Source organism: Staphylococcus sp. AS1337, assembly GCF_051408735.1.
Lineage (GTDB): Bacteria > Bacillota > Bacilli > Staphylococcales > Staphylococcaceae > Staphylococcus > Staphylococcus xylosus_B.
Genome location: NZ_JBOIHZ010000001.1, coordinates 173,015 through 288,357, shown reverse-complemented (window position 1 = coordinate 288,357; position 115,343 = coordinate 173,015). Strand labels below are relative to the sequence as shown.

The following is a 115,343-nucleotide window of genomic DNA, read 5'->3' as shown; positions in this document are numbered from 1 at the left end:
TCATTTCCAAATTACGGTTTGTCATTACACCTACTAAGCTATTCGGTTTGACGCCATTGCGTCGTAATTGATGCGCGACTTGATTTGCTTTAGCGTTTAATGTTTGATAAGTAAGACTTTCACCTTCGTAAGTAACTGCCTTATTATTTGGCGTTTTTTTCACTTGGCTTTCAAAAATCTCTACAAAGGTTTTCGTGTTACCCATACTTACTTGTGTATTATTAAAGTCATGTAAAATAAGCGTCTTTTCTTCTTCAGTAACAGTCTCAATTTCACTAATTTTTCGTTGCGGATTCTCTAATATTATATTTAAAATTTTCATAATATTTGAATGTAAATTTACAACTTCCTTTTCACTTACGACATCTAACTGGTAATCATAATCTATTTCTAGACTCTCTTCTCCATCTCTATTGCTTATATTTAAACCTAACGGTACATTTGTTGTACCAGGGTCTAACCATTCTTCTGAGTATCCCTTTTTGATAAAATCTGGATTATGCTGAGTATTTTGAAATGATACTACAAAGTCTAGTAAACCTTTTGCATTTTTGCTATGTTCCACTATATAACTGTTTGGATATTTTCTATGTTTCAACAACTTGAACGTTTCTTTTTTCATTAACTTTAAAAATTCATTAATAGATAATTTTTTATCCATTTCCACTATTATAGGCAACACTCTTGAATAGACACCTGTCATTTGCTTTTCAAATTGCGTATTTCTATTGTGTAATATTAATCCAATCGAATTCTTATTTATTGAATTTTTTTTATACTTTAAAATCAACATAGCTGCAGAAAACAAATTGCTAATACTTAATTGGTTACTTTTACAAAATTCCATAATTTTCTGTGTGTATATGTCTGGAAGTCTATAATTCAGCCTATTACCCTGGCCACTGCTATTCCTTTTATTTTCAAACAACTCGTTATTTTCTAAATTTTCTACTTTTTTAATCCAAAATTGTTTATCTTTTTCGAATCTAGATGAATTTTTATAATTTATTTCTTCTTCCACGTGATCTAAATACGTATATTCAAAATCCTCTTCATTTTTTCCGTAAATTAATGATTCACATAATGTATTCCCCGCTATAGTCATACTCCAACCATCTGAAATAATATGATGTTGCAATAGTAATATTCCAATATCTCCACTAGGCTGTGTTAAAATTACAAATTTAAATAATTCGCTATTGAGGGCAAATATATTTGATTCTATCTGTGTAGTAATCCATTCATCATAATCCTTTTTATTATTATAAAAATCAATGTAATTAAATTGTTTTCTTTTATATTCATCTATATATTGCTTATATTCTGCGTTTTGTTTTTTGACTTTAATTCGATAACTCTCATGTCTTTTTATTAAATTGTTTAATGCTTCATCAATCTCTTGTATTTTAACATTATCTTTAATAGTAACCATTGCTGCTATATTATTAATACTAGTATTTTCATAATATTCTTCTAACTGGATAATTTCACTTTGCGCTTCAGATAATATATACTCTCTCACTAAATTACCTCCATAATTTTAATCGAAGTATATAACATGCAATTACATACATATGCACGTTATTTTATGATGATATTCTTTATAGTTTTTACTACAATCATATATTCAAATAAGTGTAGTTAAATAGAACAGAAAAATATTTATTTTAGTAGATTCTAAAAAATAAATATCTTAAAGTAACAAAAAATGGCAAGTTTTATTTTAGCTTGGTATTACTATACCTCAGGCTGTTTTACTTTTTCTTTTAGGATAAGTATTTGTGTAATTTTTTCTTCAAAAATAATGGTGATACTTGATATAATTTTAAAAGATAATGAACAAGTTGTGGCTTGTTTATTTCCTCTTTTTTCTTTTGAATACCTTTTACTATAGTTTCTGCTAATTTATCAGAATTTAATATAAATGTTTTATTCATGTTTTTATATAGCCCATGTATATCAGCTTTCTTTAAAAAAGGAGTGTCTATTGGTCCTGGATTTACTACAAGAACATGGTAATTAGGCTCTTCCATTCTCAAAGTATTTAATATTTGAGTAAATGCCGCTTTTGAAGCTCCGTAATGACCAGTACCTTTATCTGTTATTAGTGAAGCAAAGCTGGAAATCCCTACAATTGTTGGTTCTTCAACAAAAAATTTTCGTAAAACATTCAATAAAACAGAAAAATTAATCGTATTAATTTTATAAATTTCATTCATTTGCTCTATAGAGATTGAAGACATATTTTCTATATAACTCAAGCCTGCACAATGTATAAAACCGTCTATATCATGGCTTAATTTATCCTCTAATAATGTTAAATCTTCAACATTTAATAAATCACATTCTAAAGATTGAACATTTTTGTTATTTTTAAATAATTCAATTTGGTTAAATTTATATAAATCTCGGCATAGAATAGTAACTTTACATCCTTTGTTAAGCAATGTTTTTACGATAGAGTAACCTAAACCACTTGTTCCCCCAGTAATAATATAATGCTTATTATCCACGCTAACACTCCTTTTAATTATAATTTAAAATCAAAACATAATAACATTCATGATAATAACATAAAAATCAATTATAAATCATTTTATATATATTCTCTAATCGATAAGATACATCTTTATATAATATTAAAACAATCAAAAACAACGGGAAGCTATTCAAAGTGAAATAAAATCAAATTTTGTAGATAGTACTATTACAAAGGGAATGTTTATAGAAGAAATGGAAAGATTAATTGAAATAAAGTTGCAGCCATGTATAACAAAAGCATACCTTAAATATGAATAGTAAAATTTGCAATTATCTGTGTTAAAATAACAACAACTACAATAGATGGAGTAATGGTCAAAAATGGATTAATTTAATGTTTATGTTTTTGATAATGGTTGCTTGTATTTTCTATTTCCACACGTTTCCATATCGCACCATTTTCGTTTTCCATCTTTTGATATATCAAGAAAATAACATATGCAATTTTCATGGTAACACTGCCTAATTCTTTTAGTATCATAATGTTTCAAAGTATTAACTAAATTAATAATAATAATATAGGTTATATTAGCCTTTATAGTTTTACCTATATAAACTAAATCTATATTTTTATCATTATCTTAAAAACCAACAGCACTATTTATATCATTTATATATTTTTTTACTTTACTTTTAATACTCTGTGAAAGTTCTCCTTCACTTTGGATACTATTTAAAACTTCTTTAGATAGCATTCTCAATTCTTTTAGCAAAGTAACTAATTCATCTGTTATAACATTTTCATTAGTATTTTGATTAACCATATTATTATCTATTAGCCAATTTTATATATCTGATTTACTAATCAATAAATTCATATATTTATTATCTTTAATAAATATCGTATTAACTAGATTAACCCATGATTTTCCACCAATAGTTAATATTTTTTTATTCATGCTATCACCTCACCTACATACTAACTTTTAAATTATCATTTTAAAAGTTGGTTATTTATGCGTATCATATAATCTATAAAAAACTTTTATAAGGTTATACGATAGTAGAAATTAAAATGACTACGTTTTATCAAAAAGTTACTGTACAAGATATCAATATATTTTATAGAGGGGCTGGTAATCCAAAAGACCCGACTATTTTATTATTACATGGCCCCCATCCTCATCACATATGTATAAAAGTTTAATAGAAAAATTAGAAGATGATTATCACCTGGTTGCGCCAGACTATCCAAGCTTTGGAAATAGTGACCAACCAAATATAAATGCCTTTGATTACACATTTGGCAACATTGCAAATATTATAAATGAATTTATAGAAATACTATCTTTAGAAAAATTCAGTATATATGTTCATGATTACGGCGCACCAATTTGATTATAAATTCTTGATTTAATCCATTTTGAATAAGGAATTTGTTTAAAACTAGAAGACTTAAACGACTATATATAGCCATAACTATTATTAAAAAAGAGAGCACTCAATGAATAACGTAATCTATATTTAGAAATAACTAAGACACCTAATTTTTTAGGTGTCTTTTATTATAGAAATATAATTATAATACTTGATAAGTTTAGTGATTGAAATAATATTTTCATATCATTTGTAATTATGAAAACAATTTCAACAATGACGAATGTAATACTTTTAATGTTTAGATTCAATATTATTTGTTTTTTCACTATAAAAATAAATTGCAATATACACAAAACACAACATTGGCACTATAAATGATAATTGCATAGATCCAAATATATCAGCTGCTAGTCCTTGAATTACTGGCATTACAGCCCCGCCTATGATTGACATGATAAGAATAGCTCCGGCAAATTCAATGTATTTAGAATTAGTAACTTTTTCGATAGTCTTGCCATAAATGGTTGGCCAACAAGGACCAAATAAAACACTTACAAAAACTGCTGCATATATAGCCGAAGTGTTAGGAATAAGAGAGGCATATAATAAAACAATAACCCCTATAACAGAATAAATCATCAATATTTTATTTGCATCAAACTTTGATAATAATGAAGTAGCTATAAACCTTCCTATGAAAAATGCAATAAAGCTAAATATCACAAAATTAGTAGCAAACCTTTCGTTAATATGAGGGTTTACGTCAAGAGCTAATCTTAAAGTGAATGACCATACCGTTGTTTGTAGACCCATATAAATAAATTGGGTTAAAACCCCTTTTCTAAAGCCTTTATTTTTTGATAAGTGCTTAATTGCTTCTTTAAAACCAAGATTACTATCTGATTCATTTTCTACTTCTTCAGGCTTACATTCAGGGAATTTAATTACTATAAAAAGTATCATTACGGCTATTAACACAACAATTAAAATGATATAAGGTGTCATCGTACGTTGTAACATTTCAAGCCCAAATTGAGTAGCTTCTTTGCTATTCATGACTGACATTTGTTTTTCTAAGCTACCCCCGTTAGTAAAAATAAAATATTTACCTAGCACTGCACCAGTCATTGCACCAATCGGATAAAAAGTCTGACTTAAATTAATTCTTTGCGTCGCCTTCTCTTTTGGTCCTAATAATAAACTATAAGTATTCGCAGAAGTTTCTAAACAACTTAATCCAATCGCTATGATAAATAAAGCTGCTAAAAACATACCATAAGTTGCCATGTGAGAGGCTGGAAAAAATAACGCACAACCTATAATATACAAAAGCAAGCCAGTTACAATCGTCAAACGATAACTTGTTTTTTTGACTAACAAAGCTGCAGGTAAGGCAAATATAAAGTACCCTCCATAAAATGCACTTTGAACAAACGCTGAAGCAAAATTACTCAAATCAAATATTGTTTTAAATTGAGCTATTAAAACATCATTTAAGCTAGCAGCTGCGCCCCATAGTGGAAATAGCAAAGTTACTAAAATATATTGCAGTATTGGCATTTTATTTAAAAACCCATCACGCTCTGTTTCTACTGTTCCTTTCGACATTTAAAACACCCCTAATTATTTTACAATTTCTTTTAAATTTTCAATATCTCTCCATGTAGGTAATGAAGGCTGTGAACCTAATTTCGTTACTGTACACCCAGATGCTTTAATCGCTGATTCAATAATTTGATCAATATCCCAATTCTTAGATAATCCATATGCTAAAGTTCCTATAAAAGAATCTCCTGCAGCAGTTGTATCTATAGGGCTAACGTTAAGTGAGTCAAAGTATTTGAATTCTTTTTTATTCACAAAAATTGCCCCGTTGCCTCCCAATGTAACAATGACATTTTTATAACCAACACTTATCAAAATCTCAGCCGATTCCTTTGCGTCTTCGATATTATTAATCGTTTTACCAGTCAATAATCCACTTTCAACTTCATTCGGTATAAAATAATCAACCTTTTTTGCTTTATTATGATCAAAATCTTGAGCAGGCGCAGGATTAACTATGATAGTTTTATTGTAATCATATGCTATATCTATACATTGGTAGACAACATCCATGGGCACTTCTAACTGAAGCACAATAATATCTGCGTCTTTAATTAATTTTTTATGATTTATAATATCTACTATCTTTAATTCTAAATTCGCCCCTGGAACAACAATAATTTTATTATTACCTTCATTATCAATGGTTACATTACCAACACCCGTTCTAGATGTTTCATCAAGCAATACAGATTTATGTGCTATCTTTTCTTTTTTTAAACTTTCAATGTGTTCTTTTGCAAATTCATCATTTCCTAACTTTCCTATCATACTCACTTCACCACCGAGTCTTGCAGCTGCTACAGCTTGGTTTGCACCTTTACCGCCAGTATATTTTTCGTATTGTTCTCCAATAAAAGTTTCACCAGTGCTTGGCATTTTTGAAGTCCTAAACACAAAATCTGTCATTAAACTTCCTATTACTAATATTTTTTTCATTGTTAAACCCACCTTTTATTTTATAACTCCATCTTTTTGTAATTCTTTTCCTAGAGCACCACCTGGGTGATATTTTCCAAAAGATTGTTTTGAAAACCCCTTCATTTGCGATACTGTTAATGCAATTGCGTCTCCTATGACTAAAGTTGCTGTTGAACTATTTGTTGGAGCTAAATTATACTTATCGGCTTCTTTTTTTATTGGAATTTCTATAACAATAGAAGCATTTCTACCTAAAGTGGATTGTTTTGACTTTGTAATAGCAAATATTTTTGCACCGATAGCGTTTATAGACGGTAAAACGTTTAATACTTCTTCTGTTTCTCCACTATTGGATATTGCAAAAACAATGTCCTCCTCACATATCATTCCTAAATCACCATGAACAGCTTCAGTTGAATGAACAAAAAATGATGGCGTTCCCGTACTAGCGAAAGTTGCAGCTATTTTTTTACAAATATGTCCTGACTTTCCAACGCCAAGAAATATAATACGCCCTTTGCAATTTAAAATTTCAGTGACACATTGTTCATAACTATTATTAATACTATTTTTGACATCGTTGATTGTATTTATTTCTGAATTAAATACCTCTTCTAACATTTTAATTGATCTCATAAAATTTCCTCCTTGGTTTTATCTGTCTATAGTAATCGATTACTATAGATCAAAAAAAATTAATTATGTTCAGTTGGAATAATCATTGTACCTATATAGTAATCGATTACTATATAGGTACAATTGAGGTAAGCGCTTTCATTAATTGTAAAAAAATATAGTTTTTAAAACTATATTTAATTTATTCTTTTAATCGCTTAATTGAATTTCCCTCAATAATTTTACTACTTTTTATCTCAACTTGCCCCTTATATTGGTCTTCTAACTTACTCAATAAGCTAATAGCTATTGCTTCTCCCATTGATAATAAGTCTTGTTCTAGCGAAGTAACCTTAACTTTAAATAAATTATTATTGGCTAAAGACCCGTAAGACACAACTGAAAGATCTTGGGGAATCTTAATTTGATACTTATCAAATACGGTAAGCGCTCCTTTAGTCATAACGTTATTACAAATAACTATTCCAGTTGGTAATGTTAACCCTTTATACAAATATTCATTAATGAGATCAAATGTAATATCTTCCTTAAATTGACCATTAAACATCCATTCTTCTTGAAATGCTAGTCCGTACTCAGAAAGTGCTGCCTTGAAACCATTTAAACGTTCAATGCCAGTACTTGTATTTAGACTTCCAGTTACAATACCAAGCTTTTCATGTCCTTTGGCTATCAATTTTTTAGTCAGTTCATAAGACTCTTTGAAATTATCAGTACCTATATAAGGTAATTGTTGATAATCATCTAATTTTCTATCAATTAAAATTATAGGAATATTTCTATTTTGTATCTCTTTTAAATTAGTATTTTTACTATCACAAGGAGATATAGCAATGGCATCAATATTTTTACTTAATAACATGCGAATAATTTCTTCTTCTTTTTCAATTGATTCATCAGTGCTACAAGTTATCAAATTATAGCCTTTTTTAAATAAATATTTATCTATCTGTTTTGCTATAGTCATATAATATGGATTTTCAATATCAGCTACAATAATAGCTACTAAATTAGACTTGTTTGACCTCAAACTTTTAGCTACCAAATTTGGTTCATAATTTAATTGTTCAAAAGCATTTAATATTTGATCCCTTGTTTCAGAACTTACTGGATAATTATTATTGAGGACTCTTGAAACTGTTGCTGTAGAAAATCCAGTATATAATGCAATATCTTTCATAGTTACATTATTTGTTTTGTTCTTCTGATTCATTAATAATCACCACTTAATAATATTTCAACTGTTAATTTAATAATTATGAAATAACACCCGTTGTCAGCATGATATTTGAATAAGTTCTTGTGTCTCCAGTGTTAATAACTAAAGTAACATCTTCTTCATTAGCCAGCTCATAAAATTGTTGCCGACTATAGGTTGCAAATGACTTATCTTTTAATATTTTGTTAAACTCAGTGAAAATTTCAGGCGTTTTTCCTTTAACTGGTTCCATAACTTCAAATTTTTCTATATTTATTACAGTTAATATAGATCTTAACACATCTGTGACCAAAGGTAAGTTAGGTGAAAATCCTAAATATATTTTTTCCGCATTTTCATTAGTGTTTGTCATTATAGGATAATTACCATCAGCAATCAATATTTTGTTACCATGCCCACCTTTTGCCAATTCTTTTAATATTTGTTGATGAATACATTCTCCTTTTATCATATTACACCCCCAGAAATATATAGTAATCGATTACTATATGCAAAATTACATTAAATGTGTTTATTTGTCAAATATATTTATTCTGCATATTAGTATTTAAAAAATAAAACAGAAGTTTCAGTTTTATTTTTTTATTATTTTTAGATCAACGTATGATAATGATAACTTCAGTTAATAAGAAATGGAATTAGATGATTATAATATATATTTGAGTATTTTTTATGCATATATTTATTGCGTAATAAAAGTATTTACTTATAGACTAACCCCTCACTAATGCTAATAGTGAGGGGATTTATTATGCAAAAACTGCCATACAAATCAATGACTTGAAGGCAGTTTGAAGCATATATTTTAGTATTATATTTTAACATTTACTTCTGACTATTTTTGCTGTCCATTCGTCTTAATGATATAGAACAGGTAGTATAATATACCGATGACAAACCAAATCAATGTATAGAATTTAGCTTGTCCACTTAAACCCCAAAATACTGCAAATACACAAATAAAGATAAGTATTGGCATAACAGGATACAAAGGTAATTTAAATGCTGGTAATGGCAAATCTTTACCTTCTCGTTTACGTAAAGCAAAAATACCCACTGTTACAAACATAAAGGCTACTAATGTTCCTGCTGTAATTAATTGAGCCAAGAATCCAAATGGGAATACAGATCCAACAATTACTGCAACGATAGATAATACGACTAAAGCGCGATTTGGTAAGTTTTTATTGTTCAATTTACCTAACCAAGATGGAAGGATTCCATCTCTACCAAATGAGTAAAGTAAGCGCGAACCAGCTAACATCATTCCAATTAATGCAGTAAACATACCAATGACAGAAATAGCTTGTACAATAATTGCAATCGTACCATGACCGCTTGTACGTAATGCCCATCCAACTGGTTCAGCATTGTTTTTATATTCACTGTAATCAAACATACCAACTAGCACTAATGCTACAACGACAAATAACGTCACGGCAATTAGTAATGATCCTAAAATCCCTCTAGGCATCGTCTTTTGTGGATTAATAGCTTCACCAGAATTAGCAGCGATAGAATCAAAACCAATGTAAGCAACAAATATAACAGAACTACCTGCATAAATTCCCTGCCAACCACCGAAAGCACCTGCTGCAGTTTCTTTATATTCAGGAATAAATGGTACATAATGTCCAATATCTATTACAGACAAACCTACTATTATAAATAGGAAAATTGCTAGCACTTTTAACACGACTAATATATTCTGTACTCGTGCTGTTTCTGAAGTACCTCTAGACAATAATAAAGCAGTGATAACAATCACAATTGCTGCTATCAAGTCTATTACCCCGCCATCAGTACCTAATGAATTAGAAAGTGAATTAGGTAGCGAAATATGGAAGGGGTCTAACAGCCCTCTTAAATTTGCAGAAAAACCAGAGGCTACAAAGGAAACTGCAATTAAATATTCAGCGATTAATGCCCAACCAACAATCCAACCAAAAAATTCTCCAAATAATATACTAATCCAAGTATATGCAGAGCCTGCAAAAGGCATTACTGTTGCCATTTCAGCATATACAAATGCAACCATAGCTGCTACAATTGCTGCAACTAAAAAGGATAGACTGACGGAAGGTCCCGTATGATCCGCAGCCACAACCCCTGGCAATGTAAAAATAGCAGTTGAAACTATTGTCCCAACACCTAATGCTAAAAAGTCCTTAACGCGAAGTGTACGTTCTAAGTGCGCATCTTTATTTTGATAGCGCGATACATCTTCTTTACGTAGTATTCTATGTATCAGATTCATTTTTATATCTCCTAGCTTTTTTTAAAACAAACATGTTTTTAAGTATAATGATTTTTGAAACTATTGTACATGCCATTTTAAAAAAGAATTATTATTTTTAAGTAATTTTACCTAGGTTACTTTAAAGTGCGTACTTACATTTTCCTAATAAGAGGTTTAAAATGGCGTTCATAGGTAATAATTTACTAAAATTTATTTAATAAAAAGGAGTATAACGATGCAAAATATAACTTTTAATAATGGCAATACAATGCCACAACTTGGCTTAGGCGTCTTTAGAGTAGAAAATGATGATACAGCAAAAAATGCAGTAAAGCATGCAATCATTAACGGATATCGTAGTATTGATGCAGCATTAGTTTATGCTAATGAAGAAATGGTTGGACAAGGTATACAAGAAGGTATAGAAGCCGCAGGTATTAATAGAGAAGACCTATTTATCACATCTAAATTATGGTTAAATCACTATGGTAAAGATAACGTGAAAGATGGCTATGAAACGTCATTAAGTAATCTTGGCTTAGATTACTTAGACCTATACCTCATTCACTGGCCAGGTACAAACGAATCACTCATGCTAGAAACTTGGGAAGGTATGGAAGCACTATATAATGAGGGCAAAGTTAAAAATATTGGTGTTAGTAACTTTACAATTGAACAATTAGAGTTGCTAGAAGCGAAAACGACTATTAAACCAGTTATTAACCAAGTAGAATTCCACCCATACTTTACTCAAGAACCGTTAAGAAAATATTTAGCTTCAGCATCTATTCAAATGGAATCTTGGTCACCTTTAATGAATGCTGAAATCCTTACAGATGAGACAATAAATGCTATAGCTGACGAAACTGGAAAATCTCCTGCACAAATTGTAATCAGATGGAACATTGAGCATGATGTTGTTACAATTCCTAAGTCTGTGACGCCACATAGAATTGAAGAAAATATAAATGTTTTTGACTTTTCATTAACTGAAGCACAAATTAATCGTATTGATGCTTTAAACCAAGATAAAAGAATTGGTCCAAACCCTGTAGAATTTAATGGATAAATAATTAATAGAGTGGAACGACAATCATTTTATAATATATGATTGCTGTTCCACTTCTTTTTATTCATTATTTCATTAAATTATTTTTTAGTTCTTTTCTTTGAAATGCTAATGAATACGGATCATTGTACCAATATGTCTCGGCTTTTACTTTAATAATATGATTATTTTTAACAGCAGGGATTTGTTGCCACATATTTGTTTTTTCAAATTCTGGTTGAGCTTTACCTTCACTCATCGTGATAATATAGTCGCCAGCATACTTCGGTAGTTGTTCTTGTGATAATTCTTTCCAACCATCTTTTTTGACTTCTTTTTCTAAGGGGGTCGGCATATTCAAATCAAATGCTTGATATAACACTTCTCCACCACGCCCCCACTCTGGGCCAAATGCATAGATAGTTTTGCTAAAATCATCAAAAATTGAAACTGTTGCGTTTTCTCCTATATGCCCTTTGATTTCTTTAGAATCTTTAGCAGTTTGAGCTTTCCATTTTTCCACCCAGTCTTTAGCTTCTTTCTCCTTACCAAGTATCTTACCTAATTCAATTTGTGTGTCTAAATAATCTTTACTACCGTATTCGATTGGTAATGTTGCAGCAATTTTTTTATATTTTTTTATATTTTTATCAGTAGTATCAACAATAATTAAATCTGGCTTAAGTTTTGCAACTTTTTCCACATCGTTTTCATTTAGTTTGGCAGTATTTTTAAATTTATTTTTTAGAACATTACTCTTTTCTATATCTTTAGTAACACCGATAATATTGCCGCCTAAATATTTTATGCCACCTGCATATGTATTAGCTACAACTGCAATACGCTTTGGATGTTTCGGGATATCAACTTTCTTACCACTACCTAAGGTATAACTTTTCGTACTTTCTTCCTCATTAGATTTTGACTCGTTACTACACGCTGAGAGCAGCAGTACTGCTAAAATAATAAAACTTACTAATTGCTTCATTTGACCCCTCCTATTGATAATGATTATCACTATTAATTGTATTTTATGCCCAGTATTAATAATAATCAATATATTTATTTGCATTTTAAAATTAATAACAAATATTAGTAGTTTAAGATTTTATTTTATGTCTTAGGTTGATTTATTTATTAAATAAGTTACTTACATGGTACTGAAGTTATAAGATAAGTTTATTAACTCATGAAACAAAAGAAGTGGCTGGGATATAACTCCCAACCACTTTCACGTTAAATTTATTCCATACGTTTTAATATTTCTAATTTAATCACTTTTAATGCTTCGCTATATTCTCTATTTGTACTTTCTTGAGCATTAATGATTAATAGTTCAACAAGTTCTATGTCACTTTTTTCGCTAACCTCATGTTCAAATTGATGTAAGTGTTCTTCAGATGTTTTAGCATTTTGCTTTTCTATTTGATAATATTGATCAGCTCCTAAGCCACCTTCCTCGATCATGACAGATATCCCACTTGAACGTGTTTCATTCAGTCTTTTCACTTTAATACATTTATTTTCACGAATAATCATTTGAATCCCTCCTAATTTAATGCGTATTTTAAAGAATATTACTGCTTATATAAACATCACATTGCTTCTAGAATTAGATTGACTTCAAATAATCTAGCTGACTTTAATCATTATGTATCGTATTATCTTCACAAATCTCAAGTAGTTAGCTATTAAAATTATTATTTACTAAAGTGTATTATTACATCTTAGTAATTACAACTTCTTTGCTCACTATACTATACCCATTTTCATAATTAATTATGGATTACTAAATAATTTCTTTTTTACTACTTAAAACAATGTATGCCTCTTTCAAAAATGTTTAACAAAGTTTTCATAAATACAATATCCCAACGACTTTTATTGGTTAAAATATAAATATATAATTGATAATGATTATTATTATGAAAGAGTGATAAATATGTTGAATTTAAAGACTGGTATTTTAGACAAAAATTATAAAATCAAAGGTATAGAAATTAAAAACAAGCACATGACCCAACGTCTTAATGCTTTAGGTTTAACCCCTGGATCGAAATTAAAGATTAAACAAAAATGCTTATTTAGTGGCCCTTGTATTCTAGAAATAAATGGTCAAAATTTAAGTATCCGTGGTTGTGATGCATGTCATATTTTACTAGAGGAAGCACATGGCTAATAGTTTCTGTATTTTAGGAAATCCTAATGTAGGGAAAACCTCATTATTTAACGCATTAACTGGCACATACGAATATGTAGGTAACTGGAGCGGAGTCACTGTCGAGAAGAAGGTAGGACGTCTTAAAGCTAATGCTGGAAATCTCATTGATTTACCAGGCATATATGAATTATCTCCTATTTCAAAAGATGAGACGGTAGTTACCGACTACTTATTAAAAAATGAATTTTCTGGCATGATTAATATAGTTGATGCTAGCCAATTACAACGAAATTTACAACTAACCATTCAATTACTGGAACTTGGTGCACCAATAATTATAGGGCTAAATATGATTGATGTTGCTGCGAAACGTGGTATCCATATTAATCAAGAGGCACTCATGAAAAAATTAAAAGTACCTTTACTTCCTATTATCGCTAGAAATGGCAAAGGTACTAAAAATTTATTAAATGCACTAAACGATGCACATCTATCTAGAAATTCCCCATTACATATCAATTATGGTGAAGCTATAGAAAACACAATTCAAAACATATCAGAACAGCTTTTGAAGCACAGTAATTTCGACAGACACTTATTACGCTTTATCGCCATACAATTTTTGTTAGATAACATAAAAATCGATGAACTTCTTGATAAAAATTTAATTAATCGAATTGAACCTTTACGCCAAAAGCTAGCCGCTTCTCAATCCATTGATATTCGAGCAGTAATCCTGCAAAAACGAAGCACTTATATAGATAATTTGTTAAACGATGTCGTGGAATATCCTGATGAAGAACGACAATATTTTTCATCACGTTTAGATAAATTGTTAACGCACAAATTTTTTGGTATTCCTATATTCCTAGGTATTATGTGGTTGATATTTCAAATCACATTTACTTGGGTCGGTACACCACTATCAGATCAACTTGATGAATTTATTGGGGGAAGACTGACCGACACTGTTAAATCCGCAATGGAAATCATTAGTTTACTGCCATTTCTACAGGATTTAATCACTGATGGCATTATCGCCGGCGTAGGTGCAGTCATAGTATTTGTACCTCAAATCATGGTACTTTTCTTCTTTATTTCATTGCTAGAAGACTCTGGATATATGGCACGTATCGCTGTACTCATGGATAGAATTATGGAAACCTTTGGATTAAGCGGTAAATCATTTATTCCTATGATTATAGGGTTTGGCTGTAATGTACCTAGTATCATGGCTGCACGTAGTATCGAAAGTGAAAAAGAACGACTTACAACAATCTTAATTGCACCTTTTATGTCCTGTTCTGCACGTCTCCCGGTTTATGCTTTATTTGTTGGTGTATTCTTCACACAACATCAGGCTTTGATTGTATTAAGTCTTTATATCCTTGGCATCGTTGTAGCATTGGCTACGAGTATAATCTTGACTAAGACTTTATTGAAAAATGATGACTCTGTGTTCATAGTAGAATTACCAACATACCGCATGCCATCTATCAAGACATTGTGGCGAAGCACATGGGAAAAAGCTAAAGGATTTGTAAAAAAAGCAGGCACATTTATTTTTGGGGGCTCTGTTGTTATTTGGTTATTAAACTACACTGGACCTAGTGGGTTTAATGTAGACGTCAATGATAGTTTTTTACATGCAATTGGTAGCTTCTTTGCCATTTTCATAGCACCATTAGGCTTTGGTACGTGGCAAGCTGGTGCAACTTTAATTCCTGGATTCCTTGCAAAAGAAGTCATTGTCAGTTCAATGGCAATTATTTATGCTTCCGATGAGTCAGGATTAGTCAATATTATACAAGAGCAATTCACACCATTATCTGCATATGCATTTATGATATTTATATTATTATATATACCATGTTTATCAACCGTAGCAACTATTCGAAAAGAAAATTATTCACTTAAATGGACTGTACTAGCAGTTGCGTATCCTCTAATTGCTGCCTATGTATTATCGTTCATTTTCTATCAAGTTGGACATCTATTTATTTGAGGGAGTAATTTTATGACTATTTTAATTAATATTATTGTGTTTTTCGCAATATTTAGCTATACAGTATATACACTCACTAGATTTATTAACAGATCCAAATCTGGAAAGTGTAACTCTTGTGGTTCAAAAGACGGCTGTATAACTGAACGTAGAAAAAACTAAAACAAACGCCGAAGAGATTGGGACGTAAATCCTAGACTCTTCGGCATTTTAATATTTTATCCTAATTAACATCTTGATATGATTATACATCATCAACAAATACTAAAATAGCATCCTTAAGAAATTGTGTACCGCCTTCAACATGCTTATCATAGTAGTCAGTAAAAGTAGCATCGTTAACATACATTTCTGCTAGTCCAGCATGAGCTTCTTTAGAGTATTCAGGCCATGTATACATGAGCCAATCTTTGTGTTTTGCCGCTAATAATTGTGCAAGTTCAGAAGCTGGGTTACCTGTTTGATACGCTTCATATAGTAAATCAATAATTTCTTTTTCTAAATTCTTCCAAGCATCGTAATCTGCCTGTGTCATATTCTTAAATTTTTTATTACTTTGATCTATAAGGTCATCTCCATACTGCATTCTGATTTCTCTTCCATATTTCGTTTCATTTTCTTTAATAGCTTTTTCTTTGAATCCTTCAAATTTTTCTCTATCTTGCATGATAATTTCTCCTTTATTATTAGCAATAGTTTTTTTAACTGTTTGAATGATTTTATCGAGGCGTTCACGTTGTTGTTTTAAGTTATAATAATGGTTTTCTAAAGCTTTCATTCTATTAAATGTTGGTTGTTGAATAATCTCTTTAATTTCATCTAAACTGATCTCTAACTCACGGTAAAATACGATTTGTTGCAGTGTATCGACTTCTTCTTGTTCATATATACGATATCCAGATTCATTAATTCTAGCAGGGTTAAGTAAACCTATTTGATCATAATAACGTAAAGTTCTATTACTTACGCCTGATAGTTCAGCTAATTGACTTACTGTATATGTCATCATCTGCCTCCTTTCGAATTCCACTTTACACCCTTACTTAACGTAAACCTCAAGGGGAAATTTATTTTTATATACTTACTATTATCCATAAAATTGATTCAACTTTAGCCTGTTTCTAATATATTTACGAAAACTTACATAGCTTATTATTTCCTAGAAAATAATTCATTAAGTATTACTATAAGTTAATGATAAAAATATTAACTTTCGAAATTTGATTAACATTTGGATGTTTGGGAAAAGTAATAAAAGAGACGCATTTAGCCCCTTACTGTCACTTTTCATTGTCGTGTGTGAACATAGAACCGCTAGGCTAGCACTACCGAATTTTTAAATAAAGGCAAACACAAAGAAGGTTGAGATAAAATGAAAAAATTATTAATCTTTATTAGTTTTATTATATTATCAACAATGAGTTTTATTGTATGTAAAAAATACTTTTCTTACATTAATACAATGGAAGATCATAATAGAGTGCATTTAGATTAATCATTTTATACATTAATAAAGAGAGAAGAAAACCAAAATTTTGGTTTTCTTCTCTCTTTATATTTTTAATTATGAAGTCATATAGCCACCACCATTCACATGGATGACTTGGCCAGTTACATAAGAACTATCTTCTAAGCTAGCTAAGAATACATAAGCAGGTGCTAATTCAGCAAGCTGTCCACGTCTACCCATAGGTGTATTACCACCATGAATTTCTACTTTGCTTTTACTGAAAGAAGCAGGTATTAATGGCGTATAAATTGGTCCAGGTGCAACAGCATTAACACGAATACCTTTCTCAATTAAAGTTGTAGCTAAAGAACTTGTAAAAGCAACAATTGCAGCCTTCGTTGCGGAATAATCTATTAATTCAGCTGATCCATTATATGCTGTTACGCTTGTTGTATTAATGATTGTATCTCCTGAAGTTAAATGTGGTAGTGCTGCTTGAGAAAGAAATATCATACCGAAGATATTAGTTTCAAATGTTTCCTTTACTTGCTCGGGGGTTATATCTTGAAATTCATCTTTTGGATATTGTATTCCACCATTATTCACTAAAATATTTAAGCCATCAAAATCATTAACAACATCTTCAACTAACTTTTTTGAATCCTCAACGTTTGTTAAATCATGGCTATAAGCTTTAACAGATCTTCCTAATGATCTTATTATTCCTATAACTTCTTCAGCATCTTTTTCTTCATCATAATAACCAATTGCTATATTAGCTCCTTCTCTAGCAAATAAAGTGGCGACAGAACGTCCTATGCCTGAATCGCCCCAGTGATAAGTGCCACTTTCCCTTCCAATTTACCACCAGCCTTATATTCTTCAAATTCGCTAATAGGTCTAAGGTCCATTTGGCTCTCAATGCCTGGTTGTCTATCTTGTGTATAACCTCTAATCTGATTATGAAATTCAGTTAAATTCATTCGAGAAACCTCCAGTTTATTTTGACTTATAACTACTATTTTTAATGTCACCGCCTGAAACAATAACATCCTTTTCGTCAAAATCTTTATCATTAAAAAAGTTAGTTAAGATGTTTTTCACACCATTTTCAATACGTTTTTGTGCTTCTAATGTCATACCAGAATAGTGGATTGTCATAGCATTACGTGGCATAGTTCTCCATGGATGATCTTGAGGCGCAGGCTGTGGATACCAAACATCTCCCGCGTAACCTTGGATATGTTTAGCGTTAACCAATTCAACTAAATCTTCTTTATTAACAATCTTACCTCGTGCAGTATTAACTAAATAACTACCTTGTTTCATTCTACTTAATACATCATAATTAAATAAATCATCGGTTTCTTTAGTTAATGGAGATAAAATTACTAACGCATCACTTGTAGATACTAATTCGTCAAAGTTCACATACTTCGAATATGCTGTATCTTCTTGACTAGAACGTCTAAAATGCTGTACTTGTACGTCAAAAGGTTGCAACCGTTGAGCAACTAATTCTCCAATTTGTCCGTAACCAAAAATGCCTATTTTCTTATGTTGAATATCGTGCGCGTGTTCTCCCACTTTTGATAAATGCCATTCTCCATCATAAGATTGACGATGTCCCTCCATAAAATTACGCATCAATATTAAAAGGTCCATTACCGTATGTTCAGCGACACTTACAGTATTACAGCCAGTCACTTCTATTACCGTTAATTCATTTTCACTTGCCGCTTCTAAATCAACGTGATCTGAACCTACGCCAGCAGTTATAGCTAATTTGAGATTTTCAGCCTTATTAATTCTTTTTTTATTTATATATGCAGGTAAAAATGGAGAACTAATAACAACGTCCATATCTTCAATATGCTCTTCTATTTCTTCATCACTATTAACAACTACAAATTCGTGTTTTTTATTATCTATAAATGATTTAATACCTAATGCATATTTATCATTTAAAAGTTGATTCTCACTTTCCGCATTAGGATCTGAAGGGAATAAGCCAACTATTTTCATAACTATCTACCTCTTTTTATTTGTCTTTGTATCATGGAAATGTCCCAATTGGCCTTCTCAAACTATTTTTAATATATTCACATAGTTTAAGAACAATTCAACAAAACTTATTCAGGTTTTAATACTACTTTGATATTGTTATCTCTTTTTTCATCGAATATTTCATAAGCTTGAGGTGCGTCATCTAATGACATTGTGTGTGTGATGATTTCAGTGGGGTTAAATGTGCCTTCTTGAATCATGTTATATAATTTTGGCATGAGGTGTATAACCGGAGCTTGTCCTGTTTTAATTTGGACATCACGGTTGAAGATAAGATCAAGTGGAAAATCGTCTACTGGAGTTGCATAAACGCCTGTTAATTGAATCGTGCCGAATTTACTTACCGCTTCGGCAGCAGTATGAATTGGGCTGATAGTTCCACGTTGGGAAGAATTTGAACTTAATTTACGTTCAGACGCTTGGACTTGGCCATCCATCCCTACACAATCAATAACTATATCGGCACCACCATGTGTAGTTTCACGAAGTAGTTTGCCAATTTCTTTTTCATTATCGAAATTGTAAACTTCTACTTGGTTATATTGTTTAGCATGTTGTAGTCTATGTTCTACATTATCCACGCCGATAACACGTTTTGCGCCTTTAAGCTTGGCAAATTTTTGAGCCATAAGTCCTATAGGTCCACAACCAAGAACTACCACAGTATCACCTGTCTTGACGCCAGAATGCTCTACACTCCAATAAGCAGTAGGTACTACGTCAGATAAAAATAATACTTGTTCGTCATTCATATTACTGTCAGGAACAACAAAAGAAGAAAAATCTGCGTATGGTACCCTTAAATATTCTGCTTGGCCTCCCCAATGGTTACCGTGCATTTGACCAAAGCCAAATAAGCCGCCGTTATCCAATTTCCAACTTGCCGGTTCTTTATTTGAATTATCACATTGCGACTCCATTTCATGAGTGCAATAGTAACACTCGCCACACCCTATATTAAAAGGAATCACAACACGGTCCCCTTTTTTAAGTTTTTTTACGTCTTTACCAACTGCTTCGACAATACCCATAGGTTCATGACCAATAACAAAGTCTGAATCCAACATTAAATCGCCTTGGTGATATAGATGAAGATCAGAGCCACATATGCCTGAGGCCGTAATTTTAATAATTGCGTCTGTCGTTTCTTCAATTTTAGGATCGTCTACTTGCTTAACTTCCATGGTTTTATTACCTTGAAAAGTTACTGCTTTCATCTAAACACTCCTTCATTATTTTCAGAATATTTAAATATTACCCTTTTAGAGAAATAAGTAAACTGACGATTATTTTGAAAAGTGATACGCTTTCATTTATATTAAATGAATTATTTTTTAATCTAAATATTTACCATGTTTTAGAAGAGCTATATCATCAAAATTATTGACTAAATAACTCAGGTTCTTTGTAAGTTCTTTACCTTTCATAGGTAAGTCGTGTACTGTTATATCTATCTTAGGGTGCATGCTTTCTAACTTTTTATCTAAATATTAAATTATTTTACTATAAAATTAGATATTTTAATCCATTAGTTCCCCCTGTTTATTCATTTTACAAAAGGTTATATAACTAATATATTTACAAATTCACTTGTCTAAATATTTTATATTATAAATATTCTCTAATTTCCAATAAGACATTTTTAATTTTCAATTATTGCAAAAGGAGGTAATAGCTTGAAAAATATAAAGGTTGGATTAACCGTTGCTCCTAATATGCCAGAAAAATTAACAAATAAATTTATAGACATACTACCAGAACTCTTAGAGAAAAGAATTTCAGGAGTTAGCTTCGAATTTAAAGTAGAGTCAAATACAGTGGTAGGTAGCGCTGAATATGTAGATAGATGCATTGATTACGCTTATAAACGTAAAGAAAAAAGTGAATTAGACTATTCTATATGTGTTACTGATTTACCAAGCTTTTCTAATAATAAAAGCGTTATATCAGATGTTAATTTTGAGAAACAAACCGCACTTATTTCTTTACCTGCGTTAGGAATCTATAGATTAAAACGTAAACTGTGCTCCACAATTATAGATGTCATTATAGACATGTATATGAATTCTGAACATAAAACTTCTCCTTTGAAAAAATTGTCTTCTATAAAAGTTAATGAAGTAATTCCTCAAGAGAAAACTACAACTAATCACAGATATATTTATAGTTCCACTATTCTAGGAGTGTTGAAAATAATCTTAGGTATGACTTATGCAAACGAGCCATGGAAAGCAATTATATCATTCAAAAAGATAATTGCTCTCGGGGTAGCAACTGGCACTTATATTTCTATATTTTCTACGCCTTGGCAATTAAGCCTAGTCTATGAATGGCAAAGATTTATACTGCTTATGACGCTTTCGTTAATAGGCATGATTGGCTGGCTAGTTTACGCTCACAATTTTTGGGAACTCCCTTCTTCAGCAACAGAAAAAAAATACCGCTATCTTTATAACATTACTACATTGTTAACTATGTTTTGTTTATTCCTTTTAAGTTATATTATTCTTTTTCTGTTATTACTAACTAGCATAATTTTCTTTGTACCTGACGATTTATTTAAAAATTGGGGGAACGCAACAGAAAGTTATTCAGTAAGCAACTATTTACGTTTAAGTTGGTTCATATCTTCTGCTGGTCTTTTAGCAGGTGCATTAGGCTCCGTTATGGAAGGAGAAAATACGATGAAAGAGATTACTTATACAAGCCGACAAAGAGGACGTAAGCAAAGAATTCAACTCCAATTAGAAAAAGAGGAAACATCATTAAAAACTGAAAAACAAAAAAAAACGCATAAAATCAAAACATAAAATCTGAAGGAGTAATTACAATGAAGAAAAAAGTCGGTATACTGACAGCCCCTGATTTAGCAAAAAAGCTAGCAGATAAGTATTATGAAACGCTTCCTAGTTTGCTCTCTTCACAATTTGATTCATCAATTGAATGGGAAGTAGAAGTGATAAAAGATTCTATAACAGGCGCAGCCAAAAATTTTATTGATTTATATACAAATACTGAAAGTCATGCAAAAGAAAATAACTGGTCATATGTAATCAACTTAACTGATTTACCTATACTTGATGAAAAAAGAGTTATAGCTGCTGATATTAACAAGGAAAGTAAAACAATTTTGCTTTCTGTTTCTGCTTTTGGGTGGGGATCTATACGTAAAAGAGTAGAGCGTGCTATATTATACGCTATGAAAGAAGTTTACTATCTCAACAATGATAATAATCAACAGGATAACGAATACAATAAACAATATTATAATCAACACGCTTTTCCATCTAAACGATTCCAAAGAAAAACTGTCTATATAGAGGACACTGATTCTTATCATATTCGTTATTTAATAGTCCCGTCTTTTATCGGTAAATTACAATTAGTTTCTGGTATGGTCTCAGTTAACAAACCTTTAAATATGATGAAAACTCTTACGAGTTCACTTGCTTTATCTTTTACCACAGGTGCTTTTGGCTTAATTTTCACAACGCTGTGGCAATTAAGTTATATTTTTTCAGAATTACGTTTGTTATCTCTTTCTTTTGCATCTATATTTGCAATGTTGATATGGATCATTTTAGCTCATCAATTATGGGATATCCCTGCTGGAAAAGGAGAAAAATACATTTCTAAATTATATAATTTTACGACGCTAATTACACTTTTCATATCAGTATCAATTTACTATATAACTTTATTTATCTTATTTTTAATAACTTGCTTAACTATTTTGCCTGCTGATTTTGTAGGAAAAACAATAGGAACTTCAGGTCCCGTAGATTTTATACAATATATAGAAATTGCTTGGCTTGCTGCTTCTATTGCTACAGTGGCTGGCGCAGTAGGAGTAGGTTTAACAAATGAAAAACTAGTAAAAGAGAGTACCTTTAGTTACAGACAGCAATCTAGATACGAAAATATCGTTAACAAAAAGTCTGAAAAATAAAAGGTTATAAAATTAAGCATAAATTTTTACTATTTCTTTAATTAACCAATAGGCTAGATAAAGCAAGTATATTTTATCGTTAAACTCACTATCTTATTTTATACCATTCAAATTTTTCTATATTATTAAATTTTGAATATAAATATACTAAAAGTTATTCCACGGTTAACTTTAAATGTTTAATAAAATAATTGTTGGGAATATTAATCAAAGTGGTGAAATATTATTTTTTTAAAAACCCTAAAGAGGGAATTTAAAATGATTAATACTTCTTATAAAACGAGTAATAAAACAACTATATAGCATATGATAAATTAAACAATTTAATCATTGATATAATTAATAAACAAAATTTTACGTTCTTTATAGTAAAAACTGCCTAGAATCCCTTTTTCAGCATTTACGTTTCCCATTAAATATAAGCACACACGATACCTATCCTAACGATTAAGTATTTGTAAGAAAGTTTCCAAACTATTTTCATACAAATACTTTTTATTTACCTATCTACTTTTAAGATTGGAGTGAAACTATTGATGGTACAATTAAAAGATTATTTAACACGTGAAATCGTTACTTCTGACGTAGAGGAAAATTTAACATCTATAGCACAAAAAATTACCGAAACAGCAGTCGGTTTCTTACCAATTCTTCAACACACTAATTATGTTGGTGTCGTAACGGATAGAGATATAGTAGTGAAAGGGCTAGCAAACAATCAAACAAAAGCTGGTGACATCATGACGACAAATATTGTAACTGCTAATTCAGAGATGACTATTAAAGAAGCAGCATCATTAATGAAAGAGCATCGTATATACCCTTTACTAGTAGTAGACGATTATAAACTACAAGACATAGTAACTTTAGGTGACTTAGGCGTAGAGAATGCTACACAATTGATTGGACAAACAGTAAGCGAAATATCTGAGGAACAAGATAATAATTAACTATTAATTTATTAATCCTTAAGAGTCTCAAACATTTTGTGACTCTTTTTCAAAATTACTTATACGTATCTACAATCATGTAATTCAAAGAATTTTTTGAGAGTTAAACTATTAAATATTTAGAGGTGATTCTATGAAAATAGAAGATTGCATAGAAAATTTTATTCTCAGTATTAACGAAAAAAATTCCCAATTGTTTTGCAATTTATTAGGACCTAAAGAGCTCTCCAAATTAAGAAAAAAATTATATATAAACAGAAATTATATAAGTATTAATAGATATGTAAAAGAACGATATTTGGAAAAACTTTCTCGTTTAGTTTCTCCACCTTATTCCTATGAGTATTTTAAGAGAGGAAATAAGTATATTGTGAAATATAAATTTGCCAGAAATAAATCTTATTTCATAACTGAATTCAATGTTTCAGAAAGTGAAGATGATTCCTTGATTAGTTTAAATATTACTAAAATACAAGCTAAAATATAAAACTTTAACCCCTCTTCAAGTGGTCCCAAATCACCTACGTTTTTTACAATTTGAATCGAAATGAGGTTAGTGTTATGAGTTTTGAAAATGAAACAAGTTACGATATAAACAATTTACCTAGCATTGGTCAACAAGCGCCCCATTTTAAAGGGCTGTCTACTCAAGGAGACATAACTTTAGACGACTATAAAGGGCAATGGATGCTATTATTTGCATATCCCTATGACTTTTCTCCAGTATCCACTTCTGAGTTTATAACATTACAAGAAAATTATGATGAACTTAAAGATTTACAAATATCTGTTGTAGGTTTAAGTGTGGATAGTATTTCTTCACATATAGCTTGGTTAACAAGTATAGAATCATCTTTTAATACAAATATAGAGTTTCCACTTATCGCTGACTCAAGTAAACAGATTTCAAAAAATTATGGAATATTGTCTAAAGAAGATGATAAACAATCAGCTACTCGTGCAGTATTGATTATTGACGATAATTTAGTTGTACGTTCAATTATGTATTATCCTACAGCTATAGGACGCAATGTGAATGAAATCATACGTATGGTAAAAGCAATAAAAACGTCCGATGAAAATGACTCAATTATGCCCGAAAATTGGCAACCAGGAGACAAAGTACTATCCTTACCTCCCTCTAACGTTAAAGATGCCAAGGGACGCATAAATGGTACTAACTATAACTGTAAAACTTGGTATTACTGTGAAAAAGATATAGACCACAAAACCAAAAAAATTTATAATGCTTTCTTACAAGATGAATAACAAATAGATTGTAATTGGACACATTTGGCCGACAAGTGCCTAAAAAATAATAGGAAAGTTTTTACTATATATTTAGTAGAAACCTTCCTTTTTATTATGTGTAAATAATTAGGGTTGTATTATTATCAATAACATACTAGACATATAAATTGAAAATTTTTAATTGGATGCCTCTTCTATTCATGTAAATACTTTTTCTTCCAATTTTTAATAGCAATAAATGATAATAGCATCGTACAAATAATCAATACTATAGTAAATGGCCAAAACCATATAGATACAGTACTTCCTTCTATGGCTAAACCAATTTTAGAAAATAGACCAAATGTAAAAACAATACTTCCTAATAAACAAATTGAAACTGGCAACGCGTATTTCCACGGTGTTAAATTAACAACAGCTTTGTCCTGGAAAGTAAAAGGAATCTTTAACGGCCTTACTTTGACTAAAATCAATAAAAATAGTACTTCTATTAAAAAAAGTAGACCTTGAATATGAATAAAGTTAATAGGTATCGTTACATTGAAAATTGTTGGCAAGCCCCACATTAACATATAATAAATCACCACATGCGAGATAATAACAATTTTAGCTCCAACTGCTGGAACAGTTTTAGAAAATATACCCACTAACACGATTACTATAATCGGTATATTAAAAAACCCTGTAAATTCTCTAATAATCGTCCACAAGCCGTCTGGAGCATACAGTAAAAGTGGGGAAATAAAGAAGGTCAACAAAGATAATATAACGCCAAACCACTGGCTCACTCTTATCATTTCTTGGTCATTTGCTTTTTTATTCAGCACAACTTTATAAATATCATAATAGAACATTGTCGCAGCACTATTTAACAATGAATTGAAACTAGAAAAAACTGCTCCTAATAATACAGCTAAAAAGAACCTGTTTAAAAACGTAGGGAAAATATCATTGATTAACGCTGGATAAGCTAAATCCATAGTTTTTAACTTAGGACCATAGAGATGATAGGCTATTATACTAGGAATTATCATTAAAAATGGGACTAATATTTTTAAAAAACCTGTAAACAAGGCGCCTTTTTGCCCTTCAGCAAGACTTTTAGCGCCTAATGTTCGTTGAATAACATATTGATTAGTTCCCCAATAAAATAAATTAGCGAATAGCATACCAGTAAATATTGTTCCAAAAGGCACACCATCTTCGCTAGATCCAATAGAATTTAGTTTTTCTGGATGTTCTGTCACTACTGTTTTTATACCTATTAAAAAATCGCCGTTTCCTAACGCTATAAAACCTAATATAGGTACAATTAGACCAACAACCAATAAACCAATGCCATTGATGGTATCTGAAATAGCAACCGCGCGCAAGCCTCCAAATATAGCATAAATATAACCTATAATGCCTATCGTCCAAACTGACAACCACATAGCTTGTTCAAATGTAATACCTAACATATTAGGTATATCAAATACCTGTAATACAGCTATTGCTCCTGAATATAGAACTGACGGAATCGTAATAAGACCATAGCCAAGCATAAATAATAATACAACAAGCAATCTTGTTCCTTGATCAAATCTGTCATTTAAAAACTCTGGTAATGTTGTAAACGCACCTTTTAAATAACGTGGTAAAAGTACAAGGGCTAAAATAATAACAGAAAAACCCGCTGTGACTTCCCAAGCCATATTAGTTAAATTAGCACTATATGCTTGGCCATTTAACCCAACTAATTCTTCTGCAGATAAATTTGTCAATACTAAAGATCCTGCTATAAAGCAACCTGTCAATCCTCGTCCTGCTAAAAAATACCCCGTTGAGTCGTTCACTTTATTTTTAGTTTTGTGATAAGCATACCAAGCAACAAATGCCATAAAACCTGAACAAGAAAAAAGCGTAAAAAAAGTTTCTCACATAATTGTCCCCCTATATAAGAAAATCTCATCCGTTATAATTTATTAATTAAATAATTCTTTAAGTAACAAATTTTCTATTCTTATATATTATTTTCCTTTTTAAGTAAATTTAACTTAAAAAATATAAAGAGAATTTATTTTTTAGTAGCGAATATAATTAGAATTTAATAAAACAATACGTGATGTTTATTAACATAAAAACAGGGGAGTTGATAATTATTGAAAATAAATAATATTTCGAAAGGTGTGTTACAATATGGAACAGTTAATTTCCCATCCACAACGTAATGTATGGTCTGGGATTCTGTTTGGTCTAGGTGTTGCAGCTTTTATTGACGAAGTAGTGTTTCATCAGCTTTTAGCTTGGCATCACTTTTATGACAAATCATCTATGGCTATGGGCTTAGTATCAGATGGCTTGTTTCATGCGTTTAGTTGGTTTGCAACAGTTGCCAGTCTATTTTTATTAGCAGATATTAAAAGAAGAAATTCATTTTGGGTAAAAAGATGGGTTAGCGGTATATTGTTAGGTCTTGGCTTCTTCCAATTGTATGACGGCCTTATTCAACATAAAATATTTCGAATACATCAGATTCGTTACGAAGTTAATGTACTCCCTTACGATATAATTTGGAATGCCATTGCAGTCATTGTTCTAATTGTTGGATTTATTGTCTTTATACAAACTCAAAAATATATAAGAAGAAAAGGAGGATAAAATATGCATAATCACCTACTACCAGAAATTATTTATTTTGAGGTGCTTATCGTATGTTTTTTAGTTTTAATTTTTCTTCTTTATTTCTTTGCTGCAATAATAACTAATAAAAAATTTAGTAAATGGCCATGGCATCGTTATGTCTTTTGGAGTTTAGGTGTTTTTTGTATAGGCACTGCTTTGGTAGGGCCATTAGCATCTTACGCTCATATGAGTTTTATTGGTCATATGATTGGGCACCTATTACTCGGTATGCTCAGCCCGCTTCTTTTAGCACTTGCTAAGCCTATGACACTGTTACTGCGATCACTGAACGTACCAACTGCCAGAAGTCTTACATCTATATTAAAAAGCCGCTTATTAAAATTTTTAACTCATCCTATTATAGCTACTACACTCAATATTGGTGGATTATGGTTACTTTATACCACACCACTTTTTCATTTAATGCATCAATCTATTTTTCTATATGCGTTTGTTCACTTACATGTATTTTTTGCTGGTTATCTGTTTACTATTTCTATTATTTATTTAGATATAACGCCTCATCAATATAGTCACTTATATCGTTCTTTAATATTGATTATAGCTCTAGCAGCCCATAAAATTTTATCTAAATATATTTATGCTTTTCCAACATCCGGCGTACCTAGACCAGAAGCAGAAGCGGGAAGCATATGGATGTATTATGGTGGTGATATTATTGATTTAATATTAATTATTATTCTTTGTTATCAATGGTATAAAGCAACAACTCCACGTGCTACAATGTCTTAAAAATATTTTTAATAATGTGGTTATATTATAGAATTGAAATTATTAATTTATAACTTCTACATTTTTAAAACCAACATTATTTTATTACTTAGTTATCATTTAAAAATATAGATACTTATTATTGAAATTATTAAAAATGTACCTACAACTAATATAAAGCTGTACAAAAATGTAGCTATATTCTTAATTTAGTAGTCTTAATTTCATTTGGATCGTTACCTTTCATAAATGCAATGATACGATCATAGGTTTGTATATTGTATGATTTCTTAATGATATCCACTTTAATAGAAGCCATCATACCAATAACTAATAATATAGCTTCAATTATGATTCCAACTGTCCCCCAATAATACATTGCTGGACCAATTAAATTGCAAACATTAAAATTGGCCATATCATTAAATGTGTCCACAAGTTAAATCGAACTTTTCTTAATTTTTGCTCCATAATCTCTACATCTCCTTTGACTAAATCGTCTAAAGAAACATCGAACAATGAACTAAGCATTAATAAATTATGTACGTCAGGATAGCTTTTATCATTTTCCCAATTTGATATTGTTTGTCGTGAAACATATAATTTATTAGCTAAATCTTCTTGAGAAAGTTGATCACGTCGGCGAAAATATTTTATTTGATAACCTAAGTTCATTGCTTTTTGCTCCTTCTATTAGAGATTAAGATAAAATATATTATTAGACTATCAAAGTTCTTTAACATCTGCATAGTTTTCTTTATCTAAACGCTTTTACATCCTACTATAACAACTTTTTTAAGCCTACCTTTAGACAGAACGACAAAAAAGGACGAGATTGAAACCAGTAAAGTTTCATATCTTCGCCCTCATGATAATCATATACTAGGTATTTAGTAATCATTTAATCACTTAATTTTGATAACTGTATAGATTCAATAGTTAAAAATTCATTCACATCTATACAATTAAATTATTGATATGGCTAACTCAATTAATGTAGTTCTTCTTGACCACGTTTATTCCAAGTAAGTAAGAAACTGAGCATTGCTAATATACTAATCACTGTCAATAATACAAAACCAATATCCCAACCAAAATGTTGCACTACAAATCCTAATATGATATTAGCCATTACAGCTCCAAATAAATAACCAAACAATCCTGTTAACCCTGCTGCAGTTCCAGCTGCTTTCTTAGGAACATAATCTAATGCTTGTAAGCCAATTAACATTACAGGTCCGTAGATAAGGAACCCAATAGCAACGAGTGAGACGTTATCTAACCAAGCGTTGCCAGGAGGATTCAACCAATATATAAGTACAAATATCGTTACACCCAACATAAAGACAAATCCTGCTGGACCACGACGTCCCTTAAATAATTTATCAGATAGATAACCGCATAATAATGTACCAGGGATACCCGCCCATTCATATAGGAAGTACGCCCAACCTGACTCACTTAGATTGAATTGCTTCTCTTCACTTAAATATGTAGGCGCCCAATCTAACACTCCATAACGTACAAAATAGACAAATATATTTGCAAAGGCAATTGCCCACACCCATTTATTATTCAGAACATATTTAAATAAAATTTCTTTCGTAGTCAGTTCTGTCTCTAATGTCTGTTTAGATGATGTAGAATAGTCATTATTATAATATTCAATTGGTGGTAACCCCTGTGATTGAGGTGTATCTCTAATTAAACAATATGAAATGATCGCAATAATGATGGCTAATATTGCTGGATAAATGAATACACCTTCAAAGCCTTTTAAATAACCAAAATTATATAGTGCTGTCATAGAAATACCCCATGTTGCTATAGGAGCCATTAGACCGCCACCTACATTATGAGCTACATTCCATATTGAAGTCTTACTACCACGTTCACTGACGCTATACCAATGGACAAGAACACGTCCTGAAGGCGGCCATCCCATACCTTGGAACCATCCATTTAAAAATAGTAACACGAACATAATTGTAATACTTGATGTAAAGAAAGGCACAAAGCCAAGTAATAAATTTACAATTGCCGTTAGTATTAAGCCTAAAGTTAAAAATATTCGCGCATTACTCCGATCACTAATGGTTCCCATTATAAACTTACTAAAACCATAAGCAATCGAAATTGCTGAAAGTGCAATACCAAGTTCACCTTTACTAAATCCGTCCTCAATTAATGATGGCATCGCTAATGAAAAGTTTTTACGTAATAAATAATAACCTGCATAACCAATGAAAATACCTAAGAATACTTGAAAACGTAATTTCTTGTATGTATCATCAACTTGCTCCTTAGGCAAAGGTTCTATATGTTTTGCTGGTTTCAAAAATTTAAGCATCGAATCACTCCTGACTTAATATACTTTTGATATATGATTTATAAAATATCATCATTATATTATATTCAAAAGTAAAATATAGCAAGGCGTTTTGCAGATTTTTTATAAATTAGATAATTGTTTATAAATAGTTGAATAGTAGAAAAAGCAAGAATGCAAAATTAATATACCCGCTTTTTATAACAAATAATTTTTTATTAGCTTATTTAATAAAACGACATTTTATCTTTTAAATATTAAATACATTTTTATTAATATTACGTTACCTGTTGTTGATATGGAACAGGATGATCTAATTCAAATTGAGCGCCGGTAGCAATTTTCTTATATTGATAACCAAAGTAAGCAACCCATAATATGGTCAACACAAATGCGAGTATATAGCTCAAATTAAGGTCTAAGCCTAAACCAATTTTCTGACTTAAAATATAAGTAAATATATTCCATGTCATAAATACAGCTGGTATAGCTGCAACCCAGAAGTTCTTTTTCGCTATTAATAAATACATGGTGCCTACCCACAATGCCACTACAGCAGTTGTCTGGTTAGCCCAAGAAAAATAACGCCATAAAACTGTGAAGTCAACTTGTGTTAATCCAAAACTTATAACAAATAATGGTGCAGCAACTATAATTCTTTTTACAATACTGCGCTGTCCATAATTCAAATAATCTGCAATAATCATTCTTGCACTACGAAAAGATGTATCCCCACTTGTTATCGGTAGTATGATAACGCCTAATACAGCAATTGTACCGAAGACAGAACCTAATAATAGATGCGAAGCTTGACTAACTACTAGCGCCGCTTCACCACGCGCTAACACATCATTTAAGCCATTATAGCCATTAAATAGACTCATTCCAGCTGCTGCCCATATCATTGCAATAATACCTTCTGCAATCATCATACCGTAAAAAATGAAACGACCATTCTTTTCCTTATTAGTTGTTCTTGAAATAATAGGTGTTTGTGTCGCATGAAAACCAGATAATGCGCCACAAGTAATGGTAAAGAATAATAATGGAAAAACAGATGCACCATCAGGATGCATATTCTTTAAACTTAACTCAGGAATAGGAGCACCTGTTTGAATAAGACGGAACCCAATGCCTACTGCACTCACTAAGAGTAAAGCACCAAATATTGGATATATACGGCCAATTATTTTATCTATTGGTAAAATTGTAGAGAGTACATAATATAAAAAAATAACAAATATAATAATACCTAGAGCAATACGACCATCCATTAAATTATGTAAAAGTAAGGCTGGACTTGTTACGAAAACTGTACCTGTTAACAACAATAATAAAATTGAAAATATATTAACGAAATGTTTCATAACTTGTCCCAAAAATTTACCTGCAAGTTCAGGTAAATGTGCCCCTTTGTTTCTTATCGAAATCATTCCAGTTAAATAATCATGTACAGCACCTGCAAATATACAGCCAAAAACAATCCAAATAAATGCTACTGGGCCATATAAAGCCCCCATAATCGGACCAAATATAGGACCAACTCCTGCAATATTCAATAATTGAATCAGTGAATTAGATGATGTTTTCATAGGTAAATAATCTACATTATCCCTTTGATGATACGCTGGCGTAGGCCTCTCTTCTTTTGTTCCGAACATTTTATCGATATATTTCCCATAAGTGAAATACCCAATAATAAGTATAATAATAGAAACTATAAATGTGATCATGTTACCATTCCCCCTTAAGATAACGTGAAAGCGTTTTCTTAATTTAATCATAAATAGTGTTTTTTCACAATGTTCCGTTAATGTTTTATTCTAATTTGTTTCATAGAAATTGGTAATATTATTATATGAAGGACAATCAATGTTCACTTAATTTTTTCAATTGATTATCCTATTTAATAAAGATAACTACATAGTTAGTTTTCTATTATTGTAAAATTATGTTGAAGTTAATCGGACAACACAAACCCATGAATACTACTAATATAAATGCAATCAATAAATAGTTAAAAGTCGAGACAAATGATGTCTCGACATCAGAACCCATACGAATCTTAGGTTATAGTTTGTCTAAGATTTGTTTATTCATAGTTGTATAGTTATTTTTCAAAACAGCGGTGGTCTTTTAAAACGAAGTTGGCTCTTTTATCAATTGATTTATTCAACATAATAAACACCACCACTGTTTAATTTATATATAATAATCTTTTCAGTATAATATTGGCAGTGATTTGGACCGACTCCTGCGGGAAGAACACTGCCGAAGACTACAGGCTAACCCAGCGCTCGCGGAAAGTGTGCACAAAAAAATGCCAACAAAGTCGGAGGCTTTGTCGACATTTTGAGGTCCAGACATCCATTTGTCTCAACCTTTATAAATCTAATATTTATACAATTTAATTTTAATTTCATAGTAATCATCGTGATCTTTAGCTTGATGTTCGAATTTAATACCACTTTTTTCAATAGACTCTAAGCTTTGGCCAACTGCTTCACGAGCATCAGTTAAGTCTTTTTCAAACTCAAATCTACGGGCTTTAACTTTTTCAGGACCAAGTTTTTGTTTAACTCGGGCTTCTGTTTGTTTAACATTTAGTTTTTGGCTAATAACTGTTTCGACCAAGTCAACTTGATCTTCTTCTGATAAACTTAACATCGCACGTGCGTGACGCTCTGTAATCTTACCTTCACGTAGACGCTCTATTACTTTAGGCACTAGTTTTAATAGTCTTAATTTATTTGCTATAAAACTTTGGCTTTTACCAACACTTTTAGCCAATTCACTCTGCGTGGTATCACCAATATCTAATAGCTTCTTATATGCTTCCGCTTCTTCTATAACAGATAGATTTTCACGTTGAATATTTTCAATTAAAGCTACTACAGCCGTTTCTTCATCATCTAAATATCTGATAATTACATCCGCATGTGTTTTATTGAGTGTTTGTAACGCTCTAAATCTACGCTCACCTGCGATGATTTCAAACATATCTTCTTCGATTGGACGTACTACAATCGGTTGTAGCAAACCATGTTCTTCTATAGATTCTGCGAGTTCTTTAATCTTATTTGGCTCAAATACTTGTCTCGGTTGATAACGGTTTGGCACAATGCGTTCGGTATGAATAGATTCAACGTTATTATGATCCTCTTCAATATAACCAACAATGTCATCTTTGTTCTTTAAACCAAATAATTTAGAAAAAGGTTTCTTCATTTATTATGCGCTCCCTCTAAATTAATTGTATTGAATTGAATTCTTTCTATTTTTCAAGTAACGGTGACTTATTCGGCGTTCCTGGTTTTCTTGGATATTTCTTAGGTGTTTGACTTCTTTTATCAATGATAATCATCTGTCTTTCACCTGCGTTTTCAGGTAATTCGTATGAAATGGTATCCAAAACTTTACCACCTAGGACACCTATACCAAAACGTGCTTCTTCCAATTCTTCTTCACCTTTAGAAGATTTTAAAGCAATAAATTGCCCACCCTTTTTAACTAATGGAATACACAATTCACTCAATACCGAAAGTCTTGCAACTGCACGTGCAGTCACAATATCATAAGACTCCCTGTAGACTCCCTTGCCAAATGTTTCAGCACGATCATGTACAAAACTAACATGTTCTAAATCTAAAGCATCTGCCAATTGGTTTAAAAAATGTATTCGCTTATTCAATGAATCTACAATCGTAACTTTTAAATTTGGAAAAATAATTTTTAAAGGAATGCTAGGAAAACCAGCACCAGCACCTATGTCACATATTGTTAATTCTTTAGTTAAATCCGTATAAAAACTAGCCGCAATTGAATCATAAAAATGTTTCAAATATACTTCATGTTCCTCTGTAATACTTGTCAGATTCATTTTTTCATTCCACTCTACAAGCATTTGATAATACGTTTGAAACTGTTGTTGTTGTTTGTCTGAAAGTTCAATTCCATGTGTACTGAGTTGCTTAGTTAACCATGTTACACTCATTTTAATTATTCACCCTTTGAATTTTACCTTGTTCAAGAAATACAAGTAAGATTGAAATATCGGCTGGATTCACACCTGAAATACGAGAAGCTTGCGCAATATTTAAAGGCTTAACTTCTGCTAATTTTTCTCTTGCTTCCGTAGCTAAACTATCTACTTTGCTATAGTCTAAATCCTCTGGAATTTTCTTCTCTTCCATACGTTTAACTTTTTCAACTTGTTGTAATGACTTATTGATATATCCTTCATATTTTGTTTGAATTTCAACTTGTTCTTCAACATCTGAAGGTAATTGATGTGATTCATCTAAGATTTCAAGGATTAAATCATATGTCATTTCTGGACGGCGTAGTAATTCTAAAGCTAATATACCATCTTTTAGACGTGAACCGCCTTGTGCTTCAATAATTGCTTGTACACGCTCATTTGGTTTAACACGAATGCCCTGTAGACGTTCTTGTTCTGATTTAATCATGTCGCGTTTTTCATTGAAGCGTGCATAACGTTCTTCAGAAACCATACCTAATTCATAACCTAAGTCTGTTAAACGTAAATCAGCATTGTCATGTCTTAATAGTAAACGATATTCTGCACGAGAAGTTAATAAACGATAAGGTTCATTCGTACCTTTAGTAATAAGGTCGTCTATAAGTACACCGATATAAGCATCAGAACGACTTAATATGACTTCTTCTTTACCTTGAACTCTGGCTGCTGCATTAATACCTGCCATAATACCTTGACCGGCCGCTTCTTCATAACCAGAAGTCCCATTAATTTGACCAGCTGTATATAAGTTTTTTATTTTTTTAGTTTCAAGTGTTGGCCATAATTGTGTAGGTACTAGCGCATCGTATTCAATTGCGTAACCCGCACGCATCATGTCTGCTTTTTCTAAGCCAGGAATAGTTTCTAGCATTTGACGTTGTACATGTTCTGGTAAACTTGTTGATAAACCTTGAACATAAACTTCATTTGTACTTCTACCTTCTGGTTCTAAGAATAACTGATGACGCGGTTTATCATTGAAACGAACAAACTTATCTTCAATTGAAGGACAGTATCTTGGACCAGTACCTTTAATCATACCTGAGTACATAGCTGATAAATGTAAATTATCATCAATTACTTGGTGTGTATCACCATTTGTATACGTTAACCAACATGGTAATTGATCTAAAATATACTCTGTTGTTTCAAAACTAAATGCTCTACCAACGTCATCGCCTGGTTGAATTTCTGTTTTAGAGTAATCAATTGTTTTTGCATTAACACGTGGTGGTGTTCCTGTTTTGAATCTAACCACATCAAATCCAAGTCCTCTTAAGTTATCAGCAAGTGAAATAGACGGTAATTGGTGGTTTGGACCACTAGAATACTTCATGTTTCCTAGTATAATCTCTCCACGTAAAAACGTACCTGTTGTGATGATTACTGCCTCTGCCCAGTATTCTGTTCCAATATTAGTACGCACGCCTTTAATTACATCGTCTTCAATAATTAAATCGTCTACCATACCTTGCATAATATCAAGGTTGTCTTCATCTTCAATTACTTTCTTCATTTCTTGTTGATATAACACTTTATCAGCTTGAGCACGTAAAGCTCTAACTGCTGGTCCTTTACCAGTATTTAACATGCGCATTTGAATGTGTGTTTTATCAATTGTCTTGGCCATTTGACCGCCTAATGCGTCAATTTCACGTACAACAATACCTTTTGCTGGGCCACCAACTGATGGGTTACATGGCATAAACGCGATGTTATCTAGGTTAATTGTTAACATTAACGTTTTGGCGCCACGTCTCGCTGAGGCAAGTCCTGCCTCAATACCAGCATGCCCAGCTCCTATTACTATTACATCATATTCTTGAGCCATAATTTTTCCTCCTTATTATTTTCCTAAGCAGAATTGACTAAATAACTGATCAATCAATTCATCGCTTGCGGATTCTCCGATAATTTCACCTAAAATTTCCCAAGTTCTAGTTAAGTCTATCTGTATCATATCCATTGGTATGCCTGTTTCTGCCGCGTCTATAGCATCTTGAATTGTATTTCTTGCCTGTTTCAGTAACGAGATGTGCCTTGAATTCGATACATATGTCATATCTTGGTTTTGAACATCGCCACCAAAGAATAAATCTCTGATTTGTATTTCTAATTGATCAATGCCTTCTTGTTTTAACATAGACGTTTGTATCAATGGCATATCGCCAATCATTTCTTTAACTTCATCTAAATCTAATTGTTTGTCTAAATCCATCTTATTTACGATAACAATAGCATCTTCGTTTTTAATAACTTCGTATAATTTACGGTCTTCTTCAGTTAATCGCTCATTATAATTAAGTACAAATAAGATTAAATCAGCTTCGCCAAGTGCTTTTCTAGAACGCTCTACACCAATACGTTCTACAATATCTTCAGTCTCACGTATACCAGCTGTGTCTACAAGCCTTAATGGTACACCTCTTACATTAACGTATTCTTCTAATGTATCTCTTGTTGTTCCAGGTACTTCGGTCACTATAGCCTTGTTATCTTGAATAAGATTATTGAGCATAGATGATTTACCTACATTTGGTTTACCGACTATTACTGTAGCTAAGCCTTCTCTCATAATCTTACCTTGCGTACCTGTATCAAGTAATTTATTAATTTCAGTTTTAATTTTATTAGATTTATCCAATAAGACTTCTGTTGTAGCATCTTCTACATCATCATATTCTGGATAATCTATATTAACTTCAACTTGTGCGAGAATTTCGAGAATGGATTGTCGCTGTCGTTTGATCATATCACTTAAACGACCTTCTATTTGATTCATTGCAACTTTAGATGCGCGATCGGTCTTAGAACGAATAAAATCCATAACTGCTTCGGCTTGAGATAAATCAATACGACCATTTAAAAACGCACGTTTTGTATATTCACCCGGTTCTGCCATACGAGCACCATATGTCATTGTTAATTCTAATATCCTATTTATTGTCAAAATACCGCCATGACAGTTTATTTCAACAATATCTTCTCTTGTAAAAGTTTTAGGTGCTCTTAATACACTGACCATAACTTCTTCTACTACTTCATTTGATTCAGGATCAATTATATGACCATAATTAATGGTATGAGATGCCACATCTTCAAGCTTTTCTTTACCCTTAAATAACTTATCTGCAATTTCTACTGAATCAATACCAGATAAACGTACGATTCCTATTGCCCCTTCACCCATTGGCGTGGATATACTCGTTATCGTATCTAAATCCATCATCCATCTCGCCTCCTTGTTGAACTCATTTTTTGTCATTATAATATTTTAAAGACTTTCCTATTAAAAAGCGAACATATTGTTTTGAAAAATTTAAAAATGCATTGAAGGTAAGCCTAAGGTTTGTCTGATGTAAGCCTTACTTCAGTCTTATTTTAGCCTCCCCTACCCTATCTAAATACGCTTATTAAAAACTTTCGCTATTTTCAAAACATGTTCTAAGCTAGACTGTATTTGTAAAGTGTCCATATGTTTTGCTGGTTGCCTTGCAATTACAATAATTTCTATTGGTATAATATCTTCCTTATGAACTTTAAAGTTTTCTCTAATCGCTCTCTTAATTCGATTTCTAACAACTGCATTACCCAACTTTTTAGAAACACTAATACCTAATCGAAAATGTTCTAGCTCTTTATTAGCTTTTGTATATACCACAAACTGTTTATTAGCTACTGATTTCCCTTTTTTATAAATGAATTGAAAATCACTATTCTTTTTAATTCGGTACGCTTTCTCCACCAAACATCACTCACTTATCTATTCATTACATATATTCATATATATGTTATATATCTATATCCATAATTGTCTTAAAACAACAATTAAACTCAGCGTATTCACTAATCATTTTGCTAAATTAAAACCAAAAAAAAGACCACTGATGAGTCAGTGATCTTATGCTGATAATACTTTACGGCCTTTACGACGACGACGCGCCAAGACTTTACGACCATTTTTTGTGCTCATGCGTTTTCTGAAACCATGAACTTTACTATGTTTACGTTTATTTGGTTGATAAGTACGTTTTACCATGCAAAAACACCTCCATCTTTATTCGGTTCTATACTATTATAATAGATAAATTAATATACGTTTCTGCCTTTAAGTCTTGATTTAACTGTTATTAATTTCTAGTCATAATTCAAGCAACTACTACAATATAACAAAATATATTTTATAAAGCAAGTATCAATTTGTGTGACTCTTTTAAAATAGCTTCAGAGCAATAATACTATTTCTTTAACTATTTATATTGAAGAAACTTAACAACTATCACTTCAATATTGTTGTTGAATTGTATCATACTCCCCCTTTTACACATAACCATCTATGCATAATTTTCATTATACATTTTTCATACATATTTTATAAATTATTTCCCAAGCCCACAAAACGCTAAAAATTTGATATACTGTTTATTCCTTAAAGTTATCCACTTATACACAGTAGAACGATACATATTTGTGGATAAAATATATATTATTCACAGGGTTCCATACAATTTAACAACATATTCACACCCATTTGACAGAGGTTCATGTTAAAAAGTATAATTGTGTGGATAAGTCATGTAGATATTGATAAATACAGGGTTTAATTTATTAAATTATATTGTAAAAGTCTGTGTATAAATCATAGAACTAGATTAGTTATCCACCGATTGTGTGTAACTTGTGGATAATTATCAACAGGCTGTGATTCTTTTTAATTACACTTGTTACTTTTGTGTATAACTTTTAAAATTTACGAAAGTTGGAGTTAGTTATTATGTCAGAAAAAGAAATTTGGGAAAGAGTTCTAACCTTAGCTCAAGAAAAAGTTAGTTATCCTAGCTATCAAACTTTTCTTAAAGATACGAAACTTTATCAACTACAAAACAATGAAGCCATTGTAGTTATAGATGATCCTTTTGTTGCTAATTGGTTAAAATCGAATTACGTTGAAATTGTTCAAAGTGCCTTATACGAAGCAATTGGTCATGAAATTATGCCTGTTTTCTATACAGAAGATGAATTGGAAAACTTAAATCCAAGTAAAAATCAAGAAACTAATGAGGGTGAACAATTCAAAAAAGAATATACACCTGGTGTAGATGAAGCTGCTATTGGCGGAGAACAATTCAATACACATAATACATTTGAAACATTTGTTATTGGACCTGGCAACAGATTTCCTCACGCAGCAAGCCTTGCAGTTGCTGAAGCTCCTGCACAAGCATACAATCCATTATTTATCTATGGTGGCGTTGGTTTAGGTAAAACCCATTTGATGCATGCGATTGGACATTATGTATTAGCAAACAATCCTGATGCTAAAGTGATTTATACTTCAAGTGAAAAATTTACCAATGAATTTATTAAATCTATCCGGGATAATAAGACTGAACGTTTTAGAGAAAAATATCGTAATATTGATGTACTTCTCATTGATGATATTCAATTTATTCAAAATAAAGAACAAACACAGGAAGAATTCTTCCATACGTTTAATGAATTACATCAAGCAAATAAGCAAATTGTTATTTCCAGTGATAGACCACCTAAAGAAATTGCTAAACTTGAAGATCGACTACGTTCACGTTTTGAATGGGGACTAATTGTTGACATTACGCCGCCTGATTATGAAACAAGAATGGCAATTTTACAGAAAAAAATTGGCGAAGAAAACTTAGATATTCCGACTGAAGCACTTACTTATATCGCAAATCAGATTCAATCAAATATTCGTGAACTTGAAGGTGCGTTAACTCGTGTATTAGCATTTTCGAAATTACAAGGTCAACCTATTACAACTGAATTAACAGCTGCAGCGTTGAAAGATATTATTCAAGCACCTAAATCTAAAAAGATCACCATACAAGATATTCAAAAAATTGTCGGCCAATACTATAGTGTGAAAATTGAAGACTTTAGTGCAAAAAAACGTACAAAATCAATTGCTTATCCTAGACAAATTGCGATGTATCTTTCTCGTGAACTAACAGATTTTTCACTTCCTAAAATTGGCGAAGAATTTGGTGGACGTGATCATACTACTGTTATTCATGCACACGAAAAAATCGTAAAAGATATACAAAATGATCCAACTTTTAAGCAAGAAGTTGAAAATTTAGAAAAAGAAATAAGAAATCAGTAAAATATTCTGTACTATAACAGTTTTATTGTAGTTTATTTGAGGAATAACATGATGGAACTATTTTTGTGAATTGTGGATAATGTGTAAAAGTCATACACAGTGTGCACAAGTTATCCACAGTCTTTAAAGGGTGACACCATCACTTAGATTTGAGTTATCCCCTAATCCACAAGCCCTACTACTATTACTACTGTTTTAAAACCTATATAATTTAATATATAAACGACTGGAAGGAGTTTAATATGATGGAATTCACAATTAGAAGAGATTATTTTATTAATCAATTAAATGACACGTTAAAAGCCATCTCACCAAGAACAACATTACCAATCTTAACTGGTATAAAAATTGAAGTTAAAAACAACGAAGTAATACTTACTGGATCTGATTCAGAAATATCAATAGAAATCACTATACCTAAACAAGTTGATGGTGAAACTATTATTGAAATTACAGAAACTGGCTCAGTGGTACTTCCTGGTCGTTTCTTTGTAGATATTATTAAAAAATTACCAGGTAAAGAAGTTAAATTGTCTACCAATGAACAATTCCAAACATTAATAACATCTGGTCATTCTGAATTTAACTTAAGTGGTTTAGATCCTGATCAATACCCATTATTACCACAAGTTTCTCGTGATGATGCAATTCAATTATCAGTTAAAGTACTTAAAAACGTGATAGCACAAACGAATTTCGCAGTGTCCACCTCAGAAACACGTCCAGTACTAACTGGTGTTAACTGGCTTATACAAGATAATGAATTAATATGCACAGCTACAGATTCACACCGCTTGGCTGTGAGAAAAGTAGCTTTAGAAGACGATTCTGAAAATAAAAATGTCATCATTCCAGGTAAGGCATTATCTGAATTAAATAAAATTATGTCTGACAACGAAGATGATATCGACATTTTCTTTGCATCTAATCAAGTACTTTTCAAAGTAGGTAACGTAAACTTTATTTCACGTTTATTAGAAGGTCATTATCCTGATACATCTCGTTTATTCCCAGAGAATTACGAAATTAAGTTAGGTATTGATAACGGTGAATTCTATCACGCAATTGATCGTGCATCATTATTAGCACGTGAAGGCGGAAATAATGTAATAAAATTAAGTACAGGTAATGAATTAGTAGAATTATCTTCAACATCTCCAGAAATAGGTACTGTGAATGAAGAAGTTAAAGCAAGTAATGTAGATGGTGGTAACTTAAAAATTTCTTTCAATTCAAAATATATGATGGATGCACTTAAAGCCATTGATAACGATGAAGTGGAAATAGAATTTTTCGGAACTATGAAGCCATTTATTTTAAAACCAAAAGATGACGACTCAGTTACACAACTTATTTTACCAATTAGAACATACTAAAATTAGTATAAAGTGTGAATAAGTGAGCCATAGCAACTAAATTAAGTAGCATATAATGATATATGCATAGCATGAAATAGTTAACTAAGACATATTTAAACAATTTTATTAACTGACTGATTAACTTTGCAGGAGCGAGACTATGAAACCAATTTGTACATTGGTTTCTGTCCGTTCCTTTTTTTATGGAATTTCAACAAAATAAAAGAAATGTGAAACATTAAAACGTGTATACAAGAAAGAGATAATGCTAAAAAAGTGAGTGAATTAAGAGAAGATAAAATAAATTTTAATGATTAGAAGCATATAGAGGGCCAATATAAGCCCAAAATAGATATTAGTGGACCCAAACATCATAACTCAAAAAAATACGCTAAAAATAGCTTAAAATGCAAATTTTAGTTAAGTGTATAAAAATTATGAATTTTATAGCAACACTTTATAATTTGTTTTTAAATAATGATTTGTAGATAGATTGATATTAATTTTAAAGAAATGGATTATTAATCATTAATTTTTGATATAATATTACTAGTAAAGAGCTGTTATAAACAACTTTGAAACTAAATATAAAAAAATAGTTAAAATAAGTTTGAAGAAATCGCTTACTCACTGTATTTTACATGAAATTTTTCGTAAAAAAAGGTATAATATATAAGTGAGCTTAAAAGAAATGGAGTGATTGATTTGGTTGAAGAGGTAATCGTTGATGGGGACATTACTTTAGGACAATTTCTAAAGACAGAAGGTATTATCGAATCTGGCGGACAAGCAAAATGGTTCTTACAAGATTTTGACGTCATGATTAATGACGAGCGTGAAACACGTCGCGGTAAAAAATTAAATCATAGAGATAGCATTGTTATACCAGAAGTCGGTTCATTTTTGATTTTACATCAAGGTGAAGAATGAAATTAAAGAAACTCCAACTAGAGCATTATCGAAATTACGAGTCAATCAGTTTAAATTGTCATCCTGACGTAAATATTTTGATCGGTGAAAATGCTCAAGGGAAGACAAACTTACTTGAATCAATATATACCTTAGCATTAGCAAAAAGCCATCGAACATCTAATGACAAAGAACTGATACGTTTCAATAGCGATTATGCTAAAATAGAAGGTGAACTTAGCTATAGATATGGCGAGATGCCTTTAACGATGTATATTACCAAAAAAGGCAAGCAAGTTAAAATCAATCACTTAGAGCAAAGTAGACTGACACAATATATAGGTCATTTAAATGTCGTATTGTTTGCGCCTGAAGATTTAAACATTGTCAAAGGATCGCCACAAGTTAGACGCAGATTTATAGATATGGAACTCGGTCAAATATCTGCGGTATATTTAAATGATTTATCACAATATCAGAGGATTTTAAAACAAAAAAATAATTATTTGAAGCAATTGCAATATGGTCAAAAGACGGACAGTACAATGCTAGAAGTCTTAAATCAACAATTTGCAGAGTATGCGCTCAAAATTACACAAAGACGTGAACATTTTATTAAAGAACTTGAATCACTAGCTAAACCTATCCATTCTGGTATTACCAATGAACGTGAAACATTGTCACTAGAGTACTTGCCAAGTATTAAATTGGCAGATGAAGAACAAAGTGAGACGGAACGCTTAGAGGAAGTCTTAACCTTACTTAATGACAATATGGAACGCGAGAAAGATAGAGGCGTATGTTTATATGGCCCTCACAGAGATGATTTAGGTTTTAATGTAAATGATATGGACGCTCAAACGTACGGTTCGCAAGGTCAACAGCGAACAACCGCACTATCAATAAAACTCGCTGAAATTGAGTTGATGAACATTGAAGTCGGTGAGTATCCAATATTATTGCTAGATGATGTACTAAGTGAATTAGATGATTCGCGTCAATCTCATTTATTGAGCACTATTCAACATAAAGTGCAGACTTTTGTAACGACGACATCCGTAGATGGTATAGAACATGAAATCATGAAAAACGCTAAACTTTATCGCATTAACCAAGGCGAAATTATAAAGTAACAGAAAGTGAAGGTGGAAGCATTGTCAGATGTGAACAACACGGAAGATTATGGTGCTGGACAGATACAAGTATTAGAAGGTCTAGAAGCGGTACGTAAAAGACCTGGTATGTATATAGGGTCAACTTCAGAAAGAGGTTTACACCATCTTGTATGGGAAATTGTCGATAATAGTATTGATGAAGCACTTGCAGGGTATGCTAACCAAATCGAAGTTGTTATTGAAAAAGATAATTGGATTAAAGTAACAGATAATGGACGTGGTATCCCGGTTGGTATACAAGAAAAAATGGGACGCCCAGCAGTTGAAGTTATTTTAACAGTACTTCATGCCGGTGGTAAATTCGGCGGTGGCGGATACAAAGTTTCTGGTGGTCTACATGGTGTAGGTTCTTCTGTAGTTAATGCCTTATCTGAAGACCTGGAAGTTTATGTATATAAAGATCGTCAAGTTTATCATCAAGCTTATAAAAAGGGTGTTCCTCAATTCGACTTGAAAGTAATTGAAGAAACAGAAGAAGATAACACTGGTACAATGATTCGTTTTAAAGCGGATCCTGAGATTTTTACAGAAACAACTGAATATCATTATGAGACATTACAACAACGTACAAGAGAACTTGCTTTCTTGAATAAAGGTATTTCAATTACTTTGAGAGACGAACGTGGCGAAGAAGTTAGAGAAGACACTTATCACTACGAAGGTGGTATTAAGTCTTACGTTGAGATGTTAAATGAAAATAAAGAACCATTACATGAAGAGCCTATATATGTACATCAAACAAAAGATGATATTGAAGTTGAAATTGCATTACAATACAACAAAGGCTTTGCAACCAACTTATTAACTTATGCGAATAACATACACACTTATGAGGGTGGTACACATGAAGAAGGCTTTAAGCGAGCACTTTCTCGTGTATTAAATAGCTATGGTATAAGTAGTAAAATTATCAAAGATGATAAAGAGAGACTTTCAGGTGAAGATACGCGTGAAGGTTTAACAGCTATCGTTTCAATCAAACATGGCGATCCACAATTTGAAGGACAAACAAAAACAAAATTAGGTAACTCTGAGGTACGTCAAGTTGTTGATAAATTATTCTCTGAGTTGTTCGAGCGTTTCTTATTAGAGAACCCGCAAGTAGGACGCATAGTTGTTGAAAAAGGTATTATGGCTTCTCACGCGCGTCTTGCTGCGAAAAAAGCACGTGAAGTGACACGTCGTAAATCTGCTTTAGAAATCTCAAGCTTACCTGGTAAACTTGCAGATTGCTCTAGTAAAGATCCTTCCAGAAGTGAAATCTTTATCGTAGAGGGTGACTCTGCCGGTGGGTCTACAAAATCAGGTAGAGACTCAGAAACGCAAGCGATTTTGCCATTGCGTGGTAAGATATTAAACGTTGAAAAAGCTCGCTTAGATAGAATATTAAATAATAATGAAATCCGTTCTATGATTACAGCATTTGGTACAGGTATTGGTGGAGAATTTGATTTAAGCAAAGCTCGTTACCACAAAATTGTACTGATGACTGATGCTGACGTCGATGGTGCGCATATCAGAACGTTGCTATTAACATTCTTCTATCGCTTTATGAGACCGTTAATAGAAGCAGGCTATGTATATATTGCTCAACCGCCTTTATTCAAATTGACACAAGGTAAACAAAAATATTATGTGTTTAATGAACGTGAGTTGGAAAAACTTAAAGCTGAGTTAGATCCTACACCGAAATGGTCAATTGCACGTTATAAAGGTCTTGGTGAAATGAACGCAGACCAATTGTGGGAAACAACAATGAACCCAGAAAATAGAGCTATGTTGCAAGTATCATTAGATGACGCGATAGAGGCAGATCAAGTTTTTGAAATGCTCATGGGAGACGTTGTTGAGAACCGTAGACAGTTTATTGAAGATAACGCAGTCTATGCCAACCTAGATTTCTAATAGAATGAACTGAATTTTTGAAGGAGGATATCTTGATGGCTGAATTACCTGAATCAAGAATTAATGAACGAAATATAACGAGTGAGATGCGCGAATCATTTTTAGATTATGCGATGAGCGTTATTGTATCGCGTGCTTTACCAGATGTTAGAGATGGTTTGAAACCAGTACATCGACGTATATTGTATGGTTTGCATGAACAAGGTATGACACCAGATAAGTCATATAAGAAGTCTGCCCGTATTGTTGGGGACGTAATGGGTAAATATCACCCACATGGCGACTCATCTATTTATGAAGCAATGGTAAGAATGGCACAAGACTTCAGCTATCGATATCCTTTAATTGATGGACAAGGTAACTTTGGTTCAATGGATGGCGATGGTGCAGCGGCGATGCGTTATACTGAAGCCCGTATGTCTAAAATTACATTAGAGATGCTTAGAGATATAAACAAAGATACGATTGATTTTATAGATAACTACGATGGTAATGAGAGAGAGCCGGCAGTCTTACCATCAAGGTTCCCAAACTTACTAGTTAATGGTGCTTCAGGGATTGCAGTAGGTATGGCTACAAATATTCCACCACATAATTTAACAGAAGTTATTAATGGTGTATTGAGTTTAAGTTATAACCCTGATATTACTATTGCGGAATTGATGGAAGATGTTCAAGGCCCTGACTTCCCAACAGCGGGAATTATACTTGGAAAGAGTGGTATTCGTCGCGCCTTTGAAACAGGCCGTGGATCTATTCAAATGCGTTCTCGTGCTGAAATTGAAGAACGTGGTGGCGGACGTCAACGCATCGTCGTTACAGAAGTTCCATATCAAGTAAATAAAGCACGTATGATTGAAAAAATTGCTGAATTAGCACGTGATAAAAAGATTGAAGGTATCACAGATTTACGTGACGAAACAAGTTTACGTACAGGTGTACGTGTTGTTATTGATATTCGTAAAGATGCAAACGCAAGTGTCGTACTAAATAATTTATACAAACAAACTCCATTACAAACATCATTTGGTGTGAATATGATTGCTTTAGTTAACGGCAGACCTAAATTAATTTCATTGAAAGAAGCTTTAGAAGAATATTTAGAGCATCAAAAAGTAGTAGTACGTAGACGTACAGAATACAACTTGAAGAAAGCATTAGATCGCGCACATATTTTAGAAGGACTAAGAATTGCATTAGATAATATCGATGAAATCATTCGAGTGATCCGTGAATCAGAAACTGATAAAGTAGCGATGGCTAGCTTACAAGAACAATTTAAATTGTCTGAACGTCAAGCTCAAGCTATCTTAGACATGCGTTTAAGACGTTTGACAGGTTTAGAGCGAGACAAGATTGAATCTGAATATAATGAATTGATAGCATATATTGAGGAATTAAAAGAGATTCTTGCTGACGAAGAAAAATTATTACAAATCGTCCGCAATGAATTAATCGATATACGTGAACGTTATGGTGATGAACGCAAATCTGAAATTCAACTTGGCGGACTAGATGATATCGAAGACGAAGATTTAATACCTGAAGAACAAATCGTGATTACATTAAGTCACAATAACTATATTAAACGTTTACCAGTTTCTACATATAGAGCGCAACATCGTGGCGGACGTGGAGTACAAGGTATGAATACACTTGAGGAAGACTTTGTTAGTCAACTCGTAACGTTAAGTACACACGATAACGTATTGTTCTTTACTAATAAAGGACGCGTGTACAAACTTAAAGGTTATGAAGTGCCTGAGCTATCACGTCAGTCTAAAGGTATCCCAGTAGTCAACGCGATTGAACTCGATAATGACGAATCAATCAGTACTATGATTGCCGTTAAAGACTTAGAAAGTGAAGATGATTATTTAGTATTTGCAACACTCAAAGGTAGAGTGAAGCGTTCTGCATTGAGTAACTTCTCTCATATCAATAAAAACGGTAAGATTGCGATTAGCTTCAAAAATGATGATGAACTGATTGCTGTTCGTCTCACTGACGGAGAACAAGACATTCTGATTGGTACATCTCATGCATCACTAATACGCTTTAACGAAACTACATTGCGTCCGTTGGGTCGTACAGCAGCAGGAGTTAAAGGTATTACACTTAGAGAAGATGATAAAGTTGTCGGTTTAGATGTCACTAATGCTGAGAGCGATGAAGAGATTCTAGTCGTTACTGAAAATGGATACGGTAAACGTACCCCAGTCGATGATTACAGATTATCAAACCGTGGCGGTAAAGGTATAAAAACAGCTACAATTACTGAGCGTAATGGTAATATTGTATGTATTACTTCAGTAACTGGAGAAGAAGACCTGATGGTTGTAACAAACTCAGGCGTCATTATTCGTATTGATGTAGAAGATATCTCGCAAAATGGTCGTGCTGCTCAAGGTGTAAGATTGATTAAATTGGGTGAAAACCAAATTGTATCAACAGTAGCTAAAGTTAATGATGAAGATGAAATTAAAGAAGTTGATGAATCAACTGAAGCTATAGCATCTGATGTAGACAACGACAATGCATCACAAACTGATTTACAAGGTTCACAAAATAGTGAAGCCATTGTAGAAGATGATGCGCCAGGAAATGCGATTCACACAGAAGTTGAAGATGAGGAAAATACGTCAAACAATGATGAACGACAAGAAGTAAGACAAGACTTCATGGATCGTGTTAATGAAGATATAGACAACGCGGATTATGGAACTGATGAAGACAATGAAGAAGAATAACTTTAACAAAAAGACCTACCTCATATGAGGTAGGTCTTTTTATATTATTCATTTTCTAATGATTTCATAGCAATTGGAATTTCACTAATAAGTCTAGAAGGCGGAACGACATACATTTTTTCAGCTAATTGTTCGCCAATAAAACTGTGTGTATATGTCGCACTTGTAACAGCTTCTTCGATATCATTAAATTGTCCAACAAAGCTAGTTATCATACCAGATAAAGTATCACCCATGCCTCCAGTGGCCATCGCTGGTGTACCAATAGGTAGTTTGTAATCTTTATCTTTAAAGTAAAGTTCTGTACCGTGCATCTTCAGTATAATTGTGGCACCAATACGGTCTACCGCTTCACGATTACGTTCATAAGTTTGTTCATCTATCGGGATACCGCTTAAACGCTCCCACTCTTTTTGATGTGGTGTGAATATGACTTTACAAGTTGGAATCTCAGGTTTCAATTTACTGAAAATCGTAATAGCATCACCATCTACTATCAAAGTTTGATGAGGTTGTATATTTTGAAGTAGGAAAGTAATTGCATTATTACCTTTAAAGTCACAACCTAATCCAGGACCGATTAAAATACAATCTGTGTTTTCAATCATTTTTGTTAACATTTTTGTATCATTTATATCGATTACCATTGCCTCAGGACACCGTGAATGCAAAGCAGCATGATTTGTTGGATGAGTCGCTACTGTTATTAAACCACTACCACTGTATACACATGCTCGTGCTGCAAGCATGATTGCACCACCTAAGTTCGCATTACCACCAATTAAAAGAATTCTACCATAATCACCTTTATGTGTTTCATCTTTTCGCTTTGGGATGCTCACTGATGATAAAGTTTCCATATTGAAACCCCCTTCTTAAATTACTGAATGTGTGTAAAGTTCTGTATTTTAATAAAGAAAATTAACTGACTAACATATTAAAGATGTTCTGCTTTTAAAAGTAATTATGACAATTGCAGAACGATTTGTATTTCAGTTAATTCTCCTTCGTTTTCGTAATAAGAATTATAAATACAATAAGAAATATTATACCTGGTTGTGCTATTAGTCAATAGTTAAAAGCGTTAAGAAATTATTAATTTTAATAAACTTATTTTTATTACAGCTTTATCCCATTAAAACAGTAATTTAATACCATGTTACGGATATTGGTTAAGCTATTGTCCAGCAAAAAATGTAAGCGTATACTCAAAATAATTAGAAAAAAATATTAATGAAGGAGATGGGAAAATGACATTACAACTTAATGGGGAAACATTAACGATTAATGATATTAAACAGTTTTTAAATAGAGAAGATAAGGTAGAGGTTACAGAAGATGCGTTTGAACGTGTGAAAAAGAGTCGCCAAACAGTTGAAGCTATTATAGAGAATAAAGAAACAATTTATGGAATTACAACTGGTTTTGGTTTGTTTAGTGATGTACGTATAGACGAAGGAGAATACAACCAATTACAAGTCAATTTAATTCGTTCACACGCATGTGGTATGGGAAAACCATTTTCAGAAGAAGTTGCATTAGTGATGATGGTATTAAGATTGAATACATTATTAAAAGGGCATTCTGGTGCAACTGTAGATTTAGTAGAACAACTGATGTATTACATTAACGAAAGAATTATACCTGTTATTCCACAACAAGGATCATTAGGTGCTTCGGGAGATTTAGCGCCACTATCACATTTGGCTTTGGCATTAATAGGAGAAGGTAATGTCTTTTATAAAGGTGAAGAAGTAGACAGTCGGTACGTCTTAAATCAGTTAAATCGCAAAGCATTAGATTTACAAGCTAAAGAAGGTCTTGCGTTGATTAATGGTACACAGGCAATGACTGCTCAAGGTGTTATCAATTATATAGAAGCGGAAGACCTAGGTTATCAGGCGGAGTGGATTGCTTCCCTTACACACCAAGCTTTAAATGGTATTACAGATGCCTATAATGACAAGGTACATAAAGTTCGAAATTTCCAAGAACAAATAGATGTTGCGGCTAGGATGTTAGACTGGTTGGAAGGTTCAGAATTGACGACTACTCAAGGTGAAATACGTGTGCAGGATGCTTATACTTTGCGCTGTATCCCTCAAATTCATGGCGCTAGCTTCCAAGTATTCAATTATGTGAAAGAAAAGTTAGAGTTTGAAATGAATGCTGCAAATGATAATCCACTTATATTTGATGAAGATGATGAAACCCTTGTTATCTCAGGAGGAAATTTCCATGGTCAACCTATAGCGTTTGCTTTAGACTTTTTAAAACTAGGTGTAAGTGAATTAGCGAACGTTTCAGAGAGACGTCTAGAACGCTTGGTAAATCCTCAATTAAATAATGGACTACCGGCCTTTTTAAGTCCACAACCGGGATTACAAAGTGGTGCAATGATTATGCAGTATGCTGCAGCAAGTCTTGTTTCAGAAAATAAAACACTTGCACACCCAGCAAGTGTTGATTCTATACCGTCTTCCGCTAATCAAGAAGATCATGTTTCCATGGGGACTATAGCTTCAAGACATGGCTACCAAATGATTGAAAATGCTCGTCGTGTATTGGCGATCGAAACAATCATCGCTCTGCAAGCTGTTGAATATAAAGATATTGATAAGTTATCACCTAAGACGTATGAAAAATATCAAGAACTACGTCATATTGTGCCATCTATCACAGAAGATAGACAATTTCATAAAGATATTGAAGCAGTATCACAATATTTGCGCGATGTTGCTTATATGGATGAGATATAATTGACATAAATACTATCACTCTTGAAAAAAATGATGTTATTTGCTATATTTAATTTAACTTAATAAGTCATTGTTCGTAGGATAAGTAGTATTAATTGTTCGGTTTCAGAGAGCCTGTGTTGAGTGTGAACAGGTAGCCAAGGTTAATGTGAATCTACCTACTATTAAGAGAACAATCGGATTTAACCGTTATTTTTGTGAGAGTGCAGTCTAATTTTAGACTGTTAAATAGGGTGGCAACACGTAGACCACGTCCCTTGTATAGGGATGTGGTCTTTTTTGCGTGTTTATCCCAAATTTTAAAAATTGAAAGGATGGATGAAGTTATGTTAGATATTAAATTATTTCGTAATGACCCTGATTTCGTTAAAGAAAAAGTAGCTAAGCGTGGTATGGAAGATACAGTAGTAGATGAAGTACTAGAATTAGATGAACAGCGTCGTCAGTTAATTAGTAAAGCTGAAGAAATGAAAGCTGAGCGTAATAAAGTTAGTGGTGAAATTGCTCAGAAGAAACGTAATAAAGAAGATGCAGATGATGCAATCGCAGCAATGCGTAAACTTGGTGATGAAATTAAAGTTTTAGATGATACACTTAATCAAGTTGATGTGGATCTTAACGATAAATTATCACGCATTCCAAATATTATTCATGATGATGTGCCTGAAGGTGCTACAGACGAAGATAATGTAGAAGTTAAACGTTGGGGTACGCCAAGAACATTTGATTTTGAAGAAAAAGCACATTGGGATTTAGTAGAAGAATTAAAAATGGTTAATTTTGAACGTGCAGCTAAAGTATCTGGAGCTAGATTCGTCTTCTTAACAGGCGAAGGTGCACAATTAGAAAGAGCATTAATGAACTATATGATTACGAAACATACAACACAACATGGTTATACAGAAATGATGGTACCACAATTAGTTAACGCTGATTCAATGTATGGTACTGGTCAATTACCTAAGTTTGAAGAAGACTTGTTTAAAGTTGAAAAAGAAGGATTATATACTATACCAACTGCAGAAGTACCGTTGACAAATTATTACCGTAATGAAATTATCGGACCAGATGAATTACCAGCTAAATTCACTGCCCAATCAGCATGTTATCGTAGTGAAGCGGGCTCAGCTGGTCGTGATACAAGAGGCCTTATTCGTTTACATCAATTCGATAAAGTTGAAATGGTTCGTTTTGAAAAACCAGAAGATTCTTGGCAGGCTTTAGATGAGATGACTGAACATGCAGAAGCAATTTTAGAAGAATTAGACTTACCATACCGTCGTGTTATTTTATGTACAGGTGATATTGGTTTTGGTTCAAGTAAAACTTATGATTTAGAAGTTTGGTTGCCAAGCTATAATGAATATAAAGAAATAAGTTCTTGTTCAAATATTACTGATTTCCAAGCACGTCGCTCAAATATTCGTTTTAAACGTGATAAAAATGCTAAACCAGAATTAGCACATACACTTAATGGTAGTGGATTAGCAGTAGGGCGTACGTTTGCTGCAATAGTTGAAAATTACCAAAATGAAGATGGTTCTGTAACAATACCAGAAGTATTAGTTCCATATATGGGTGGTAAAACAGTCATCCGTCCTATTAAATAAATTATTAAAAGTGCGTAGTTAAAGTATTAGCTACGCACTTTTTTATATGTATAGAGAGGGTAGGGGAGGTGTAAAAGTTGAGTATAAGAAATACATAAAATACGCACTATTAAAATAGTTAATTTGATTGAAAGTACTGGAGTTTATAAGGGTGGTCTAATAAATAACACAAGATTCTGAAATAGTTAAATAACTGTATTAACAATATTTCAAGACATACGTTAGACTAACGTCACACAAACCGATGTCTAAAGGTATTGATTACTTTTATGCTATTATATTAGAATGGGTTTACTGTTTTTAGCGTTTGAGGTGAGAGGGTGGAAAAATGGACAATGAGGCGCATGTTACTTTTAAACAAGGTGTAAAAGCGTGTATTCCTACTTTGTTAGGTTATGCTGGTGTTGGTCTGTCTTTTGGAATTGTTGCAGTGGCATCGGGATTTAGTATGTTGGAAATTATTTTACTTTGCTTGCTAGTGTATGCGGGCGCGGCACAGTTTATTATTTGTGCGCTTGTTATTTCTGGCACGCCCATATCTGCAATTATATTGACGACATTCATTGTGAACTCAAGAATGTTTTTATTAAGTATGACGCTTGCGCCAAGTTATAAAAACTATAGTTTATTAAATAGGATCGGTCTTTCTACATTAGTAACAGATGAAACATTCGGTGTAGCTATTACACCACATTTAAAAGGTGAGAAGATTAATGATCGTTGGTTGCATGGATTAAATATAACAGCATATGTTTTTTGGACATTTGCATGTATTATTGGTGCAGTCTTTGGTAAATACATACATCAACCAGAAGCACTAGGATTAGATTTTGCAATTACCGCTATGTTTATATTCTTAGCTGTCTCGCAATTTGAGTCGATTAGACGCTCGAAGATAAACATATATTTTGTATTGATTATATGTGTGATTGTAATGATGCTTAGTTTAAGCTTGTTTATGCCTTCATATTTGGCTATCATATTAGCTTCAACTATTGCAGCGCTGATTGGAGTGATGATGGAACGATGACAACGACGGTACATATGTTAACAATTATCGTGTTATGTGGTGTGGTAACATGGCTCACACGAATTATTCCCTTTATTTTGATAACTAAAATAAAGTTATCTGAACGTGTTATTAAATGGCTATCATTTATACCAATTACATTATTTACTGCTTTAATTATCGATGGATTAATAGAGCAACAAGAAGATGTCATGGGTTATAGCTTTAACGTGCCATTCTTAATAACGATGCTCCCGACTATTATCATTGCTGTGATATCACGCAGCTTAACAATCACTATACTTAGTGGCATTGTCATTATGGCAGTGTTACGTTGGGTATTTTAAACAATCCTATTGAAGTAAGTTATATTATCCGTTAAACTATAAATAATTAGAAAATTAAGATATTTTAGATTACATTAACATTTTAATTTTATCTTAATTAATGAGCTTATCTTTAATACAATTAAAATCAAATCTTATTTCGAGAAGCTGAGGGACTTGGCCCGTGGACGCTTCAGCAACCGGCTTATAAAGTACGGTGCTAATACCATCGATACACTCGAATGATAAGTACTTTTAACTTCTTACTTATTTTATGAGTGAGGAGTTTTTTTACTAAGTAGGAGGTAAAACATGACGAATTATACGGTTGATACACTAGAACTAGGGCCATTCAAAACGGAGTCAGGTGAATTCATCTCAAACTTAAAACTACGTTATGAACATGTAGGATTAAAAGGGCAACCACTCGTAGTGGTCTGTCATGCTTTAACAGGTAATCACTTAACGTATGGTACAAATGAAAATCCTGGATGGTGGAGAGGGATTATTGACGGTGGTTATATGCCGATTAATGATTACCAATTTTTGACATTTAATGTTATTGGAAGCCCTTATGGTTCAAGTTCTGCGTTAACAGATCCAAAGTTTCCTGAGACACTTACGTTAAGAGATATCGTACGTGCCATAGAATTAGGCATTGAAACATTAGGTTTCGAAAGGATTAACATATTAATCGGCGGTTCGTTAGGTGGCATGCAAGCCATAGAATTATTATATAATCGTAAATTTGATGTTGAAAAAGCAGTGATTCTCGCAGCTACAGATAAAACATCATCCTATAGTCGTGCGTTTAATGAGATAGCGAGACAGGCCATTCATTTAGACAATAAAGAGGGGATGAGTATTGCAAGGCAGTTAGGGTTTTTAACATACCGTTCGTCTAAAAGCTACGATAAACGTTTCTCACCAGATCAAGTTGTAACCTATCAAAAACATCAAGGCAATAAATTTATGAATCATTTTGATTCTTTATGCTATTTAACACTCCTAGACGTCTTGGATAGCCATGACGTAGATAGAGGACGCGATGATGTAGATGAAGTGTTTAGTAACCTAGATACTAAAGTAATGACAATGGGCTTCACAGATGATTTGTTATATCCAGATGACTTAGTGCGTGCCGTGGGAAAACGTTTTAAATATCACAAACATTTCTTTGTCCCAGATAACGTAGGTCATGATGGTTTCTTATTGAATTTTAATGACTGGGCACCTAATCTATATCACTTCTTAAAAGTATATAAAATTAAAAGAAAATGATTTAACAACTCTATTATATTAATTTCTAGGATGAAGCTATATGACTACTTTCGATAGGGGGAGGGTAGTCTGACATATATATAGTACATCCTTTTTTTGTACAAGTATTTAAGTTGTGGTGGCGTAAAGTGAAACGAGAAGTAGTAGTATTAGAAATGTAATACCGTGAAGTGTTGATTAGTTCAGTCATTTATAAGTTTATAATTTTGAAAAGTATAGTATATCGTTATCTTCTGTATTTGGATTGCCAATAATTGTATAAAAGTTTTAAAGAGGTTAAAATAATAGTTATAGTCAAAAATAGTATGGGAGTGGCGAAATTGTTTTCAAAAATATATCCTAAAGTAACTGTGCTTAGTATACTAACGCTAATCGTAGTGGCTTTAGCTTTACATATATTACCTCCGTTAGGCCTGGTGTTAGGTATCTTTGCGACAATTCCAGGCATTATCTTATGGCATAAGTCTATTGAATCATTTGGTTTAACAGCAGTCATTACAGTGGTATTAACAACATTATTAGGTAATATATTTGTGTTGAGCACCATGGTCATTATACTCTTAGTGAGTTTTGTTATTGGCCAATTATTAAAAGAACGTACATCTAAAGAACGCATACTTTATATAACAACTACTTATATTAGTATGTTCTCGTTAATTGCGTTTATGGGACTACAAACGTTTGATAAAATACCAAGTTCTACAGTTTTGATAAAACCAGTGAAAGATTACATGCATAACGTTGTTTCTGGAATTGCGGGAAGTGCAGAATATAAGCAAATGCTTGAAGAAGGCTTCCGCCAGATGTCAGTTCAGTTACCAAGTTATGTCATTATCACAGTATTTCTACTTATTTTAATCAATTTAATTATTACTTTTCCAATTTTACGTAAGTTCAAAATCGCTACACCAATATTTAAACCATTATATGCTTGGCAAATGAAGCGTTCACTATTATGGATGTATATTATTGTCTTGATTTGTGTTATGTTTGCGAGCCAACCAGGGGCTTTCCAAAGTATCGTTTTAAACTTTGAAATTGTGTTATCATTATGTATGTATATTCAGGGCTTAAGTGTTATTCACTTTTTCGGGAAGGCAAAATCAATGCCAACCGCACTTTCTGTGTTATTCATGGTTATAGGGACAGCTTTAATGCCATTAACACATATTGTAAGTCTCCTGGGTGTTATAGATTTGTGTATTAACTTAAAAAGTATCATTAAAAAATGATTTGAGGTGGAAGAATGAACCGTCAATCCACTAAAAAAGCGTTAGTTTTACCATTTATTATTATGGCGCTCACAGCAATTGTACTTGTAGTAGTTTGGTTTGTTTTTAACCAGCTCATTGCAGGCATAGCGACAGTTGTATTAGTGATTATTATTGTAGGGACAGCGATAATGGTAAGACGAGCTTTGCAGAAACTAGATAGCTATGTTGATAATCTAAGTGGCCATATTTCGGCAGGCAATAATATTGCAATTAAAAGTTTGCCAATCGGTATGATTATCTTAGATGAAAATGAAAACATAGAGTGGATGAACAAATTTATGTCGGAACGCTTAACGCGTAATGTAATTTCCGATCCAGTTAATGAAGTATATCCTAATATCTTAAAACAATTAGAAAAAACACAAGAAGTTGAGATTTCTGAAAATGAGTACCACTACCGCGTACGTTATTCTGAAAAAGAACATGTATTGTATTTCTTTGATATTACTGAAGAAGTACAAACAAATAAGTTATATGAAGACTCTAAACCGATTATTGCTACATTGTTCTTAGATAATTATGACGAGATTACGCAAAATATGAATGACACACAAAAATCAGAGATTAACTCGATGGTTACACGTGTGATTAGTAGATGGGCTAGTGAGCATAACATTTATTTCAAACGTTATAGCTCAGATCAATTTGTTGCTTATTTAAATCAAGATATATTAAACAACATAGAGGCAACAAACTTTAGTATTTTAAGTCAGTTACGTGAAAAGAGTGTCGGTTACCGTGCACAATTAACTTTAAGTATCGGTGTCGGTGAAGGTTCTGAAGATTTAATAGATTTAGGGGAACTATCACAATCAGGCCTAGACTTAGCGCTAGGACGTGGTGGTGATCAGGTTGCAATCAAGAATATAAACGGAAATGTACGTTTCTATGGTGGTAAGACTGACCCAATGGAAAAACGTACACGTGTTAGAGCACGTGTTATATCACATGCGCTTAAAGATATTCTGATGGAAGGCGACAAAGTTATCATTATGGGGCATAAACGTCCTGACTTAGATGCAATCGGTGGTGCAATTGGTGTGTCACGTTTTGCAATGATGAATAACCTAGATGCGTATATCGTCTTAAATGATTCTGACATTGATCCAACATTACGACGTGTTATGGATGCAGTAAATGAAAAACCAGAATTAAAAGACCGTTTTATCACATCGGATGAAGCATGGGATATTATGACATCTAAGACAACATTAGTCATTGTAGATACGCATAAACCTGAAATGGTCATCGATGAGAATATCTTAAACAAAGCTAACCGTAAAGTGGTTATTGACCACCATAGACGCGGTGAGAGCTTTATTTCGAGTCCATTGCTTGTTTATATGGAACCATATGCAAGTTCAACTGCCGAACTTGTGACCGAATTACTTGAGTATCAACCGACAGAACAACGATTAACGCGTTTAGAATCGACAGTAATGTTTGCAGGTATTATTGTAGATACGCGTAACTTTACGCTACGAACAGGTTCTAGAACCTTCGATGCAGCAAGTTACTTACGTGCGCATGGTGCAGATACAATATTGACACAACATTTCTTGAAAGATGATCTTGATACGTATATTAATCGTACCGAGTTGATTCAAACAGTGAAATTACAAGAAAATGGTGTAGCCATTGCACACGGTTCGAATGATAAAATTTATCATCCTGTTACAGTTGCACAAGCTGCCGATGAACTGTTAAGTTTAGATGGTGTAGAGGCTTCGTACGTAATTGCAAGAAGAGAAGAAAATGTAATAGGTATGTCTGCCCGCTCACTTGGTGCTGTCAATGTGCAGTTAACAATGGAAGCACTTGGCGGTGGTGGTCATTTAACTAATGCAGCCACACAGTTAAAAGATGTAACAGTGGATGAAGCAATAGAACAATTACAACAAGCTATAACAGAACAAATGAGTAGGAGTGAAAATGCATGAAAGTAATATTCACACAAGATGTAAAAGGTAAAGGTAAAAAAGGTGAAGTTAAAGACGTACCAGTAGGTTATGCAAATAACTTCTTATTAAAGAAAAATTATGCAATAGAAGCAACACCTGGTAATTTAAAACAATTAGAACAAAAAAATAAAGCTGCTGAAGCAGAGCGTCAACAAGAAATTGAAGATGCTAAACAACTAAAAGCACAATTAAGTGAAATTGAAGTTGAAGTGTCTGCTAAAACAGGCGAAGGCGGTAAATTGTTTGGTTCAGTAAGTACGAAACAAATCACACAAGCATTACAAGAACAACACAACATTAAAATTGATAAACGTAAAATGGATTTACCAAACGGTATCCATGCATTAGGTTACACTAATGTGCCAGTTAAACTAGATAAAGAAGTTGAAGGTACAATCCGTGTACACACAGTTGAACAATAATAGTGGATTGAGATATGAGGTGTAATCACAATGGATGGAATGTATGAACAAAATCAAATGCCACACAGTAATGAGGCTGAACAGTCTGTCTTAGGTGCCATTATCATAGATCCAGAATTAATCAACACAACTCAGGAAGTATTGCTTCCTGAGTCATTTTATAGAGGTACACATCAACACATCTTTAGAGCAATGATGAACCTCAATGAAGATAATAAAGATATCGATGTCGTTACCATCATGGATCAGTTGTCTCAAGAAGGACGATTGAATGAAGCGGGCGGGCCACAGTATCTTGCGGAATTATCGAGCAATGTGCCGACGACACGTAATATCCAATACTATACAGACATTGTTTTTAAACACGCCACTAAGCGTAAATTAATCCAAACGGCTGATAGTATTGCGAATGATGGCTATAATGATGAGCTGGAACTAGATACGATACTTAATGACGCTGAACGTCGCATATTAGAGTTATCATCCACGCGTGAAAGTGACGGATTTAAGGATATTCGAGATGTGCTTGGGGAAGTGTATGAAAACGCAGAATTATTAGATCAAAATAGTGGTCAAACGCCAGGTATTCCTACAGGTTATCGAGATTTAGATCAGATGACAGCAGGTTTTAACCGTAATGATTTGATTATTTTAGCGGCACGTCCTTCGGTAGGTAAGACTGCCTTCGCACTTAATATTGCACAAAAAGTTGCGACGCATGAAGATCATTTTTCGGTAGGTATTTTCTCGTTAGAGATGGGTGCAGATCAGCTTGCCACACGTATGATTTGTAGTTCAGGAAACGTGGACTCTAACCGTCTTAGAACCGGTATGATGACTGAAGAAGACTGGAATAGGTTTACCATTGCCGTGGGTAAATTATCACGTACAAAGATATTCATCGATGATACACCAGGTATTCGAATTACCGATATCCGTTCAAAATGTCGTCGCTTAAAACAAGAGCACGGTTTAGACATGATTGTAATTGACTACTTACAATTAATTTCAGGTAGTGGTTCACGTTTTTCAGATAATAGACAACAAGAAGTTTCTGAGATTTCGCGTACATTAAAAGCGATTGCTAGAGAGCTTGAATGTCCTGTTATTGCATTGAGTCAGTTATCACGTGGTGTAGAACAACGTCAAGATAAGCGTCCGATGATGAGTGATATTCGTGAATCAGGTTCTATTGAGCAAGATGCCGATATTGTTGCCTTCTTATATCGTGATGATTATTATAATCGCGGTGAAGACGAAGAAGATGATGATGACTCAAATTATGAACCTCAAACAAATGATGATAATGGTGAAATTGAAATCATTATCGCTAAGCAACGTAACGGCCCTACAGGTACAGTGAAACTGCACTTTATGAAGCAATACAACAAATTTACAGATATAGACTATGCCCACGCTGAAATGGGATAAAAAAAGATTTATCAACAGAAACCGTACGATATTAAACTTTAACGTTATATTGTACGGTTTTTGTTTGTTTTTGGTTAATTATTTTCTCAATAAGTATGTGTCTTAATTTACCTGCGTAATGTTTCTATGCGTTGGTATGATTGTTTTTGAATGGTAAATCAAACCGCGATTTATTTTAGTGGCTTTTGGAAAATGCTATAAAATCAATGTTCGATTTTTGGTTTGCATTATAACCTGTGTATTGGTAAAATACGAAATGGTTAATCGAGAAAACTTGGAGGTGCTCATATGTCATCAATAGTAGTAGTTGGGACACAATGGGGAGACGAAGGTAAAGGTAAAATTACAGATTTCTTAGCAGAACAAGCAGATGTTATTGCACGTTTTTCAGGTGGTAACAATGCTGGTCACACTATCAAATTTGGCGGAGAAACATATAAATTACACTTAGTACCATCTGGTATTTTTTATAAAGAAAAATTAGCAGTTATTGGTAATGGTGTCGTTGTCGATCCAGTCGCACTATTGAAAGAATTAGACGCTTTAAATGAAAGAGGTATTTCAACAGATAACTTACGTATTTCAAACCGTGCACAAGTTATTTTACCTTATCATATTAAACAAGATGAATATGAAGAAGAACGTCGTGGAGATAATAAAATCGGCACAACGAAAAAAGGCATTGGCCCTGCATACGTAGATAAAGCACAACGTATCGGTATTCGTGTTGCTGACTTATTAGATAAAGAAACATTCGAAAGATTATTAAAAGATAATATTGAATACAAAGGTGCATACTTCGAAGGTATGTTTGGCAAATCATGTCCATCATTTGATGAAATCTTTGAAACATATTATGCAGCAGGCCAACGTTTAGCTCCATTCGTTACTGACACTGCAAAAGTTTTAGACGATGCATTTGTAGCAGAAGAAAAAGTTTTATTCGAAGGCGCTCAAGGCGTTATGTTAGATATCGATCATGGTACATATCCATTTGTGACTTCAAGTAATCCAGTTGCAGGTAATGTGACTGTCGGTGGCGGTGTAGGTCCAACATTCGTATCTAAAGTCATCGGTGTATGTAAAGCTTATACGTCTCGTGTAGGTGACGGTCCTTTCCCAACAGAATTATTTGATGAAGATGGACACCATATCCGTGAAGTTGGTCGTGAATACGGTACAACTACAGGTCGTCCACGCCGTGTAGGTTGGTTCGATTCAGTAGTACTACGTCATTCTCGTCGTGCGAGTGGTATTACAGACTTATCAATCAACTCTATCGATGTATTAACAGGTCTTAAAGAAGTTAAAATCTGTACCGCCTATGAATTAGATGGCAAAGAAATCACAGAATACCCAGCGAATCTCAAAGACTTACAACGTTGTAAGCCTATCTTTGAAACATTACCTGGTTGGACAGAAGATGTAACAGGCTGCCGTTCATTAGAAGAATTACCTGATAATGCACGTAAGTACTTAGAACGTATTTCTGAATTAAGTGATGTTAAGATTTCAATCTTCTCAGTAGGACCAGATCGTAATCAAACAAACTTACTAAAATCATTGTGGTAAGCAACAGAACGACATAACCATAATTAAAATAAAACCTTGTAGTTAGTCATTTGAAAATGACCGCAGCTACAAGGTTTTTTGATATATCTTTATTTTTGCATACAGTGTGTGTCACGAAAATCTAAAATTTTCTCCACAGCTAAGTCATAACCAGGCTGTAGAGACTCTTCAGTATTTCTTATATTGTCTATATTATTTTGGTAATCAGTTAAATGTTCAAGCATCAATCGTATCGTTTGTTGCAATTGTGCTACTGTAAACGTTTCAGAGTTTAGTTGTTGCCCGATACCTAAGTTTTCGATTTGTTGTGCCACAACAGGTTGGTCTGCACTTTGCGGAAAGGCTAACATAGGTACACCCATCATCATTGCCTCATTGGTACTATTCATACCCGCATGTGTTAAGAATAGCGTAGTGTATTGTAACAATTCAGTCTGTGGTACAAATGATTTAATTACAAAGTTAGAAGGTATGTCATCAAATGCTGCTAAATCATTCGTGTGACCGATTGAGACAACGACTGTAACATCCATATCAGCTAATGCTTTAAAACATTTATTGAAGAAAGGCACATTTTGATTAAAAACAGTACCTAGAGAAATATAAATAATCGGTTTAGAGCGGTCAATCTCAGACATAAAACCAGTAGATTGAGGTTGTATAACAGATGGACCAGCAAAGAAATAGCGATTGCTATCAAATGCAGTATAGTCGATTTGAAATTTTTGCATGACATATGAAATATTGAAATCACCAGGATTATTCATCAGTTCATATCTCGAAGGTACTGTAACGTCATATGTTGTTTCTACATGAGCTTTTAGTTTATCAAAATCTTTGTCCGCTTTTTCTTTAGCTTCAGTAGTTATATTTGTAGCCAATTGTTGAGTAAATCTGTCAAAGGATGCTTTCGTATGTGCAAATGTCGTGACAGAAGAAATGGCAGGAATGTCTAGCTTTTGCGCTAACATATATCCACAACCAAACATAGAATCAAAAATCATATAATCATAATGTTCCCCTTCGATATCTTTTAATATCTTTGGTAAAAATAAATCTGCAGTATTTAACAAACCATTCATAACATTAAAGAGGTGATCACGCCCATAAGCTGAAAAATAAGCCATCATTGCTTCAGTATCTAATGTTCTAAGTTCAACACCAGTCCCTTTGAGTCTTTCTGTAAATTGATCAGAAGCATAGTATACAACTTCTTCACCTTTTTCAACTAATGTTTTGCATACGGCTACGGTTGGATTTACATGTCCTGCAGAGCCTGGATTAATAAATAATACTTTTGCCAATTGAGTACCTCCTAATATGTATCATTTTATTAGTTTATCAAAATTTATTGTTGATAAAAAATATTTTAATTTTAATTATTGTTATTTATATTAAAGATTATTCTAGTATCGTTTGGCTTTTTAGGTTGAAATGTTCAAAAATGATGAGTGAAAAACGAGCGGATTTAAAAGTTTTTTCAGAGATATGCAGGGAATTTACACATTATACAATTAATATAGAAAATTATACTAATAAAATTTAAAAAATAGCTTGTCATCCCCTGCGAGAGTTGGTATAATTTATTTTGTGCTTAAGAGAGGCTCCTTGGTCAAGCGGTTAAGACACCGCCCTTTCACGGCGGTAACACGGGTTCGAGTCCCGTAGGAGTCACCATTTTGTTTTAGGTCTCGTAGTGTAGCGGTTAACACGCCTGCCTGTCACGCAGGAGATCGCGGGTTCGATTCCCGTCGAGACCGTATAATGCCCATCCAATAGGATGGGCATTTTTTTGTATATAGCGTTAAATGTTATAGCACTACTATAATAAAGTAATCATATATAGTAGCATTACATATCATGATATTCGGGTAAATAAAACTGTGAATGAAAGGAGCGTGTAGCATAGCTAATGGATAAATATATAGAGGAAACAGATTTAATTAATCTCATCAGTGATCGTCACAATGATTTGAGACAAAAAGTAGAATATATCACTGCTCAGCAATTACCTCACGTTCATTTTAGTAGCTCGGAGTGGTACTTAATTACAATCATTAAGTATGGTAGCCCATCATTAGCAGAATTAACACGTACTATTAATCTAACCCGTCAAGCAATACATAAAGCGGTGAAACAGTTAGAGCACAAACAAGTGGTTCACATTGAAGCAGTGCCAAACAATAAAAAAGAAAAGCGCGTAACATTAACAAAATCAGGTATAGCATGTTACGAGCGATATATAGACAATAAACATCAATTAATTGATTATATTGCCTCGGTAATTGGGATTTCACAAACTGAACAGTTGCAACAACTTTTACAACAAGACTGGCATTTAGAGAATTTTAATACGGAATAAGCATTTGAGTATTTAACAAAGCACAATTTTGCTTAAATACTCAAAATTTTTTAGTTTAATTTAGTCAACTAAGTTGACAATAATCATTGGGTTTTGCTAAAGTAAATTGGTCAATCTTTTCAAATCTATAGAAGTTATTGTGCAACGCTATCTAGACAAAAGGACTGGTACATAAACAATCGTGCCACAACTGAGTATAAGGAACAATAATACATATAGAAAAAATAAGCATGGAAATATAGCATAAGTCATACTTACGAAGTTAAATTAAGTAATTGGAAAGTTATTAGAGCGAGCTCGCTTTACAACTAAGAGTACATACAATTCCAAAGTTACTTCAGTCCTTCTCATTTATACTTATACTTCGTTTACCATAAAAAAGGAGTATATCAAATGGCAACACAAGTAAATGTAAAAAATCCAAAAATGTACGCACTTGTCTTAATGATTGGGGGTTTTATGGGGTTATTTAGTGAAACAGCACTCAACATGGCTTTGACTGATATTATGGCTGATTTTCAAGTATCAGCAGCTACGGTACAGTGGTTAACGACTGGCTACCTACTCGTCATGGCATGTTTAGTACCAACTTCCTCATATCTCATCAAATGGTTTAGTACTAAATCACTGATTATTACAGGTATCTTACTATCTTTACTCGGTGTTCTAATTGGAGCAATTGCACCTAATTTCACTTTATTATTATTAGGTCGTATTATTCAGGCATTAGGTACCGGAGTGTTATTACCGATTATGGTTACCGTACTGATGCTGATTTTTCCTATTGAAAAACGCGGTGCAGTTATGGGCATTATGGGGCTTGTAATTACAGCAGGACCAGCATTAGGGCCTACACTGTCAGGGGTCATTATTTCAGCATCCAGTTGGCACTTTATCTTTTGGATTAGTGCAATACTCTACCTAGGTGTATTATTGATGGCAATGTTCAAAACGGAAAATGTAGGAGAACTTACTAAACCCCAAATTGACCTTTTATCTATCGCATTATCAACGCTTGGTTTTGCAGGGTTAATCTTTGCGCTCAGTTCTATGGCAGAAGCATCATTCACACATATTATCGTCTGGTTGCCATTAAGTATTGGTATCATCGCATTAGCCATTTTCATTGTACGTCAATTCAAGATAGATTCACCTATGCTTAATTTAAGCGTCTTTAAATATCCAATGTTCGTCGTTGGAGCAGCGATGGTATTTATCACGATTCTATGTATTTTATCAGCAGGTATATTATTACCATTGTATTTAAAAGGGGCACTATTATTTAGTTCAGTCATCGCTGGTTTAATTTTATTACCAGGTAATGCAGTGAATTTAGTGTTGTCTCCAGTGGTTGGTTCATTATTTGATCGTTTTGGTGCTAGATATTTTGGAATTATCGGCTTTTTACTGATGTTTATAGCAACATTAACGTTTGCATTGACGATTTCAGCATCGACACCAGTTTGGGCAATTATTTTAGCATTTATCGTCTTTTTCATGGGCATCACCTTGGTCATGATGCCAGCACAAACCAATGCTTTAAATCAATTACCACATGAACTCTATGCAGATGGATCCGCAACGGTTACAACATTGATACAAGTAGGTGGCTCTGCTGGTACGGCTATCGCAATCACTATTTATACGACTGCCATGAAATCATTTGCTGCAGTTCATCCAAATGTGAGTCAAGAAGTAGTATTATCACATGGTATACAGTTCACTTTCATCTTTATTACAGCCTTAACAGTGATTGGTTTGATCCTGTCATTGTGGGTTAAGCAACCCAAAAAAATCTAAATCACTGTGACGTATGCGCAAGCACTATCATCACGTCAAAGTGTGACCGCACAAAGTAAGATTATGGTGCGAAGTTAACATTACTAGCGCACGACAATGAACACACTTGATTGTATATTTGAAATATATAATGCAATCTAATATAGGGGAGTGGGACTTTGAAACCATTGATGCTTGTTGATTTCAGTTCCGCTCCCATTTTTATTTTCGTTTATATATAGAAAATAGCACGTAACAAATTTTCATAATGAAGCAAATAGTTTACTATAATGATACAAAAAACCTTTGATTGAATGATATGAAGATATTGTACAAGCAATTAATTCGAACATAAATGTAATATTGTTTAGAATATATTTATCTCTCATGAATCGATAAGTACCCATTTTATAGCAATAATGTTATAATTTTACAATATACAATTTTAATTTTCTATTTAGAAAAATAGAATTGAAGTGCCATAAATGGTAAATTATATTATAGAGATGTGCGTAGAATTTAATGTAAATGTACTACAATATAGAAATGAGGTTTATAAAATATGGCTAGAAAAGTTGTTGTAGTCGATGATGAAAAACCAATTGCTGACATTTTAGAATTTAATTTAAAAAAAGAAGGGTACGAAGTATTTTGTGCCTATGATGGAAATGATGCAGTAGATTTAATATATGATGAAGAACCAGATATCGTGTTGTTAGATATTATGTTACCTGGTCGTGATGGCATGGAAGTCTGCCGTGAAGTACGTAAAAAGTATGAAATGCCAATCATTATGTTAACTGCAAAAGATTCAGAAATAGATAAAGTATTAGGTCTTGAGCTAGGTGCCGATGACTATGTGACAAAACCATTTAGCACACGTGAATTAATCGCACGTGTGAAAGCAAATTTACGTCGTCATTATTCACAACCAGCACAAGAAATTAACGACGAATCTAATGAAATTACTATTAAAGATATCGTTATTTATCCAGATGCTTATTCTATTAAAAAACGTGGCGGTGACATCGAATTAACGCACCGTGAATTCGAATTATTCCATTATTTATCTAAACATATGGGGCAAGTCATGACACGCGAACATTTATTACAAACCGTTTGGGGCTATGACTATTTTGGTGATGTGCGTACTGTAGACGTTACAATTCGACGCTTACGTGAAAAAATTGAGGATGATCCATCTCATCCAGAATATATTGTGACACGCCGTGGTGTTGGATATTTCCTCCAACAACATGATTAGAGGCTATGTTAAATGAAATGGCTTAAACATTTTCAATCCTTACACACTAAACTTGTTATCGTCTATGTATTGCTGATTATAATCGGTATGCAAATTATCGGTTTATATTTTACGAATAGTCTTGAAAAAGAATTAACACAAACATTTAAAAATAATATTTCACAATATGCGAAACAAATAGAAATTAATATTGAAAAAGTCTACGACGAAGATAATTCGGTAAATGCTCAAAAAGAAGTTCAAAACTTATTGAATGAGTATGCTAATAGACAAGAAATAGAAGAAATTCGCTTTATTGATAAAGATCAGATTATCATGGCTACTTCAAAGCAGTCTACCCGTAGTCTAATAAATCAAAAAGCCAATGATAATTCTATTCAAAAAGCACTGTCGCTAGGTGAAATCAATAGCCATACCGTATTAAAAGATTACGGTAATGGTAAACAGCGTGTCTGGGTATATAACTTACCTGTTAAAACATCTAACGATGGTACGATTGGTGACGTTTATATCGAAGCAGATATCAATGACGTATATAACCAGTTAAGTAATATCAATCAAATTTTTATCGTTGGTACAGGGATTTCATTGTTAATTACGGTAATCCTAGGGTTCTTTATTGCACGTACAATTACGAAACCAATCACAGACATGCGGAATCAAACTGTAGAAATGTCTAAAGGTAACTATACGCAACGTGTAAAAATTTATGGTAACGATGAAATTGGTGAGCTCGCACTCGCCTTCAACAACCTATCTAAACGTGTACAAGAAGCACAGGCTAATACCGAAAGTGAAAAACGGCGTCTCGATTCCGTTATTACACACATGAGTGATGGTATTATCGCAACAGATCGACGCGGGCGTATACGTATTGTTAATGACATGGCATTAACGATGATGGGGACAATGAAAGAAGATATTATTGGCGATTATATGCTTAACGTATTGAATCTTGAAGAAGATTTCTCATTAGATGAAATTCAAGAGAATAACGATAGTTTCTTGTTAGACATCAATGAGACGGAAGGCATTATCGTTCGAGTTAACTTTAGTACGATTGTTCAAGAAACCGGCTTTGTCACAGGTTATATCGCCGTGCTACATGATGTAACTGAACAACAACAAGTTGAACGAGAACGTCGTGAATTCGTGGCTAACGTGTCTCACGAATTACGTACACCACTGACTTCGATGAACAGTTATATCGAAGCGTTAGAAGGTGGCGCGTGGAAAGATGACGACCTAGCACCACAATTCCTATCCGTTACACGTGAAGAAACAGAACGTATGATTCGTCTTGTAAACGATTTACTACAATTATCTAAGATGGATAACGAATCTGATCAAATTACTAAAGAAATCGTCGACTTTAATATGTTTATCAATAAAATCATTAACCGTCACGAGATGTCTGCGAAAGATACGACATTCATCCGTGAAATTCCAAAACAAACCATCTTTACTGAAATTGATCCAGATAAGATGACACAAGTTTTTGATAACGTTATTACCAATGCGATGAAATATTCACGCGGTGATAAACGTGTTGAGTTTCACGTGAAACAGAATGCGTTATATAATCGTATGACGATTCGTGTGAAAGATAATGGTATTGGTATTCCAATCAATAAAGTAGATAAAATCTTTGACCGCTTCTATCGTGTAGATAAAGCACGTACGCGTAAGATGGGTGGTACGGGTCTAGGATTAGCTATATCTAAAGAAATTGTAGAAGCTCACAATGGCCGTATATGGGCGAACAGTGTAGAAGGACAAGGCACGTCAATCTTTATTACGCTTCCATGTGAAGTTTTAGAAGATGGTGATTGGGATGCGGAGTAAAGAGTTAATCAAATCCATAATCCTTATCCTTCTTGTATTAATGAGTGCGGTTTTAACATATATGACCTGGAATTTCTCACCTGATTTAGCCAATGTGGATAAGCAACAAGATAATAAAGAAACAGAAGCTAAGACGATAGGTAAGCCATTAGATCAAGGAATGGATAAAGTGATTACACCCTATCAGGTAATTCATTCTAAAGGTGAAGATTCTAAAGGTATGGAAGCGACAAAAAGTAATGTAGAAGCAACATTGAAACCATTGAAGAATCATCGTGTATTACGTTCAGAGCAAATGCATAGTAACCATAACTTAATTATCCCAGATCTTAGTGATGAATTTTTAGTATTGGATTTTACGTATGATATGCCACTAGCAACTTATTTAGGTCAAGCCTTGAATATTAACGCTAAAGTGCCAAACAATTTTAAATTCGATCGCTTAATCGTCGACAATAATAAAGATGGTACAGTGAAGCTCTATGCGATTAGTAAAGATCGACATAACGTTGTACGTATGACAACATCTGCTAAACTCAGCCAATTTGAAAAGGTAATGAAGCAACAACAGAAAAATATGCAGCCTTATACTGAGATTATTACGAATAAAGATACGATTGATAAGGCTACACATATTTTCGCACCAAAAGCCCCTAAAGGCTTGAAATCATATCACACTATTTATAATCGCATTAGTGTAGATACTATGAATGCAATACTATTTAATGATTCTGTCGTTGTGCGTAGTTCGAAGAGTGGTAACGCAACATATAATAATAATACGGGCGTTGCCAATTATAGTGATGATAGTGAAAAATACCGCTATACTAATCTCTCAGAAGATGAAAATCGTTCTACTAATATGAAAGAAAGTATACCGAGCACTTTTGATTATATAAATAATCACGGTGGCTTTACAGATGATTTCAGGTTATTCAATGTGGATAACAAGACTGGTGAACTGACATATCAAATGTTCTTAAATGGTCGTCCAACGTTTAATAATGATGATCTTAATAACATTAAAGTATCATGGGGCGATAAAGGCGTCTTTAGTTATGCACGTGCACTATTGAAAGCAAATGTAACGATTGATAGTGGTGAAGACGAGGTTAAACTACCTGGTGCTGAAACTGTACGTGCAGAGTTAGCAAACAATCCAGAGATTAACTTTGAAGAAGTAACAAACATGACTATTGGCTACAATATGGACAACAAACCAGATAATACCGATATTGAAATCCAACGCAATAGTGAATTCAAACCACAATGGTATGTACAATATGATGGTGAATGGCGTGCATACAGTGATGGGGGGCTAGAATAAATGAACTGGAAACTTACAAAAACATTATTTATTTTCGTCTTTATTCTAGTAAACATTGGTCTAGTCATTATCTATATTGATAAGGTGAACAAGTCACATATCAATGATAGTGAAGTTGAAAATGCTGTGGATTTTAAACAAGAAGAAATTAAAATTCCAGACAACCTCCCAAGTGTTAAAAATTTAAAAATGCAGTTGTTAACCGCGCGTTCATTTGATTTTTCATCCTATGCTAAAGCGCATTCTGATATATCGAGTGAACAATCAGGTGCCATGGCTAAAGGTGACATCAGTAGTCCTATCGATGTCAGCAATGATCAATACACCGACTTAAAGACATATGTCAAAGATAAAGTGTATAAAGGTAAAGACTATGAAATGAGTAACATAGACAACAAAAACGTAACGTTTGAACAAACTTACGATGATTATCCAATAATGAATAACAACAAAGCGAGATTAGAATTTAATATAAATAATGATGGTAAAGCTTCAAGCTATAAACAAACGGCAATGAAGTCTATCACACCATCAGAAGGTGCTAACAACGAGAAAAAACAAGTGAATACGGCGAGAAGCGCAATAGAAGCCCTTTACTTTAACCGTTACCTTAAACGCAACGATGAAGTTACTAACGCAAGACTTGGTTACTACACGGTTGTGAAAGAACCCAATGTGCAAGTACTCGAAGCCAATTGGGAGATTAAAGTAAAACACGGAGAAAAGATTAAAACATACTATGTCGAAGCAGTCTCAGACAGCCCGAAAGTAATTGAAGAATAATATAAAAAACGCACGTCTCTTGAAGAGACGTGCGTTTTTTTATATCCAAAATAATAAGAAACGTCTTTTATCTCTCGAAGTAAGACATAAAACATTAATGAGAAAGCGTTTACAAAATCAAAGGGTAATGGTAATATTTCACTTAAGCTAGTTAGTTAATTTAAAAAACAAACCAACTAGCAAAGGGGGAATTCAATGGATAAAATTTCGGGTACGCATGATAGTTCTTATGCTGACGAAAGCCAAGTTAATGGTTCAACTAAGTTACGCACTTCTGAAAAAGTTGCATTTGGGGTAGGGGATTTTGGTGCTAATTACAGTTGGACTTTTATTGCATCATTTATCATTATTTATATGACAGATGTAGTAGGTATAGGAGGCTCAGTTATTGGAACTATTATACTTTTTTGTCGTTTTGCAGATGGTTTTTCAGACATTTTTATGGGAAGTATTATAGATAATACAAACACTAAAATGGGTAAAGCCAAGCCTTGGGTCTTTTGGACAGCACCTGTATTGGGCGTTTTAACATTCATGTTATTTAATGTGCCAACGTCGTTTAGTTATACAGGTCAAATTGCATATATTTTTATCGTATATTTTTTGATTTCAGTTATTTTTTATACAGCAAATAATGTTGCTTATTCATCATTAGTATCATTTATGACTAAAGATGAAAAAGATAGAGTTTCACTAGGAAGTATACGTTTTATATTTTCTAATTTAAGTGTGTTATGTATAACAACTTTCACTGTCTATTTTGTAACAAGTTTTGGCGATAATCAGCAAGGTTGGACATATACTTCAGCTATATACGCGTTGTTATGTGCAATCCCATTAATGGTTACAGGTTATTTTGTAAAAGAAAGAAATGTGGCCGAAAAGCAATATCATGAAGTTAAAAAAACAAAGCGTATTCCATTTAGTTTAATTATTAAATCTTTAATAACTGAAAAATATTTCCTTATTACAATAGTCTTATATTTATTGTGGTATTTGAGACAGACAGATAATAGTATGAGAATCTATTACGCAACGTACATTTTTAATGATGCAAATGTAATGGCAATTATGAGTGTAGCGACACTATTACCTACCATTTTAGGATTATTAGTAGCACCTCAATTTGCCGAAAAAGTAGGTATTAAAAATAGTATTATCATCGGGTTAATTCTATCTATTATTTCGTATATTATGATGGGCATATTCTCAGAGAACTTAATACTTTTAGTCGTTGGATTAATTATTCATGGAATAGGTTTAGTACCTTTTACAGCAGCACTAAGCGGCATTGTCGCAGATGTTGGAGATATTATTTATTGGAAGACGGGCGTACCAGTACAAGGCTCAATATTTAGTTTAGCAAGTGCTGGCATGAAGATTGGTTCAGGTTTGCAATCTGCAATTGTTGGGTGGTCACTATCCGTAGGTGGGTATGTTGCGGGGGCCTCAGTTCAATCACAAAGTACCATTTTTGCTATAAAATCCATGCAGATTTATTTTCCATTATTAGCAGTCACTATCGTAACGATATTCACTTTATTTTTGAATTATGAAAAATTTATTAAACATATAAAAGCACAAATTAGAACAAATAACGTAGGTGAAATGAGAGACAAACAAATATATAAATAAAATGAGGGATTACTATGACAAATTATATTCATGTAGATAAAAAAGGTTCAGATTGTGGATTAGGTAATGTTGAATCACCATTCTTAACAATAGATAAAGCTGCTTCAGTTGCACAACCTGGGGACAGTATTATTGTGCATGAAGGGATATATCGCGAAGAAATAACACATATAAACACAGGATTAAGTGAATCTAGAAGAATTTCATTTGAAGCAGCCAAAGACGAACAGGTGATTATTAAAGGCTCCGAAGAAATAACAGGATGGCAACAAATTGATGGCAGTATATGGAAAGTAGAAATAGATAACAAGATATTTAAAGATTTTAACCCATTTGCAACAAAATTATTTGGCGATTGGTTAGCAGTCGATAACGATAAGAGTTTAGGACAAGTATATTTAAACGATCAATCGCTTTTTGAAGTAAGTGAATATGAACAGTTGGATGACCCGAAATTAGTTGAAGAAACACTAGATCATTGGACAAATAAACAAGTTACTTATGACTATAAAGACCAATCAATCTATGTCTGGTACGCAAAAGTAGAAAAAGATATAACAACGATATATGTGAATTTTCATGACTTTAACCCAAATAATGAAGTAACAGAAATAAATGTTAGAAAAAGCGCATTTCGTCCCTTCAAAATGCATACAAATTATATTACAATTAGAAACTTTGAAATTGCGAATGTGGCAACGCAATGGTCGCCTCCAACTGCAGCACAGACAGGCATGATTGATACACATTGGAGTAAAGGCTGGATTATCGAAAATAATACACTTTATAACGCCGTGTGTAGTGCGATTGCTATAGGTAAAGAAATTTCAACAGGTGACAATTTAAATACTTATAGAAAAGACAAACCAGGTTATCAATATCAAATAGAAACCGTCTTTAAGGCAGTCAATAGTGATTGGAATAAAGAAACCATAGGATCACATATCGTTAGAAATAATGTAATACATGATTGTGGACAGAATGCAGTAGTAGGACATCTAGGAAGCGCATTTAGTAAAATATATAATAACCATATTTATAATATAGGTAATAAGAGAGAATTTTTTGGTTATGAAATTGCAGGTATCAAGTTGCATGCTGCGATAGATACACAAGTTTACAACAATTATGTTCATAATTGCTCACTAGGTATGTGGTTTGATTGGCAGACACAAGGAACAAGAATAAGTAAGAACATATTTAACGATAATACTAGAGACTTGTTCGTAGAAGTAAGTAGCGGTCCGTATATTGTAGATAACAATATACTAACTGCGGATTATGCTTTAGACAACCATGCCCAAGGTGGGGCTTACGTTAATAATATTATTAATGGCGAAATAGTACATAGGTTAATGTTGGATAGAGCAACGCCATACCATGTACCACACAGTACATTAATAGCAGGGTTTGCACCAGTTTATGGTGGAGATGATAGATTTTATAACAACATCTTTATTGGACAAGAAGGTATACCTAATGTTGGAACTGAAATTTATAATGGTTATAACACGTCAATATCAGAATTTAAAGAAGCGGTTGCTAAAGAAGAAGGAGATCATGAATCATTCCATAAGATAAAACAACCAGTTTATATTGAAGATAATGCATATTTTAATAAAGCGAATCAATTTAATAGAGAAGAGCGTAATTTTATAGATGAAAGTGTTGACCCCAATTTATCAATAATCGAAGAAGGAGATGATGTGTATTTAAATATCTCTTTACCAGAATCATTTATTGAATTTAAAGGGAAAGTATATGATACCGAGACATTACCTAAAGTACGTATTGTTGATGCAGACTTTGAAGATGAAAATGGCAATTCATTAACACTCAACACAGATTTAAATGATGATTTGAGAGAAAATGAGTCTATGATAGGTCCACTTCAAACGTTAACTACTGGAAATAACAAAGTGAAAATTTGGACTAAAAACAATACAAAATAATAGAGTTCACTTCAAGAAATAAGAAAGTTATATAACTATATAGCGTGACGTAAAAGGTTTGTTTTCTACATTGTGTAGGAGACGAATCTTTTATTTTTATGAATTGAAAAACGATTAACAAACCTTTCCAATTTTATTCAGATGAAATATCCATAAAGTATGTTAAAATTAAATACTGTTGATTAGCGTTATACAAAAGCAAAAAATAAAGCGATATAGTATAATAAAAGCGTAAAATTCGCGATAAGTTGAAGCGGAAAAGAGATAATAATTTTATGAGACAGGATTTTTTAAATTCTGTGATTGTAGTCGTATGCATGATGTTACATTAGCTATGCGCAGTGCTCCTAATAGCAAGAGCAACGAAAATTTTAGACAGAGGGTATATTGACGGCACATAAACCGAAGTCTGCCCTATAACAATATATTACTAAACAGTTTTTACAGATTAGAAAGGGTGAATCGCTTGATACGTATGAGTGTATTAGCGAGTGGTAGTACAGGAAACGCCACTTATGTGGAAAATGATAAAGGCAGTATCTTAGTCGACGCAGGATTGACTGGGAAGAAAATGGAAGAACTTTTTGGACAAATTGATAAACAGATTAAAGACTTAAACGGCATTTTAGTTACTCATGAACATTCAGACCATATTAAAGGATTAGGCGTATTAGCACGTAAATACAACCTGCCTATTTATGCGAATGAAAAAACATGGTCAGCCATCGAAAAGAAAGACAGTAAAATTCCAATGGATCAAAAATTCATCTTTAATCCATATGAAACGAAATCATTAGCTGGCTTCGACATCGAATCGTTTAACGTTTCACATGATGCCATCGATCCACAATTTTATATATTCCATAATAACTATAAGAAATTTACGATTTTAACAGATACAGGTTACGTTTCAGATCGCATGAAAGGTATGATTCAAGGCAGTGACGCATTCGTCTTTGAAAGTAACCACGATGTAGATATGTTACGCATGTGTGGTTATCCATGGAAGACAAAACAACGTATCTTGAGCGACATGGGACACGTTTCTAATGAAGACGCAGCACACGCAATGACAGACGTCATCACAGGTAGCACTAAACGCATTTACCTATCTCACTTATCTCAAGACAACAACATGAAAGATCTTGCTCGCATGAGCGTCGGACAAGTTCTAAATGAACACGACATCGACACACAACGCGAAGTATTGTTGTGCGATACAGATAAAGCAAACGCTACACCGATATACACTTTATAAAAGCGCTTGGTCTCAATTTTGAGACTTAGCGCTTTTTAATGCATTAGCGTGAGAGTATGTAATCTTAACGAGAAAGTAGAATTTACTAAAAAGTTTAGCAGTTTTTAATGCATTAGAAGTAAGGCCAACGCTAGTTTTTAGTAGTAAGTTTTAATTGAAATTAAAGGGATTTCATAAATTAGTTGAGATTTAATATGATGTTGGGGCGTAGCTGATTTTAATAAAGTATTACGTAGGAATGTTGCAATCTATAAATAAGTTCACAAATTAATTAAGGAGGACTAGTGATTATTGATAAATCATTAGTCTGATTTGTGTTGTAATAACAACCTAACCAATATCACAATTTGAGATATTGGTTTTTTATTATGTGTAAGACTAGTATTGCTAAATTTTACTGGTCATACATCCCTGTGTCTTAATTGAAAACCAATATACAGTTAGAGCATAATTATAAACAGTGGATAACTTAGCTAATAAAAGGTTTTTATAGGTGGAAATTATGAAGAAAACGTAAAATTTGTGAATAAGTATGTAAGACATCCATCAACTTATCCACTATTTTATCCATAGTTATCCAGAGATGTGCACAATTAACATAGAAATACCCACATTATACACAGGGTTATCCACAAATTAACATGTTATTAACGTATTTTTGTTTAGAAAACGTAAACATTATTAAATAATGATATACATTCCTGTTATAATAAGAGGGAATAGTGTGAATAAGTGTATAACTTGTGGATAACTCTAATAACTATTGTTTATTATGAATTTGGAGGGCAATTATGAAGATTACAATACTGACAGTAGGTAAATTAAAAGAAAAATACTGGAAACAAGCAATCGCAGAATATGAAAAACGTTTAGGAGCATACTCCAAAATTGAAGTTATAGAAGTTCCTGACGAAAAAGCACCTGAAAATATGAGCGAGAAAGAAGTTGAACAAGTGAAAGAAAAAGAAGGCCAGCGTTTACTAGCAAAAGTAAAACCTCAGTCTACAGTCATAACATTGGAAATCAAAGGAAATATGCTGACATCAGAAGGCTTAGCTAAAGAAATAGAAAGTCGCATGACACGTGGCCAAAGCGACTTCACTTTTATTATTGGTGGGTCTAATGGCTTACATAAAGATGTACTAGACCGTAGTGATTATGCATTATCCTTCAGTAAAATGACCTTCCCACACCAAATGATGCGCGTCATATTGATAGAGCAGATCTACCGTGCATTTAAGATTATGCGAGGAGAAGCGTATCATAAATGATAATAATAGTTTTTATTAAATTATTCAAAATGCAACTAATGTAACATTCATTGATACAATTCATAGAGTTAAATTCAAAGGTGCTGATAAACTATTGGATATAAAATATATTTTTAAAATTCTTTTATCCTTACATCTTCTGCAGTAAAAGGATGTAATTATGGTGGAGGAGTATTAACTTTTGAACTCATGAAAATAGGTTATCATCTTTGATTTTGTGAAAAGTACGAAGTGTATAAAATATTGATTAATAATTTTTTAAAGGAAGTGAATGTATATGATTACCCAATCACTAAAAACTGTTATCAATTTTTCAAATAAAAAATTTTTTCAAGATTACTTAAATAAAAATAATATGTCTTTGAAAAAACAGAAATTGAAGATATAAAAAAATTTGTGGCATTATTAAATGAAAAATTAGAAAAAAATAGTAACTTATTTATGGGTTATATCCTTGGATATTCGTTTCAAGATTTAACAGGAGAATTTGATTTATTAAGATTTACTGAAACACATATTATTAACATTGAACTTAAATCACGAGATACCACGGAAAAAGAAATAGAAGATCAATTAAAAAGAAATAAATTTTATTTATGGAGTGTAATTATACACTTTTACAGTATGGATTTTTATCATCGGAAAATAAATTATATAAATTAAATGAAGAGGACTTATTGCAAGAAATAAATATAGAAGAATTTATCAGCGAATGTTCGAACTTAAAAAATAAATTATTTATAAATATAGAAGAGTTATTTAGACCAGAAAAATTTATTATTTCTCCATTTAATAATACTCAAGAATTTTTAGAAGGAAAGTATTTTTTAAATGACGAACAAGTTAAAACAAAGAAATGTTTAATCCAATTTTTGAGTAATGATGACTCAATTGTTAGCCTGGTTGCGGAAAAAGTTTGATTCTTTATGATTTTTACAAAGAGTGTTTAAAAATTGATAAGAAAGTTGCCTTAATGCATTGTGGTGCTGAGTTGAATGACGGACAGCTAGATTTAATAAAAGATCATGATTGGAAGATATATCCCCCAAAGGCAAACGAAGCGTTTATATCTTTAGATGCTGACATCTATATGATTGATGAAGCTCAACGTAAATATCCTCATCAGTTAGAGCAAATTTATTCTTATATTAAAGAAAATGATAAAAAGTTAATTATTTCTTATGATCCTGAACAAACATTGGTGAAAAGAGAAACTAATATGGAATATTTCTAAAACTATAGAAGAAGATTATGAAGGTAAAACAATAAATCTAGAATCCAGGATACGTAATAACAAAGAAATTAGTAGTTTTATTAAGCTACTATTAAATAAAAATCAATCTAACTATATTCATAATTTTGAAAATATTGAAATAGTATATGCGAATGATATTAATGAATCAAAAACTATTTTAAAATTTTTAGATAATACATATACTGTTATTGATTACACCGCTCCTATATATGAATGCTTCAGAAACAAAATAAGCAACTGTTCTTACTAAACGAGTTTAATCATCATATTTTCAATGTACATCAATCTACAAGTGGAAAATTTCAGCATAATTTAAATGATGAATATATGATGTTATCTTTTAATGTAGGTGGATTATGGAACATGTTGCTTTATGCTATAGAAAATGATTACAGTAAAGAAGAATTCTTGAAAGGTTTTCAAGAAATTAAGTTATTTTATAATGTATGAAATGAAAAAACTCAGGCGGAGACACATTATGTCCCAGCCTGAGTTTTTTATTATTGTGCTGTATATCCACCATCTATTAAGATAGATTGACCTGTTACGCTTTTGGCTTTATCACTGGCAATAAATACGGAATAGTTTGCAACGTCTTGAATGTCGACAAGTCGTTTTTGAGGAATCATTGGAAATAATACTTCATCAAGTACTTGATCAACACTTACGCTTCTTGTTTTGGCTAAGTCTTCCATTTGACCACGAACAAGTGGAGTATCAATGTAACCTGGACATATGGCATTTACAGTGATACCGTCTTCTGCAGTTTCTAAAGCAGTGACTTTTGTTAAACCGATAATCCCATGTTTGGCACTATTATATGCAGATTTCCCTGAAAATCCGATAACACCATTAATAGAAGACATATTTAAGATGCGACCAAATTGTTGTTTTTTCATAATAGGTAATACATGTTTCGTCATGATGAATGTACCCACTAACATAATATCAATCATTTGTTTGAATTTAGCTGTTGAGAAATCCTCAATATTTGAGACATGTTGTAAGCCTGCGTTATTTACTAAAACATCTATACGACCGTAATGTTTTTCAGTTTCTTCGACAAGATTTATGACATCATCTTCATTCGAAACATCTGCTGGAATACCGATACAGTCAACCCCTTTATCTTTAAAGTCACGCACGACGTTGTCTAAATTAGTTTTATTAATATCTGTGAATACTACTTTTGCACCTTGGTTTAAAAATTCTTTAGCGATTTCTAAACCAATACCACTAGCAGAACCTGAAATAATTGTAACTTTATCTTTTAACATCGAAACCCCTCCATATTTTCTCTATATATTTTAGTTTACTTCTACAATGTTGATAAGTAAAATGAATATTAATAATGAAATCTATAACTTAAAGTTATAAAGAGGGGTGAAATAAATTGGAAATCCGTCAATTTAACTATTTTATGACAGTAGCCAAACTGGGTAGTTTCACTAAGGCTTCACAACAATTACATGTTTCTCAACCAGCACTTAGTAAGACTATCAAAGCGTTCGAATCAGAATTGAATGTCGAGTTATTAGACCGTTCAGATAGACAAGTTAAACTTACAGATTCAGGTGAAATTGTCTATAATCACGGACTCAAAATCTTTGATACATTAAGCTCTTTAACATCGAATTTGGAAGATAATAGTTCATTAAAAAGTGGAAATATAAAGATTGGTTTACCTTCATTAATTGGTATTATGTTCTTTCCTAGCATGATAAAAGGCTTCTCTTCGGCGTATCCACATTTAACAACAGAATTAATAGAAGAAGGTACTCATAAAGTTATACGTTTAGTAGATGAAGGTGAGATAGATTGTGGCATTGTTATGTTACCAGTCGATGAAACAAAATTCGATGTCTTTCAATTGACTGCAGATAAATTGATGTTATATCTACAAAAGTCACATCCTTTAGCGCAATGTTCGGAAGTTGCATTAACGGATATTAAGAATGAACCGACTATTTTATTTACAGAAGATTTTACGATGCATGATCGTATTATACAAGAGTGTAATAATTCCGGGTTTAAGCCAAATATTGCGTATCAAAGTGCACAATGGGATTTTATAAAAGACATGGTAGAAAATAATTTAGGCGTGACTTTCTTTCCAGAATCATTAAAACGCAAAATCGACTATGATAAAATCACTGCAGTACCTATAACTGAACCGTATATTTACTGGGAAGTGGGTCTTATCGTTAAAAAAGATAGATATCGTTCACATGCAACACGAGCACTAATCGATTATATATTAGAAAATGGTCTTTAGTTTGTTATAACTTTTAGTTATAGAAATTATGATATTTATATATTTAACAAATAATAATATCAGAGTTATATTAGTAATCGTTCACAGGAAAAAATTTAAAGCTAGCAATTACTATTAGGGAGCGATTTATTATGAATCAAACTAAATACCAACAAGGTATGGATAAACTTATGGAATATACCGCAGAGACAGGTTCAACACATTTAAAAATAGCTGACAATCTTAAAGATATAGCACCTGACGTTTCAAAATATATTATTGAATTTGCTTATGGAGACATTTATTCACGTAACGGTTTAACTAATCAACAACGTGCTTTAGTAACGGTTTCTTCACTTGTAACACAAGGAACCGAGCCTCAATTAGAATTACACATCAATACAGCATTGACTTCAGGGGTGGCTCCAGAGGAAATCATAGAAACGATTACACATTTAATACCTTATACGGGTTTTCCACGTGTATTAAATGCGTTAACAGTTGCTCAAAAAGTATTCGAAGACAGAGAGATTAAAGTATATTTGTCTAAAGTAGAACAATAATAGAGTGTATATTATTTTATAAAGAAAAACATTAATACAACCAAAAATCGCCCGATCCTGTAGTTCTGTTCTACGGATTGGGCGATTATTTTAATACATAATTTGACTATTTCATTAAATAACTGTCTTCAGTGCGTTTGATTGTTTTGTTTTTCCATGGGTCGAGTATTGGTTTAACGATAAATCCTATTGTGAATATTACGACGCGACTGCCAGCAATTAGTAGTTTCATGATTACTATAGTTAGTCTTTTTTTAAAACCGCATCACCAGCCGATATGCAGAAGCGTATCATATAGTGATGCGGTTTTGATAAGCTTCTCTTTATCAGTGGCTTTACTAAATAATTGTCTTTATCATATATCTTTCCTACTTTTACCTTTTTTATAATTTTATTGCCTAAGTATAATCATTAATTCCTCATGACAAAACCTCTAAATGTACTATTTCTTGAAATTTATAGGTTAATAAATAACTTACATTAATATTACAGTACTTATTGTCACTGAATAATTAATAAAAATTAAAAAATCACACCACCTAAATCTATTTGTATATTATAATTAGTAGTAATAGATATAAAGGTGGGATGTTATGGTATACCAAAGTGAATTTGCGTTAGAAACTGAAATGATGGAACAGCTGAAATCAAATGGTTATGAAACTGTAACAATTAGGGATGAACAACAACTATTAGATAACTTCCGTTCGATTTTAAATGAGCGTCATGCCGAGAAATTAAATGGAGAGTCACTAACAGATAAAGAATTTCAACGCTTATTAACGATGATTAATGGTAAGGGGATCTTTGAAAGTGCACGTATACTACGTGATAAATTACCTTTAAAACGTGATGATGAGTCTGAAGTGTATTTATCATTTTTAGATACGAGAAATTGGTGTAAAAATAAATTTCAAATTACTAATCAAGTGTCCGTCGATGATACATATAAAGCAAGGTACGATGTTACCATTTTAGTTAATGGCTTACCACTAGCTCAAATTGAGCTTAAGCGTCGTGGCATTGACATCAATGAAGCATTTAATCAAGTGATGCGCTATCGAAAACAAAACTACACAGGTCTTTTCCGTTACATACAATTGTTTATTATCAGTAATGGTATTGAAACACGTTATATTTCAAATAATGATGGTGAAATATTAAAGAGTCATATGTTTTATTGGAGCGATAAAGATAATAAACGCATCAATACATTGAGTGATTTTACTAATACATTTTTAAGACCCTGTCATTTAGCTAAAATGATCTCACGTTATATGATTTTAAATGAGACAGATCATATTCTTATGGCGATGCGTCCATATCAAGTCCACGCTGTCGAAGCCTTAATACATCAAGCCACTGAAACGAATAATAATGGCTATATATGGCATACAACGGGTAGTGGTAAAACATTAACTTCATTTAAAGCGAGTCAAGTATTATCAGAGCAAGACGATATCAAAAAAGTCATCTTTCTTGTCGACCGTAAGGATTTAGACAGCCAGACAGAAGAGGAGTTTAATAAATTCTCTAAAGGTTCAGTAGATAAGACGAACAATACGTCGCAACTTGTTAAACAGTTAAAAGATAAAAGCTTGCCGCTTATCGTTACGACGATTCAAAAAATGTCTAAAGCCATTCAAAATAACGCTGAAGCCTTAGACCAATATAAGACAGACAAAGTAGTCTTTATTATTGATGAATGTCATCGTAGTCAATTCGGTGATATGCATCGCATTGTCCGTCAACATTTTAATAATGCACAGTACTTTGGTTTTACAGGAACACCTCGCTTTGAAGAAAATCAAAGTCAAGACGGCCGAAGTACTGCTGACATTTTCGGGAGATGCTTACACTCATATCTCATTAAAGATGCCATTCATGATGGCAATGTATTAGGCTTTTCAGTAGATTATATTAATACATTTAAAGCTCAAAATATAAATACAGATTCAGAAGATATGGTTGAAGATATTAATAAAGATGAAGTGTGGATGGCAGATAAACGTGTTGAACTCATTGCTCGACATATTACAGAAAATCAAGATAAATATACAAGAAATAGACAGTATTCAGCAATATTAACCGTTCAGAGTATTCCAGCACTTGTGAAATATTATGATACGTTTAAAAAGATCAGTAAGGACTATGAACATCCTTTAAAAGTCGCAGGCGTATTTTCTTATGCAGCAAATGAGGAAAGCAAAGAAGGAGATGTAGATGAGGCACATTCTAGAGATAAACTAGAAGAAATTATGCAAGATTATAATAATAACTTTGGAACAAATTTCTCAACGGATACTTTCCAAGAGTACTTTAATCATATCTCTAAAAATGTTAAAAAAGGCGTTAAAGGTAATAAAATCGACGTACTTATTGTAGTGAACATGTTCTTAACAGGCTTTGACAGTAAAGTATTAAATACATTATACGTAGATAAGAACTTAAAATATCACGACTTGGTTCAAGCCTATTCACGTACAAACCGTGTAGAAAAGGAAACCAAACCATTTGGAAAAATCGTCAATTATCGTGATTTGAAACGAAATACAGATAATGCATTAAAACTTTTCTCTCAGACAGATGATACAGATCGTGTATTAATGAGAAACTTTGATGAGTATCAATCTGAATTTGTAGATGCTTTAGCTGAATTGAAGTCTATTGCCCTAAAACCACAAGATATGGATAATGTCCAAGATGAAAATGAGAAAAAAGCATTTGTGGAAGCTTTCCGTTTAGTTTCAAAACTTGTACTGAGATTGAAAGCTTTTGATGAGTTTGACTTTACAAAAGAAAATATTGGTATGGATGAACAAGAATTTGAAGACTACAAGAGTAAATACTTTGCAATATACGATGAAGTGAAGCCAAAACGCGGTGAAGTTGAAAAAGTATCTATCTTAAATGACATTGATTTTGAGATAGAAATCTTACGTAATGATATGATAAATGTGTCCTATATCATGGACTTAGTTCGCCAAATTGATTTGAAAGATAAAGTAGAACAGCAGCGCAATCGTGAACAAATTAGACGTATATTAGACAACGCTGACGATCCAACACTACGTTTAAAACGTGATTTAATTCGTGAATTTATTGATGAAGTGATACCTAAGTTATCTGAAGAAGATAACATTGATGAAGCTTATCTATTGTTTGAAAAAGCGAAACGCGAAGAAGAATTTAATGATTTTGCACATCAACAAGCCGTTGATGAGCAAATACTCAAGACACTTACTGGTGAGTTTGAATATAGTGGTATTGTGAATCAAGATCACTTGAAAGATCTCGTTGGAAACAAAAAACTTAGAGAAAAACGACAAACTAAAAAAGCTGTTACATCATTTATAGAAGAAGTCACAGAAAAATATAGTAGCTAGAAATAATTTCAAACCTTTGTGATAATAAATATTGCAGAGGTTTTGATATGTAGTACACAGAAAAGTGATTTACTGCTAAACAGAATCACAACTATTTATTTAATGGGGGAAATGAAATGTCAATTACTGAGAAACAACGTCAACAACAGGCTGAATTACATAAACGCTTATGGTCTATCGCCAATGATTTAAGAGGGAATATGGATGCGAGTGAATTCCGTAACTATATTCTCGGACTCATCTTCTATCGGTTTTTATCAGAAAAAGCTGAAAATGAAGTTGCTGAAGCATTATCAGGTGAAGATTTAACATATGAACAAGCTTGGGGAGATGAAGCATACCGTGACGACTTAAAAGCTGAACTGATAGAGAATGTTGGGTATTTTATTGAACCACAAGATTTATTTAGTAGTATGGTTAAAGAAATTGAAAATCAACGCTTTGATATTGAACACTTAGCTCAAGCTATTAGAAAAGTTGAAACCTCAACGCTTGGACAAGATAGTGAAGATGATTTCATTGGTTTGTTCAGTGATATGGATTTAAGTTCTACAAGATTAGGTAACACAGTTAAAGATAGAACGGCATTACTAAGTAAAGTTATGGTCAATTTAGCAGACTTACCTTTTGTACATAGCGATTTAGAAATTGATATGTTAGGTGATGCTTATGAATTCTTAATTGGTCGCTTTGCGGCAAATGCTGGTAAAAAAGCGGGTGAATTCTATACACCGCAACAAGTCTCTAAAATATTAGCTCAAATTGTTACCCTTGGTAAAGATAAATTAAGAAATGTTTATGACCCAACATGTGGTTCAGGTTCATTATTATTACGTGTAGGTAAAGAAACAACTGTCTATCGTTATAATGGTCAAGAGAGAAATAATACAACATATAACTTGGCTCGAATGAATATGTTGTTACATGATGTACGTTATGAAAACTTTGATATTCAAAATGATGATACGCTAGAAAATCCTGCATTCTTGGATGAAAAATTTGATGCCGTAGTAGCCAATCCACCATACAGTGCCAAATGGTCTGCGGATAGTAAATTTAACGATGATGAACGTTTCAGTAATTATGGGAAGTTAGCTCCTAAATCTAAAGCAGACTTTGCCTTTATCCAACACATGGTACATTATTTAGATGATGAAGGTACAATGGCGGTAGTCTTACCGCACGGTGTGTTATTCCGCGGCGCAGCTGAAGGCGTAATACGTAAATATTTAATTGAAGAGAAAAACTATTTAGATGCGGTAATTGGCTTACCGGCTAATATCTTCTATGGTACAAGTATTCCAACATGTGTTTTAGTATTTAAAAAATGTCGCGAAGCAGATCAAGATGTGTTATTTATTGATGCTTCGAATGAATTTGAAAAAGGTAAAAACCAAAATCATCTCACAGATGAGCAAGTAGAAACGATTATTGATACGTATAAAAACAGAGAAACAATTGATAAATATAGTTATGCGGCAAACTTAAAAGAAATTGAAGAAAACGAATACAATTTAAATATTCCAAGATATGTAGATACATTTGAAGAAGAAGAACCTGTTGATTTAGATCAAGTTCAGAAAGATTTAAATCAAATTGATGACGAAATTGCACAAGTAGAGCAAGAAATTAATGGATATCTTAAAGAATTAGGAGTGTTAAAACATGACTAATGAAGCGAAGCATGTACCAGAGTTGAGATTTCCAGAATTTGAAGGTGAATGGGAAATTTTAAAGTTAGGTGACTATGCGATTATAAAAGGAAGATTAGGTTGGAAAGGTTTAAAACAAGAAGAGTATGTTAGTAAGGGACATGCTTTTTTAATTGCAAACAAGCATATTAATAATGGTAAAGTGAACTGGGAAAAAGCAGACCAAATTACCCAATTTAGATATGAAGAGTCATTAGAAATAGCACTTCAAAAGGGAGATTTAATATTTTCTAAGGATGGAGCATTAGGAAATCCAGCGATTATAAATGAGCTACCTAAGTATGCAACAATTAATTCAACTATGATGTTAGTTAGACCATTTAAAGAAAAGTTAAGTTCACTGTTTTTTCATCAAATATTACTAAGTTCATATTTCAATAAATTAATTCATTTAAAAGTATCGGGAAGTTCAATCCCACACTTATTCCAAGCAGATATGAAAGAATTTTATTTTTATACTCCAAAATTGGAAGAGCAAAATAAAATCGGTGAATTTTTCAGCAAACTCGATCGACAAATCGAATTGGAAGAACAAAAATTAGAGAAGCTAGAAGAACAGAAAAAGGGATATATGCAAAAGATTTTCTCTCAAGAATTAAGATTTAAAGATGGGCATGGTAATGATTATCCAAAGTGGAAAATTAAAAAACTAGGCGATATTGGCCATGTTTCTATGAATAAAAGAATATATAAAAATGAAACTACAATAAATGGAGAGATTCCCTTCTATAAAATTGGAACTTTTGGAAAAAAAGCAGAAACATTTATTACTAGACAAAAATTTGAAGAGTATAAATTAAAATATCCATATCCGAGTAAAGGAGATATTTTAATTTCAGCATCTGGAAGTATAGGAAGAACGATTGAATATAGTGGAGAGGAAGCCTATTATCAAGATTCTAATATAGTTTGGTTGCAACACAATGATGAAGTACTAAATATATTTTTGAAGCATTTTTACCTAATTGTAAAGTGGGCTGGAATTGAAGGAACTACAATAAAAAGGTTATATAACAAGAATATTTTAAATACTAAAATCGATTTGCCAATTATAGAAGAACAAAGTAAAATTGGCACTTTCTTTAACAAAATCGATGAACTGATTAAAAAACAAAATCAAAAAATTGATAGATTGAAAGAACGTAAACAAGGCCTTTTACAGAAAGTTTTTGTGTAGTTCTGATAATGACCTATTATGTAAACTAAAATATTTTCAGGAATGATTAAAACAAAATAAAAAATATAAATGCGGTTAGAGCAATATTTTTTCTCTAACCGCATTTATATTTTTCAAGAGTTGTTAAATTACGATTCAATAAAATGTGAGTTTCATTACTTCTTTTGATTTCAAAATAAGCTTTTTAGATAGCTTAATGTTTCACATTTACTCCATATATTGATTAAGCTTTTAAAATACAGTTTTGACGTATTTTAGGATTAAGTGAATGTTTGTATTACTGTTTAATCATTTGATTAGATTAATCTAAATTTACTTGAACTGAATCTTCTATCCTTCCAGCATTATCAAGTGTTTGAACTAAACCATCTGGTGTCACTTCAAATACATAAGATCCATGATCGCTCTTATTATTTCCCATAATCTTCCAATTTCCGTTTTCATCCTGAGTTAGCTCTTGGAAAGTTACTTTACTCTTATCAAACCGATCTTCATAGCTTTGTTCCAATCCAGCGAATAAATAATCAAAACATTATTTCTATTTACTTTTTTTTGATCTTCTTCTATTGTAGTTTGTTCTTGATTATTATTAACTGTTTCACTAGAACTTTGCGAATCACTTTCGCCATTTTCTTTTTGTTGATTTTGTAACTTGTCTTTTTCTAACTCTACTTCTTGAAATTTGTTGTATCCGAAAAACCTTACAGCGACTAATATGCATAAAATGGCAATTATTATTGTTGTAATTAATAATTTCCATAATTTATCCATCCTTAAATTTAATGATCGCCAACTTTAACTATCCACATTCTTTTAATTTTTACTTTGTATTATTATATTGATTTATTCTGCTCCGCTTTTCTATATAATTTTTTAATAATTTATCAAAAAGGACTTATAATTTATTCAATACTCCTTTAAAAGTTATGCAATTAAATATAATGTATACTTTACAATCAACAGACGCCTCAAAATATTCTTTAATAAGTTCTGCTATATTTCCCACATAAATAGCGGTTAACTCTAATAAGGGCTCTAAAGTATATTTTTTCATTTGTTTAAATGGTTTCTTATCAAATAAAGTTAGATACTTTGTTTATCTCATTACAATTAAACAATTATTATTTTGGTTATTTATATAGAAACTATAGAATTTCAATACTACTCATATGTTATATTTAATTTAATAAAAGAAAGCATAAATTAAAAAACTGTCGGAATGGCATTCATAGGGGGATGATTTAATGAAAAGTGTAATTGATATGACGTGGGTCGATTTTTATAAAGAATTTGCTGAAAAATTATTGGAATATCATGAAAATCGTAAGGGTTTAATTGAAAAAGTCAAAAAAATATATATAATGACAGAAATTAAACTACCAACTTTAGAGAGAAATAATGATTTAACAGATATTGATCCATTTACAGTATTTGCTTTATTTAATAAAAGCAGTTTGAGTTTATCAAATAAGATAAAAATATTGAAAGCAATAGCAGAACTTTTTGAAATTAAGGCAGACTTACCAAATAGTTTTGAGAGTATTCCAACTATCAATAATATGGGAGCTACATTTTATTATTTTAAAGGTGACCGCAATGCAGATGATATTGATAAACTATGGATGCTATATAAGGCAGCATTAGAATTTGCTAAGAATCCTACAATGGCTTCTCAAGAAAAATTCATAGAATACTTTGATAAAGTTATATCTAAAAAAGGAATTCATAATAGTAAATTGACAAGCGGTTTATACTGGATTGCTCCAGAGAAATTTGTCAATCTTGATTCTCGTTCTAGATGGTATATATACGAATCTGGTCAAATTACTGGAGAAATAATAAATAAGTTACCTATAATAAATGGCAAATTATCAGGTGAAGCTTACATAGAAATAATTGTTAACATACAAGATTATCTTTCAAGCGAAGAAACAATGATCGATAACTTTATTGAATTGAGTTACGATGCTTGGTGCTATTCTGAAGAAATTAATTTGCAAAATAAGAATAAAGATATAGAAATTGAAACATCAGATGCAGATAAAGACGTGAAATCAATAAACTATTGGATATTTTCCCCTGGATCTCAGGCAGTAAACTGGGGCACATTTTATGAAAAAGGCATCATGTCGATTGGTTGGCAAGAATTAGAAGACTTTTCAATGTATACTAGTAGAGGTGATTTGAAAGAAAAGTTGCAAGAAATTAATGGAGATACCAATGGCTATATTAATATCACGAATGCTATATGGCAATTTACTAATGAAATGAAAAGTGGAGATATTGTTTATGTTAAAAAAGGTCAAAAACAAATAATTGGCAGGGGAATCGTTACTTCTGAACATGAGTATAATCCAAGTCAAGAATTTAAAAATATACGTAGGATCGATTGGACAGATAAAGGTGAGTGGGTTACTTCAATGAAACTAGCACCTAAAACTTTGACCAATATTACGCCATATAATGATTTTGTTGAAAACCTTAAAATATTATTTGAAGAAGATAAAATTGATATAGAAGATGAAACAGAAGCGCCCATACTAAATTACGATAGAGACCACTTTTTAAATGATGTGTTTATGGAAGAAGAAAGTTATCTTAATTTAGTCAATTTAGTTAGAAAAAAGAAAAATATTATTTTACAAGGTGCTCCTGGCGTTGGTAAGACATATGTAGCTAAGCGATTAGCTTATTCTATGATGGGAGTAAAAGATAAGAAACGTGTTGAAATGGTTCAATTTCATCAAAATTACTCTTATGAAGATTTTGTTATGGGATTTAGACCAACAGAATCGGGATTCGAACTCCGTACGGGTACATTCTATAATTTTTGTAAACGAGCAGAAAATGATATAGAAAATGATTATTTCTTTATTATTGATGAAATTAATCGAGGAAATTTAAGTAAGATTTTAGGGGAATTATTCATGTTAATAGAGAATGACAAACGTGGAACAGAACTGCAGTTATTATACGCAGACGAAAAGTTTTCTGTGCCCCCAAATATTTATATTATTGGAATGATGAATACAGCTGATCGCAGTTTAGCCATGTTAGATTATGCATTGCGTAGACGATTCGCATTTTATAATATGACAACTGGATTTTTTACACTAGGATTTAGGGCGTATCAAGAAAAGCTAGATAATTCTAAATTTGATTCTCTTATTCAATGTATTATAAATTTGAATTATGAAATTAATAGAGATGAGTCACTTGGTGAAGGCTTTATTATTGGTCATAGCTACTTTTGCAACTTTTCAAACGTTACAGACAATGAATTAGAGAATATAGTAGAATATGAAATTATTCCACTTATAAAAGAATATTGGTTTGATGAGACAGAAAAAGTAGATTTATGGTCTGAAAAATTAAGGAGAGCTATTTAATGATAGCTATTAAGAATATATATTATATGTTGTCATATGCATATAAAGTATTAAATGAAAAAGGATATCGTAAAGTCGCGACGGAAGACTTCGAGAATGCTATTGATTTGTATGCAGCTATTCTAATTAAGGGTATATCTATTCAACTGAAACGTGGCTTACATCATGAATATGTTGAAGAACAAGAATCCTTGAAAATTGTACGAGGAAAAATTAATATCACAGAATCTATTAAAAATCTAGATATCATGAATCAAAAACTCAATTGCTCATATGACGAGTTTTCGATTAATACGTATATGAATAAGATCATTAAAACAACTATGATTTTGTTACTTAAATCTGAAATTTCAAAAGAGAGAAAGAAAAAAATTAAAAAATTATTATTGTTTTTTGAAAAAGTAGATACATTAGATAAACGTAATATAAATTGGAATTTACAATTTACTCGTAATAATAAAACATATAAAATGTTAACGGCTATATGCTATCTAATTACGAAGGGATTGTTACAGTCAAAAAGAGATGGAAGTAATCAACTTATGGATTATTCAGATGAGCAACAACTTTCACGTCTGTTTGAAAAATTCACCTTTGAATATTATAAAAAAGAATTTCCACAATTAACTGTCACATCGTCCTATATTCCTTGGATGGTGGATGATGGGATTAGAGATATGTTACCTGTGATGAAGACCGACATTATCCTTTCATATAACAATGAATATTTAATAATTGACACGAAATATTATGCGAAAACATTACAAAATAACTATGATGCTAAAAAAATACATTCAGGAAATCTGTATCAAATTTTCACCTATGTTAAAAATCTAGATATAGATCTAAAAGAAAAGTCAGCAAAAGTTTCGGGAATGTTACTTTACGCTAGGACTGATGAAAAAGTAGTTCCCGACAATAATTATCAAATGAGTGGAAACCAGATTAATGTGAAAACATTAGATCTAAATTGTGATTTCAATCAAATTTCAGAGCAATTGAACCAAATAGTATTTGAATACTTTAAAATTTAATAAACTACTAGGCTAAGCTTTATAACTAAGATAATATTAATGGTATTCTTGTGTATCTGTTTATTTTAGTAACAACCATAAAATGTTGAAAATGCTTCATTGACTTGTGTTATTTGAATATTGTTAGTCAGACTATGAAATTCTGTTTTCATATAAATTAAGTTAGAATAGCTTTTAATAATTTAAATGTGAATTTGCTTTTCCAAAAATAAGTAATATATATTTTTAATATATGTTGCTATAAAAGGGTGAATATATGGCTGTTTTCTATGTATTTCAAGGTGTATCTTATGATGTAGAAAGAAAGGGTGGCTATGTGTGGTCACCTCAATTAACTAAGAATGGGAAAAGAAATGCTGGATATAGTAACATGATGAAAATTAGAAAAGGTGATTTTATTCTACATAACCAAAGTGGTAAGGTAGTTGCCATAAGCATTGCTAAAGGTGATTGTGAGGAAATGGATCAACCTCGTGAGATTATGCATGGCGAATCATCAAATTTATGGAATAAGGAAGGATATTGTGTTCAATTAACCTACTATCCATTTGACGTAGAGATAAACACCGCAGATTTTAGGCAGTGGCTCATAGACAACTATAAAGAAAATAGCGCCTTTAGTGTAAATGGTAGAGGAAAGCAGCAATACATGTGCGATTTAGATGAAGAGCATGCGGTATTTATTCTAGAAAAAGCGATTGAAATACAAGAGAATCCTGAAGTACTGTTTCATTTAAAAGGGGCATTGAAAGAAATTATAGATGATAAAATTTCAGAATATAATCAAGTAGAAAAAAACTTAATCAATATGGATTTAGAGAACAAGATAAGTGCAGCTCATCCCAATACAGAAACATCGAAAGTTGAACCGCAAAGGACAAAGGTTTCTACTTCTACTGGAAGAAAAATTCCCAAAAGAAATCCTGAAAGGGCAGTGGCGGCACTAATAATAGCTGATTATAAGTGTGAATATAATTCAGAAGATAGAACATTTACTAGAAAAAATGGTAATCAATATACAGAACCTCATCATCTAATTCCAATAAGTAAATATCGAGACTTCGATAGAAGCCTTGATGTTAAGGAAAACATTGTTTCTTTGTGTAGTCATTGCCATAACTTGCTTCATTATGGAAGGTTAGAGGAAAAAGAAGAAATATTAGAAAAATTATTACTTGATAGACAAGATCAGTTAAGTGACTATGGCATTTTAATCAATTTAGATCAATTATCTGTTTATTATAAATAAAAGAATACAAATTAATGATGTATTTATTGAGAGATAAGTTTGTAATTTAAAATCAACTGACATTTTAAATGTAGATTATAAGTAAAAATATATGAAATATTCATTATGTGGTGTGTACCTAATAAAAAAAGACAACAATCGTGCTAATCATAGTGAATAGGGATTGTTGTCTTTATTGAATTAACAGTGATTAAATTTGTTCTTTCGCGCTATTAAAATCTTGTAACATCTCATACCAAGATGCTTCAATATTTTCATTTAATCCAAAGAGTCCACTACGTCCTAATATATAGATGTCTGGTCCAGCTTTTTGAATTTTTCCAAAAGTTTTTTTATTTGATGACCCATCCATTTCTATGAGGTAATTAAAGTTATTGCTATCTCTAAGAACACGTAACTCTCGTATTTTTTCTAATGTATTATCAATGAATTTTTCACCTGCAAAACCTGGATCAACAGTCATAATCGTTATTTTATCGACTAAATCTATATAAGGAATGATGATATCAATTTTAGTTTCAGGATTTAAAACAACTCCAAATTTTAATTCTGCGTCATGCACTTGATTGATTAAACGGTAGGCAATTCCGTTCATAACTTCGGCGTGTACGCAAATATACTCACTTTTAATTTTGATTAATTGATCTATCCATTGAGCCGGGTTTGTTACCATCAAATGTGTAGAAATTGGGGCGGAAGAAATTTTTTTAACTTGTTCAATAAACCATGGTGACAACGTAATGTTTGGAACATAATGTCCGTCCATAATATCTATATGATACGAATCTACATGTTGATCTAAAAAAGTGATTTGCTCTTTAAATTTATCTAGGTCCATCGTCATTAATGATGGTGAAAATTGTGCTCTAACCATAAATGATCCTCCTTAAGAAATTTTTAGCTCATTTAAATCTATATCTTCTTCTTCTGTTTCTTCTTGTATATCATTGGATTCATCGATCGGTTTTTTTAAAATAGTAAGTACTAATGCAGTAACAATTAAGTTAGCTAATACGGCTAGTACAAAAGTAAATGGTTGTGACATGGTAGGCAGTACGAGTAAACCTCCGAATGGGACCTGTGCATCTCCGCCTAACACCATAGAAATCGCACCACCAACAGCACCACCTATTCCAGTAGCAATAATGCTACGAAGAATATCATTTAATGCTAGTGGTAACACACCTTCAACAATTTCAATGAGTCCCATTGGAAATGCAGTTTTTAAAGTTTCGACTTCTACTTGTTTATAAATGTTTTTTTTGAATAACCTAGCCACCCAGTAGGCTAATGCAAACCCTAAAGGTGTAGCGGTATTAACAACAATCAGTGCAGTGATAGGTTCATGAATACCTTGCGCTTGTAATGTCAAAACGAAAGCGAATACTGTTTTATTAATAGGTCCACCAAAGTCAATACTAGCTAGTACGCCTATCAATAGGCCATAGAATAACTTAGAAGTGCCACCTAACGATTGTAAATATTCTGTTAACCAATGTGTAAAAGCACCTATTGGAACACCAATGATATAGACCATAATTAGGCCTCCTATGAGTGAAGCGATAAATGGTATAACGAGCATTGGCATAAGGCCTTTAGCCCAATTTGGTAACTTTACGAACTTAATGATGAGTACTACAAGGTATCCCGTAAGAAAACCTCCAATGATGCCACCTATAAAATCAGCACCAACTGCAGTAGAGGTTAAACCTATAATTACGCCAGGAGCAATACCTGGCTTGTCTGCAATAGAATAGGAAATACCAGTAGCAATTATTACAGGCAATAATTTTAATCCTAGTCCTCCTATTACAGCAAGAACATCCCAAAATGAATAACCTGCCTTAGTTAAATCAGTAGAGCTATCTCCACCGAACGCCATTCCTATAGCAATCATAAACCCAGCACCACAAACTACGGGGATAAGATAAGAAATGGCTGTTAATAAATGTGTTTTGAAATTTAAATTATTGAAAAATGATTTCATAACCCTCATCCCCTTTAAGATGTAAGTATCTGTATAATTTCTTCTTTTCGTTTAGCGCTAAGTAATTTAGAACTTATTTCATCGTTACCCAACTTTCTAGCTATTTGAGATAATAATTTCAGATGATCTTTTGAGTTCTCAGTTCCGATTGCAATTAAAAATACAATTTGAGCACCGTTGTTATCTAGTGATTCCCATTCAACTTTATTATTTAATGTTGCGATTGCAACACCAGGTTTCTTAACGCTTTTGCTTTTGCCATGTGGAATTGCTAATAAATTACCAATTCCAGTCATGCCCTCAATTTCTCTGTTATAAACGTCATTTAAAAAATTATCTATATCATCGATGTACTGTTCTTTTTTAAACGATGCTGCTAAACTTTTTAAGGTCTCTTCTTTGTTAGTATAATTAGATTTTGGAAAAATTATATTTTCATCTAAGATATTTGTAAGTTCCAAATTTTTCATCTCCCTTAACTTTTACTCACAGCAATTTCTTCTATTTTTTCTATTAATTTATTTGGCGATTTAATTGCTACATCTGTAGGTATCTCAACTATTTTTTTCCCATCAAAACGTTCTTTATTTGAAATTTTTACGTCTATTGCCAGCAATACAATATCTGCATTACTTATTGCTTCTTCAGACAATTCATTTTCTGCACCAATTGTTCCTTGGGTCTCAATTTGAATGGAATGACCTTTCTTTTTAGCTGCTTGTTCTAATTTTTCTGCTGCAATATATGTGTGTGCAATGCCTACGGTACATGCGCAAACGCTTACGATGTTCATATAAATTACTCCTTTGTAATCAATTTTTTTATATATTCTTCATGTGCTAAATTTCTCATAAAGCTTCTTATTAAATCTTTTTCACTGTCTTCAACCTTCATAGGTATTAGTATTAAAATAATCAAATCAATGAATTTGTCTTGCCACGTTATAGATGAAGCGCTATTTTTCACTAAGACAATACGTGTTTGATAAACGTAAGATGCTTTAATATGAGGTAGGATTACTTTTGGATAGATTTCTAAGTCACCTTGAGATTCTCTAAAAGCAATGTCCTGTAGCATGGTATTTTGTTTATCAATAACATTATCTTCAATAAGTAAGTTTTCTATATCATCTAAAATTTTGTTCGCATCATTTGATTGTGCCGTTATTTCTAATAAAATTTCATCCATAATGAACACCTAACTTCGGAATAAGGGATTTTAATTTTTGTTGATCATTTTTATTAAACATTGCACTTACAACAACAACAGGTATAACATCGAAATTTTTTATTGAAATAGTAGAAATTATTAAATCGATATCTTTAATAATTTCGCTATTGATAATATCGGATGATATGACATCTATTACTTCAATCTCAGGAATATTTTTCTCGACTTTGACGCGTAATAGTTCTGATGTTCCTATGCCAGTTGTACATGTAATCAGTGTTTTGATTTTTCTAGGATTACGTTCTATTTCTCGAGCAAAATAAAGCGTTAGAAATCCTATTTCATCTTCTGAAATGGTTGGGATTAACTTTTTAGAAATATAAGATGTTTGAGAATATATTTCGGAATATTCAAACTTTATTTGATCTAATAAAGTATTTTTAATAAGAATATGATTTTCTATTCGGTTGATCATTGGTTTTATATGTTTCATTAAATCAATACGAAACGTAGTATTAGAAAAACCACTGTTCAATCTCTTTTCCATAGGTAGTATTAAATTGTTTGTAAAAGTAATAATGTCATCTGAAAAGTCACATTCATTATCCTGGTGTGAAGATGTATCGTGTTCTACGCGATAAGATGTTAGGTATTTATATAAATAGTCTTTTTCTACGTTAGGTAATTGGGAAGATAAGTACATTTCGAAATTTTTGATAATGATTTCACAAATTCTGTAATATCTTTGATCTGTCGTATGATCATTACTTTCTCTATTTTTATGTTTTTTAACTTCATGTCTTCCGTGTTTTCTAAAGCGTAATATTAAAATATATAAGTGTGAAAAGATATTAATATTGTATGGGTACGGTATGCTAACATTGAGCGTTTTTTCAATTGTACTTATTTGGTGATAAACAAAATTTTTATCTTTTTCTTCTATACTTTTGGGTATACTATCTGATTTTTCAATATCTAAAAATAAATTATCCATACTTTGCATTAATGCACTTCTGATATCAGATTCTTCTCCTGAAATTAACAAGGTACGATCTTTGCGAATTAGTTTTAGGTTAAACGGCTGGATCGTTTGTATAATCATTTTTTCATCTACGGATAACATACTTTCGCTAATATAGAATTTATTAATAATTTGGTTCACAGACGTTGGTTTTGGCGAGCTGATTAATAGATCCTTTAAAATTTCATTTCTTCTTTCAATAGGTGACATAGCTAACTTCACATTTTTGGATAGCGTATTTGGTGCAATGTCCAAGCTATTAAAGTCAGGATCTATATAAAAACCTTTACCTTTTGCTGAATAAATTTTTTTATTATCAGTAGAATCATTAATTTCATTGATTAAACGATAAATACTTTTAGAAGAGATCGATAATAAATCAGCAAGTTCAGTTGCTTTGGTATATCCAGAATTGTTTAGTAAAAAATTTATAATCTTTTTCTTTTTTTCCTCCTTATTCATAAATATGCCCTCCTCCATACATAAAGTGTATACCAATGATTTGTAAGCGCTTAATTTAAAATTGTCCAATACAGTGGACAATTTTTTATAATCTTATTAATTATTACATAATATTATAGAGCAAACATCTTTGGTTATAATTAAATAGTTATATTATGTATTAATTGATAGTATAAATATTAAAATTAATGTATACATTGTTGACATATATAAAATAGTGTGATTATATTCTTGTACTTTCACATATATATATTTATTTCACATATATAAAACTAGGGAGGGTTAGTATGGTTAAGTCTGCAAAACGAGTATTTGAGGTTTTAGAGTTATTGAAAGAATCTACAGTTCCATTGAGTGAAAAAGCAATAGGAGATAAATTAGCCATTCCACCAAGTAGTTTATTTAATTTACTTCAAACAATGTTAGATTCTAAATATATAAGAAAAGATTACCAAAATAAATATTTACTTGGACACAAATTAATCAATTTAGGCAATAGGGCACGAGAAGATTTGGATTTATACAATGAGAGTTTGACGTACATTAAATACTTAAATGAAAAAATTAATGAAACTATTTTTTTAGCTTATCCACAAAATAATGAAATGATTTATTTAACTAAATTTGATAGTAATCGATCTATAAGGACGACTGCACAACCTGGGGTTAATAAACCAATATATTCTACAGGATTAGGTAAGGCGTGTTTATCAATGTATGACATAAAGACGTTGGATGAAATGTTTGAAAATCTCGAATTTGAAAAAATTACACCTAAAACTGTTAAAAATTATAAGGAACTTAAAAGGCAATTAACAGTATTTAAGGAACACGGTTATTCCATAGATGACGAAGAAAATGAAATAGGGTTATATTGCATAGCTTCACCAATACTGAATGATGAAAAGCAAGTTGTTGGTGCGATAAGTTGTGCTGGACCAAAGGAACGAATAATTGAAAATAAATCTATCCCTGACCTTATAAAGCAAAATGCTTATATCATTTCAAAGGCAATGGGGTTAACGAGAAATGGAGTGTATATAAATTGACTGTAATTTCATATGGTGAAGTAATGGGTGTATTTTCACTTAATGACAGTAAGTTTGTTTATAGTAATAACGCACAGTTTCATATTGCTGGAGCAGAGGCTAATACCATGATTGGGTTATCTAAATTAGGTATTTCGTCACATTTTATTACTGCTACAGGTAATGATGCAATTGGAGATGCAATACAATATCAATTAAAAGGTGAAGGAATAGGTACTAAATTTTTAACTAAATTAAATAATTACTCGACTGGAATTATGACAAAAGAAAGAGCGGCATCTAATATCATTCGAGTAAATTATTTTAGAGAATTTAGCGCAATCAATCATTATGAAATAAGTAGTTTTTTTAACGATATTTTTGAAAACGCAACCATTTTGTATATTACTGGTATTACCCCATCTTTAAGTCAACATACCTATAAAACAACAATTTCATTAATAAAAGAAGCAAAAGAAAAAGGATTAACTATTATATTTGATCCTAACTATAGAAAAAAACTATGGAATGAAAATGAATTCAGAAAATTTTATAAAGAAATTGCTATGGATATTGATATTTTACTAACTGGGAATAGTGAGGCAAAAATTCTATTTGGAAGTAAAAAATATGAGGAATATGCGAAAAATATGAACAATAAGCTATTAGTTATTAAAGATGGTTCTAGAGGCGCATTTTTTGCTAATCAGAAGGAAAGGTTTTTTAAAGAAGCATATAAAGTTAAAGAAGTGGATTCTATTGGCGCAGGGGACGCTTTTGCTGCGGGTTTAATATATGGTCTTGAAAGCTATGGTATAGAAAATTTAGTTGAAGTTTCTAAATATGCTTTAGCCATGGGAGCTTTAGCTACAACTACTTATGGAGACTTCTATGGATTGCCAAAATTAAATGAGCTAGAGCAATTTTTAAATAATCAAATTTGTGATGTAGAAAGGTAGTGTTTAAATGAATATTGATTCAATTAAGAAATATCAAATCATATCAATAATTAGAGGATACGACACTGAAGATACATTGAAAATAGTAGAACAGTTATATAAAGCAGGAATTAGATTAGTAGAGGTAACGCTTAATTCACCAAACGCTTTTAATTCTATAAACAGTTTGAATCACATATATGATGATGAAATGTTAATAGGAGCAGGTACGGTTTTAAATGTTGAGCAATGTGAAAAAGCCATAAACGCTGGTGCAAAATTTATTATATCGCCTGATACAAATCCAGAGGTAATAGCATATACAAAAAAAGAAAATGTTATTTCAATTCCGGGAGCCCTGACTCCTTCAGAAATTACCCTAGCTAGTAATAAAGGTGCAGATATTGTAAAAGTATTTCCAATAGCAGAAATGGGGCCAGGATATATTAAAGATATTCGAGCGCCACTAGATGATATGAATTTATTACCTACTGGAGGAATTGATGAAGAAAATATAAAACAATATATCAATATGGGTGCAATCGGTGTCGGAGTCAGTAGTGCAATCGTAAAAAATGGTTTGAAAATTAATGAATCATCATTAAATGAGATTAAATTAAAAGCTGAAAATTTGATTCAAAAATTAAATTAGGAGGATGCTAACATGAAAATTAAAAGTTATAAGTTATATCAAGTACCACCGAGATGGCTATTTTTAAAAATAATTACAGATAACGGTATTATTGGTTGGGGAGAACCAGTAATTGAAGGTAAAGCAGATACTGTGAAGGCTGCAGTAAAAGAATTAATGGACCAAATTATAGGTGAAAATCCTTGTAATATTGAAGGTTTGTGGAATCAAATGTATCGTTCTTCATTTTATAGGGGTGGGCCCATATTGATGAGTGCTATTGCAGGCATTGACCAAGCGCTTTGGGATATTAAAGGAAAGTATCTTAATGCTCCTGTTCATCAATTATTAGGCGGTAAAGCACGTGAAGAAATAAAAGTCTATTCTTGGGTAGGAGGGGATAGACCTACGGATGTCGCTCTTGAAGCTCAAAAAGTTTCAGATAAGGGATTCAAAGCAATTAAAATGAATGCAACTGAAGAATTACAATATGTTGATGATTTTAAAAAAGTTCAAGATGTTATTGAGCGTGTACATGCAATCAGAGAGAAAATGGGAGAAGACTTTGGTATAGGTATTGATTTTCACGGAAGAGTTCACAAACCTATGACTAAAATATTATTTAAAGAGCTCGAACCTTTACATCCATTATTTATTGAAGAGCCTGTGTTACCTGAACATAACGAAACTTTAAAGAATCTATCGAATTTTTCTATTCCAATTGCCACTGGAGAAAGAATGTACTCACGTTATGATTATAAATCAGTATTAGCAGATGGTTACGTAGATATTATTCAGCCCGATTTATCTCATGCAGGTGGTATTACAGAATGTAAGAAAATTATATCTATGGCAGAGGCTTATGATGTGGCAGCGGCACCACATTGCCCTTTAGGACCAATTGCGTTAGCCGCCTGTCTACAAGTAGATGCAACTTGTCATAACGCAATTATACAGGAGCAAAGTCTAGGTATTCATTACAACAAAGATAATGATTTATTAGATTATGTTAAAGATAGAAGCATTTTTGAATATGAAAATGGCTATGTAAAAATACCAAATGGCCCCGGTTTAGGTGTCGAAATTGATGAAGAGTATGTCGAGGAAAGAGCAAAGGAAAGTCATAACTGGAAAAATCCAATTTGGAAACACAAAGATGGTTCTATTGCCGAATGGTAAGTAGAGGAAGGAGGTAAATATGAGTTTAATAGGTGTTATATTCAGTGTAGCTATTAGTGTATTAATACTCTTAGTGTTGATCATAGTTTTAAAATTAAATACTTTTGTCTCATTAATAATTACATCGGTAATTGCAGGTCTGTTTTTAAACATACCTATTGAAAATATAATGGGAAGTATTGAAAATGGGATAGGAAGCACACTTGGTCATATAGCTTTGATATTTGGTCTTGGTGCCATGTTAGGTAAATTACTATCTGATGGTGGTGGAGCAAGTAGAATTGCAGAAACATTAATTTCAAAATTTGGGGAGAAATACACACAATGGGCAATTATAATTGCTTCATTTATTATAGGCATCGCTTTATTTTTAGAAGTTGGTTTAGTTTTACTTATACCGTTAGTATTTACTATTGCCAAAAAACTTAAGGTCTCACAATTGAATATTGGTATTCCTATGATGGCAGCTTTATCAGTAACACATGGATACTTGCCGCCACATCCAGGGCCAACGGTTATAGCTAAAGAACTACATGCAAACATTGGTGAAGTACTTATGTATGGAATAATAATAGCGATACCTGTAGCTATTATATCTGGACCTTTATTCTTGAAAGTTGCTGAAAAAATCGCGCCTTCTGCATTTGGAAAAAAAGGTGATATTTCAGAGTTAGGAAATCAAAAACAATTTTCTGAAAGTGAAATGCCAAGCTTTGGATTAAGTGTATTTACGGCATTGTTACCTGTAATATTAATGTTATTATCCACTGTTTTACAATTAATAACAGGGCATGAGGATGGAAAAGGTATAAATTATATAGAAAACTTTATATATTTTATAGGTACTGCAGGAACAGCGATGATGATCTCAGTTATATTCGCTATTTTTTCAATGGGATTAAGGAGAGGAAAACGAATCGGAGAAACAATGGATTCAGTAACTAATGCAATATATCCTATTGGAATGATGCTGCTAATAATTGGTGGCGGTGGAGCCTTTAAACAAATCCTTATTGATGGTGGCGTGGGTGATACGATTAAAGAAAGTTTTACAGATACATCAATGTCCCCATTACTTTTTGCTTGGATTATAGCAGCAGTATTAAGGATTGCATTAGGGTCTGCAACAGTTGCGGGAATATCTACTACAGCAATTATTTTACCAATAGTGCAAAATTCAGATACAAATGTGGCGCTAACAGTTTTAGCTATAGGCGCTGGTAGCTTAATCTTTTCTCATGTAAATGATGCAGCATTTTGGATGTTTAAGGAATATTTTGGACTTACGATTAAAGAAACATTTTTAACATGGTCGCTATTAGAAACTGTTCTTTCAGTTTCAGGAATTATATTTATTTTATTTATAAGTTTATTTGTATAAAACTTAATGTGATGAATATTACCGATTAAATTTTCTCTTATTATTGTAAAATAAAGAATACAACTATATTTTGAATCGATTTTGATTTGTAGAAATTATATAAAAATATTTTCGTTGAATTCATACTAATATGAATTCAACGAAAGTGTTTTTTCTATTAGACTTTGTCTACTTTCTAAAACCATCCTTCATACAGGTGGTTTTGATTAATTTAGAGGTATTTATGTCTTGAAAGCTTAATTGTTTTAAAGATCATTTAATGTTGGCACTGCATTTCTTTGCTTTTCAATTGCACTTATATCAATTTTTGTTTCTAAAATTGCTTCTTCAGCTTGTGCTTCTATTAAAATTTTTCCATCTGAAGTTACAATCATTGAATGTCCAGCGTAAGTGTTAGAATGGTGGTTTTTGTGATTTACTTTGCCCACACTATTACAAGCAATTACAAAGCAATTATTTTCAATTGCACGAGCTTGTAGTAAGGCACGCCAATGATGCAAGTTTTTAGTTGTCCATTGAGCGACAACGAAAACTATTTGAGCACCAGACATGATAGATTTTCTTGTAACTTCAGGATAACGTAAATCATAACAAATAACTTGAGTCGAAGGAATGCCATTCACTTCAAAATTGTTAGGTTCATTTTTACCACCTCATCCTGGCCCTATAGCTGTTTCTGCAGAATACGGTGCTAATATTGGATTAGTTTTAGTATACGGAATTATTGTAGCAATACCTACAGTGATTATTTCTGGAATATATTATCCAAAAATAGCTCAGAAATTTATACCTTCAGCTTTTGGGAAGTTCAATTAGAAAGATCTACCTTTGCAACTACAGAAAATATAAAATTTAAAAAATTACCCACTTTTAGATTGAGTTTATTTACTGCACTATTTCCTGTGTTTTTAATGACAATAGGTGCGGTATTAGATATATTACAAAAGCAAATGGGTTTTGTAGATAATATAATTATAAGTATTCTAAAGTTAATAACTAACTCATCTACTGCTATGATGTTATCCTTAGTTCTAGTTTTATATACAATGGGGATAAAACAAAGTATATCAAGAAAACAAATTACTCAGTCATGTACTAATGCTATTAACGCAATGGGTATGTTGCTTCTTGTTATCGGTGGTGGTGGCGCTCTTAAACAAGTTATTATTGATGGTGGTGTAGGTGATTATATTGCAACGCTCTTTGATGGGTCAAATTTATCTTCAATTTTATTTGCATGGATAGTAGCTGCTATTTTAAGGCTAGCATTAGGATCTGGAACTGTAGCTACTTTAACCACAGCTGGTTTAGTAATACCTTCGTTAACAGGAGTTCCAGATGTCAATTTGGAACTTGTGGCATTAGCAACAGGTGCGGGAAGTGCTGTTGCATCTCATGTGAATGATGCTGGTTTTTGGATAGTTAAAGAGTCTTTGGGAATGACTTTGAAAGAAGCTTTCGGTACTTATACAGTATTATCTTCGATTTTCGGTATTTGTGGATTAATATTCATTATGATATTAGATATGTTTGTGTAGTCGATTCACTTAACATTACTTCAATAATTAAGAATGTGACAATTTGGTATAATCGAAGAATTGGATTATTTTCAAAAAAACGATTATAAACTAAGGACCTGAGACATTAAATGCCTCAGGTCCTTAATTGATTATTGCAATTAATCTTTCACCGTATAACTCCTAAAAATTCTATCCATTTTACGATTTTCCGATTTACTAATATACAAACTTTGCAAATTATTTTACGCGATCCCAAATAAGTTTTTGGTTACGATTATTGCCATTTACAAGTGTTAAGACGTTGTCTTCTAGTGTATATTCACGTGGTTGAGTATTTCCTAACCAAGTAGGATTCATACTGACATCCATTGTATGATAAAGTGTAGCGTTTGCTTCATCTATTTTAAATTTACCTGAGTACGCTACGTATCCTTCTGCTGCTGTCGCCATTTCTTCTGTTGTGCCTTTGTGCAAGTCACCTGACGCATAGCTTGGTCTGCCTTGTTGCATTAGTTGCGCTGACATATAACCATCTGGATTATACATAATAAAACCTGTAGCATCTTTACCAAGAGGGTAGTAAATTGTTCCGTCTTCTGCTACATCTTGATATGTGCGTAATTTCCATGTGCCTATTAGCTGTTCTTGAATATTTGTCATAATGGTAAGCTCCTTTAATTAAATATTTTCAAATTATTACTTAAGCGTTCATGCCGCCTGATACACTGATAGTTTCTCCTGTAATGGCTGACGCTTTATCTGATGATAGAAAAACAACAGTATCTGCAATTTCACTTGGTTCTAGCAAGCGATTCATTGGCATTTTACCTGTAATGTGTTTTTCCATTGCTTCTTGTTCTGTAGAATTGTCTTGTTCAGCTAAATTAGCTAACTGATTCTCAATTAATGATGTGCGTACTGGTCCTGGTAATACTGCATTGGCTGTAATTCCTTGGTCTACTGTCTCTAAAGCGACAGATTTGGTGAAACCTATTTGTGCAAATTTAGAAGCAACGTATGCAGATTTATAAGGATCTGCTGTTTCACCATGTGCTGATGAAATAGTTATGATGCGGCCACTATGTTGTGCTTTCATGCTTGATAAAACATGTTTTGTCATTAAAAATGTACCTGTTTGAATAACGTTAATAACTTGGTTCCATTTTGATAATGGGAAGTCTTCAACCGCTGCAATGTGTTGAATACCTGCATTGTTTACAAGTACATCTATAGCGCCATAGTTGTTAATAATGGCTTGGATAGCCGTTTCTATTTCAGATTCATTTGTTACATCTACAGCATATGCATAACCTTTTTGTAGTTGATTTGCTGATTCTTCTGCTTTTTCTTTGCTCATATCAAAAATAAATACGCGATCTTGTTCTTTATCAAAAGCATTTGCGATTGCGAAACCTATTCCTTGTGCCCCACCAGTTACAATTACATTTCTTGTCATATAAACTACCCCCAAATTTAAATTTTTACGTAAGCGTCAGATACTTTTTAAAAGTATGACTGCTTTTTCTAACAAGTTAATTATCTCTCCAAAATAAAGGTTTGTACAATATGTATTTTGCTATCAAATTGATAACTTATTAGTTATAGTTGGTATAATAATTAATCCAAGACAGTGAGGTTGTGTATAAAGTGAATGAAAAAGCATATTTAGAAGCCATATCAAAATTCGGAAGTATTTCACGTGCCGCAAGAAAATTGTATATTTCGCAACCTTATTTAAGTATGTTTATTAAAGGTATTGAAGCTGAACTTGGGGTTACTTTGATTGATAGAGAACAGAGTCCAATTACACTCACTTATGCAGGTGAGCGATATCTTTCATATATGAGTCAAATCGAAGCATTATATCAGAAGATGGAATATGAATTTCAAGAAATATCTGATTTAAAAAGAGGCCGACTGAAAATTGGGGTTAACCCAATGTTAGCTTCGCATAACCTTTACAACATACTACCTGAATTCATCAAAATAAACCCAGGTATTGAAGTAGAACTCATTGAAGATAACTCTAAGCATATTGAACAATTGTTAGAACAACAAGAGATAGATATCAGTTTAACGATTTTGCCAATTGATAATCAAAAAATTGATTATGAAATATTATATAGTGAGGATATTTATTTACTTATCCCTAATCAACATACGCTTATAAATAAATACGTTAACAATAATAATGAATACCCGTTCGCTTTTAATGAGTTAAATCACCAACGATTTATATTATTGAAATCAGATATGACGTTACGAAAATTAACAGATCGATTTTTTGATGATTATAAAATATCGCCTCGAATTGTAATGGAAACGATTAGTGTAGATAATGCGATGATGCTAGCGAGTGAAGGATTAGGAATGACATTTGTCCCAGAAAGCGTTAAAAGTAATAATAAACATAAGCATGCGCATTATTTTAAGCTTGACCCAATTCAATATAGTAATTCTATTGCAGTTGCTTATCATAAAGATGTAACACTCTCGAGAGCAGCTGATGCGTTCATAGAATTAGCACTGCAGACATTTAAAACACAGCCATAATTAAACAGATTTTTATGTATTTAACAAAAGGGTCTTTATTTTATTCATAAATAAACGTATAGGAAAGTTATTTCTAGAAAAATTAAAAAATGACTATAACACATAGAAATTATATGTATATGAGAAGAATGTGAGGGCAACTCGTTACTATCTAAAACATAACTTTGAAATTAAATCTAAAAATTTAGAAGAAACTCAAGAATATGAATACTTCATGGAATGGGCCAATGGTTGACATCTATGCCAAAGAAGTGTTTAATAAGTATGCTTATGATTACATCTTAAGGAGGGGTGGAATGGAAGAGAAGACGTTAGAGGTTTTTAAGAAAGGATCAAAGTTATTAAATATACTTCAAGATGAAAAACGTCAACAAATACTTGTTTTGTTATGCAGAGAAGAACAACTTACTGTGAATCAAATAACCGAACTATTGCCAATTTCACGTCCAGCAGTATCACATCATTTGAAATTAATGTATGAGGTTGGGTTATTGACAGTTAAACAAGAAGGCTTAGAAAGATATTATAGTTCTGATTTAGAAGACGCGTTACTTTGGCTCAAAGAGCTCACCACTTCTCTTGAAGAGAATATAAAAAACAAAGAAACTATATAAAAATTTTAGCTCATATGTTTATATGTTTAAACATATGGATAGTATAATACTATTATCCTCTTATAGAGAGAAAATTTTAATGTTGAAGGAGATTGTTAATTATGGTCAATAAAGTAGTTTTGGAACAAGCTGCTCAAGAATTTAGCGAGGCTAATAAACCGCATCCTCGTATTTATGAATTGGAACCTAAAGATGGTAGAGCCTTATTAGAAGAAGTGCAATCATCCCCAGTCGAAAAATACAATGTAGATATTGAAGATACAACATTTACAACTGAAAAATTTGGAGATGTGCCAGTGCGTTTTATACGTCCAGAAGGAATTAAAGATACACTACCTGTCATTTTCTATATACACGGTGCGGGTTGGGTATTCGGCAATGCTAAAACACACGATAAGTTAGTTAGAGAATTAGCCGTAAGAACGAATTCGGTCGTAGTCTTTCCAGAATATACACTTTCACCTGAGGCAAAGTACCCAACAGCAATTGAACAAAATTACGATATTCTACAACAATTAAAAGAAGTTGCAGAGGAGAAAAAACTTGATATCAATAAACTTACAGTTGCAGGGGACTCAGTAGGCGGTAATATGGCTACGGTTATGACAATTATGACTAAACAACGTAAAGGTTTAACAATTAACCAACAGTTACTATACTATCCAGTAACAAATGCTGAGTTTGATACTGAGTCATATAATCAATTTTCAGAAAATTATTATTTAACTAAAGAAGGTATGAAATGGTTTTGGGATCAATATACAACTGACCCTAATGAAAGATCAGAAATAACAGCTTCCCCCCTTCGAGCAGCAACAGAAGATTTAAAAGGGTTACCAAGTGCCATGGTTTTAAATGCTGAAGCTGATGTATTACGTGATGAAGGCGAAGCGTATGCGAATAAATTAAGAGAAGCTGGTGTAGAGGTAACACAAATGAGATTTCAAGGTATTATTCATGATTTTGTTATGGTAAATTCTATGGATCAAACGAATACGACACGCGCTGCTATGGATGTATCAATAAAATGGATTAACAAAAAGAATAATCAATAATAAAATCGCTAAATTATCATATTTAAGTGGATGTTATATAAAGTGAATCAATGAAGAGAATTGGTTCACTTTTTTTAGTAAAAAAGGAGATGTAGGCAATGCAAACGGTATTAGGAAGTAATGGACAAATTGGACAAGAAATAGCAAAGGAAATTTATAATAACTATACTAAACATATTCGATTAGTTGGCAGAAAGCCTAAAAAAATTCATGATACTGATGAATTAGTAGCAGCTGATTTAATGAACTACGAAGACACTTATAAAGCCGTTAAAGGAAGCGAAATTGTATATTTTGCTGTGGGTCTACCTGCTAATTCAGAAATGTGGGAAAATAAATTTCCTATAATTATGGAAAATGTAGTTAAAGCATGCCAAGAAACAAATACTAAGTTAGCATTTTTTGATAATACATATATGTATGAAAAAAACGCTGACGTTCAAGTAGAAAATAGTCCGTTTGTTCCAGTAGGTAGAAAATCACAAGTTCGTGCTAATATGGCTGAAATGTTGTTGTCAGCTATGAAAGACAAATCTATTGATGCACTTATTGGCCGAGCACCAGAATTTTATGGGCCTGGATTGACTCAAAGTATAACGAATTCTTTAGTATTTAATCGAGTGAAAAATGATAAACGAGCATTTGTTCCTATAAACGATTCTGTATTACGGACGCTTATTTGGACTCCGGATGCAAGTCGCGCTTTAGTACTATTAGGTAATACGCCTGATGCATATGGTGAAACTTGGCATTTACCGACCGATGACAGTATCACTTATAAAGAAATAATGAGTAAAGCAGAAAAAGTACTAGATAGAAAAATTAATTATACGATTGTACCGATGTTTCTATTTAAAATAGGGAGTTTATTTAACCAACAAGTTAAAGAGCTTACAGAGTTATTGCCAAGATATAAGTATGACAATGTCTTTAAATCTAACAAATTTAAGGAAAGTTTTCCTGAGTTTAAAGTTACAACATATGAAGAAGGTATTAGAAATATTTTAAAAGGAGATTAAAGTAATGAAAAAAATTATGATAGTTAATACAAGTACAGATTATTTTGAAGGCAGCAGTAAAGCGACAGGGCTATGGCTTGGGGAACTTGTTCATTTCTATGATTATTTTAACTCTAAAAATTATCAAATTGATTTATTTAATATTAACGGTGGGAGAACACCAATTGATCCGGTTAGTTTAAAACCTTTAATGCTAGATCGTGTGACAAAAAAATATTACAATAATGAAACTTTCATGGGCATGTTACGGAATTCAAAGTCTATAAAGGAAGCCAAACCTGATGAATATGATGTGATTTACTTTACTGGTGGGCATGGCGTCATGTTTGATTTTCCTAATAATGAACATATCCAACGTGCCATAAATGTTATATATAATCACGGTGGTATTGTTGCTGCTGTTTGCCATGGCATAGCCGCGTTACTGAATGTAAAAAATGAAAATGGCAGGTACTTTATTGATAATAAAGAAATAACTGGTTTTTCTAATACTGAAGAAATTTTAGCTAATCGTAAAAAAATCGTGCCATTTATGTTAGAGAGTGAAATAAAAAAACGTGAAGCTTATTATAATAAAGCTAAAGTACCATTTATTTCCTATGTTAAAGTTGATGATAGGTTGATTACAGGACAAAATCCACAATCACCAAAACAAGTAGCACAAGCAGTTGATAATATACTTAACAAGCATTAAGCTAAGCGAAATTTTGCTTAGCTTTTTAAAAAAACCATCTTAACAGTAAATTATTAAACGCAAATCGTCCCTTTGATGAAAGGGACAAAATATAAATACATTGTCAATCTGGAGTTAGAAGTTCTATCGCTGTGGGGATACTAGAATACAGAGGATTTACAAATATTGTGAACATGAAAGAAGGCTATCAAGCATTCCCAGCATTATTAAAATAATTTAAGATGTTAAGAAAAGAAATAGTATCTTTAAATAAGTATTATAGATGAAGCTTATTATTTTTATTTCAATAATCGTGACAATAATGGGTTATTTTTAAATTTAGGTATTATTTCTATGTAAATGTATGATGAAATAAAATTGCTTCACTATTTTTAATGGAGATGAAGATGACAAAGAATTTTCAGTAACAATAAAATTCATCTAAATTTATGTAATGGGACTTAATTACTTTATTAGTATACAAACTATAAATATTAGCAAGTAGGAGAGAACAGTATAATGTCTGTTCTCTCCTATTAATTTATTATATCTATTATTTATATCATCAAAGCAATAGATAAAGTAACATAATATAAATAATGTGAAAAATAACTTCCAAAATACAAAAGTTTGTTTATGAAACGAGTAAGAAAATCGTTAATTATTAAGTGTATTTTTTAGCTTCATTTTTTGATAATTATCTTTATCTAATTTACTAATATATAGTAGCAACAGTTAATAAAAATTTTTAGAAAGTAATGATAACCTACATTTTAAAGTTAAATTATACGTATTTCATTGATTAATTTCTCTTTATCACTTTCATTTAATTCGTTATCGCAGATTAATATATCAAGTTCGTTAAAATCACATATTTTTATAGTAACAGTTTTATTTAATTTACTACTGTCTGCTGTAAGATAATTAATTTTAGACATTTGTAATATTCTGCGACGTGTTTCAACTTCTTCTAAACTATAATCAGTCACTCCATTATTTGATGAAAAACCACTACAACAAATAAATGATTTTTCAATATTTAACCGATCAAAATTAAATAAAAAATCAAAACTTGTAATAGATTGTTCTGATTTACGCACTTTTCCTCCTATGCTAATTACTGTGTGACCTTGGTTTAATGTTTGTAACATTACGGGGATAGAATTAGTAATGATAGTTAGGTTCTCATGATAAGTTAAGTTTTTAGCAATCTGTAAAGTAGTAGAGCCACTATCTAAAAAGATACAATCTCCATTTTTAATTTCATTGGTTGCTTTTTTAGCAATCTCTTCTTTCTTAGCTAAGTTTAAAGATAAGCGTTGTTCAATCATTGATTCTCCATTTTGCTCTTTTTTGATACGGATGCCTCCATATTCTTTAGTAATCAAATCTTCTTTAGCTAATTTTTGAACATCTCTTCTTAATGTTTCCATAGAAATATCTAAATTTTCTTGTAACGATTTCAATTTCATAAAATCGTTTTCTTCAAGTACTTTAATTATTTTACGTCTTCTTTCAGTAGGTAACATAGTGGAATCCTCCTAAATTATATAGTAATATATTAAACAGTTGGTAATTAAGTAGTCAGCAATTAATCAACTTTTACATTTGTTTAACATGAGGTTAATAAACAATTTGTATACTTTTAGTATAGCAAATTGGAGGTGCTACATTGTTAGAATTAAAAAATGTTTCAAAAAAATATAAAACTAATGAAGTTCTAAATGATATTAACTTAGCTATCAATAATGGAGAAATCGTTAGTTTACTTGGCCCGAGTGGTTGTGGAAAAACAACATTATTAAATATGATTTTAGGTTTGACAGAAGTAAGTGCAGGAGAAATTATCTATAATAATGAAGTTATTCAAAATAAGCCAATGCACAAACGTGATTTTAATATTGTATTTCAAGATTATTGTTTGTTTCCACATTTAAATGCTTATGAAAATATTATTTATGGTTTAAAAAACTTGAAGAAAAATCCATATGATAAAAAGGTGACTGATTTAATAGAATTGCTCGAGCTTAGACCACATTTGTATAAAAAGATACATGAATTGTCAGGAGGACAAAAGCAACGTGTATCTATTGCAAGAACAATCGCTATGGAACCTAAAATTTTATTGATGGATGAACCGTTGAGCGCATTAGATGGTGTAATTAAAGAATCTATTAAAGATATGATTCAAAAAATAGCAAAAACACTAAATTTAACGACAATCATTGTAACCCATGACCCAGAGGAAGCCTTAACTATGGCTGATAAGGTGGTTGTAATAGAAAATGGAAAGGTAGCACAATTTGGTACGCCAGATAATATTATTAATGAACCGAAAAATAAATTTGTCGAACAATTTATTTTAGACCAGCTTAAAGTTAAAAGAAATCATATTTATCAACTATTTGGAGCATCCTATGGTGCCTAAAATTTATAGTCAGCGTATATTATTTACACTTATTATTTTATTTTTTCTTATATTTCTTGTTATACCTATTATTTTCTTATTAGGACGTTCAATTATCAGTGATGGTCAATTTAGCTTACATTATTATGATGATATTTTAAATAATAAAACTATAGTGACTTCATTATTTAATAGTATAAAAATATCGTTGTTAGCAGCTACTGTGACAACTATATTAGCTTTTTTTGCAGCTTATACAATTCATATGACACACGGAGCGAGCTGGATTAAAACATATAATAAAACAATGGTATTGTTACCAATGCTTGTACCGACAATTACATATGGTTTTATACTTATGTATCTATTTGGTAATGAGGGGATATTAGCTCGTATATTAGGTGATGCACCATTTACGATTTATGGTAAAAATGGTCTTTTTATTGGCTATGTAATCTACACATTACCAGCAGCCTATTTCATTATTTCAAATGCATTTAATTATGTAGACCATAGGTTTTATTATATTTCACTAATTATGAAAGATAATAGGTGGAGACGTTTCTATCATACATTATTAAGACCATTATTAATTCCGATTGCAAATGCTTTTGTATTGTCATTTATATTAAGTTTTACTGATTTTGGAATTCCGGCGTCGATAGGTGCGGATTATAACGTTATAGCAACCTCATTGTATCAAATGATTTTAGGATCTATACCTAAATTTGCAGAAGGTGCAGTAATTGCGGTACTAATGCTTATTCCAGCAGTCTCCGGCTTTATATTCTTGTCAGTGATAGAAAAATGGAATGTGAGACAGCAAGGAGATAACCATACCAGTGTCAAAAGACGACCAATTCATGACAATATTATGAATGGTGCGAATTTTATACTGAGCACTGTTATTTTATTAATATTCATGGTTATGTTTATCGTACCGTTTACAGAACGTTATCCGTATCAATTGAACTTTACATTGGCGCATGTAATCAAATTATTTCAAGATGATATTTTGATTCATATTTATATTCAAGCATTATTTGTAGCTGTAGCAACAGCAGTCTTTGGGACTATTATTAGTTTCTGTGGTGCGCTCATTACTGTGCGTACTCAATTATATGGAAAACAAGTGTTGAAAATGATGTCGATGGTTACGAATACCGTTCCAGGAATGATTTTAGGTCTTTCATATTT

At 32.1% G+C, this 115,343-nt stretch carries 103 protein-coding genes, 2 tRNA genes, 4 pseudogenes, 1 riboswitch and 1 other annotated feature (2 of these 111 running past the window's edge); of the genes and pseudogenes, 67 read left to right on the top strand and 42 right to left on the bottom strand.

The genetic code is table 11. The features are described 5' to 3' along the window. The 4 genes from ACSUE0_RS01345 to ACSUE0_RS01330 all read right to left on the bottom strand — a co-directional run. Positions 1-1,522 carry the 5' portion of an amino acid adenylation domain-containing protein gene (locus ACSUE0_RS01345; protein WP_436955725.1) on the bottom strand. Its footprint begins 2,855 nt before the window's first position, so 1,522 of the gene's 4,377 nt are visible here — the first part of the coding sequence; it begins with the start codon at positions 1,520-1,522; the stop codon falls past the left edge of the window. Positions 1,523-1,766: 244 nt separating this feature from the next. After that, a complete protein-coding gene (locus ACSUE0_RS01340; RefSeq protein WP_436955723.1) occupies positions 1,767-2,513 on the bottom strand; it encodes an SDR family NAD(P)-dependent oxidoreductase in 747 nt (248 codons plus the stop codon). Between the two features lie 366 nt (positions 2,514-2,879). Next, positions 2,880-3,032 carry a CGNR zinc finger domain-containing protein gene (locus ACSUE0_RS01335; RefSeq protein ID WP_436955721.1) on the bottom strand — a complete coding sequence of 51 codons (153 nt, stop codon included), beginning with the start codon at positions 3,030-3,032 and terminating at the stop codon, positions 2,880-2,882. A 90-nt stretch (positions 3,033-3,122) separates the two neighbouring features. Then, a complete protein-coding gene (locus ACSUE0_RS01330; protein ID WP_436955719.1) occupies positions 3,123-3,305 on the bottom strand; it encodes a hypothetical protein in 183 nt (60 codons plus the stop codon). Between the two features lie 367 nt (positions 3,306-3,672). Between ACSUE0_RS01330 and ACSUE0_RS01325 the strand changes: the two genes are divergently transcribed. Continuing rightward, positions 3,673-3,879: an alpha/beta fold hydrolase gene (locus tag ACSUE0_RS01325; protein ID WP_436955717.1), complete on the top strand. Its 207-nt coding sequence runs from the start codon at positions 3,673-3,675 to the stop codon at positions 3,877-3,879. Positions 3,880-4,152: 273 nt separating this feature from the next. Here ACSUE0_RS01325 and fucP read toward each other — a convergent pair whose 3' ends face one another. The 6 genes from fucP to ACSUE0_RS01295 form a co-directional block, all read right to left on the bottom strand. Continuing rightward, entirely contained in the window at positions 4,153-5,469 is a 1,317-nt protein-coding gene (gene fucP / locus ACSUE0_RS01320) for an L-fucose:H+ symporter permease (protein WP_436955715.1), read from the bottom strand. A gap of 15 nt (positions 5,470-5,484) precedes the next feature. Further along, entirely contained in the window at positions 5,485-6,405 is a 921-nt protein-coding gene (rbsK, locus tag ACSUE0_RS01315) for a ribokinase (RefSeq protein WP_436955713.1), read from the bottom strand. Between the two features lie 15 nt (positions 6,406-6,420). Then, positions 6,421-7,023: a KpsF/GutQ family sugar-phosphate isomerase gene (locus ACSUE0_RS01310; protein ID WP_326025436.1), complete on the bottom strand. Its 603-nt coding sequence runs from the start codon at positions 7,021-7,023 to the stop codon at positions 6,421-6,423. A gap of 181 nt (positions 7,024-7,204) precedes the next feature. After that, entirely contained in the window at positions 7,205-8,236 is a 1,032-nt protein-coding gene (locus ACSUE0_RS01305) for a LacI family DNA-binding transcriptional regulator (protein WP_436955711.1), read from the bottom strand. 43 nt (positions 8,237-8,279) lie between these two features. Continuing rightward, positions 8,280-8,693 carry an RbsD/FucU family protein gene (locus ACSUE0_RS01300; protein ID WP_436955709.1) on the bottom strand — a complete coding sequence of 138 codons (414 nt, stop codon included), beginning with the start codon at positions 8,691-8,693 and terminating at the stop codon, positions 8,280-8,282. Positions 8,694-9,077: 384 nt separating this feature from the next. Further along, positions 9,078-10,499 (bottom strand): APC family permease, encoded by a 1,422-nt coding sequence (locus ACSUE0_RS01295; RefSeq protein ID WP_119615073.1) that lies wholly within the window; start codon positions 10,497-10,499, stop codon positions 9,078-9,080. 217 nt (positions 10,500-10,716) lie between these two features. Here ACSUE0_RS01295 and ACSUE0_RS01290 point away from each other — a divergent pair, with 217 nt between their 5' ends. Next, positions 10,717-11,550 (top strand): aldo/keto reductase, encoded by an 834-nt coding sequence (locus ACSUE0_RS01290; RefSeq protein ID WP_119615074.1) that lies wholly within the window; start codon positions 10,717-10,719, stop codon positions 11,548-11,550. Between the two features lie 67 nt (positions 11,551-11,617). On the opposite strand, the gene ACSUE0_RS01285 is transcribed toward ACSUE0_RS01290, so the two are convergent. Beyond that, entirely contained in the window at positions 11,618-12,517 is a 900-nt protein-coding gene (locus ACSUE0_RS01285; protein WP_119615075.1) for an ABC transporter substrate-binding protein, read from the bottom strand. A gap of 254 nt (positions 12,518-12,771) precedes the next feature. After that, a complete protein-coding gene (locus ACSUE0_RS01280) occupies positions 12,772-13,068 on the bottom strand; it encodes a hypothetical protein (RefSeq protein ID WP_017723652.1) in 297 nt (98 codons plus the stop codon). A 403-nt stretch (positions 13,069-13,471) separates the two neighbouring features. Here ACSUE0_RS01280 and ACSUE0_RS01275 point away from each other — a divergent pair, with 403 nt between their 5' ends. From ACSUE0_RS01275 to ACSUE0_RS01265, 3 genes are read left to right on the top strand one after another with little or no spacing between them, the layout of a single operon-like run. Beyond that, on the top strand, positions 13,472-13,708 hold the full coding sequence (locus ACSUE0_RS01275; protein ID WP_017723653.1) for a FeoA family protein: 237 nt from the start codon (positions 13,472-13,474) through the stop codon (positions 13,706-13,708). Continuing rightward, a complete protein-coding gene (gene feoB / locus ACSUE0_RS01270) occupies positions 13,701-15,695 on the top strand; it encodes a ferrous iron transport protein B (protein ID WP_436955706.1) in 1,995 nt (664 codons plus the stop codon). The genes ACSUE0_RS01275 and feoB overlap by 8 nt, the downstream gene beginning before the upstream one ends. Positions 15,696-15,707: 12 nt before the next feature. Continuing rightward, on the top strand, positions 15,708-15,857 hold the full coding sequence (locus ACSUE0_RS01265; protein WP_107552197.1) for a FeoB-associated Cys-rich membrane protein: 150 nt from the start codon (positions 15,708-15,710) through the stop codon (positions 15,855-15,857). An 82-nt stretch (positions 15,858-15,939) separates the two neighbouring features. Here ACSUE0_RS01265 and ACSUE0_RS01260 read toward each other — a convergent pair whose 3' ends face one another. From ACSUE0_RS01260 to ACSUE0_RS01240, 5 genes and pseudogenes are all read right to left on the bottom strand, one after another. Then, complete coding sequence (locus ACSUE0_RS01260) at positions 15,940-16,701, bottom strand: MerR family transcriptional regulator (RefSeq protein WP_119614847.1); 762 nt, start codon at positions 16,699-16,701, stop codon at positions 15,940-15,942. A 558-nt stretch (positions 16,702-17,259) separates the two neighbouring features. Beyond that, a pseudogene (locus ACSUE0_RS01255) lies at positions 17,260-18,128 on the bottom strand (SDR family oxidoreductase). 16 nt (positions 18,129-18,144) lie between these two features. After that, a complete protein-coding gene (locus ACSUE0_RS01250) occupies positions 18,145-19,170 on the bottom strand; it encodes an NAD-dependent formate dehydrogenase (RefSeq protein WP_436955704.1) in 1,026 nt (341 codons plus the stop codon). Between the two features lie 107 nt (positions 19,171-19,277). Continuing rightward, positions 19,278-20,429, bottom strand: coding sequence for an alcohol dehydrogenase catalytic domain-containing protein (locus ACSUE0_RS01245; RefSeq protein WP_436955702.1), 1,152 nt, complete (start codon positions 20,427-20,429; stop codon positions 19,278-19,280). A 117-nt stretch (positions 20,430-20,546) separates the two neighbouring features. Next, entirely contained in the window at positions 20,547-20,678 is a 132-nt protein-coding gene (locus ACSUE0_RS01240; protein WP_259338092.1) for a hypothetical protein, read from the bottom strand. A gap of 210 nt (positions 20,679-20,888) precedes the next feature. On the opposite strand from ACSUE0_RS01240, the gene ACSUE0_RS01235 reads away from it, so the two are divergent. From ACSUE0_RS01235 to ACSUE0_RS01215, 5 genes are all read left to right on the top strand, one after another. Next, on the top strand, positions 20,889-22,022 hold the full coding sequence (locus tag ACSUE0_RS01235; protein WP_436955700.1) for a hypothetical protein: 1,134 nt from the start codon (positions 20,889-20,891) through the stop codon (positions 22,020-22,022). A gap of 20 nt (positions 22,023-22,042) precedes the next feature. After that, a complete protein-coding gene (locus tag ACSUE0_RS01230) occupies positions 22,043-23,161 on the top strand; it encodes a 5,10-methylene-tetrahydrofolate dehydrogenase (RefSeq protein ID WP_119614851.1) in 1,119 nt (372 codons plus the stop codon). A 536-nt stretch (positions 23,162-23,697) separates the two neighbouring features. Further along, complete coding sequence (locus ACSUE0_RS01225; protein WP_436955698.1) at positions 23,698-24,111, top strand: CBS domain-containing protein; 414 nt, start codon at positions 23,698-23,700, stop codon at positions 24,109-24,111. A gap of 133 nt (positions 24,112-24,244) precedes the next feature. Next, positions 24,245-24,598: a hypothetical protein gene (locus ACSUE0_RS01220; protein ID WP_107551930.1), complete on the top strand. Its 354-nt coding sequence runs from the start codon at positions 24,245-24,247 to the stop codon at positions 24,596-24,598. 74 nt (positions 24,599-24,672) lie between these two features. Continuing rightward, entirely contained in the window at positions 24,673-25,380 is a 708-nt protein-coding gene (locus ACSUE0_RS01215; protein ID WP_436955696.1) for a peroxiredoxin, read from the top strand. 176 nt (positions 25,381-25,556) lie between these two features. On the opposite strand, the pseudogene ACSUE0_RS01210 reads toward ACSUE0_RS01215, so the two are convergent. Continuing rightward, positions 25,557-27,269 (bottom strand): annotated as a pseudogene (locus ACSUE0_RS01210) (solute:sodium symporter family transporter); the annotation flags it as partial. Positions 27,270-27,540: 271 nt separating this feature from the next. Here ACSUE0_RS01210 and ACSUE0_RS01205 point away from each other — a divergent pair. Next, entirely contained in the window at positions 27,541-28,002 is a 462-nt protein-coding gene (locus tag ACSUE0_RS01205; RefSeq protein WP_436955694.1) for a DUF2243 domain-containing protein, read from the top strand. A gap of 3 nt (positions 28,003-28,005) precedes the next feature. Beyond that, entirely contained in the window at positions 28,006-28,779 is a 774-nt protein-coding gene (locus tag ACSUE0_RS01200) for a cytochrome c oxidase assembly protein (RefSeq protein WP_436955692.1), read from the top strand. A 95-nt stretch (positions 28,780-28,874) separates the two neighbouring features. Here ACSUE0_RS01200 and ACSUE0_RS01195 read toward each other — a convergent pair. The 9 genes and pseudogenes from ACSUE0_RS01195 to rpmH all read right to left on the bottom strand — a co-directional run bounded on the left by ACSUE0_RS01195 (position 28,875) and on the right by rpmH (position 39,168). Beyond that, a pseudogene (locus ACSUE0_RS01195) lies at positions 28,875-29,433 on the bottom strand (helix-turn-helix domain-containing protein). Positions 29,434-29,749: 316 nt separating this feature from the next. Next, positions 29,750-31,108 (bottom strand): glycerol-3-phosphate transporter, encoded by a 1,359-nt coding sequence (glpT, locus tag ACSUE0_RS01190; protein WP_436955690.1) that lies wholly within the window; start codon positions 31,106-31,108, stop codon positions 29,750-29,752. 257 nt (positions 31,109-31,365) lie between these two features. Then, entirely contained in the window at positions 31,366-32,820 is a 1,455-nt protein-coding gene (locus ACSUE0_RS01185) for a carbon starvation CstA family protein (protein WP_119613348.1), read from the bottom strand. Between the two features lie 658 nt (positions 32,821-33,478). Next, positions 33,479-34,315: a ParB/RepB/Spo0J family partition protein gene (locus ACSUE0_RS01180; protein ID WP_436955688.1), complete on the bottom strand. Its 837-nt coding sequence runs from the start codon at positions 34,313-34,315 to the stop codon at positions 33,479-33,481. 46 nt (positions 34,316-34,361) lie between these two features. Continuing rightward, positions 34,362-35,081 (bottom strand): 16S rRNA (guanine(527)-N(7))-methyltransferase RsmG, encoded by a 720-nt coding sequence (rsmG, locus tag ACSUE0_RS01175; RefSeq protein ID WP_107554720.1) that lies wholly within the window; start codon positions 35,079-35,081, stop codon positions 34,362-34,364. Between the two features lies 1 nt (position 35,082). Beyond that, a complete protein-coding gene (gene mnmG / locus ACSUE0_RS01170) occupies positions 35,083-36,960 on the bottom strand; it encodes a tRNA uridine-5-carboxymethylaminomethyl(34) synthesis enzyme MnmG (protein WP_119613345.1) in 1,878 nt (625 codons plus the stop codon). A 15-nt stretch (positions 36,961-36,975) separates the two neighbouring features. Continuing rightward, positions 36,976-38,355 (bottom strand): tRNA uridine-5-carboxymethylaminomethyl(34) synthesis GTPase MnmE, encoded by a 1,380-nt coding sequence (gene mnmE / locus ACSUE0_RS01165; RefSeq protein ID WP_026113536.1) that lies wholly within the window; start codon positions 38,353-38,355, stop codon positions 36,976-36,978. Positions 38,356-38,529: 174 nt separating this feature from the next. After that, positions 38,530-38,874: a ribonuclease P protein component gene (gene rnpA / locus ACSUE0_RS01160; RefSeq protein WP_119613353.1), complete on the bottom strand. Its 345-nt coding sequence runs from the start codon at positions 38,872-38,874 to the stop codon at positions 38,530-38,532. 156 nt (positions 38,875-39,030) lie between these two features. Continuing rightward, a complete protein-coding gene (rpmH, locus tag ACSUE0_RS01155) occupies positions 39,031-39,168 on the bottom strand; it encodes a 50S ribosomal protein L34 (protein ID WP_000240855.1) in 138 nt (45 codons plus the stop codon). 735 nt (positions 39,169-39,903) lie between these two features. On the opposite strand from rpmH, the gene dnaA reads away from it, so the two are divergent. The 6 genes from dnaA (at position 39,904) to gyrA (ending at position 49,368) form a co-directional block, all read left to right on the top strand. Beyond that, a complete protein-coding gene (gene dnaA / locus ACSUE0_RS01150; RefSeq protein ID WP_119613344.1) occupies positions 39,904-41,271 on the top strand; it encodes a chromosomal replication initiator protein DnaA in 1,368 nt (455 codons plus the stop codon). A gap of 242 nt (positions 41,272-41,513) precedes the next feature. Further along, positions 41,514-42,647 (top strand): DNA polymerase III subunit beta, encoded by a 1,134-nt coding sequence (dnaN, locus tag ACSUE0_RS01145; protein ID WP_436955685.1) that lies wholly within the window; start codon positions 41,514-41,516, stop codon positions 42,645-42,647. 678 nt (positions 42,648-43,325) lie between these two features. Then, positions 43,326-43,559 carry a S4 domain-containing protein YaaA gene (gene yaaA / locus ACSUE0_RS01140; RefSeq protein WP_171914394.1) on the top strand — a complete coding sequence of 78 codons (234 nt, stop codon included), beginning with the start codon at positions 43,326-43,328 and terminating at the stop codon, positions 43,557-43,559. Further along, the gene (gene recF, locus ACSUE0_RS01135; RefSeq protein ID WP_436955683.1) at positions 43,556-44,671 is read left to right on the top strand and encodes a DNA replication/repair protein RecF; all 1,116 of its coding nucleotides are present in this window, start codon (positions 43,556-43,558) and stop codon (positions 44,669-44,671) included. Before yaaA ends, recF begins: the two co-directional genes overlap by 4 nt. A 12-nt stretch (positions 44,672-44,683) precedes the next feature. Next, positions 44,684-46,618: a DNA topoisomerase (ATP-hydrolyzing) subunit B gene (gyrB, locus tag ACSUE0_RS01130; protein WP_182475129.1), complete on the top strand. Its 1,935-nt coding sequence runs from the start codon at positions 44,684-44,686 to the stop codon at positions 46,616-46,618. 35 nt (positions 46,619-46,653) lie between these two features. Beyond that, positions 46,654-49,368, top strand: a complete 2,715-nt coding sequence (gyrA, locus tag ACSUE0_RS01125) for a DNA gyrase subunit A (RefSeq protein WP_119613341.1) — start codon at positions 46,654-46,656, stop codon at positions 49,366-49,368. Positions 49,369-49,412: 44 nt separating this feature from the next. Here gyrA and ACSUE0_RS01120 read toward each other — a convergent pair whose 3' ends face one another. Beyond that, positions 49,413-50,228 carry an NAD(P)H-hydrate dehydratase gene (locus ACSUE0_RS01120; RefSeq protein WP_017723680.1) on the bottom strand — a complete coding sequence of 272 codons (816 nt, stop codon included), beginning with the start codon at positions 50,226-50,228 and terminating at the stop codon, positions 49,413-49,415. 390 nt (positions 50,229-50,618) lie between these two features. On the opposite strand from ACSUE0_RS01120, the gene hutH reads away from it, so the two are divergent. The 10 genes from hutH (at position 50,619) to ACSUE0_RS01070 (ending at position 63,013) form a co-directional block, all read left to right on the top strand. Next, complete coding sequence (hutH, locus tag ACSUE0_RS01115) at positions 50,619-52,127, top strand: histidine ammonia-lyase (RefSeq protein WP_119613340.1); 1,509 nt, start codon at positions 50,619-50,621, stop codon at positions 52,125-52,127. Between the two features lie 70 nt (positions 52,128-52,197). Continuing rightward, positions 52,198-52,388 (top strand) — a binding site (T-box leader). Between the two features lie 65 nt (positions 52,389-52,453). Then, the gene (gene serS / locus ACSUE0_RS01110; protein ID WP_119613339.1) at positions 52,454-53,737 is read left to right on the top strand and encodes a serine--tRNA ligase; all 1,284 of its coding nucleotides are present in this window, start codon (positions 52,454-52,456) and stop codon (positions 53,735-53,737) included. 328 nt (positions 53,738-54,065) lie between these two features. Continuing rightward, a complete protein-coding gene (locus tag ACSUE0_RS01105; RefSeq protein ID WP_119613338.1) occupies positions 54,066-54,767 on the top strand; it encodes an AzlC family ABC transporter permease in 702 nt (233 codons plus the stop codon). After that, positions 54,764-55,093, top strand: a complete 330-nt coding sequence (locus ACSUE0_RS01100; protein ID WP_436955679.1) for an AzlD domain-containing protein — start codon at positions 54,764-54,766, stop codon at positions 55,091-55,093. The genes ACSUE0_RS01105 and ACSUE0_RS01100 overlap by 4 nt, the downstream gene beginning before the upstream one ends. A gap of 131 nt (positions 55,094-55,224) precedes the next feature. Then, positions 55,225-55,324: riboswitch (SAM riboswitch) on the top strand. Positions 55,325-55,384: 60 nt separating this feature from the next. Continuing rightward, positions 55,385-56,353, top strand: coding sequence for a homoserine O-acetyltransferase MetX (gene metX, locus ACSUE0_RS01095; RefSeq protein WP_436955677.1), 969 nt, complete (start codon positions 55,385-55,387; stop codon positions 56,351-56,353). Positions 56,354-56,658: 305 nt separating this feature from the next. Further along, positions 56,659-57,585: a DUF2232 domain-containing protein gene (locus ACSUE0_RS01090; protein ID WP_182475128.1), complete on the top strand. Its 927-nt coding sequence runs from the start codon at positions 56,659-56,661 to the stop codon at positions 57,583-57,585. Positions 57,586-57,599: 14 nt separating this feature from the next. Next, positions 57,600-59,567, top strand: coding sequence for a DHH family phosphoesterase (locus ACSUE0_RS01085; protein ID WP_119613335.1), 1,968 nt, complete (start codon positions 57,600-57,602; stop codon positions 59,565-59,567). Further along, positions 59,564-60,010, top strand: coding sequence for a 50S ribosomal protein L9 (rplI, locus tag ACSUE0_RS01080; protein ID WP_017723688.1), 447 nt, complete (start codon positions 59,564-59,566; stop codon positions 60,008-60,010). The genes ACSUE0_RS01085 and rplI overlap by 4 nt, the downstream gene beginning before the upstream one ends. Before the next feature lie 30 nt (positions 60,011-60,040). Then, on the top strand, positions 60,041-61,441 hold the full coding sequence (dnaB, locus tag ACSUE0_RS01075) for a replicative DNA helicase (protein ID WP_436955674.1): 1,401 nt from the start codon (positions 60,041-60,043) through the stop codon (positions 61,439-61,441). A gap of 288 nt (positions 61,442-61,729) precedes the next feature. Beyond that, positions 61,730-63,013, top strand: coding sequence for an adenylosuccinate synthase (locus ACSUE0_RS01070; RefSeq protein ID WP_119613333.1), 1,284 nt, complete (start codon positions 61,730-61,732; stop codon positions 63,011-63,013). A gap of 89 nt (positions 63,014-63,102) precedes the next feature. Here the strand turns inward: ACSUE0_RS01070 and ACSUE0_RS01065 are convergent, their stop codons facing one another. Continuing rightward, entirely contained in the window at positions 63,103-64,317 is a 1,215-nt protein-coding gene (locus ACSUE0_RS01065; RefSeq protein ID WP_436955672.1) for a macrolide family glycosyltransferase, read from the bottom strand. 298 nt (positions 64,318-64,615) lie between these two features. On the opposite strand from ACSUE0_RS01065, the gene ACSUE0_RS01060 reads away from it, so the two are divergent. The 16 genes from ACSUE0_RS01060 (at position 64,616) to ACSUE0_RS00985 (ending at position 80,194) form a co-directional block, all read left to right on the top strand. Continuing rightward, positions 64,616-64,690: transfer RNA gene (locus ACSUE0_RS01060), tRNA-Glu, on the top strand. Positions 64,691-64,700: 10 nt separating this feature from the next. Next, positions 64,701-64,773: transfer RNA gene (locus ACSUE0_RS01055), tRNA-Asp, on the top strand. Between the two features lie 152 nt (positions 64,774-64,925). Next, entirely contained in the window at positions 64,926-65,375 is a 450-nt protein-coding gene (locus ACSUE0_RS01050) for a winged helix DNA-binding protein (protein ID WP_119613331.1), read from the top strand. A gap of 393 nt (positions 65,376-65,768) precedes the next feature. Continuing rightward, positions 65,769-67,175, top strand: coding sequence for a DHA2 family efflux MFS transporter permease subunit (locus tag ACSUE0_RS01045; protein WP_436955670.1), 1,407 nt, complete (start codon positions 65,769-65,771; stop codon positions 67,173-67,175). Between the two features lie 541 nt (positions 67,176-67,716). After that, the gene (yycF, locus tag ACSUE0_RS01040) at positions 67,717-68,418 is read left to right on the top strand and encodes a response regulator YycF (protein ID WP_017723692.1); all 702 of its coding nucleotides are present in this window, start codon (positions 67,717-67,719) and stop codon (positions 68,416-68,418) included. A gap of 12 nt (positions 68,419-68,430) precedes the next feature. Next, positions 68,431-70,263, top strand: coding sequence for a cell wall metabolism sensor histidine kinase WalK (gene walK / locus ACSUE0_RS01035; RefSeq protein WP_017723693.1), 1,833 nt, complete (start codon positions 68,431-68,433; stop codon positions 70,261-70,263). Further along, entirely contained in the window at positions 70,253-71,590 is a 1,338-nt protein-coding gene (gene yycH / locus ACSUE0_RS01030; protein ID WP_436955667.1) for a two-component system activity regulator YycH, read from the top strand. The genes walK and yycH overlap by 11 nt, the downstream gene beginning before the upstream one ends. After that, positions 71,591-72,373: a two-component system regulatory protein YycI gene (locus tag ACSUE0_RS01025; RefSeq protein WP_119613328.1), complete on the top strand. Its 783-nt coding sequence runs from the start codon at positions 71,591-71,593 to the stop codon at positions 72,371-72,373. It abuts the gene before it with no gap. Between the two features lie 195 nt (positions 72,374-72,568). Further along, positions 72,569-74,008 carry an MFS transporter gene (locus ACSUE0_RS01020; protein WP_436955665.1) on the top strand — a complete coding sequence of 480 codons (1,440 nt, stop codon included), beginning with the start codon at positions 72,569-72,571 and terminating at the stop codon, positions 74,006-74,008. A gap of 14 nt (positions 74,009-74,022) precedes the next feature. Beyond that, positions 74,023-75,960, top strand: a complete 1,938-nt coding sequence (locus ACSUE0_RS01015; RefSeq protein ID WP_436955663.1) for a right-handed parallel beta-helix repeat-containing protein — start codon at positions 74,023-74,025, stop codon at positions 75,958-75,960. A 457-nt stretch (positions 75,961-76,417) separates the two neighbouring features. Further along, a complete protein-coding gene (locus tag ACSUE0_RS01010) occupies positions 76,418-77,218 on the top strand; it encodes an MBL fold metallo-hydrolase (RefSeq protein ID WP_119603690.1) in 801 nt (266 codons plus the stop codon). Positions 77,219-78,009: 791 nt separating this feature from the next. After that, entirely contained in the window at positions 78,010-78,489 is a 480-nt protein-coding gene (gene rlmH / locus ACSUE0_RS01005) for a 23S rRNA (pseudouridine(1915)-N(3))-methyltransferase RlmH (protein ID WP_436955661.1), read from the top strand. A 396-nt stretch (positions 78,490-78,885) separates the two neighbouring features. Beyond that, on the top strand, positions 78,886-79,152 hold the full coding sequence (locus ACSUE0_RS01000) for a hypothetical protein (RefSeq protein WP_436955659.1): 267 nt from the start codon (positions 78,886-78,888) through the stop codon (positions 79,150-79,152). A gap of 14 nt (positions 79,153-79,166) precedes the next feature. Beyond that, on the top strand, positions 79,167-79,409 hold the full coding sequence (locus tag ACSUE0_RS00995) for a hypothetical protein (protein WP_436955657.1): 243 nt from the start codon (positions 79,167-79,169) through the stop codon (positions 79,407-79,409). Positions 79,410-79,462: 53 nt separating this feature from the next. After that, on the top strand, positions 79,463-79,723 hold the full coding sequence (locus tag ACSUE0_RS00990) for a hypothetical protein (protein ID WP_436955656.1): 261 nt from the start codon (positions 79,463-79,465) through the stop codon (positions 79,721-79,723). A gap of 234 nt (positions 79,724-79,957) precedes the next feature. After that, complete coding sequence (locus tag ACSUE0_RS00985) at positions 79,958-80,194, top strand: hypothetical protein (protein WP_436955654.1); 237 nt, start codon at positions 79,958-79,960, stop codon at positions 80,192-80,194. Between the two features lie 50 nt (positions 80,195-80,244). Here the strand turns inward: ACSUE0_RS00985 and ACSUE0_RS00980 are convergent, their stop codons facing one another. Continuing rightward, positions 80,245-81,021 carry a 3-hydroxybutyrate dehydrogenase gene (locus tag ACSUE0_RS00980; RefSeq protein WP_436955652.1) on the bottom strand — a complete coding sequence of 259 codons (777 nt, stop codon included), beginning with the start codon at positions 81,019-81,021 and terminating at the stop codon, positions 80,245-80,247. A 116-nt stretch (positions 81,022-81,137) separates the two neighbouring features. Here ACSUE0_RS00980 and ACSUE0_RS00975 point away from each other — a divergent pair, with 116 nt between their 5' ends. After that, entirely contained in the window at positions 81,138-82,019 is an 882-nt protein-coding gene (locus ACSUE0_RS00975; RefSeq protein WP_436955651.1) for a LysR family transcriptional regulator, read from the top strand. A gap of 131 nt (positions 82,020-82,150) precedes the next feature. Continuing rightward, on the top strand, positions 82,151-82,561 hold the full coding sequence (locus ACSUE0_RS00970; RefSeq protein ID WP_436955649.1) for a carboxymuconolactone decarboxylase family protein: 411 nt from the start codon (positions 82,151-82,153) through the stop codon (positions 82,559-82,561). Between the two features lie 106 nt (positions 82,562-82,667). Here the strand turns inward: ACSUE0_RS00970 and ACSUE0_RS00965 are convergent, their stop codons facing one another. After that, the gene (locus tag ACSUE0_RS00965; protein ID WP_436955647.1) at positions 82,668-82,793 is read right to left on the bottom strand and encodes a hypothetical protein; all 126 of its coding nucleotides are present in this window, start codon (positions 82,791-82,793) and stop codon (positions 82,668-82,670) included. A gap of 361 nt (positions 82,794-83,154) precedes the next feature. On the opposite strand from ACSUE0_RS00965, the gene ACSUE0_RS00960 reads away from it, so the two are divergent. The 3 genes from ACSUE0_RS00960 to ACSUE0_RS00950 all read left to right on the top strand — a co-directional run bounded on the left by ACSUE0_RS00960 (position 83,155) and on the right by ACSUE0_RS00950 (position 88,836). Further along, positions 83,155-85,947 (top strand): type I restriction endonuclease subunit R, encoded by a 2,793-nt coding sequence (locus tag ACSUE0_RS00960; RefSeq protein WP_436955645.1) that lies wholly within the window; start codon positions 83,155-83,157, stop codon positions 85,945-85,947. A 116-nt stretch (positions 85,948-86,063) separates the two neighbouring features. Next, positions 86,064-87,620, top strand: a complete 1,557-nt coding sequence (locus ACSUE0_RS00955) for a type I restriction-modification system subunit M (protein ID WP_436955643.1) — start codon at positions 86,064-86,066, stop codon at positions 87,618-87,620. Then, on the top strand, positions 87,613-88,836 hold the full coding sequence (locus tag ACSUE0_RS00950; protein WP_436955641.1) for a restriction endonuclease subunit S: 1,224 nt from the start codon (positions 87,613-87,615) through the stop codon (positions 88,834-88,836). Before ACSUE0_RS00955 ends, ACSUE0_RS00950 begins: the two co-directional genes overlap by 8 nt. A gap of 465 nt (positions 88,837-89,301) precedes the next feature. Here the strand turns inward: ACSUE0_RS00950 and ACSUE0_RS00945 are convergent, their stop codons facing one another. Further along, a complete protein-coding gene (locus tag ACSUE0_RS00945; protein WP_436955639.1) occupies positions 89,302-89,607 on the bottom strand; it encodes a hypothetical protein in 306 nt (101 codons plus the stop codon). Between the two features lie 473 nt (positions 89,608-90,080). On the opposite strand from ACSUE0_RS00945, the gene ACSUE0_RS00940 reads away from it, so the two are divergent. From ACSUE0_RS00940 to ACSUE0_RS00930, 3 genes are all read left to right on the top strand, one after another. After that, positions 90,081-92,225, top strand: coding sequence for an AAA family ATPase (locus ACSUE0_RS00940; RefSeq protein ID WP_436955637.1), 2,145 nt, complete (start codon positions 90,081-90,083; stop codon positions 92,223-92,225). After that, a complete protein-coding gene (mcrC, locus tag ACSUE0_RS00935) occupies positions 92,225-93,259 on the top strand; it encodes a 5-methylcytosine-specific restriction endonuclease system specificity protein McrC (protein WP_436955635.1) in 1,035 nt (344 codons plus the stop codon). The genes ACSUE0_RS00940 and mcrC overlap by 1 nt, the downstream gene beginning before the upstream one ends. 256 nt (positions 93,260-93,515) lie before the next feature. Then, entirely contained in the window at positions 93,516-94,508 is a 993-nt protein-coding gene (locus ACSUE0_RS00930; RefSeq protein WP_119614950.1) for an HNH endonuclease, read from the top strand. 190 nt (positions 94,509-94,698) lie between these two features. On the opposite strand, the gene alsE is transcribed toward ACSUE0_RS00930, so the two are convergent. The 6 genes from alsE to ACSUE0_RS00900 are packed head-to-tail and all read right to left on the bottom strand — an operon-like array spanning position 94,699 to position 99,148. Next, positions 94,699-95,382, bottom strand: coding sequence for a D-allulose 6-phosphate 3-epimerase (alsE, locus tag ACSUE0_RS00925; RefSeq protein ID WP_119614951.1), 684 nt, complete (start codon positions 95,380-95,382; stop codon positions 94,699-94,701). A 12-nt stretch (positions 95,383-95,394) separates the two neighbouring features. Further along, entirely contained in the window at positions 95,395-96,495 is a 1,101-nt protein-coding gene (locus ACSUE0_RS00920; protein WP_436955633.1) for a PTS fructose transporter subunit IIC, read from the bottom strand. A 14-nt stretch (positions 96,496-96,509) separates the two neighbouring features. Further along, positions 96,510-96,965: a PTS sugar transporter subunit IIA gene (locus tag ACSUE0_RS00915; RefSeq protein ID WP_436955631.1), complete on the bottom strand. Its 456-nt coding sequence runs from the start codon at positions 96,963-96,965 to the stop codon at positions 96,510-96,512. 5 nt (positions 96,966-96,970) lie between these two features. Further along, on the bottom strand, positions 96,971-97,288 hold the full coding sequence (locus ACSUE0_RS00910; RefSeq protein ID WP_119614954.1) for a PTS fructose transporter subunit IIB: 318 nt from the start codon (positions 97,286-97,288) through the stop codon (positions 96,971-96,973). 5 nt (positions 97,289-97,293) lie between these two features. Next, positions 97,294-97,683 carry a PTS sugar transporter subunit IIA gene (locus ACSUE0_RS00905; protein WP_119614955.1) on the bottom strand — a complete coding sequence of 130 codons (390 nt, stop codon included), beginning with the start codon at positions 97,681-97,683 and terminating at the stop codon, positions 97,294-97,296. Continuing rightward, positions 97,676-99,148 carry a BglG family transcription antiterminator gene (locus ACSUE0_RS00900; RefSeq protein ID WP_436955629.1) on the bottom strand — a complete coding sequence of 491 codons (1,473 nt, stop codon included), beginning with the start codon at positions 99,146-99,148 and terminating at the stop codon, positions 97,676-97,678. The genes ACSUE0_RS00905 and ACSUE0_RS00900 overlap by 8 nt, the downstream gene beginning before the upstream one ends. Before the next feature lie 287 nt (positions 99,149-99,435). Here ACSUE0_RS00900 and ACSUE0_RS00895 point away from each other — a divergent pair, with 287 nt between their 5' ends. Genes ACSUE0_RS00895 through ACSUE0_RS00875 form a run of 5 tightly spaced genes read left to right on the top strand, consistent with a single transcriptional unit; the run spans position 99,436 to position 104,305 of the window. Next, positions 99,436-100,197, top strand: a complete 762-nt coding sequence (locus tag ACSUE0_RS00895) for an IclR family transcriptional regulator (RefSeq protein WP_119614730.1) — start codon at positions 99,436-99,438, stop codon at positions 100,195-100,197. Beyond that, on the top strand, positions 100,194-101,135 hold the full coding sequence (locus tag ACSUE0_RS00890) for a sugar kinase (protein WP_436955626.1): 942 nt from the start codon (positions 100,194-100,196) through the stop codon (positions 101,133-101,135). The genes ACSUE0_RS00895 and ACSUE0_RS00890 overlap by 4 nt, the downstream gene beginning before the upstream one ends. Positions 101,136-101,142: 7 nt before the next feature. Continuing rightward, the gene (locus ACSUE0_RS00885) at positions 101,143-101,766 is read left to right on the top strand and encodes a bifunctional 4-hydroxy-2-oxoglutarate aldolase/2-dehydro-3-deoxy-phosphogluconate aldolase (protein ID WP_119614728.1); all 624 of its coding nucleotides are present in this window, start codon (positions 101,143-101,145) and stop codon (positions 101,764-101,766) included. Positions 101,767-101,778: 12 nt separating this feature from the next. After that, on the top strand, positions 101,779-102,924 hold the full coding sequence (gene dgoD / locus ACSUE0_RS00880; protein ID WP_119614727.1) for a galactonate dehydratase: 1,146 nt from the start codon (positions 101,779-101,781) through the stop codon (positions 102,922-102,924). A gap of 19 nt (positions 102,925-102,943) precedes the next feature. Beyond that, positions 102,944-104,305 carry a gluconate:H+ symporter gene (locus tag ACSUE0_RS00875; protein ID WP_436955624.1) on the top strand — a complete coding sequence of 454 codons (1,362 nt, stop codon included), beginning with the start codon at positions 102,944-102,946 and terminating at the stop codon, positions 104,303-104,305. A 245-nt stretch (positions 104,306-104,550) separates the two neighbouring features. Here ACSUE0_RS00875 and ACSUE0_RS00870 read toward each other — a convergent pair whose 3' ends face one another. Further along, positions 104,551-104,928, bottom strand: a complete 378-nt coding sequence (locus tag ACSUE0_RS00870) for a nitrilase-related carbon-nitrogen hydrolase (protein ID WP_259338083.1) — start codon at positions 104,926-104,928, stop codon at positions 104,551-104,553. Between ACSUE0_RS00870 and ACSUE0_RS00865 the strand changes: the two genes are divergently transcribed. Both ACSUE0_RS00865 and ACSUE0_RS00860 read left to right on the top strand, forming a co-directional pair. Further along, positions 104,918-105,121, top strand: a complete 204-nt coding sequence (locus ACSUE0_RS00865) for a hypothetical protein (RefSeq protein ID WP_436955622.1) — start codon at positions 104,918-104,920, stop codon at positions 105,119-105,121. The two genes, ACSUE0_RS00870 and ACSUE0_RS00865, sit on opposite strands and share 11 nt — an antisense overlap. Before the next feature lie 59 nt (positions 105,122-105,180). Further along, on the top strand, positions 105,181-105,843 hold the full coding sequence (locus ACSUE0_RS00860; protein ID WP_436955620.1) for a hypothetical protein: 663 nt from the start codon (positions 105,181-105,183) through the stop codon (positions 105,841-105,843). Between the two features lie 219 nt (positions 105,844-106,062). Here ACSUE0_RS00860 and ACSUE0_RS00855 read toward each other — a convergent pair whose 3' ends face one another. Continuing rightward, the gene (locus tag ACSUE0_RS00855; protein ID WP_119614724.1) at positions 106,063-106,485 is read right to left on the bottom strand and encodes a lipocalin-like domain-containing protein; all 423 of its coding nucleotides are present in this window, start codon (positions 106,483-106,485) and stop codon (positions 106,063-106,065) included. A gap of 40 nt (positions 106,486-106,525) precedes the next feature. After that, complete coding sequence (locus ACSUE0_RS00850; RefSeq protein ID WP_119614723.1) at positions 106,526-107,281, bottom strand: SDR family NAD(P)-dependent oxidoreductase; 756 nt, start codon at positions 107,279-107,281, stop codon at positions 106,526-106,528. Between the two features lie 191 nt (positions 107,282-107,472). Between ACSUE0_RS00850 and ACSUE0_RS00845 the strand changes: the two genes are divergently transcribed. From ACSUE0_RS00845 to ACSUE0_RS00820, 6 genes and pseudogenes are all read left to right on the top strand, one after another. After that, positions 107,473-108,378 carry a LysR family transcriptional regulator gene (locus ACSUE0_RS00845; protein ID WP_436955617.1) on the top strand — a complete coding sequence of 302 codons (906 nt, stop codon included), beginning with the start codon at positions 107,473-107,475 and terminating at the stop codon, positions 108,376-108,378. A gap of 296 nt (positions 108,379-108,674) precedes the next feature. Continuing rightward, complete coding sequence (locus ACSUE0_RS00840) at positions 108,675-108,992, top strand: ArsR/SmtB family transcription factor (RefSeq protein ID WP_026113474.1); 318 nt, start codon at positions 108,675-108,677, stop codon at positions 108,990-108,992. Positions 108,993-109,093: 101 nt separating this feature from the next. Beyond that, positions 109,094-110,047, top strand: coding sequence for an alpha/beta hydrolase (locus ACSUE0_RS00835; protein WP_119614722.1), 954 nt, complete (start codon positions 109,094-109,096; stop codon positions 110,045-110,047). Positions 110,048-110,145: 98 nt separating this feature from the next. Beyond that, positions 110,146-111,066 (top strand): NAD-dependent epimerase/dehydratase family protein, encoded by a 921-nt coding sequence (locus ACSUE0_RS00830; protein WP_436955614.1) that lies wholly within the window; start codon positions 110,146-110,148, stop codon positions 111,064-111,066. Between the two features lie 4 nt (positions 111,067-111,070). Next, positions 111,071-111,760 (top strand): type 1 glutamine amidotransferase domain-containing protein, encoded by a 690-nt coding sequence (locus tag ACSUE0_RS00825; protein ID WP_436955612.1) that lies wholly within the window; start codon positions 111,071-111,073, stop codon positions 111,758-111,760. A 41-nt stretch (positions 111,761-111,801) separates the two neighbouring features. Beyond that, positions 111,802-111,975: pseudogene (locus ACSUE0_RS00820) on the top strand (rhodanese-like domain-containing protein); the annotation flags it as partial. 543 nt (positions 111,976-112,518) lie between these two features. Here the strand turns inward: ACSUE0_RS00820 and ACSUE0_RS00815 are convergent. Next, positions 112,519-113,268, bottom strand: a complete 750-nt coding sequence (locus ACSUE0_RS00815) for a DeoR/GlpR family DNA-binding transcription regulator (protein WP_436955610.1) — start codon at positions 113,266-113,268, stop codon at positions 112,519-112,521. A gap of 143 nt (positions 113,269-113,411) precedes the next feature. Here ACSUE0_RS00815 and ACSUE0_RS00810 point away from each other — a divergent pair, with 143 nt between their 5' ends. Further along, positions 113,412-114,167: an ABC transporter ATP-binding protein gene (locus tag ACSUE0_RS00810; protein ID WP_436955608.1), complete on the top strand. Its 756-nt coding sequence runs from the start codon at positions 113,412-113,414 to the stop codon at positions 114,165-114,167. After that, positions 114,157-115,343, top strand: partial view of an ABC transporter permease subunit gene (locus tag ACSUE0_RS00805; RefSeq protein WP_436955606.1) — the 5' portion only. Its footprint extends 439 nt past the window's final position; only the first 1,187 of its 1,626 coding nucleotides appear in the window; its start codon is at positions 114,157-114,159; its stop codon lies beyond the right edge, outside the window. Before ACSUE0_RS00810 ends, ACSUE0_RS00805 begins: the two co-directional genes overlap by 11 nt.

What these genes read in the sequence shown, in the direction of transcription:
- ACSUE0_RS01230 (WP_119614851.1), top strand. Translation starts at nt 22,043, where the DNA reads ATGAAGAAAAAAGTCGGTATACTGACAGCCCCTGATTTAGCAAAAAAG.
- rbsK (WP_436955713.1), bottom strand. Translation starts at nt 6,405, where the DNA reads ATGAAAAAAATATTAGTAATAGGAAGTTTAATGACAGATTTTGTGTTT.
- ACSUE0_RS01020 (WP_436955665.1), top strand. Translation starts at nt 72,569, where the DNA reads ATGGATAAAATTTCGGGTACGCATGATAGTTCTTATGCTGACGAAAGC.
- ACSUE0_RS01215 (WP_436955696.1), top strand. Translation starts at nt 24,673, where the DNA reads ATGAGTTTTGAAAATGAAACAAGTTACGATATAAACAATTTACCTAGC.
- metX (WP_436955677.1), top strand. Translation starts at nt 55,385, where the DNA reads ATGACGAATTATACGGTTGATACACTAGAACTAGGGCCATTCAAAACG.
- mnmG (WP_119613345.1), bottom strand. Translation starts at nt 36,960, where the DNA reads ATGGCTCAAGAATATGATGTAATAGTAATAGGAGCTGGGCATGCTGGT.
- ACSUE0_RS01120 (WP_017723680.1), bottom strand. Translation starts at nt 50,228, where the DNA reads ATGGAAACTTTATCATCAGTGAGCATCCCAAAGCGAAAAGATGAAACA.
- ACSUE0_RS01285 (WP_119615075.1), bottom strand. Translation starts at nt 12,517, where the DNA reads ATGAAGCAATTAGTAAGTTTTATTATTTTAGCAGTACTGCTGCTCTCA.
- dnaN (WP_436955685.1), top strand. Translation starts at nt 41,514, where the DNA reads ATGATGGAATTCACAATTAGAAGAGATTATTTTATTAATCAATTAAAT.
- rpmH (WP_000240855.1), bottom strand. Translation starts at nt 39,168, where the DNA reads ATGGTAAAACGTACTTATCAACCAAATAAACGTAAACATAGTAAAGTT.
- ACSUE0_RS01310 (WP_326025436.1), bottom strand. Translation starts at nt 7,023, where the DNA reads ATGAGATCAATTAAAATGTTAGAAGAGGTATTTAATTCAGAAATAAAT.
- ACSUE0_RS00945 (WP_436955639.1), bottom strand. Translation starts at nt 89,607, where the DNA reads ATGGATAAATTATGGAAATTATTAATTACAACAATAATAATTGCCATT.
- walK (WP_017723693.1), top strand. Translation starts at nt 68,431, where the DNA reads ATGAAATGGCTTAAACATTTTCAATCCTTACACACTAAACTTGTTATC.
- ACSUE0_RS01265 (WP_107552197.1), top strand. Translation starts at nt 15,708, where the DNA reads ATGACTATTTTAATTAATATTATTGTGTTTTTCGCAATATTTAGCTAT.
- mnmE (WP_026113536.1), bottom strand. Translation starts at nt 38,355, where the DNA reads ATGGATTTAGATACGATAACGAGTATATCCACGCCAATGGGTGAAGGG.
- rplI (WP_017723688.1), top strand. Translation starts at nt 59,564, where the DNA reads ATGAAAGTAATATTCACACAAGATGTAAAAGGTAAAGGTAAAAAAGGT.
- ACSUE0_RS01295 (WP_119615073.1), bottom strand. Translation starts at nt 10,499, where the DNA reads ATGAATCTGATACATAGAATACTACGTAAAGAAGATGTATCGCGCTAT.
- alsE (WP_119614951.1), bottom strand. Translation starts at nt 95,382, where the DNA reads ATGGTTAGAGCACAATTTTCACCATCATTAATGACGATGGACCTAGAT.
- ACSUE0_RS00980 (WP_436955652.1), bottom strand. Translation starts at nt 81,021, where the DNA reads ATGTTAAAAGATAAAGTTACAATTATTTCAGGTTCTGCTAGTGGTATT.
- ACSUE0_RS00910 (WP_119614954.1), bottom strand. Translation starts at nt 97,288, where the DNA reads ATGAACATCGTAAGCGTTTGCGCATGTACCGTAGGCATTGCACACACA.
- ACSUE0_RS01275 (WP_017723653.1), top strand. Translation starts at nt 13,472, where the DNA reads ATGTTGAATTTAAAGACTGGTATTTTAGACAAAAATTATAAAATCAAA.
- ACSUE0_RS01200 (WP_436955692.1), top strand. Translation starts at nt 28,006, where the DNA reads ATGCATAATCACCTACTACCAGAAATTATTTATTTTGAGGTGCTTATC.
- ACSUE0_RS01015 (WP_436955663.1), top strand. Translation starts at nt 74,023, where the DNA reads ATGACAAATTATATTCATGTAGATAAAAAAGGTTCAGATTGTGGATTA.
- ACSUE0_RS00850 (WP_119614723.1), bottom strand. Translation starts at nt 107,281, where the DNA reads ATGACAAGAAATGTAATTGTAACTGGTGGGGCACAAGGAATAGGTTTC.
- ACSUE0_RS01185 (WP_119613348.1), bottom strand. Translation starts at nt 32,820, where the DNA reads ATGATCACATTTATAGTTTCTATTATTATACTTATTATTGGGTATTTC.
- ACSUE0_RS01205 (WP_436955694.1), top strand. Translation starts at nt 27,541, where the DNA reads ATGGAACAGTTAATTTCCCATCCACAACGTAATGTATGGTCTGGGATT.
- ACSUE0_RS01220 (WP_107551930.1), top strand. Translation starts at nt 24,245, where the DNA reads ATGAAAATAGAAGATTGCATAGAAAATTTTATTCTCAGTATTAACGAA.
- ACSUE0_RS00970 (WP_436955649.1), top strand. Translation starts at nt 82,151, where the DNA reads ATGAATCAAACTAAATACCAACAAGGTATGGATAAACTTATGGAATAT.
- ACSUE0_RS00940 (WP_436955637.1), top strand. Translation starts at nt 90,081, where the DNA reads ATGAAAAGTGTAATTGATATGACGTGGGTCGATTTTTATAAAGAATTT.
- ACSUE0_RS00990 (WP_436955656.1), top strand. Translation starts at nt 79,463, where the DNA reads ATGCATTGTGGTGCTGAGTTGAATGACGGACAGCTAGATTTAATAAAA.
- ACSUE0_RS00815 (WP_436955610.1), bottom strand. Translation starts at nt 113,268, where the DNA reads ATGTTACCTACTGAAAGAAGACGTAAAATAATTAAAGTACTTGAAGAA.
- feoB (WP_436955706.1), top strand. Translation starts at nt 13,701, where the DNA reads ATGGCTAATAGTTTCTGTATTTTAGGAAATCCTAATGTAGGGAAAACC.
- ACSUE0_RS00930 (WP_119614950.1), top strand. Translation starts at nt 93,516, where the DNA reads ATGGCTGTTTTCTATGTATTTCAAGGTGTATCTTATGATGTAGAAAGA.
- ACSUE0_RS01305 (WP_436955711.1), bottom strand. Translation starts at nt 8,236, where the DNA reads ATGAATCAGAAGAACAAAACAAATAATGTAACTATGAAAGATATTGCA.
- ACSUE0_RS01105 (WP_119613338.1), top strand. Translation starts at nt 54,066, where the DNA reads ATGGACAATGAGGCGCATGTTACTTTTAAACAAGGTGTAAAAGCGTGT.
- ACSUE0_RS01085 (WP_119613335.1), top strand. Translation starts at nt 57,600, where the DNA reads ATGAACCGTCAATCCACTAAAAAAGCGTTAGTTTTACCATTTATTATT.
- ACSUE0_RS00955 (WP_436955643.1), top strand. Translation starts at nt 86,064, where the DNA reads ATGTCAATTACTGAGAAACAACGTCAACAACAGGCTGAATTACATAAA.
- dgoD (WP_119614727.1), top strand. Translation starts at nt 101,779, where the DNA reads ATGAAAATTAAAAGTTATAAGTTATATCAAGTACCACCGAGATGGCTA.
- ACSUE0_RS01025 (WP_119613328.1), top strand. Translation starts at nt 71,591, where the DNA reads ATGAACTGGAAACTTACAAAAACATTATTTATTTTCGTCTTTATTCTA.
- dnaA (WP_119613344.1), top strand. Translation starts at nt 39,904, where the DNA reads ATGTCAGAAAAAGAAATTTGGGAAAGAGTTCTAACCTTAGCTCAAGAA.
- ACSUE0_RS00835 (WP_119614722.1), top strand. Translation starts at nt 109,094, where the DNA reads ATGGTCAATAAAGTAGTTTTGGAACAAGCTGCTCAAGAATTTAGCGAG.
- ACSUE0_RS00965 (WP_436955647.1), bottom strand. Translation starts at nt 82,793, where the DNA reads ATGAAACTACTAATTGCTGGCAGTCGCGTCGTAATATTCACAATAGGA.
- ACSUE0_RS01300 (WP_436955709.1), bottom strand. Translation starts at nt 8,693, where the DNA reads ATGATAAAAGGAGAATGTATTCATCAACAAATATTAAAAGAATTGGCA.
- ACSUE0_RS00825 (WP_436955612.1), top strand. Translation starts at nt 111,071, where the DNA reads ATGAAAAAAATTATGATAGTTAATACAAGTACAGATTATTTTGAAGGC.
- ACSUE0_RS00895 (WP_119614730.1), top strand. Translation starts at nt 99,436, where the DNA reads ATGGTTAAGTCTGCAAAACGAGTATTTGAGGTTTTAGAGTTATTGAAA.
- ACSUE0_RS01225 (WP_436955698.1), top strand. Translation starts at nt 23,698, where the DNA reads ATGGTACAATTAAAAGATTATTTAACACGTGAAATCGTTACTTCTGAC.
- ACSUE0_RS00950 (WP_436955641.1), top strand. Translation starts at nt 87,613, where the DNA reads ATGACTAATGAAGCGAAGCATGTACCAGAGTTGAGATTTCCAGAATTT.
- ACSUE0_RS00905 (WP_119614955.1), bottom strand. Translation starts at nt 97,683, where the DNA reads ATGGATGAAATTTTATTAGAAATAACGGCACAATCAAATGATGCGAAC.
- rlmH (WP_436955661.1), top strand. Translation starts at nt 78,010, where the DNA reads ATGAAGATTACAATACTGACAGTAGGTAAATTAAAAGAAAAATACTGG.
- ACSUE0_RS01070 (WP_119613333.1), top strand. Translation starts at nt 61,730, where the DNA reads ATGTCATCAATAGTAGTAGTTGGGACACAATGGGGAGACGAAGGTAAA.
- ACSUE0_RS01045 (WP_436955670.1), top strand. Translation starts at nt 65,769, where the DNA reads ATGGCAACACAAGTAAATGTAAAAAATCCAAAAATGTACGCACTTGTC.
- ACSUE0_RS01180 (WP_436955688.1), bottom strand. Translation starts at nt 34,315, where the DNA reads ATGAAGAAACCTTTTTCTAAATTATTTGGTTTAAAGAACAAAGATGAC.
- ACSUE0_RS01100 (WP_436955679.1), top strand. Translation starts at nt 54,764, where the DNA reads ATGACAACGACGGTACATATGTTAACAATTATCGTGTTATGTGGTGTG.
- ACSUE0_RS00920 (WP_436955633.1), bottom strand. Translation starts at nt 96,495, where the DNA reads ATGAAATCATTTTTCAATAATTTAAATTTCAAAACACATTTATTAACA.
- ACSUE0_RS00985 (WP_436955654.1), top strand. Translation starts at nt 79,958, where the DNA reads ATGCTTCAGAAACAAAATAAGCAACTGTTCTTACTAAACGAGTTTAAT.
- ACSUE0_RS00875 (WP_436955624.1), top strand. Translation starts at nt 102,944, where the DNA reads ATGAGTTTAATAGGTGTTATATTCAGTGTAGCTATTAGTGTATTAATA.
- mcrC (WP_436955635.1), top strand. Translation starts at nt 92,225, where the DNA reads ATGATAGCTATTAAGAATATATATTATATGTTGTCATATGCATATAAA.
- ACSUE0_RS00960 (WP_436955645.1), top strand. Translation starts at nt 83,155, where the DNA reads ATGGTATACCAAAGTGAATTTGCGTTAGAAACTGAAATGATGGAACAG.
- fucP (WP_436955715.1), bottom strand. Translation starts at nt 5,469, where the DNA reads ATGTCGAAAGGAACAGTAGAAACAGAGCGTGATGGGTTTTTAAATAAA.
- yycH (WP_436955667.1), top strand. Translation starts at nt 70,253, where the DNA reads ATGCGGAGTAAAGAGTTAATCAAATCCATAATCCTTATCCTTCTTGTA.
- yycF (WP_017723692.1), top strand. Translation starts at nt 67,717, where the DNA reads ATGGCTAGAAAAGTTGTTGTAGTCGATGATGAAAAACCAATTGCTGAC.
- ACSUE0_RS01245 (WP_436955702.1), bottom strand. Translation starts at nt 20,429, where the DNA reads ATGAAAGCAGTAACTTTTCAAGGTAATAAAACCATGGAAGTTAAGCAA.
- ACSUE0_RS00885 (WP_119614728.1), top strand. Translation starts at nt 101,143, where the DNA reads ATGAATATTGATTCAATTAAGAAATATCAAATCATATCAATAATTAGA.
- ACSUE0_RS00830 (WP_436955614.1), top strand. Translation starts at nt 110,146, where the DNA reads ATGCAAACGGTATTAGGAAGTAATGGACAAATTGGACAAGAAATAGCA.
- ACSUE0_RS01260 (WP_119614847.1), bottom strand. Translation starts at nt 16,701, where the DNA reads ATGACATATACAGTAAGTCAATTAGCTGAACTATCAGGCGTAAGTAAT.
- gyrA (WP_119613341.1), top strand. Translation starts at nt 46,654, where the DNA reads ATGGCTGAATTACCTGAATCAAGAATTAATGAACGAAATATAACGAGT.
- glpT (WP_436955690.1), bottom strand. Translation starts at nt 31,108, where the DNA reads ATGCTTAAATTTTTGAAACCAGCAAAACATATAGAACCTTTGCCTAAG.
- ACSUE0_RS00855 (WP_119614724.1), bottom strand. Translation starts at nt 106,485, where the DNA reads ATGACAAATATTCAAGAACAGCTAATAGGCACATGGAAATTACGCACA.
- recF (WP_436955683.1), top strand. Translation starts at nt 43,556, where the DNA reads ATGAAATTAAAGAAACTCCAACTAGAGCATTATCGAAATTACGAGTCA.
- ACSUE0_RS00915 (WP_436955631.1), bottom strand. Translation starts at nt 96,965, where the DNA reads ATGAAAAATTTGGAACTTACAAATATCTTAGATGAAAATATAATTTTT.
- ACSUE0_RS01050 (WP_119613331.1), top strand. Translation starts at nt 64,926, where the DNA reads ATGGATAAATATATAGAGGAAACAGATTTAATTAATCTCATCAGTGAT.
- ACSUE0_RS01250 (WP_436955704.1), bottom strand. Translation starts at nt 19,170, where the DNA reads ATGAAAATAGTTGGCTTATTCCCTTCAGATCCTAATGCGGAAAGTGAG.
- ACSUE0_RS01325 (WP_436955717.1), top strand. Translation starts at nt 3,673, where the DNA reads ATGTATAAAAGTTTAATAGAAAAATTAGAAGATGATTATCACCTGGTT.
- ACSUE0_RS00900 (WP_436955629.1), bottom strand. Translation starts at nt 99,148, where the DNA reads ATGAATAAGGAGGAAAAAAAGAAAAAGATTATAAATTTTTTACTAAAC.
- ACSUE0_RS00840 (WP_026113474.1), top strand. Translation starts at nt 108,675, where the DNA reads ATGGAAGAGAAGACGTTAGAGGTTTTTAAGAAAGGATCAAAGTTATTA.
- ACSUE0_RS01090 (WP_182475128.1), top strand. Translation starts at nt 56,659, where the DNA reads ATGGGAGTGGCGAAATTGTTTTCAAAAATATATCCTAAAGTAACTGTG.
- dnaB (WP_436955674.1), top strand. Translation starts at nt 60,041, where the DNA reads ATGGATGGAATGTATGAACAAAATCAAATGCCACACAGTAATGAGGCT.
- ACSUE0_RS01290 (WP_119615074.1), top strand. Translation starts at nt 10,717, where the DNA reads ATGCAAAATATAACTTTTAATAATGGCAATACAATGCCACAACTTGGC.
- ACSUE0_RS01330 (WP_436955719.1), bottom strand. Translation starts at nt 3,305, where the DNA reads ATGGTTAATCAAAATACTAATGAAAATGTTATAACAGATGAATTAGTT.
- hutH (WP_119613340.1), top strand. Translation starts at nt 50,619, where the DNA reads ATGACATTACAACTTAATGGGGAAACATTAACGATTAATGATATTAAA.
- serS (WP_119613339.1), top strand. Translation starts at nt 52,454, where the DNA reads ATGTTAGATATTAAATTATTTCGTAATGACCCTGATTTCGTTAAAGAA.
- ACSUE0_RS01240 (WP_259338092.1), bottom strand. Translation starts at nt 20,678, where the DNA reads ATGCACCCTAAGATAGATATAACAGTACACGACTTACCTATGAAAGGT.
- ACSUE0_RS01280 (WP_017723652.1), bottom strand. Translation starts at nt 13,068, where the DNA reads ATGATTATTCGTGAAAATAAATGTATTAAAGTGAAAAGACTGAATGAA.
- rsmG (WP_107554720.1), bottom strand. Translation starts at nt 35,081, where the DNA reads ATGAGTGTAACATGGTTAACTAAGCAACTCAGTACACATGGAATTGAA.
- ACSUE0_RS00865 (WP_436955622.1), top strand. Translation starts at nt 104,918, where the DNA reads ATGCCATTCACTTCAAAATTGTTAGGTTCATTTTTACCACCTCATCCT.